The organism is Pseudomonas sp. CP-1 (genome assembly GCF_021213715.1).
Classification (GTDB): domain Bacteria; phylum Pseudomonadota; class Gammaproteobacteria; order Pseudomonadales; family Pseudomonadaceae; genus Pseudomonas; species Pseudomonas aeruginosa.
In genome coordinates this window covers 110,681-223,709 of record NZ_JAJQKY010000008.1, presented here as the reverse complement: position 1 = coordinate 223,709, position 113,029 = coordinate 110,681, and the positions used below count along the sequence as shown (strand labels likewise).

General features: G+C 66.4%; 101 protein-coding genes, 1 tRNA gene and 1 riboswitch (2 of these 103 cut by a window edge). Of the genes, 58 read left to right on the top strand and 44 right to left on the bottom strand.

Annotated features, from left to right (window positions below):
• The 4 genes from phrB to LT948_RS18075 all read right to left on the bottom strand — a co-directional run.
• Positions 1–198, bottom strand: the 5' portion of a protein-coding gene (gene phrB / locus LT948_RS18090; protein ID WP_022580116.1) for a deoxyribodipyrimidine photo-lyase. It extends 1,248 nt beyond the left edge of the window; only the first 198 of its 1,446 coding nucleotides appear in the window; its start codon is at positions 196–198; its stop codon lies off the left edge, out of view.
• A complete protein-coding gene (locus tag LT948_RS18085; RefSeq protein WP_003141623.1) occupies positions 195–1,094 on the bottom strand; it encodes a MerR family transcriptional regulator in 900 nt (299 codons plus the stop codon). The genes phrB and LT948_RS18085 overlap by 4 nt, the downstream gene beginning before the upstream one ends.
• Positions 1,095–1,103: 9 nt before the next feature.
• Complete coding sequence (locus tag LT948_RS18080) at positions 1,104–2,060, bottom strand: YbgA family protein (RefSeq protein WP_022580117.1); 957 nt, start codon at positions 2,058–2,060, stop codon at positions 1,104–1,106.
• Between the two features lie 152 nt (positions 2,061–2,212).
• Positions 2,213–3,196 (bottom strand): NAD(P)/FAD-dependent oxidoreductase, encoded by a 984-nt coding sequence (locus LT948_RS18075; protein WP_003094987.1) that lies wholly within the window; start codon positions 3,194–3,196, stop codon positions 2,213–2,215.
• A gap of 413 nt (positions 3,197–3,609) precedes the next feature.
• On the opposite strand from LT948_RS18075, the gene LT948_RS18070 reads away from it, so the two are divergent.
• The 3 genes from LT948_RS18070 (at position 3,610) to LT948_RS18060 (ending at position 7,199) form a co-directional block, all read left to right on the top strand.
• A complete protein-coding gene (locus LT948_RS18070; protein ID WP_022580118.1) occupies positions 3,610–4,527 on the top strand; it encodes a TIGR01777 family oxidoreductase in 918 nt (305 codons plus the stop codon).
• Positions 4,524–5,546 (top strand): ferrochelatase, encoded by a 1,023-nt coding sequence (hemH, locus tag LT948_RS18065; protein ID WP_022580119.1) that lies wholly within the window; start codon positions 4,524–4,526, stop codon positions 5,544–5,546. Before LT948_RS18070 ends, hemH begins: the two co-directional genes overlap by 4 nt.
• A 279-nt stretch (positions 5,547–5,825) precedes the next feature.
• Complete coding sequence (locus LT948_RS18060; RefSeq protein WP_003099328.1) at positions 5,826–7,199, top strand: spinster family MFS transporter; 1,374 nt, start codon at positions 5,826–5,828, stop codon at positions 7,197–7,199.
• A 1-nt stretch (position 7,200) separates the two neighbouring features.
• Here the strand turns inward: LT948_RS18060 and LT948_RS18055 are convergent, their stop codons facing one another.
• From LT948_RS18055 to upp, 8 genes are all read right to left on the bottom strand, one after another.
• Complete coding sequence (locus tag LT948_RS18055) at positions 7,201–8,148, bottom strand: Csu type fimbrial protein (protein WP_022580120.1); 948 nt, start codon at positions 8,146–8,148, stop codon at positions 7,201–7,203.
• The gene (locus LT948_RS18050) at positions 8,145–10,517 is read right to left on the bottom strand and encodes a fimbria/pilus outer membrane usher protein (protein ID WP_033996049.1); all 2,373 of its coding nucleotides are present in this window, start codon (positions 10,515–10,517) and stop codon (positions 8,145–8,147) included. The genes LT948_RS18055 and LT948_RS18050 overlap by 4 nt, the downstream gene beginning before the upstream one ends.
• A gap of 16 nt (positions 10,518–10,533) precedes the next feature.
• Positions 10,534–11,322 (bottom strand): fimbrial biogenesis chaperone, encoded by a 789-nt coding sequence (locus LT948_RS18045; RefSeq protein ID WP_003099335.1) that lies wholly within the window; start codon positions 11,320–11,322, stop codon positions 10,534–10,536.
• Positions 11,323–11,340: 18 nt separating this feature from the next.
• The gene (locus LT948_RS18040) at positions 11,341–11,883 is read right to left on the bottom strand and encodes a Csu type fimbrial protein (protein WP_003125348.1); all 543 of its coding nucleotides are present in this window, start codon (positions 11,881–11,883) and stop codon (positions 11,341–11,343) included.
• Complete coding sequence (locus LT948_RS18035) at positions 11,883–12,416, bottom strand: Csu type fimbrial protein (RefSeq protein WP_003135089.1); 534 nt, start codon at positions 12,414–12,416, stop codon at positions 11,883–11,885. Before LT948_RS18035 ends, LT948_RS18040 begins: the two co-directional genes overlap by 1 nt.
• A 30-nt stretch (positions 12,417–12,446) precedes the next feature.
• Complete coding sequence (locus tag LT948_RS18030) at positions 12,447–12,995, bottom strand: Csu type fimbrial protein (RefSeq protein WP_003135087.1); 549 nt, start codon at positions 12,993–12,995, stop codon at positions 12,447–12,449.
• A 320-nt stretch (positions 12,996–13,315) separates the two neighbouring features.
• On the bottom strand, positions 13,316–14,599 hold the full coding sequence (locus LT948_RS18025) for a uracil-xanthine permease family protein (protein WP_003094970.1): 1,284 nt from the start codon (positions 14,597–14,599) through the stop codon (positions 13,316–13,318).
• Positions 14,600–14,601: 2 nt separating this feature from the next.
• The gene (upp, locus tag LT948_RS18020) at positions 14,602–15,240 is read right to left on the bottom strand and encodes a uracil phosphoribosyltransferase (protein ID WP_003094968.1); all 639 of its coding nucleotides are present in this window, start codon (positions 15,238–15,240) and stop codon (positions 14,602–14,604) included.
• 167 nt (positions 15,241–15,407) lie between these two features.
• Between upp and LT948_RS18015 the strand changes: the two genes are divergently transcribed.
• From LT948_RS18015 to LT948_RS17995, 5 genes are all read left to right on the top strand, one after another.
• Positions 15,408–15,965 (top strand): hypoxanthine-guanine phosphoribosyltransferase, encoded by a 558-nt coding sequence (locus tag LT948_RS18015; RefSeq protein ID WP_003094967.1) that lies wholly within the window; start codon positions 15,408–15,410, stop codon positions 15,963–15,965.
• Between the two features lies 1 nt (position 15,966).
• Complete coding sequence (locus LT948_RS18010) at positions 15,967–16,440, top strand: WbuC family cupin fold metalloprotein (protein WP_003094965.1); 474 nt, start codon at positions 15,967–15,969, stop codon at positions 16,438–16,440.
• A gap of 62 nt (positions 16,441–16,502) precedes the next feature.
• Positions 16,503–16,988 (top strand): hypothetical protein, encoded by a 486-nt coding sequence (locus LT948_RS18005; protein ID WP_003094962.1) that lies wholly within the window; start codon positions 16,503–16,505, stop codon positions 16,986–16,988.
• An 82-nt stretch (positions 16,989–17,070) separates the two neighbouring features.
• Positions 17,071–17,361 (top strand): PA4642 family protein, encoded by a 291-nt coding sequence (locus tag LT948_RS18000; protein ID WP_003094960.1) that lies wholly within the window; start codon positions 17,071–17,073, stop codon positions 17,359–17,361.
• A gap of 256 nt (positions 17,362–17,617) precedes the next feature.
• Positions 17,618–18,031: a VOC family protein gene (locus tag LT948_RS17995; protein WP_003094957.1), complete on the top strand. Its 414-nt coding sequence runs from the start codon at positions 17,618–17,620 to the stop codon at positions 18,029–18,031.
• Between the two features lie 51 nt (positions 18,032–18,082).
• On the opposite strand, the gene mqo is transcribed toward LT948_RS17995, so the two are convergent.
• Positions 18,083–19,606, bottom strand: a complete 1,524-nt coding sequence (mqo, locus tag LT948_RS17990) for a malate dehydrogenase (quinone) (protein WP_003099345.1) — start codon at positions 19,604–19,606, stop codon at positions 18,083–18,085.
• An 841-nt stretch (positions 19,607–20,447) separates the two neighbouring features.
• Between mqo and LT948_RS17985 the strand changes: the two genes are divergently transcribed.
• The gene (locus LT948_RS17985; RefSeq protein WP_003094953.1) at positions 20,448–21,035 is read left to right on the top strand and encodes a YajG family lipoprotein; all 588 of its coding nucleotides are present in this window, start codon (positions 20,448–20,450) and stop codon (positions 21,033–21,035) included.
• Between the two features lie 57 nt (positions 21,036–21,092).
• Here the strand turns inward: LT948_RS17985 and LT948_RS33270 are convergent, their stop codons facing one another.
• Positions 21,093–21,299, bottom strand: coding sequence for a hypothetical protein (locus tag LT948_RS33270; RefSeq protein ID WP_003094951.1), 207 nt, complete (start codon positions 21,297–21,299; stop codon positions 21,093–21,095).
• Between the two features lie 283 nt (positions 21,300–21,582).
• Here LT948_RS33270 and LT948_RS17975 point away from each other — a divergent pair, with 283 nt between their 5' ends.
• The gene (locus tag LT948_RS17975) at positions 21,583–21,861 is read left to right on the top strand and encodes a hypothetical protein (RefSeq protein ID WP_003094948.1); all 279 of its coding nucleotides are present in this window, start codon (positions 21,583–21,585) and stop codon (positions 21,859–21,861) included.
• Between the two features lie 99 nt (positions 21,862–21,960).
• Here LT948_RS17975 and LT948_RS17970 read toward each other — a convergent pair whose 3' ends face one another.
• A complete protein-coding gene (locus tag LT948_RS17970) occupies positions 21,961–23,121 on the bottom strand; it encodes a 1-acyl-sn-glycerol-3-phosphate acyltransferase (protein ID WP_003099351.1) in 1,161 nt (386 codons plus the stop codon).
• A 97-nt stretch (positions 23,122–23,218) separates the two neighbouring features.
• On the opposite strand from LT948_RS17970, the gene LT948_RS17965 reads away from it, so the two are divergent.
• Together LT948_RS17965 and LT948_RS17960 are read left to right on the top strand one after the other, a co-directional pair.
• Positions 23,219–23,401, top strand: coding sequence for a CPXCG motif-containing cysteine-rich protein (locus tag LT948_RS17965; RefSeq protein WP_003094945.1), 183 nt, complete (start codon positions 23,219–23,221; stop codon positions 23,399–23,401).
• Complete coding sequence (locus LT948_RS17960) at positions 23,401–23,664, top strand: putative signal transducing protein (RefSeq protein WP_003094943.1); 264 nt, start codon at positions 23,401–23,403, stop codon at positions 23,662–23,664. Before LT948_RS17965 ends, LT948_RS17960 begins: the two co-directional genes overlap by 1 nt.
• A gap of 12 nt (positions 23,665–23,676) precedes the next feature.
• Here LT948_RS17960 and LT948_RS17955 read toward each other — a convergent pair whose 3' ends face one another.
• Entirely contained in the window at positions 23,677–24,381 is a 705-nt protein-coding gene (locus tag LT948_RS17955; RefSeq protein WP_003094941.1) for an MgtC/SapB family protein, read from the bottom strand.
• 425 nt (positions 24,382–24,806) lie between these two features.
• Between LT948_RS17955 and LT948_RS17950 the strand changes: the two genes are divergently transcribed.
• Entirely contained in the window at positions 24,807–25,421 is a 615-nt protein-coding gene (locus LT948_RS17950; RefSeq protein ID WP_003141612.1) for an SOS response-associated peptidase, read from the top strand.
• Between the two features lie 2 nt (positions 25,422–25,423).
• On the opposite strand, the gene LT948_RS17945 is transcribed toward LT948_RS17950, so the two are convergent.
• Complete coding sequence (locus tag LT948_RS17945) at positions 25,424–27,562, bottom strand: methyl-accepting chemotaxis protein (protein WP_003135079.1); 2,139 nt, start codon at positions 27,560–27,562, stop codon at positions 25,424–25,426.
• Positions 27,563–27,724: 162 nt separating this feature from the next.
• Between LT948_RS17945 and LT948_RS17940 the strand changes: the two genes are divergently transcribed.
• Complete coding sequence (locus LT948_RS17940) at positions 27,725–28,546, top strand: M48 family metallopeptidase (protein ID WP_003094932.1); 822 nt, start codon at positions 27,725–27,727, stop codon at positions 28,544–28,546.
• A gap of 143 nt (positions 28,547–28,689) precedes the next feature.
• Entirely contained in the window at positions 28,690–29,715 is a 1,026-nt protein-coding gene (locus LT948_RS17935; RefSeq protein WP_003121034.1) for an NAD-dependent epimerase/dehydratase family protein, read from the top strand.
• Positions 29,716–29,724: 9 nt separating this feature from the next.
• On the opposite strand, the gene LT948_RS17930 is transcribed toward LT948_RS17935, so the two are convergent.
• The 5 genes from LT948_RS17930 to LT948_RS17910 all read right to left on the bottom strand — a co-directional run bounded on the left by LT948_RS17930 (position 29,725) and on the right by LT948_RS17910 (position 34,853).
• Positions 29,725–30,168 carry a nuclear transport factor 2 family protein gene (locus LT948_RS17930; protein WP_003094928.1) on the bottom strand — a complete coding sequence of 148 codons (444 nt, stop codon included), beginning with the start codon at positions 30,166–30,168 and terminating at the stop codon, positions 29,725–29,727.
• A 116-nt stretch (positions 30,169–30,284) separates the two neighbouring features.
• On the bottom strand, positions 30,285–30,863 hold the full coding sequence (locus LT948_RS17925; RefSeq protein WP_003094926.1) for a TMEM165/GDT1 family protein: 579 nt from the start codon (positions 30,861–30,863) through the stop codon (positions 30,285–30,287).
• 89 nt (positions 30,864–30,952) lie between these two features.
• Positions 30,953–31,077, bottom strand: a riboswitch (yybP-ykoY riboswitch).
• 138 nt (positions 31,078–31,215) lie between these two features.
• Positions 31,216–32,679 carry an amino acid permease gene (locus LT948_RS17920; protein WP_003094922.1) on the bottom strand — a complete coding sequence of 488 codons (1,464 nt, stop codon included), beginning with the start codon at positions 32,677–32,679 and terminating at the stop codon, positions 31,216–31,218.
• A gap of 94 nt (positions 32,680–32,773) precedes the next feature.
• Entirely contained in the window at positions 32,774–33,772 is a 999-nt protein-coding gene (locus LT948_RS17915) for a class I SAM-dependent methyltransferase (RefSeq protein ID WP_022580123.1), read from the bottom strand.
• Positions 33,773–33,881: 109 nt separating this feature from the next.
• Positions 33,882–34,853, bottom strand: a complete 972-nt coding sequence (locus LT948_RS17910) for a 2-hydroxyacid dehydrogenase (RefSeq protein ID WP_003094919.1) — start codon at positions 34,851–34,853, stop codon at positions 33,882–33,884.
• A 320-nt stretch (positions 34,854–35,173) separates the two neighbouring features.
• On the opposite strand from LT948_RS17910, the gene LT948_RS17905 reads away from it, so the two are divergent.
• The 3 genes from LT948_RS17905 (at position 35,174) to LT948_RS17895 (ending at position 42,647) form a co-directional block, all read left to right on the top strand.
• Positions 35,174–40,186, top strand: coding sequence for an MBG domain-containing protein (locus tag LT948_RS17905; RefSeq protein ID WP_232197108.1), 5,013 nt, complete (start codon positions 35,174–35,176; stop codon positions 40,184–40,186).
• A 62-nt stretch (positions 40,187–40,248) separates the two neighbouring features.
• The gene (cdrB, locus tag LT948_RS17900; protein WP_003094915.1) at positions 40,249–41,955 is read left to right on the top strand and encodes a two-partner secretion system transporter CdrB; all 1,707 of its coding nucleotides are present in this window, start codon (positions 40,249–40,251) and stop codon (positions 41,953–41,955) included.
• A 302-nt stretch (positions 41,956–42,257) separates the two neighbouring features.
• Positions 42,258–42,647 (top strand): hypothetical protein, encoded by a 390-nt coding sequence (locus LT948_RS17895; protein WP_003106768.1) that lies wholly within the window; start codon positions 42,258–42,260, stop codon positions 42,645–42,647.
• A 159-nt stretch (positions 42,648–42,806) separates the two neighbouring features.
• On the opposite strand, the gene LT948_RS17890 is transcribed toward LT948_RS17895, so the two are convergent.
• Positions 42,807–44,018 carry an MFS transporter gene (locus tag LT948_RS17890; RefSeq protein WP_003094912.1) on the bottom strand — a complete coding sequence of 404 codons (1,212 nt, stop codon included), beginning with the start codon at positions 44,016–44,018 and terminating at the stop codon, positions 42,807–42,809.
• A gap of 310 nt (positions 44,019–44,328) precedes the next feature.
• Here LT948_RS17890 and LT948_RS17885 point away from each other — a divergent pair, with 310 nt between their 5' ends.
• The 5 genes from LT948_RS17885 to LT948_RS17865 are packed head-to-tail and all read left to right on the top strand — an operon-like array spanning position 44,329 to position 50,492.
• A complete protein-coding gene (locus tag LT948_RS17885; RefSeq protein ID WP_003135031.1) occupies positions 44,329–47,160 on the top strand; it encodes a xanthine dehydrogenase family protein molybdopterin-binding subunit in 2,832 nt (943 codons plus the stop codon).
• Complete coding sequence (locus LT948_RS17880) at positions 47,153–47,692, top strand: (2Fe-2S)-binding protein (protein ID WP_003094903.1); 540 nt, start codon at positions 47,153–47,155, stop codon at positions 47,690–47,692. The genes LT948_RS17885 and LT948_RS17880 overlap by 8 nt, the downstream gene beginning before the upstream one ends.
• Before the next feature lie 2 nt (positions 47,693–47,694).
• On the top strand, positions 47,695–48,942 hold the full coding sequence (locus LT948_RS17875) for a cytochrome c (RefSeq protein WP_003141588.1): 1,248 nt from the start codon (positions 47,695–47,697) through the stop codon (positions 48,940–48,942).
• A 3-nt stretch (positions 48,943–48,945) separates the two neighbouring features.
• Positions 48,946–49,917 (top strand): XdhC family protein, encoded by a 972-nt coding sequence (locus LT948_RS17870; protein WP_023092947.1) that lies wholly within the window; start codon positions 48,946–48,948, stop codon positions 49,915–49,917.
• Positions 49,917–50,492, top strand: a complete 576-nt coding sequence (locus tag LT948_RS17865) for a nucleotidyltransferase family protein (protein WP_003094898.1) — start codon at positions 49,917–49,919, stop codon at positions 50,490–50,492. Before LT948_RS17870 ends, LT948_RS17865 begins: the two co-directional genes overlap by 1 nt.
• Here the strand turns inward: LT948_RS17865 and LT948_RS17860 are convergent, their stop codons facing one another.
• Positions 50,493–51,617, bottom strand: a complete 1,125-nt coding sequence (locus LT948_RS17860) for a methyltransferase (protein ID WP_003135023.1) — start codon at positions 51,615–51,617, stop codon at positions 50,493–50,495.
• Positions 51,618–51,944: 327 nt separating this feature from the next.
• On the opposite strand from LT948_RS17860, the gene LT948_RS17855 reads away from it, so the two are divergent.
• Together LT948_RS17855 and LT948_RS17850 are read left to right on the top strand one after the other, a co-directional pair.
• On the top strand, positions 51,945–52,943 hold the full coding sequence (locus tag LT948_RS17855; protein WP_003094894.1) for a DctP family TRAP transporter solute-binding subunit: 999 nt from the start codon (positions 51,945–51,947) through the stop codon (positions 52,941–52,943).
• Between the two features lie 106 nt (positions 52,944–53,049).
• Entirely contained in the window at positions 53,050–53,826 is a 777-nt protein-coding gene (locus tag LT948_RS17850; protein WP_003110878.1) for a ferredoxin--NADP reductase, read from the top strand.
• A 104-nt stretch (positions 53,827–53,930) separates the two neighbouring features.
• Here the strand turns inward: LT948_RS17850 and mscL are convergent, their stop codons facing one another.
• The gene (gene mscL, locus LT948_RS17845; protein ID WP_003094890.1) at positions 53,931–54,344 is read right to left on the bottom strand and encodes a large-conductance mechanosensitive channel protein MscL; all 414 of its coding nucleotides are present in this window, start codon (positions 54,342–54,344) and stop codon (positions 53,931–53,933) included.
• A 42-nt stretch (positions 54,345–54,386) separates the two neighbouring features.
• Here mscL and LT948_RS17840 point away from each other — a divergent pair, with 42 nt between their 5' ends.
• The 4 genes from LT948_RS17840 (at position 54,387) to LT948_RS17825 (ending at position 57,347) form a co-directional block, all read left to right on the top strand.
• Positions 54,387–54,875: a hypothetical protein gene (locus LT948_RS17840; protein ID WP_170869349.1), complete on the top strand. Its 489-nt coding sequence runs from the start codon at positions 54,387–54,389 to the stop codon at positions 54,873–54,875.
• The gene (gene katB / locus LT948_RS17835; protein ID WP_033995361.1) at positions 54,872–56,413 is read left to right on the top strand and encodes a catalase KatB; all 1,542 of its coding nucleotides are present in this window, start codon (positions 54,872–54,874) and stop codon (positions 56,411–56,413) included. Before LT948_RS17840 ends, katB begins: the two co-directional genes overlap by 4 nt.
• Positions 56,414–56,466: 53 nt before the next feature.
• Positions 56,467–57,018 carry an ankyrin repeat domain-containing protein gene (locus LT948_RS17830; RefSeq protein ID WP_023875993.1) on the top strand — a complete coding sequence of 184 codons (552 nt, stop codon included), beginning with the start codon at positions 56,467–56,469 and terminating at the stop codon, positions 57,016–57,018.
• Positions 57,019–57,092: 74 nt separating this feature from the next.
• On the top strand, positions 57,093–57,347 hold the full coding sequence (locus tag LT948_RS17825; RefSeq protein WP_003094873.1) for a YdcH family protein: 255 nt from the start codon (positions 57,093–57,095) through the stop codon (positions 57,345–57,347).
• Between the two features lie 61 nt (positions 57,348–57,408).
• On the opposite strand, the gene LT948_RS17820 is transcribed toward LT948_RS17825, so the two are convergent.
• Complete coding sequence (locus LT948_RS17820) at positions 57,409–57,843, bottom strand: CopD family protein (RefSeq protein WP_003110876.1); 435 nt, start codon at positions 57,841–57,843, stop codon at positions 57,409–57,411.
• 109 nt (positions 57,844–57,952) lie between these two features.
• Between LT948_RS17820 and radA the strand changes: the two genes are divergently transcribed.
• Complete coding sequence (radA, locus tag LT948_RS17815) at positions 57,953–59,314, top strand: DNA repair protein RadA (protein WP_003094867.1); 1,362 nt, start codon at positions 57,953–57,955, stop codon at positions 59,312–59,314.
• 6 nt (positions 59,315–59,320) lie between these two features.
• Here the strand turns inward: radA and mapZ are convergent, their stop codons facing one another.
• Positions 59,321–59,698 carry a cyclic di-GMP-binding protein MapZ gene (gene mapZ / locus LT948_RS17810; protein WP_003094864.1) on the bottom strand — a complete coding sequence of 126 codons (378 nt, stop codon included), beginning with the start codon at positions 59,696–59,698 and terminating at the stop codon, positions 59,321–59,323.
• Positions 59,699–59,900: 202 nt separating this feature from the next.
• Between mapZ and LT948_RS17805 the strand changes: the two genes are divergently transcribed.
• The 5 genes from LT948_RS17805 (at position 59,901) to LT948_RS17785 (ending at position 64,530) form a co-directional block, all read left to right on the top strand.
• Positions 59,901–60,407 carry a DUF3015 domain-containing protein gene (locus LT948_RS17805; protein ID WP_003094862.1) on the top strand — a complete coding sequence of 169 codons (507 nt, stop codon included), beginning with the start codon at positions 59,901–59,903 and terminating at the stop codon, positions 60,405–60,407.
• Positions 60,408–60,744: 337 nt separating this feature from the next.
• Positions 60,745–62,811, top strand: coding sequence for a carbon starvation CstA family protein (locus tag LT948_RS17800; protein WP_003094859.1), 2,067 nt, complete (start codon positions 60,745–60,747; stop codon positions 62,809–62,811).
• Positions 62,812–62,859: 48 nt separating this feature from the next.
• The gene (locus tag LT948_RS17795; protein ID WP_003094856.1) at positions 62,860–63,063 is read left to right on the top strand and encodes a YbdD/YjiX family protein; all 204 of its coding nucleotides are present in this window, start codon (positions 62,860–62,862) and stop codon (positions 63,061–63,063) included.
• Positions 63,064–63,122: 59 nt separating this feature from the next.
• Complete coding sequence (gene yjiA / locus LT948_RS17790; RefSeq protein WP_003110727.1) at positions 63,123–64,127, top strand: GTPase; 1,005 nt, start codon at positions 63,123–63,125, stop codon at positions 64,125–64,127.
• A gap of 22 nt (positions 64,128–64,149) precedes the next feature.
• The gene (locus LT948_RS17785) at positions 64,150–64,530 is read left to right on the top strand and encodes a hypothetical protein (RefSeq protein WP_003146010.1); all 381 of its coding nucleotides are present in this window, start codon (positions 64,150–64,152) and stop codon (positions 64,528–64,530) included.
• A gap of 77 nt (positions 64,531–64,607) precedes the next feature.
• Here the strand turns inward: LT948_RS17785 and glyA are convergent, their stop codons facing one another.
• The 3 genes from glyA to nfxB all read right to left on the bottom strand — a co-directional run bounded on the left by glyA (position 64,608) and on the right by nfxB (position 71,038).
• Positions 64,608–65,861 (bottom strand): serine hydroxymethyltransferase, encoded by a 1,254-nt coding sequence (gene glyA, locus LT948_RS17780; RefSeq protein WP_003146008.1) that lies wholly within the window; start codon positions 65,859–65,861, stop codon positions 64,608–64,610.
• A gap of 122 nt (positions 65,862–65,983) precedes the next feature.
• A complete protein-coding gene (gene morA, locus LT948_RS17775) occupies positions 65,984–70,231 on the bottom strand; it encodes a cyclic di-GMP receptor MorA (protein WP_003134992.1) in 4,248 nt (1,415 codons plus the stop codon).
• A gap of 243 nt (positions 70,232–70,474) precedes the next feature.
• Positions 70,475–71,038, bottom strand: coding sequence for an efflux pump transcriptional repressor NfxB (gene nfxB / locus LT948_RS17770; RefSeq protein ID WP_003094842.1), 564 nt, complete (start codon positions 71,036–71,038; stop codon positions 70,475–70,477).
• A 160-nt stretch (positions 71,039–71,198) separates the two neighbouring features.
• Here nfxB and mexC point away from each other — a divergent pair, with 160 nt between their 5' ends.
• Genes mexC through oprJ form a run of 3 tightly spaced genes read left to right on the top strand, consistent with a single transcriptional unit; the run spans position 71,199 to position 76,966 of the window.
• A complete protein-coding gene (gene mexC, locus LT948_RS17765) occupies positions 71,199–72,362 on the top strand; it encodes a multidrug efflux RND transporter periplasmic adaptor subunit MexC (protein WP_031634386.1) in 1,164 nt (387 codons plus the stop codon).
• A gap of 27 nt (positions 72,363–72,389) precedes the next feature.
• Positions 72,390–75,521, top strand: a complete 3,132-nt coding sequence (gene mexD, locus LT948_RS17760; protein WP_023092945.1) for a multidrug efflux RND transporter permease subunit MexD — start codon at positions 72,390–72,392, stop codon at positions 75,519–75,521.
• A 5-nt stretch (positions 75,522–75,526) separates the two neighbouring features.
• A complete protein-coding gene (oprJ, locus tag LT948_RS17755) occupies positions 75,527–76,966 on the top strand; it encodes a multidrug efflux transporter outer membrane subunit OprJ (protein ID WP_003112802.1) in 1,440 nt (479 codons plus the stop codon).
• A 50-nt stretch (positions 76,967–77,016) separates the two neighbouring features.
• On the opposite strand, the gene escR is transcribed toward oprJ, so the two are convergent.
• Positions 77,017–77,535: a TetR/AcrR family transcriptional regulator EscR gene (escR, locus tag LT948_RS17750; RefSeq protein ID WP_003094834.1), complete on the bottom strand. Its 519-nt coding sequence runs from the start codon at positions 77,533–77,535 to the stop codon at positions 77,017–77,019.
• Positions 77,536–77,731: 196 nt separating this feature from the next.
• Positions 77,732–77,917 carry a hypothetical protein gene (locus LT948_RS17745; protein ID WP_023980537.1) on the bottom strand — a complete coding sequence of 62 codons (186 nt, stop codon included), beginning with the start codon at positions 77,915–77,917 and terminating at the stop codon, positions 77,732–77,734.
• A 110-nt stretch (positions 77,918–78,027) separates the two neighbouring features.
• On the opposite strand from LT948_RS17745, the gene ettA reads away from it, so the two are divergent.
• From ettA to gdhA, 8 genes are all read left to right on the top strand, one after another.
• The gene (gene ettA, locus LT948_RS17740) at positions 78,028–79,692 is read left to right on the top strand and encodes an energy-dependent translational throttle protein EttA (protein ID WP_003094829.1); all 1,665 of its coding nucleotides are present in this window, start codon (positions 78,028–78,030) and stop codon (positions 79,690–79,692) included.
• A gap of 503 nt (positions 79,693–80,195) precedes the next feature.
• Positions 80,196–80,882: an ABC transporter ATP-binding protein gene (locus LT948_RS17735; RefSeq protein WP_003112804.1), complete on the top strand. Its 687-nt coding sequence runs from the start codon at positions 80,196–80,198 to the stop codon at positions 80,880–80,882.
• Positions 80,879–82,072, top strand: coding sequence for an ABC transporter permease (locus LT948_RS17730; protein ID WP_023092942.1), 1,194 nt, complete (start codon positions 80,879–80,881; stop codon positions 82,070–82,072). Before LT948_RS17735 ends, LT948_RS17730 begins: the two co-directional genes overlap by 4 nt.
• Entirely contained in the window at positions 82,065–83,546 is a 1,482-nt protein-coding gene (locus LT948_RS17725; RefSeq protein ID WP_003110719.1) for a TolC family protein, read from the top strand. The genes LT948_RS17730 and LT948_RS17725 overlap by 8 nt, the downstream gene beginning before the upstream one ends.
• Positions 83,536–84,813 carry an efflux RND transporter periplasmic adaptor subunit gene (locus tag LT948_RS17720; RefSeq protein WP_003141568.1) on the top strand — a complete coding sequence of 426 codons (1,278 nt, stop codon included), beginning with the start codon at positions 83,536–83,538 and terminating at the stop codon, positions 84,811–84,813. Before LT948_RS17725 ends, LT948_RS17720 begins: the two co-directional genes overlap by 11 nt.
• Positions 84,814–85,410: 597 nt before the next feature.
• Positions 85,411–85,899 carry an alkane oxidation protein activator PraA gene (gene praA, locus LT948_RS17715; protein ID WP_003119407.1) on the top strand — a complete coding sequence of 163 codons (489 nt, stop codon included), beginning with the start codon at positions 85,411–85,413 and terminating at the stop codon, positions 85,897–85,899.
• Positions 85,900–86,158: 259 nt separating this feature from the next.
• Positions 86,159–87,550, top strand: coding sequence for an outer membrane protein transport protein (locus LT948_RS17710; RefSeq protein WP_023443563.1), 1,392 nt, complete (start codon positions 86,159–86,161; stop codon positions 87,548–87,550).
• Positions 87,551–87,845: 295 nt separating this feature from the next.
• Positions 87,846–89,183, top strand: a complete 1,338-nt coding sequence (gene gdhA / locus LT948_RS17705; RefSeq protein ID WP_003094817.1) for an NADP-specific glutamate dehydrogenase — start codon at positions 87,846–87,848, stop codon at positions 89,181–89,183.
• Positions 89,184–89,243: 60 nt separating this feature from the next.
• Here the strand turns inward: gdhA and ccpA are convergent, their stop codons facing one another.
• From ccpA to LT948_RS17670, 7 genes are all read right to left on the bottom strand, one after another.
• On the bottom strand, positions 89,244–90,284 hold the full coding sequence (ccpA, locus tag LT948_RS17700; protein ID WP_021264106.1) for a cytochrome-c peroxidase CcpA: 1,041 nt from the start codon (positions 90,282–90,284) through the stop codon (positions 89,244–89,246).
• A gap of 123 nt (positions 90,285–90,407) precedes the next feature.
• Positions 90,408–90,785 carry a hypothetical protein gene (locus LT948_RS17695; protein ID WP_021264107.1) on the bottom strand — a complete coding sequence of 126 codons (378 nt, stop codon included), beginning with the start codon at positions 90,783–90,785 and terminating at the stop codon, positions 90,408–90,410.
• A 100-nt stretch (positions 90,786–90,885) separates the two neighbouring features.
• The gene (rtcA, locus tag LT948_RS17690) at positions 90,886–91,911 is read right to left on the bottom strand and encodes an RNA 3'-terminal phosphate cyclase (RefSeq protein ID WP_033995363.1); all 1,026 of its coding nucleotides are present in this window, start codon (positions 91,909–91,911) and stop codon (positions 90,886–90,888) included.
• Positions 91,908–92,720 (bottom strand): nucleotidyltransferase domain-containing protein, encoded by an 813-nt coding sequence (locus LT948_RS17685; protein WP_021264108.1) that lies wholly within the window; start codon positions 92,718–92,720, stop codon positions 91,908–91,910. The genes rtcA and LT948_RS17685 overlap by 4 nt, the downstream gene beginning before the upstream one ends.
• A 36-nt stretch (positions 92,721–92,756) precedes the next feature.
• Complete coding sequence (locus LT948_RS17680) at positions 92,757–93,971, bottom strand: RtcB family protein (protein ID WP_003119410.1); 1,215 nt, start codon at positions 93,969–93,971, stop codon at positions 92,757–92,759.
• Positions 93,972–94,026: 55 nt separating this feature from the next.
• Positions 94,027–95,172 (bottom strand): slipin family protein, encoded by a 1,146-nt coding sequence (locus LT948_RS17675; protein WP_003116273.1) that lies wholly within the window; start codon positions 95,170–95,172, stop codon positions 94,027–94,029.
• A 271-nt stretch (positions 95,173–95,443) separates the two neighbouring features.
• Positions 95,444–95,517: transfer RNA gene (locus LT948_RS17670), tRNA-Arg, on the bottom strand.
• A gap of 314 nt (positions 95,518–95,831) precedes the next feature.
• On the opposite strand from LT948_RS17670, the gene rtcR reads away from it, so the two are divergent.
• Positions 95,832–97,427: an RNA repair transcriptional activator RtcR gene (gene rtcR / locus LT948_RS17665; RefSeq protein WP_033941717.1), complete on the top strand. Its 1,596-nt coding sequence runs from the start codon at positions 95,832–95,834 to the stop codon at positions 97,425–97,427.
• A 55-nt stretch (positions 97,428–97,482) separates the two neighbouring features.
• Positions 97,483–98,037: an NADAR family protein gene (locus tag LT948_RS17660; RefSeq protein WP_004352744.1), complete on the top strand. Its 555-nt coding sequence runs from the start codon at positions 97,483–97,485 to the stop codon at positions 98,035–98,037.
• Here LT948_RS17660 and LT948_RS17655 read toward each other — a convergent pair.
• On the bottom strand, positions 98,031–99,887 hold the full coding sequence (locus LT948_RS17655; protein WP_003094784.1) for an Lnb N-terminal periplasmic domain-containing protein: 1,857 nt from the start codon (positions 99,885–99,887) through the stop codon (positions 98,031–98,033). The two genes, LT948_RS17660 and LT948_RS17655, sit on opposite strands and share 7 nt — an antisense overlap.
• 58 nt (positions 99,888–99,945) lie before the next feature.
• Positions 99,946–100,434: a DUF3015 domain-containing protein gene (locus tag LT948_RS17650; RefSeq protein WP_003094783.1), complete on the bottom strand. Its 489-nt coding sequence runs from the start codon at positions 100,432–100,434 to the stop codon at positions 99,946–99,948.
• A 234-nt stretch (positions 100,435–100,668) separates the two neighbouring features.
• On the opposite strand from LT948_RS17650, the gene LT948_RS17645 reads away from it, so the two are divergent.
• The 6 genes from LT948_RS17645 (at position 100,669) to LT948_RS17620 (ending at position 105,965) form a co-directional block, all read left to right on the top strand.
• Positions 100,669–100,995 (top strand): TraR/DksA family transcriptional regulator, encoded by a 327-nt coding sequence (locus LT948_RS17645; protein ID WP_003116271.1) that lies wholly within the window; start codon positions 100,669–100,671, stop codon positions 100,993–100,995.
• A gap of 98 nt (positions 100,996–101,093) precedes the next feature.
• Positions 101,094–103,547 (top strand): Lon protease family protein, encoded by a 2,454-nt coding sequence (locus LT948_RS17640; protein ID WP_003094777.1) that lies wholly within the window; start codon positions 101,094–101,096, stop codon positions 103,545–103,547.
• Between the two features lie 150 nt (positions 103,548–103,697).
• The gene (locus LT948_RS17635; protein WP_003094775.1) at positions 103,698–104,039 is read left to right on the top strand and encodes a PA4575 family protein; all 342 of its coding nucleotides are present in this window, start codon (positions 103,698–103,700) and stop codon (positions 104,037–104,039) included.
• A gap of 173 nt (positions 104,040–104,212) precedes the next feature.
• Positions 104,213–104,701, top strand: a complete 489-nt coding sequence (locus tag LT948_RS17630) for a TIGR00645 family protein (protein WP_003111135.1) — start codon at positions 104,213–104,215, stop codon at positions 104,699–104,701.
• 256 nt (positions 104,702–104,957) lie between these two features.
• Complete coding sequence (locus LT948_RS17625) at positions 104,958–105,263, top strand: DUF6482 family protein (protein WP_003105116.1); 306 nt, start codon at positions 104,958–104,960, stop codon at positions 105,261–105,263.
• An 84-nt stretch (positions 105,264–105,347) separates the two neighbouring features.
• Positions 105,348–105,965 carry an FKBP-type peptidyl-prolyl cis-trans isomerase gene (locus LT948_RS17620; protein WP_003094769.1) on the top strand — a complete coding sequence of 206 codons (618 nt, stop codon included), beginning with the start codon at positions 105,348–105,350 and terminating at the stop codon, positions 105,963–105,965.
• A 69-nt stretch (positions 105,966–106,034) separates the two neighbouring features.
• Here the strand turns inward: LT948_RS17620 and LT948_RS17615 are convergent, their stop codons facing one another.
• The 3 genes from LT948_RS17615 to LT948_RS17605 all read right to left on the bottom strand — a co-directional run bounded on the left by LT948_RS17615 (position 106,035) and on the right by LT948_RS17605 (position 109,735).
• A complete protein-coding gene (locus LT948_RS17615) occupies positions 106,035–108,062 on the bottom strand; it encodes a c-type cytochrome (protein ID WP_033995366.1) in 2,028 nt (675 codons plus the stop codon).
• A 342-nt stretch (positions 108,063–108,404) separates the two neighbouring features.
• The gene (locus LT948_RS17610) at positions 108,405–108,629 is read right to left on the bottom strand and encodes a PA4570 family protein (RefSeq protein WP_003094765.1); all 225 of its coding nucleotides are present in this window, start codon (positions 108,627–108,629) and stop codon (positions 108,405–108,407) included.
• Positions 108,630–108,766: 137 nt separating this feature from the next.
• Positions 108,767–109,735 carry a polyprenyl synthetase family protein gene (locus LT948_RS17605; RefSeq protein ID WP_003094763.1) on the bottom strand — a complete coding sequence of 323 codons (969 nt, stop codon included), beginning with the start codon at positions 109,733–109,735 and terminating at the stop codon, positions 108,767–108,769.
• A gap of 240 nt (positions 109,736–109,975) precedes the next feature.
• Between LT948_RS17605 and rplU the strand changes: the two genes are divergently transcribed.
• The 4 genes from rplU to proB all read left to right on the top strand — a co-directional run.
• Positions 109,976–110,287: a 50S ribosomal protein L21 gene (gene rplU / locus LT948_RS17600; RefSeq protein ID WP_003094761.1), complete on the top strand. Its 312-nt coding sequence runs from the start codon at positions 109,976–109,978 to the stop codon at positions 110,285–110,287.
• 23 nt (positions 110,288–110,310) lie between these two features.
• A complete protein-coding gene (gene rpmA / locus LT948_RS17595) occupies positions 110,311–110,568 on the top strand; it encodes a 50S ribosomal protein L27 (RefSeq protein ID WP_003094760.1) in 258 nt (85 codons plus the stop codon).
• A gap of 141 nt (positions 110,569–110,709) precedes the next feature.
• Complete coding sequence (gene cgtA / locus LT948_RS17590; protein ID WP_003094758.1) at positions 110,710–111,930, top strand: Obg family GTPase CgtA; 1,221 nt, start codon at positions 110,710–110,712, stop codon at positions 111,928–111,930.
• Positions 111,931–112,000: 70 nt separating this feature from the next.
• Positions 112,001–113,029: the 5' portion of a glutamate 5-kinase gene (proB, locus tag LT948_RS17585; protein ID WP_003094756.1), read on the top strand. Its footprint extends 90 nt past the window's final position; only the first 1,029 of its 1,119 coding nucleotides appear in the window; it begins with the start codon at positions 112,001–112,003; its stop codon lies beyond the right edge, outside the window.

Genomic DNA, 113,029 nt, shown 5'->3' with positions numbered 1-113,029 from the left:
CTGGCGTTGCAGCTCGCCCAGGTTGCGCAGCCAGAAGTCGACCTTGCAGGGCGCATCGTCGTGTTCCCGCCACTGCGCCGGGCTGAGCAGGTAGAGGGCCACGCAAGGGCGCCCATCGGCGGCGGCGAGGAGCGCGCTGTTATCGGTGGTTCGCAGGTCGCAGCGAAACCAGATCAGGTTCATCGGAAGTCCGTTCATGGGTTCAACAGGCCTCGTTCGCCGAGCAGGCGGCGGGCTTCCAGGGGCGTGCTCGCCAGCAGCAGGCCGGCTAGCGCCAGGGTTTCGAAGGCTTCGCGCTGGATCTCCACGGCCGGTCCGACCAGCACCACCGGGCAGCTCACCCCTGCCAGCAGGCGCGGCAGGTGCTCCGGGTTGAGGCGATGACTGGCGTACAGCAACACGCCGCGAGCTTCCAGGCGTTCGCAGGCCAGGGCCAGTTCGGCCGGTGGCAGCGGCCAGTCGAAGACCTGCAGCGGCACCTCGCCGCTGCCGAGCAACCAACTGCACAGCCAGAGGTTCGGTTCCAGCGACAGCTCGGACTGGTTGACCAGCAGCAGCGGCGCGCCCTGTTGCAGCCGTTGCTGGTGATAAAGGCGGGCGCCCAGCTTGCTGCGCAACCAGGAGAAGAAGAAGGCCCGCTCCATGCGCGCGCCGAATTGTCCCTGCCAGCGTCGTTCGAGGTGCTGCAGCAAGGGTTGCAGAAGCTTTTCGCAGAGGGTCGCTACCGGATAGAGCGACGCGGCCTGGTTGAACAGATCGTCGAGGCGTCGCTCGGCCAGCGCGGCGATGGCGTCCAGCAGTTGTTCGTGCAGGCGTTCCCAGGGGGATTCGACATCCGCCGCCGGGGTTTCCTCCGGACGCTCCAGCAGCGCGCGCACCTGGCTGATGGCGACGCCACGCTCGAGCCAGACGAGTATCCGGCGGATGCGCTCGACCTGCTCTTCGCTGTAGAGCCGGTGACCCTTGCCGGTGCGTTGCGGCACCACCAGGCCGTAGCGGCGCTCCCAGGCGCGCAGGGTGACCGGATGGACGCCGGTCAGACGAGTGACTTCGCGGATCGGCAGGCCGCCGCGTTCGAGGTGGGGCGAGTTCATCGGGAAATCCTAGAGCGCGTTGCGCAGGCCGAGTTCGGTCGGGTGCGGTTGCAGGTAGGCCTGCTGGGCGATGTATGCATGCGGGTGGCGACGGAAGTGGTGCTTTAGCAGGGTCAGCGGTACCACCAGCGGCACGCTGCCATGCCGGTATTGCTCGATCAGCTCGCGCAATTCACGCCTGTCTTCGGCTGCGAGGTCGCGTTTCAGGTAGCCGCTCAGGTGCAGCAACACGTTGCCATGGCTGCCGCGGGTCGCGCAGCGGCGTAGGCCCTGCATCAGCTCGCCGAAGTAACGCGTGCCGAGGGCTTCCGGCTGGTAGTGGCCGGCTTCGCCGAGCAGGCGGCCGAGACTGCGGTAGTGCTCCGGCGAATGCGCCAGCAACTGGTACTTGTAGCGGCTATGGAAGGCGACGATGGCCGAATGGCTGAGGCCGCGCTGGCACAGGGCCTGCCAGTGGGCATGGGCGAACACGCGGGTGAGGAAGTTCTCCCGCAGGACCGGATCGTGCAGCCGGCCTTCTTCTTCCACCGGTAGCTCCGGCAAGGCTGCGCAAAGGGCTGCGGCGAAGCGTCCACGGCCTTCGGCGCGCGGCGCGCCGCCGCCTTCTGGATAGACCTTGACCCGTTGCAGCCCGCAGGACGGCGAACGTTGCATGAAGATGAAACCGTCCAGCGTATCCGCCCGTTGCGCCACCCGCCGCGCATATTCGGCGAGCGCTTCGCCGACCGCCAGGCCGTCGCGGCTCCGCGCATCGGCGGCTTCCGGAGTGCCTTCCAGGCGAATCGCCGGGCGCGGCGTGCCCAGGCCGATGGCCTGTTCCGGGCAGAAGGAGACGAACTCGACGTGCCGCGCCAGTTCCTCGCAAAGCGCGGATCGCTTGTGGCCGCCGTTGAAGCGCACCGGTTCGCCGAGCAGGCAGGCGCTGATGCCGAGTCGGGGCGTCAGGGAAGGGTGAGATTCGTGCATCGGTGTCGTCTCCCGAGGGGAAAGGAGGTTCGCGCGCAGCTCGACAGCCAGGCGGTCATACGACACATCCTAGAACTTATCTTGTACAGGTCAATGTATTTGTATAGGTATTTTCTTGTCACATCGGGCCGCCAGGCGACGGCCCGATCCCCTCAGAGATGTTCCAGCAGGCGCCGCGCGGCTTCCTGGCCGCTGAGCCAGGCGCCTTCGACGCGGCCGCTGGAGCACCAGTCGCCGCAGGCGTAGATGCCCAGGTCGGGATCGCCGAGGGCGCCCCACTGGTGAGCCTCCGCCGGGCGTGCATAGAGCCAGCGGTGGGCGATGCTGAAGGCGGCTTCCGGTACGGCGCAGCCGATCACTTCGGCGAAGGCGCAGCGCAGATGCTCGACCACGTCCTCCTTGGCCATGTCGATGTGTTGCCGGCTCCACTGGCTGGTGGCGTGCAGCACCCAGGTATCGAGGGCGGTGTCGCGCCCCGGCTTGCTGCGATTGCAGGCCAGCCAGGCGATCGGACTGCCGTGCACGAAGCAGCCCTGCACCGGGGTGTCGAGTACCTCGCGGAAGCCCAGCGCCACCGCCCAGGTCGGCTCCATGACCACGCTCGCGGCGGTGGCCGCCAGTTTCGGCACGCTGGCCAGCAGCGGCGTGGCCTGGGGAGCGGGGATGGCGATCAGGACCTGGTTGAACGGACCGTGGTTCTGCCCCTCGGCGTCCTGCAGGTGCCAGTGCTGCTTGCCGCGGAAGACCTCGGTGATGCGGCAGGAGAAGACCACTTGCAGATCGGTGAGCAGGGCGCGGGTGATCGCACTCATCCGTGGGATGCCGACCCAGCGTGGCTGTTCGTCCGGGGAGGGGCTCAGCTGGCCGTCGCGGTATTGGTAGAGAGCGGGTTTCCACTCGTCCACCCAGCCTTCCTCGCGCCAGTGTTGCAAGGCGTCGAGGAAGCGCCGGTCGCGGGCGGTGAAGTATTGCGCGCCGAGGTCCAGCGTGCCGGCCTCGCTGCGCTTGCTGGCCATGCGGCCGCCGCTGCCGTGGCCCTTGTCGAACAGCTGTACGGTCTGGCCGGCGGATCTCAATGCGTGGGCGGCGGAAAGCCCGGCGATGCCAGTACCGATGATGGCGATGGGGACGCTCATGACATGCCTCTCTGGTTGTGTAGCGTCTGGACAGGCGAATCAGGTTTCTTGTACAAGCTTGATTTAATGTACAGTATTGCGCGTGCTTCGAGGCGCACCTTGCATCGCGCCGATGGCGCGCTTGCGGCGCACGGCTCGCTTCCTGGCCTGTCGAACCTTCAGACGTTCCGTTCGGAAGTATCAACCGAGTTATCTGAAGAATAGACGGCTGGCGCCGTTCACTAAGGCACCAGTGCGATGCAAGCCCTGTTCCTTGGCTGAGTCGAAAACGACGCCAGGGTTCCCCGGCCGGAGCCGACGGATCTTCCATCCACAGGATAACGCTGGAATGGGGGGAGGATGCACGGTCATCGGGCAGATCGATGTCCAGGGTCCAGACTGAAAGGGCACGCAGGCAAAACGAGGAGACAGCCATGCACATTCTCTTGACCGGCGGTACCGGCCTGATGGGTCGCCGCCTGTGCGCCCGCTGGCGACAGGCCGGACACCGGCTGACCGTGTTCAGCCGGCGGCCGCAGCAGGTGGAATCGCTGTGCGGCGTCGGCGTGCGCGGCATCGATCGTTTCGACGAGTACGGCGACCAGCCGCTCGACGCGGTGGTCAACCTGGCCGGCGAGCCGATCGCGGACAAACCCTGGAGCCACAAGCGCAAGGCGCTGCTGTGGGAAAGCCGGGTACGCCTTACCGAGCGCCTGGTGGAATGGCTGGACGCTCGTGAGCAGCGCCCGGACCTTCTGTTATCGGGTTCTGCGGTGGGTTGGTATGGCGACAGCGGCGAGCGCCCGGTGACCGAGGAGGGGGCGGCGGCCGGCGAGGATTTCGCCAGCGAGCTATGCCTAGCCTGGGAGCAGATCGCCCGCGAGGCGGAGAAGCTCGGCACCCGTGTCGTGCTGTTGCGCACCGGCCTGGTGCTGGCCTCCGAGGGCGGCTTCCTCGGGCGCCTGTTGCCGCTCTACCGGCTCGGCCTGGGCGGACCGCTGGGTGACGGCCGGCAATGGATGCCGTGGATTCATATCGAGGATCAAATCGAGCTGATCGATTTTCTTTTGCGGCGGCCCGATGCCAGCGGTCCCTATAATGCGTGCGCTCCCAACCCGGTGCGCAACCGTGATTTCGCCAAGGCCCTGGGCCGGGCGCTGCACAAGCCGGCGCGGATACCGACCCCCGGGTTCGTCCTGCGCCTCGGGCTGGGAGAAATGTCCGGATTGCTGCTCGGCGGCCAGCGAGCCTTGCCGCAACGCTTGCAGGACGCCGGCTACCGTTTTCAATTCACCGACCTGGACGTGGCGCTGGCCGATGTCCTGGACGCCCGACGAAAGGATCAGGCATGACCGAGAATGCCCTGCTGTTGCTCAACCTGGGCTCCCCGGATTCGACCCGGGTGGAGGATGTCCGCCGCTATCTCGACCAGTTCCTCATGGATCCCTACGTGGTCGACCTGCCCTGGCCGCTGCGGCGCCTGCTGGTGTCGCTGATCCTGATCAAGCGTCCGGCCGAATCGGCGCACGCCTACAGCTCGATCTGGTGGGACGAAGGGTCGCCACTGATCGTCCTCAGTCGTCGCCTGCAGGAAGCGATGAAGCCGCACTGGCCGCATGGACCGGTGGAACTGGCGATGCGCTACGGCCAGCCGGCCATCGAGAAGGTCCTGCTCGACCTGGCGCGCCGTGGTATCCGGCGGGTCACCCTGGCGCCGCTGTATCCGCAGTTCGCCGACAGCACTACGACCACCGCCGAACAGGAGGTGCGCCGGGTGATCGCCGCCCATCGCCTGGGCCTGGAGGTCAGCACGCTGCCGCCGTTCTACGACCAGCCGGTCTACCTCGATGCCCTGGTGGAAAGCGTGCGTCCGTACCTGCAGCAGCCCCACGACCATCTGTTGCTGAGCTTCCATGGCTTGCCCGAGCGGCACATCCGCAAGCTGGTGAAGGATCCTGCCCACGACCTGCTGGCCGAGAACAGCCGCAACGTCAGCCCCGAAGCCCTCGCCCTCTGCTACCGCAGCCAGTGCCTGCGCACCGCCGAGACCTTCGCCGAGCGCGCCGGCCTGGAGCAGGGGCGCTGGTCGGTGTCGTTCCAGTCGCGCCTGGGGCGCGCCAAGTGGATCGAGCCCTATACCGACGCCAAGCTCGACGAACTGGTGCAGCGCGGGGTGAAGCGCCTGCTGGTGATGTGTCCGGCGTTCGTTGCCGACTGCATCGAGACCCTGGAGGAAATCGGCATGCGCGGCCGCGAGCAGTTCATCAGTGCCGGCGGCGAGGACCTGGTGCTGATTCCCTGCCTCAACGACCACCCCGCCTGGGTCGGCGCCCTGGCCGAGATGAGCGGGCGCTTGGCCAGGCCGCTCTGAGAGCCTGTTCATGATCCGCTGCGCGGCGCGGTATGACGGCTTTGAAGTGCTCATTTGCCGCTCGTCAGCTCCGCTTCCCCGCCCAGCTCGCGAGATGCTGGACAGGCTCTGAGCGCACGCGGCGGCGAATGACCTGGCGGTCATTCGCCGGAACCCGCTTCCCGCATTCAGCAGTTCTATAGTCCCTTGCCCTGGGTATAAGCCCGGATGTTGCCGGCTTATCCTGCCTGTCGACCCTCCCTTCGCATCCGCCGCTTCGGCGGCGTCCAGGAGTTCGGCATGCATAACAACAATAACGGCTATCCCTCCAACCTTGCGGCCTGGACCACGGTGGCGATCCTCATGGTCGCCTATGTGCTGTCCTTCATCGACCGGCAGATCCTCAACCTGCTGGTCGGCCCGATCCGCCGCGACCTGGCCATCAGCGACACGGAAATGAGCCTGCTGATGGGCTTGTCCTTCGCCCTGTTCTACACCCTTTGCGGTATCCCGCTCGGACGCATGGCCGACAACCGCAGCCGGCGCGGTCTGATCCTGTTCGGCGTGCTGGTGTGGAGCGCGATGACCGCGGCCTGCGGTCTGGCGCGCAGCTATTGGCAATTCCTCACCTTCCGGGTCGGCGTCGGGGTCGGCGAGGCGGCGCTGTCGCCAGCGGCCTATTCGCTGATCGCCGACAGCTTCCCGCGCGAGCGTCGGGCGACGGCGATCAGCGTCTACTCGATGGGCATCTACCTGGGTTCGGGGCTGGCCTTCCTGCTCGGCGGGCTGGTGATCAAGTTCGCCTCGGCCCAGGGCGACGTGCACCTGCCGCTGTTCGGCGAGGTGCGCCCGTGGCAACTGATCTTCCTCATCCTCGGCGCCGCCGGCGTGCTCTTCTGCCTGTTGCTGCTGGCGATCCGCGAGCCGGCTCGGCGCGGAGTCGGCGCAGGCGTGGCGGTGCCGCTGGGCGAGGTCGGCGCCTACCTGCGGGCCAACCGCAAGACCGTGCTCTGCCACAACTTCGGTTTCGCCTGCCTGTCCTTCGCCGGCTACGGCAGCGGCGCCTGGGTGCCGACCTTCTTCGTCCGCACCCACGGCTGGGACGCCGGTCATGTCGGGGTGGTCTACGGCAGCATCGTCGCGGTGTTCGGCTGTCTCGGCATCGTCTTCGGCGGGCGCCTGGCCGACTACTGGGCGAAGCGCGGGCGCAGCGACGCGAACATGCGCGTCGGGCTGCTCGCCGCCTGGGCGGTGATTCCCTTCACTCTGGTCTATCCGCTGCTGGACAACGCCAATTGGGCGGCGGCGCTGATGGCGCCGACGGTGTTCTTCCTGAGCATGCCGTTCGGCGTGGCCCCGGCGGCGATCCAGGAGATCATGCCCAACTCGATGCGCGGCCAGGCCTCGGCGATCTACCTGTTCGTGGTCACCCTGTTCGGTCTCGGCGTGGGCCCGACGGCGGTGGCGCTGGTCACCGATTTCGTCTTCGCCGACGACATGGCGCTGCGCTACTCGCTGCTGCTGGTGACCCTGGCCGCGGTGCTCGGCGCGGTGGTCCTGCTGGGGATCGGCCTCAAGCCCTATCGCGCCAGCCTGGAGCACCTGAAGGACTGGAGCCTGCGACGGGAAGGCGAGGGCGGCGAGGATTGGAAGGCGTCCCGGCAGCCGGCCTGACTCAGTAGGTGAGGATGACCCGCACGGTATCGCTGTAGGTACCGGCGGGGACGTTGCCCTGTGCCGGGTTGATGATGGCCCGGTACGGCACGTTCTGCGCGGCGCCGCTACCGGTGCCTGCCTGGGTGTTGCTGGTGGTCCAGACCGTCGAGTCGCCCGGTTTGTAGAGGTTGTACTGGATCGCGTTGGCGCCGCTGAGCATTCGCCGCCAGCCGCCGCTGAAGTTGTTGCCGTTGTCGAAGCCGATGGTATAGGTGGCGTTCAGGGTGCAGCGCACGCCAATGTTCTGGTTCACCGCGGTGAAGGCCGAGACCAGCGCGGCGCTGCCGAAGCTGAGGTCCGGAGCGCTGTCGATGAAGCAGTCCTTGAGCACCGTCAGGGTAACGTTGACGCTGCTGCTGGCGGTGCCGTCGTCGTATACGCAGACTGGGCCGATGCCCGCCGCGCACAGGTGCCAGGCCCAGTTCAGGCCGATGGTATCGGTATAGGTGCCGGCCGGCAGGGTCACCCCGGTGGCGGTGCGCAGGTACAGCGGCAGGCTGCCGTCGGTGGCGTTGAACAGGCCGAGGATGCCGAGGAAGGTGGTGCTGCTCCAGCGTACCGTCGAGCCGACGTTGTAGACGGTGCCGCAACCGTTGTCCTTGCAGATGCTGTAGGGCAGGTAGGTGCCGCTGGCGGCATTGTACAGACGCGGCGTGGTGCCCAGCGGATTGGCGGTGCTGGCGATGGTCGCGTCGATGGTGTTGGTGCTGAGGATCGACAACAGGCTGCCGGTGCACTTGAAGCCGGTGGTGCCGGTGATGGTCTGTGCGGTGCTGACCACGGTGAACGAGCTCAGGCTGCCGAAATTGCCGGTGCCGGAGCTGGTGGTGCAGGCGGCGAGCAGCAACGGGCTGGCGCAGAGCGTAGCGAAGCCGAGCAGGCAGGCGGACGTGGAGTGGCGGCTCATGGCGTATCTCCGATCGGGGCCGAGCAGGTCAGCGGGCCGACCTGGCTGACGGTGGGTTTGCGCGTGTCCAGGCGGAAGCGTGCCTGGCAGGCCCGGCCGTCGGGGCGGACCACGCGTAGCTGGTTGTCGCTTTGCAATCCTTCGAAATAGACCTGGCCGTCCCAGCCGACGCTGGCGCGCTGGCCGCTGCCGGTTTCTTCGGCCCGGCTGCCCAGCGGCAGCGGTTCGCCGCGCTCGTCCACCAGGCTGATGCTGGCGGCGACCACGGCACGGATCGGGAAATCCAGCAGCAGGCCGCTGCCCTGGCGTACCGCCACGCGCTGCTCGACTTCGGGCGCGCTGACGTTGGCCGGAAGGTCCAGCGGCTCGATCTGGAACTTCGCCGGGTAGTAGGCCGCGACCCAGGGCACCAGCAGGTGGCCGTTGTCGTCGGTGCTGCCCATCAGTTGGTTCTCGTAGCGGATCGGCACCTGTGGATAACCCTTGGTGCTGACCAGGACGAAGGCGTCGTTGATCCGGTTGCTGGCGAACACGGCGTTGTCCATCCATACCAGCGAGCCGCTGAGATCGGCCCAGCGCGTGTAGTTGCCGGTCTCGCCATAGAGGCCGCCCTGCAGTTGCACGTTCTGCATGCGCCAGGTCAGGTCGGCCTGCTGGTAGCGGCTGGCGCCGCCGCCATAGCCGAGGTTCCAGCCGAGGCCGCCCTGGCTCGGCGTGGAGCGGCTCCAGATCACCCGCTCGCTGTAGCGCCGGTCGCTGTCGCGGGTGACGCCGATGTTCAGCAGGCCGTTGATGTCGAAGGGAATCACCAGTTGCATCAGCGCGCTGTAGCCGTCGCCGTCGAGATCTTTGTTCAGCGCCAGGTAGAAGCTGCTACGGCTGCCGATCGGGCGGCTGTAGGAGAGGTTGGCCAGGCGCGTGCGGCTGCCGTCGCGGGCGCGGATGTCGAAGTAGCCGGCACCGATGGTGCCCTGCTCGTCGAAGGTCAGGCTGGCGGTAGCCTGGTCGGTGCGCCGGCTCAACTGGTACTCGCCGTCCAGGGTGCCGAGGTCGCCATAGCCGGCGCTGCGCTCGATGTGTTGCAGGCTGAGGCCGAGCCGTCGCGAATAGTAGGAGTAGCCGAGCAGGTATTGCTGGCCGCTGTCGCCCTGGCCGTCGCTGCCGCTGGCCGCCAGGCTGAGGGTGCCGAAGGTGGCCACGGCGATGTCGCCGCCGATGCCGAGCAGGCGCAGGTCGCTGGCGGCCTCGGCGTGGGTGGAGAGGGTCAGGCGGTCGCTGACGCCGTAGCGGTAGATGCCGCTGGCGGCGTTGTCGGCATAGGAAAAGTTGCGCAGGCCGTAGTCGTCGCGCAGGCGCCCGACGGACAGGTCGAAATCGCTCAGGCCGCGCGCCAGCAGGGTGTTGGATACGTAGAACGGCAGGCTGGTCACCACTTGTCGGCCCTGGGCGTCGGTGGTCACCACCGTGGCTTCGCCGGCTCCGTTGATATACGGCACGTTGCTGATGGCGAAGGGACCGGGCTGCAGGTCGGCGCTGCTGGCCTTGTAGCCGTTGATGAACAGGTCGACGGTGCTGGGTACGGCGGCCTGGCCGTCGAAGCGCAGCAGCGGATAGGTGACCAGGTCCGGACGTACGCCGAAGTTGCGGGCGAAGCGAAAGCCGCCCATGCGTACCGGGGTGGTCCAGTTCAGCGCGCCGTTGACGTAGTCGCCCAGTTGGTAGCTGTGCATGTTGCGTTCGTCGTTGTACAGCCAGTAGGTGTCGTAGCGCAGGTAGCGGCTGTCGAGGTTGTCGGCGTCGCCGAAATAGCGGGTGTAGACGCCGGTGTTGGAGATCACCCCGAAGCCGTCGAACAGACGTTGCTCGAGCAGCGCGGAAAGCCAGGGCGTGGCGCCGTCGGCGGGGTCCGAGTAGTACAGGTCGTAGTTGAACAGCGCGCCGAGGCTGCTGCGCGCCGGGGCGCGGGCGACCAGTCCGGGATCGTCGAAGCGCTGCTCCGGCAGCCAGTCCGGCGGCACTTGCAGGTGCAGTTGCTGGCTGGCGCTGTCATAGTCCGCCCGGACCTCGGGCAGGGCGTCCACCGCGACCTGTCCGGCGGGGTTGCCAGGCAGGCGCACGCCGGCTTCGCGCAGGGCCGCGGCGTCGAGCAGGTAATGGCCATCGGCGGCGTTGACCGGCACCACCTGGCCGCTGTCGCGGCCGTTGATCACCAGTTCCAGGTAGTAGAGGACGTTGCCGCCGCCGGACGGAGCGGGTTGCGGCGGCGGCAGTCCGGCCAGGTAGTCCGCCGCATGGACAGGGGAGAGCAGCGCCAGGCCGATCAGTAGCGAGCGGTGGTGGCGAGAGCGCCGCTGACACGGGCGAGGCACGGGACCGACGTCCGCCTCAGTACCCGGGAACGCTGATCGGCGCGTCGTTGTCCGCCAGTTGCAGTTTCAGGGTCATGCCGGCGTCCGGCAGCAGCCCCGGCGGCAGCGGCCAGCGCATCTGCCGGCCGGGCAGCACGTAGCCGAGCAGGCCGTCCAGCAGCGCCAGGCTGCGGCCGTTGCCCTCCCAGCGGACATGGCTGAGGCGGGCGTGCACGCTACCCTCGTTGCGCACCTGCAGGTAACGCTTGCCCTGTTCCTCGACCAGCCGCCAGGCCAGCTTCGGCCGGGTCGCGTCGGCCGGGTCGCGCTCGACATCGCTGCGGGGCTGGGTCCAGACGCCGTCGGCGCTGACGAACAGCGGTACCGAATAGCGCATCTGGAACTGCAGGGCGAGACCGGGGCTTCGTTGCGTCTGCCCCGCGCTGCCGTCGGGCACTTCGTCGATCAGCACCCGGTAGGCGTCCTCCGGCGTGCTGGGCTGGCCGCCCTGGCGGATCAGCCGGACCAGTTGCCGGCGGCCCGGCTCGACCTTGACGAAGGGCGGGCTGGGAATCACTGCCTGCTGGTTGCGATAGACGTCCTGGAAATCCGCCTGGGACCAGCCGAGCACGCGCACCTGCAGGGTCACCGGTTGCTTGCCGCGATTCTCCAGCCACAGCGCCGTGGCCGGTTGGTCGGCTTCGATGGCCGGGTTGATCGGCCAGATCAGCACCGCACTGGCGGCTTGTGCCGGGCCGCCCAGGAACAGCGCCAGCAGCGCCGCAAGCCAGCGGCCGGGGCGGAGAGGTAGGTGTGGACTGGGCATGTGATCCTCCATGACGGCTCAGAACGAAAGGGTGACGGTGACGGTATCGCGGTAGTTGCCGGCGGACGGCAGGCTGCCGACCGCGAACAGGCGCGCGTATACCGTGTAGGTCTGGGTGCTGGCGGGAAAGTTGGCGATGGTCCGCGCGAGTGCCCCGTTGCCCCAGACCTGGGAGTAGGCGGCATCCTGGTAGAGCTGGTAGGCGAGGGTCTCGTTACCGCTCACCCGCTTCAGGTAGCGCTGGCTGCTGCTGCCGCCATTGACCCCGTAGTCGAGGGCGACGGAGACGGTCATTCCCGGAGTGCAGGTCAGGACGATGGAGCCGGCCCCGGAGCTGCTGGCGACGTTAACCGGACTGGCCAGGTTGCCGAGGGTGCCGAAGCTCAGGGTGCCGAGGTCATAGGCGTTGTTGCTGATGGCGGTGCCGAAGGCGCAGCCGTTGGCGACCACCGCCTGGACCTGGAAGGCGCGGCTGATCGGCGATGGATCGGCATGCGCGACCAGGCTCGGCAGCGGGAGCAGGAGAAGCGACAGGAGTAGATGCCGGCTGGACATCGGCATCACCAGCTGATGGTCACGTTGACGGTGTCGCGGTAGGTCCCGGCGACCGGCGTGGTCTGTGCCGGCACCAGGCCGTAGATGGGGTACCACTGGTCGTTGCCGTTGCCGGTGGCGGCAACGCCGGTGGTGTTGTCCCAGACGATGCCGCCGGGGCGGTCGCTGTACAGGTTGTAGGTCAGGGTGAGGGCGGTGTTGGCGATGTTCGCCATGCGCCGCGTGGCGACGCTGCCGTAGAGCCCGCCGTCGAGCGTGATCGCATAGGTCTGGCCGCTGACGCACTTGACCCGGATGGAGCCTGCGCCTTGCTGGCTGGTGGCGCTGATGGCGTTGTTCAGGGAGGCGTACTGGCCGAAGTCGAGGGTGCCGAAGGTGATCGCGCCACCGCTGCCGACGCTGCCTGCCTCGCAGGCCGGGAGCAGCGTGGCGCTCAGGACGATGGTGGCGGTCTGCGCGTTTGCCGGGTTGCAGCCGAGCAGGCAGAGCAGTCCTCCGGTGAAGTAGCGGTTCAGGCTCATCGGTCCCCCCAGGACCATGCTGCCCGGCGCCGCGCCTGGCGGCGCGTCTTACCAGGCGATGGTGACCAGCAGGGTGTCGGTGTAGGTCCCCGCCGTCGGCGTGGGTGTGCTTTGTCCGGTGGGCACCACGCGGCCATAGAGGGGGATGTTGACCGCGGTGCCGGTGGAGACCGAGGAGATGTCCACCGGTGTGTTGGCCTGGATCAGCGCGCTGCGCGCGGCGTCCGAATAGATGTTGTAGGCGATGGTGCTGGTGGTGGTGGTGGTGTTCTGCATGTAGCGCTGGCCGCCGCTGGCGTGCAGGCCTGCGTTCACCGTCAGGCTCGGGGTCAGGCCGGTGCTGCACTGGATCTGGATATTGCCGCTGGTGCCGACGGTCTGCGCGTCGACCACGTTGGTGAGGTCGGAATGGCTGCCGAAGTCCAGGGTTCCCCACTGGTTGATACCGCCGCTGACGCTGCCGTTGATGATGGTGCAGCCGGCACCGATGACCATCTGCACGCCGACCTGGCCGATCAGCGTACCGGCGGCCTGGGCGGTGCCCAGCAGGCTGGCGCAGGCACAGAACAACAAGACTGCCGGAGTGCGTTTATTCATCTCTAACTTCCTGTCGATAATGAATGTCGGTGGCGCAGAAGGACGTTGGCGGATAAATAAAGTTCCCACGACTTTAAATGATCGGCCTTATATGTCCGCAAAACTATAAGTTCATGGATGGCGCGGCGCAGAGCGGTCCGCAAGTCATGTTTGACTGGCTATATAGCAGCGCGAGTAGATCTTTGCCAGTCAGATGGCGTGGTTATTTGGGAAATGCAAGGAAGTTTAATTACAAAGTAGTAAGCGATTGACTACATGATTTGAAAATAACGAGGCGGGTGGAATACGGACGGAACAGCGAAGTGTTCCGCCCGTTGGTTTCAGTGCGAATCCTTGTGCTGTTCGTCGAGCGCCTTGTTCTGCCAGCCGTCGTTGCCCGGCAGCAGCAGGTTGAGGACGATGGCGACGATGGCGCACAGGGCGATGCCCTTCAGGCCGATGTCGTCGGGACCGGTACCGCTGCCGATCAGCACGCCGCCGATGCCGAACACCAGGGTCACCGAGACGATCACCAGGTTGCGCGCTTCCGAGAGGTCGACCTTGTGCCGGATCAGGGTGTTCATGCCGACCGAGGCGATGGTGCCGAACAGCAGGCAGAGGATGCCGCCCATCACCGGTACCGGGATGCTTTGCAGGATCGCGCCGAACTTGCCGACGAAGGCCAGGGTGATGGCGATCACCGCCGCCCAGGTCATGATCTTCGGGTTGTAGTTCTTGGTCAGCATCACTGCGCCGGTGACTTCCGCGTAGGTGGTGTTGGGCGGTCCGCCGAACAGGCCGGCGGCCGAGGTGGCCAGGCCGTCGCCGAGGAGGGTGCGGTGCAGGCCGGGCTTCTTCAGGTAGTCCTGGCCGGTGACGCCGCCCACCGCGATGACCCCGCCGATATGCTCGATGGCCGGGGCCAGGGCCACCGGGACGATGAACAGGATCGCCTGCCAGTTGAATTCCGGCGCGGTGAATTTCGGCAGCTCCAGCCAGGGTGCGGCGACGATTGCGGCGGTGTCGACCACGCCGAAGACGAACGACAGGGCGAAGCCGACCAGCACGCCGGCGATGATCGGCACCAGGCGGAATATACCCTTGCCGAATACCGCCACCACCAGGGTGGTGAGCAGCGCCGGCATCGAGATCATCATCGCGGTGCGGTACGGCAGCAACTCGCTGCCGTCGCCGGCCTTGCCCATCGCCATGTTCGCCGCGATCGGCGCCATCGCCAGGCCGATCGAGATGATCACCGGGCCGATCACCACCGGCGGCAGCAGTTTATCGATGAAGCCGGTGCCCTTGATCTTCACCGCCAGGCCCATGAAGGTGTAGACGAAGCCGGCGGCGACCACCCCGCCCATGGTCGCGGCCAGTCCGAACTGGCCCTTGGCGAGGATGATCGGGGTGATGAAGGCGAAGCTGGAGGCGAGGAACACCGGTACCTGGCGCCCGGTCACCAATTGGAACAGCAGGGTCCCGAGGCCGGCGGTGAACAGCGCGACGTTGGGATCCAGACCGGTGATCAGCGGCATCAGCACCAGCGCGCCGAAGGCGACGAACAGCATCTGCGCGCCTGACAGCACCTGGCGCCAGAGCGGCTCCTGGAAGGCATCGCCCATGTTCAGGCTTCCTTCTGCTTGGTACCGAAGATCTTGTCGCCGGCGTCGCCCAGGCCCGGAATGATGTAGCCGTTCTCGTCGAGCTTCTCGTCGATCGAGGCGGTATAGATGATCACGTCCGGGTGGGCCTTGCGTACCGCCTCGATGCCCTCGGGGGCGGCGACCAGCACCATGGCGCGGATTTCCTTGCTGCCGGCCTTCTTCAGCAGGTCGATGGTGGCGACCATCGAGCCACCGGTGGCGAGCATCGGGTCGATGATCAGCGAGCGGCGCTCGGCGATGTCCGGCGCCAGTTTTTCCAGGTAGGTGCGTGCTTCCAGGGTCTCTTCGTTGCGGGCGACGCCGACCGCGCTGACCTTGGCGCCGGGAATCAGGCTGAGCACGCCGTCGAGCATGCCGATGCCGGCGCGCAGGATCGGCACCACGGTGATCTTCTTCCCGGAGATCTTCTCCACCGTCACCGGGCCGGCCCATCCGGGGATTTCGTACTGTTCCAGGGGCAGGTCCTTGGTCGCCTCGTAGGTCAGCAGGGCGCCGACTTCCTGGGCCAGTTCGCGGAAGTTCTTGGTGCTGATATCGGCACGGCGCATCAGGCCCAGTTTGTGGCGGATGAGGGGGTGGCGGATCTCATGTACGGGCATGGGCGACTGTCTCCAACGGGGGCGGGCAAAAAAATTGCGCTAGCGTAATGCATTCCGCACAGTCTGGACCATTATTCTGATTCGCACTCGACCGCCGGGGGTTGCCCGATGGCGACCGGATGAGTACCTTTGCCGACTTTTTCTCAGCCCAGCCAGGGAGAAGCACCATGTCCGTCGATCTCGCGCACATCCGCCAAGTCATGGCGGAAGCCGACTGCCTGTTCAACAACGACGAGGTCGAGGCAGCCATCGGTCGCGTCGCCGAGGCGATCAACCGCGATCTCGGCGAGACCAACCCGGTGGTCTTCTGCGTGATGAACGGCGGCCTGATCTTCTCCGGCAAGCTGCTCCCGCTGCTCGACTTCCCCCTCGAACTGTCCTACCTGCATGCGACCCGTTACCGCAACGAGACCTCCGGCGGCGAACTGTTCTGGAAGGCCAAGCCGGAAATCTCCTTCATCGACCGTGACGTGCTGATCATCGACGACATCCTCGACGAAGGGCACACCCTCTCGGCGATCATCGACTTCTGCAAGCATGCCGGCGCACGCGCGGTGCACACCGCCGTACTGGTGGACAAGGAACATGAGCGCAAGGCCCGGCCCGACCTCAAGGCCAGCTTCACCGGCCTCTACTGCGCCGACCGCTACGTGTTCGGCTACGGCATGGACTACAAGGGCTACTGGCGCAACGCCGCGGGCATCTTCGCGGTCAAGGGGCTCTGAGATGGCCGGACCGCGCTACCTCGACCAGCAATTGTTCGCCGAACTGGCGAGCGGGGCGGGTAACGCGCCGCGTGGTCGCCAGCATCACAACTTCCACCGCATGGAGGAGCCCTGCCACCGCATGGCAGTGGGCCTCCAGCCGAATACCTACATCCCGCCGCACCGGCACCTGGATGCGGGCAAGGCCGAGGCGCTGATCGTGCTCAAGGGCCGTCTCGGCCTGCTGGTCTTCGCCGAGGACGGGGAACTCCTCGACAAGCGCGAGTTGAGCGCCGCTGGGGACTGCCCCGGTGTCGACCTGCCGCCCGGGGTGTTCCATGCCCTGGTGGTGCTGGAGCCGGACAGCATCCTGTTCGAATGCAAGGCCGGGCCTTACCGCCCGCTCGGCGAAGGCGAGTTCGCCAGTTGGGCGCCTGCCGAAGGCAGCGCCGATGCGCCGGCCTACCGGGACTGGATGCGCGCCCAGTTCGCCTGAGCGCTTCGGCGGCGGGTCGGCAGCCATGCTAGAGTGCCGGCTCGCCCTGTCCGGAGGTCCCGATGTTCGCCCGTAGCCTGTGCGGCTCCCTGCTCCTGTTCGTCAGTCTGGCCGGCCTGGCCGCCGAGAATCCCCCGATGCACGCGCGCTTCCTGCCGCCCGACGACGGCCAGTTGCGCCAGGAGGCGCCGGAGCAGCAGCAACTGATCCAGATCACCGAGTACAGCGTGGTGCTGGGCAACCAGCGGCAGTCCAACCAGCAGCCGATCCCGATCACCACGCCGACCCTGCTGCGCCTGAAGGGCAAGCCGCTGAGCAAGGGCGCGACCCTGGCCCAGGTGCTGATCCAGTTCGACAGCGAAGGCAAGAGCCTGAAGAAGCCGGTCTACGATGCCGGGACCCGCACCCTCACGCTCAACTACCCGCTGGCGCAGTACCCGGCGTTGCTCGACCTGCTGCGCAACCAGACGGTCTATTGCCAGTTCCTCGCCTATCCCAACGGCCATGTCTGGGCCGACCTGCACACCGGCGCGGTACGCGCGCGTTGAGCCTCGCCGCGCGCCGGGAGTAAACTGCCTGGCCTTATCCCGCGCCGGGCGAGCCCGGCCCCAGAGCCGTTGAGAGAAAGCGATGCGCAAAGACAAGAAACAGATCATTGGCGAAGAGATCAGTGACGAGTCGATCAAGCTGTTCCTCGGCGTCGAGCCGGCCGACGACACGCCCCCCTCGCTGCACAAGCTGATCAAGGCCTATCGCGGCCTGCGCATCGACGACTTTGAGCGCTTCCTCACCTTCTTCCGCGAGGCCGGCTACGATCTCGATGCGCGCGACGCCAAGGGCAACGACTTCGTCGCCCTGGTCGCCGACCAGCGCCAGGCCGCGCCCTACATCGAAGCGCTGCAGGCGGCCAAGGGCGCCTGAGCCGGCCATGCGGTGAAAAGCCCGCCCTTCGGCGGGCTTTTTCGTTGCGCGGCCCGCCGAAGAATCCCACCCGTCGGCGAACGCCAGCACCCGAATGACGGCTGGCGGTGGCAAGGGACGATAGGCATACGGGCCTTCTCGCATTGCGGAGCGCCAGGGAGACAAGGGGGGGCGAATGGCCAGGACTGCTTTATTCGCTCTGCGAGAGGCTGCTGCTTTTCTACACTCACAGGAAAAACAGCCTGCCGAGGTTCCCATGTACGTCCAGCCCTACGTCTGCTTCAACGGCCGTTGCGAAGAGGCCCTGCGTTTCTATGAACACGCCATCGGTGCCAGGGTGAGTTTCCTGTTCCGTTTCGACGAGGCGCCCGGTCCGGTGGTGGTGCCGGAAGGCTGGTGCGACAAGGTGATGCACGCCAACCTGCAGATCGGCGACAGCCAGATCATGGCCTCGGACGGGCACGGGCCGGCGTTGCAGCCGATCTCCGGGATTTCCCTTTCGCTGAATACCCGCGACCCGCAGCAGGCGCGGCGCTGCTATGACGCCTTGCTGGAGGACGGCGGGCGGGTCGAGCTGGAGTTGGGCAAGACCTTCTGGTCGCCCTGTTTCGGTACCCTGGTGGACCGTTTCGGGGTGTCCTGGATGATCAACTGCGAGGCCGGCGCCTGACTCCGCAAATGAAAAAGCCGCCCGAAGGCGGCTTGTTCCGTAGCGCGCGGCTCACTCGGCGTTGACCGGGGCCTGCACGTCGTTCTTCGCGGTCAGTTCCAGCACCTCGCTGCAACGGCTGCTGACGCTGCGGTACAGCTCGGCGTCGCTTTCCAGCTCTTTCTCGCGAGCCGGGAAGATTTCCTTCAGCTTGGCGCTCCACTCCGGCGAGCGGGCCTGCTCCGGGAAGCAGCGCTCGATCAGGCCGAGCATGATCGAGACGGTCACCGAGGCGCCCGGCGAGGCGCCCAGCAGGGCGGCGATGGAGCCGTCGTGGGCGGCCACCAGCTCGGTGCCGAACTGCAGGATGCCGCCTTTCTTTGGATCCTTCTTGATGATCTGCACGCGCTGGCCGGCGACTTCCAGGCGCCAGTCCTCGGCCCTGGCTTCGGGGTAGAACTTGCGCAGGGCTTCCAGGCGCTGTTCCGGCGATTGCATGACCTGGCCGATCAGGTAGCGGGTCAGGTCCATGTTGTCGCGGGCCACCGAGAGCATCGGCAGGATGTTGCCCGGGCGTACCGACAGCGGCAGGTCGAGGAACGAGCCATGGCGCAGGAACTTGGTGGAGAAACCGGCATAGGGGCCGAACAGCAGGGATTTCTTGCCGTCCACCACGCGGGTGTCCAGGTGCGGCACGGACATCGGCGGCGAGCCGACCTCGGCCTGGCTGTAGACCTTGGCCTGGTGCTGCTTGACGATTTCCGGGTTGTCGCAGCGCAGCCACTGGCCGCTCACCGGGAAACCACCGAAGCCCTTGCCTTCCGGGATGCCGGAAAGTTGCAGGAGCGGCAGGGCGCCGCCGCCGGCGCCGAGGAAGACGAAGCGTGCCTGGATCTCGCGGTCGCCGCCGTTGCGGGTGTCCTTGACGGTGACCCGCCAGCCGTTATCGGCGCGGCGCAGGTGGGTGACCTTCTGGTTGTAGCGGATCTGCGCGCCCGGCTGTTGCGCCAGGTGTTGCAGGAGCTGGTTGGTCAGGGCGCCGAAGTTGACGTCGGTACCGCCCTCGACGCGGGTCGCGGCGATCGCTTCGTCGGCCGGACGACCCGGCATCATCAGCGGCATCCACTCGGCGAGGGTGGCCTTGTCCTCGGAGTAGACCATGGTCTCGAAAGCGTGGTGCTTGGTCAGCGATTCGAAGCGCTTCTTCAGGTAGGCGATGCCTTCGCTGCCGCGCACGAAGCTCAGGTGCGGTACCGGGTTGATGAAGGTCTTCGGCGAGCCGAAGGTGCCCTTGGCGACCAGGTGCGACCAGAACTGCTTCGACACCTCGAACATGGTGTTGATGCCCACGGCTTTCTTGATGTCGATGCTGCCGTCGGCCGACTGCGGGGTGTAGTTCAGCTCGCACAGGCCGGCGTGGCCGGTGCCCGCGTTGTTCCACGGGTTGGAGCTTTCGATCGCGCCGGACTCCTGGAGTTCGACGACTTCCATCTTCAGGTTGGGGTCGAGTTCCTTGAGCAGGACCGCCAGGGTCGCGCTCATGATGCCGGCGCCTACCAGCAGCATGTCGACTGTTTCGTGATCGTTTTGCGCCATTAACGCTTCTCCAAAATCTTCAGCACCAAATTGACGACAGACGGGGCGGGGCCGAGGCCGGTACGGGCCGGCAGGCAGCGGCGGAGGGAGCCGTCATGTCCGATTCTTCGCAACAACGGCGGGACGCCGGGCGTCATCGCCTATGGATGCCGGGCGCGGGGCTGGCGATCTGGCAGCCTGGCTGGCCCATGCGGGCATCCGGTCGTGCAAGCACATTCGCGACGGAACGGGCCGTCAGGCTCTGGTCATGAGGTATCCGCTGCGGTCGCGTCTGCGGGGGGCTGTTTCAAGCGCTAATGGCGCACTTACCGACGCAAAACTCTTCATTGCTCGCCACACTCTCGTGAAGTAGTGAAATACCTTCGATCCACGCTCTTTTGGAGACATGGGCCGGAAGGGCTCGTCTGTCGCGGGCATGCCTTCGCAGAATCGTGCGGGGTCATGCGGCATTCCTTGCCGAAAAACTCGCTACAGGCGTTTCAGGGCGTCTGCCTCATGGGGCAGCGCTCTACTGGCGGCTCTCTGTGGGGGGATGGCGCGGGGGCCGGAACCCGATCAGGAGGCGTCCTTATAATCGGGGGGCGATTATAACGGTGAAAATCAAAAAATACCCCGCTCCTTAGACTTTTTTCCCATTCCCGGTCACGAAGTGCCCGCCGGCGAAAGCCCCCTGGGACAATCCGCCGCGCCGTATCTGCCAAACGCCGGGCATGCGTGCCCTGCGCCACCTGCCACAGGCGAGGAACCGCGCCCCGTGGCGAACGTCCAAGGCAATGCTGCGGTGCCTTCGCGGCGCCGTTATACTGCCGGCCATTCGTGCCCAACCCATGGAGAGATGAGCATGCTGCATCGCCTGTTGCTCAGCCTGATGACCGCAAGCGCCCTGGTTCTCGGCGGCTGCGCCCTGAGCCCGCAACAACTGGACCCGCAACCGGTCCTTAAAGGACCGTTGACCGCCGTCGGCCATGGCCAGCCGGTGGTGGTCAAGGTGGTCGATGGCCGTCCCGGCCCGTCCCTGGGCACCCGCGGCGGCCTCTACGCCGATACCAGCACCCTGACCGTCCGTAGCGAGGACGTGGTGCCCAAGCTCCAGGCCCAGGCCGAGACGGCCGTGCGCCTGCTCGGCTACACGCCTTCGGCCAACGCCTACAACGCGCCGCAACTGACCCTGACCCTGGCCGAGCTGAAGTACCAGTCGCCGAAGGACGGCGTCTACGTCACCCAGGCTGATATCACCGCGACCTTCCGCGCCGACGTGCAGAACAGCAGCCGGCGTTACACCGGTCGCTACGGCGCCTCGCTGAACCAGCGCTTCGGTATGGCGCCGAACCAGGCGACCAACAGCAAGCTGGTCAGCGAGGTGCTCAGCGACGCCCTGACCCGCGTGTTCAAGGACCCGACCATCGCTCAGACTCTCGGCCAGCAATGAGCCGGCGGTAACGAGAAAGCCCGGCGGATGCCGGGCTTTTTCATGCGCTCGGGAAACTCAGGCGGCCTGGTGGAACGGGTCCGGCTCGCCGATGCTGATGCGTTCGTCGGTCTCAGGCAGGTCGAGGTGTTCATGGCCGCAGGCGGTGCAGTACACCAGCCAGCGGTCGTCCTGGACATTGAAGGAAAGATCGACGATCACGGCCTCGATCTCGTCCAGGTGGTCGATCAGATAGTTATGTTCGTGGGGTGCGGTTTCCAGCATGACGACTCTCCTGTGTTGTCGTTTGCCTGGGTGGGGTTCTGTGACCGGCAAAGCACTTTCAGACTAGCCGGTCACGCTGGCGAGGCCGCGCCTTTTTTAGACGGATTGCTGCTAACCGCTGCGCTTCGTCGCGACAACCCGGTCGTCGCTGGCCGTCGCTCATGCATTCTGGATAGAATTCGACCAGTCCTTCCCCGCCGTCCCCGACGGTCCGTCCTGTCATCAGCTCACCCAAGGCGTTACTCGGTAGCCCCGGCGTGTTGTCCTGTTGCGGAGGTTATCGATGTCCTTGCAAGCCTTGTGGGCGCTGTTCCTCGCCCATCCCGCGCAGGCCGTGAACGGCCTTGCGCTGTTCTTCGGTGTCGCCGGCGCCTGGCTGCTGCTGGCCACCCGCGCACGCGAGCGTCGCGCCCTGGCGCGCTGGGCCGCGGAGGGCGAGGCGGGGGAGGAGGCATTGCCGATGGACGAGGCGACCCTGCGGATCAACCTGTTCTTCTACCGATTCGGCGCCGCCTGCCTGGGCCTGGCGCTGCTGGTCAGCTGGGCCAGCACGCGGTTCTGAGAGGGCCTGCCTCGGCGAGCCGAACCGCACGCGGATAACCGTCTGCGGGTTCGAAGCCGTTGCCCGATGGAGAAGCCCGGCGGCGCCGGGCTTTCGTCTTCAGGATTGCTGCTTGATCCGGTATTGGTTGAGTACCGGGTTGGCGTATTGCAGCACCAGCCAGGGGCGCTGCTCGGCCGGGCATTGCTCCAGGCGGCGGTTCCATTCCTTGCGCGCCTTCTCCAGTTCTTCGCTGCCGAACAGGCTCTCGGCCGTGGGGACGGCGAGGCCCGGGTCGCGGTTCTCGCTCATCTCGTAGGCCAGGTAGTGCACCGGGAACAGACGGTAGTTGCCGAGGATCTGCCGGTCCAGTTCGGCGGCCAACTGCTTGGCGTCGCTGAACTCGCCCTCCAGTTCGGCGCCGAAGTTGATGTGCACGCGGCCCTTGTAGCCGGTGATGCCCAGGGCGATGCTGGCATCGTCCTCGCCCGGCGCCTTGCGGTATTCGCCGGTGCTGGCGCGGGTGTGCAACTCGCGGGCCTTGGCCAGGTCGCAGGGGTCGTATTCGTAGCTGATCGACACCGGGATGAAATGCAGGGCGCGCACCATTTCGGCGAAGGGTTCGTCCTTGCGGCTCATGTGGAACATCTTGAGGATCGCCGAGTCGGTACGGTCGTCGCCGTCCTTGGCCCGCCCTTCGGCCTGGGCGATCCACACCGACTGGCGGTCCTCGCGGATCGAGTGGTTGATGTAGGCGGAGAGCGTCTGGTAGGCGGCGAGCTTCTCGCGCCGGCCGCTCAGCGAACGGTGCACGATGAAGCTTTTGTTCAGGCGCATCAGGTCGCTGACGAAGGATTTCTGCAGCAGGTTGTCGCCGATGGCGATGCGCGGGGTCGGCAGGCCGGCGTGGTACACGGCGTAGTTGACGAAGGCCGGGTCCATCACGATATCGCGGTGGTTGGCGATGAACAGGTAGGCGCAGCCTGGCTTGAGGCGATTGACCCCGGAGTAGGTGACGCCATCGGTGGCCTTCTCGATGGTGTGGTCGACGTAGGGCTCGAACTTGTCCTGTAGCGTGGCGACGCTGCGGATGCCGGTGACCTCGCGGGCCAGGCGATGGGCTATAAGAGGTTTGAGCAGCCAACCGAGGGGACCGGCCAGGCGCGGGAAGCGGTAGCGGACCAGGGCGCCGAGGAAGGCGTCGTCGCTCAGGAGGCGTTGCAATACCGCGGGGACTTCGGCGTCACTGTAGGGTCGGATGGCTTCGAACTCGCCCATCATGCTTTCTGGTTCCATATGGATGCTGCGAAGGCCGCCCAAGGGGGTGGCCGAAAATTGAACCGCGCGATTATAAACGGAACTCATAGGGGGTGCAGCGATGCTCGAAAGCCAGGCCTATAGCTGCCCTTACTGCGGGGAACCGGCCGAGGCGCTGCTCGACCTGAGCGCCGGCGACCAGCAGTACTACGAGGACTGCCCGGTGTGCTGCCGGCCGATCCTGTTCGACCTGCGCACCGATGGGCAGGACTGGTCACTGAACGTCCGCCGGGAGGATGACTGATGCAGCGCGTATATGAGCCGGCCGACCTGCTGGAGGCCGAGATGCTGGTGGGAATGCTCGCCAGCGAAGGGATCGCCGCCCATGTCAGCGGCCGCCACCTGGTCGGCGCCATCGGCGAACTGCCGCCTGGCGGACTGCTGGCGTTGTTGGTGGCGGACGAGCAGACGGAGCGGGCGCGGGAACTGATCCTCGCCTACAACGCCGCCGCCCCGCTGGCCGAGGAGCCGCCGGAGCCCTGCGGCCCCGGCAGCCTGTTGTGTTGAGGCGGCCGCCGCTCAGTCGGCCGCCAGTTCGAAGACCTGCCAGCGCACCGAGCTGACGCCCTTCTCCAGGCTGACCCGGCTGACCAGGCGTTCCAGCTGCGCCGGAGCCTCGGGAGTGCCGAGCAGTTCGGCGCGGACTTCCAGCTTGGCCGGGTTGTCCAGATCCTCGCTGTGCAGCGATTGCAGGCGCAGGTCGCTGCTGCCGAGGCTGTGCAGCATCAGGCTGCGAACCTGGATCTCGTCCTCGGCGCGGCAGACGATCTGCACTTCGTAGCGTTGCTCGGCCTCGCTGGCCGGCAACACGTCCTGGCGGTTCAGGCGTTGGGCGATGTCGCGCAACAGGATGTTGGCGCAGAGCACCACCAGGCTGCCGAGCGTGGCCTCCAGCAGCAGGCCCATGCTGCACAGGACGCCGATGGCGGCGGTGCACCAGAGGGTGGCTGCGGTGTTCAGGCCGCGCACGTTGAGGCCGTCGCGCATGATCACGCCGCCGCCGAGGAAGCCGATCCCGGAGACCACATAGGCGGCGATCCGCGAAGCGTCGCCGGCCAGGCCGGGCACGCCCTGGGTCATCAGCACGAACAGGCAGGCGCCAGTGCTGACCAGCGCATTGGTGCGCAGGCCGGTGAGGCGTTGGCGCAGCTGGCGTTCGGCGCCGATCAGGGCGCCCAGGACCAGCGCGACCGCGACGCGCAGGAGAAATACTTTCCAATCCATGTTTCACCTCGTTGCCGGCCGACGGCCGGAGCTGGCGCGGGCCGTCGGTCCGCGCGGATAAAGGACGATGGATTGCGCAGGACCGCGGCTTCCCGCTGCGCGGTTGGCGCGAGGGAAGGGACACGAAGGGAAAATGGGGATGCGTCATCCCGGACGGGATGCGGATCGCCACTGTCCGCCATGTTCGGCGAGGCAGTGGCAGAGGGTTCTGCTGGACTAGCTCGCCGGATGGACCTGTCGCAATCGACTAGGGCTGTTGTCCAATGCAGGACTCCTGTGTGGGTTACAGAATGCGGGCGGCACCATAAGCCTGGAGGATAGGCGCGTCAAGTTAAGATTGGGTTTCATTCAGCTTGCGTTCGGCAAGGCCAGTGTGGCGCTTCGGGTTACACTGTGCGGCTTTCCCTCACCAGGCAGTGCCAAGCATGAGTGGTCGTTACGCCCTGTTCCGCTGGAATCCGTCGCTGGCGGCCCTGCCGGGCTTTCCGGCGGATTGGCGGGCGCACTGGAACATTTCTCCGGCGAACCAGGTGCTGATGGTTCGCGAGGACGCCGGTGCGCGCCGCGCCGACCTGGCGCGCTGGGGGCTGACCCCGGCCTGGCTCACCGACCTGTCGCGTACGCCCAGCCACGCGCGGGCGGAAACCCTCGCCGAGCAACCGATGTTCCGCGAGGCGTTCCAGCAGCGCCGCTGCCTGCTGCCGGCCAACGGCTTCTATGAATGGCGCGGGGTGCGCAAGCGTCCGTACTGGGTTTCCACCGGCGAGCGCCTGTTGTTCTTCGCCGGCATCTGGGAGGCCTATCCGGTGCAGGGACAGACCTGGCTCAGCGTGGCCCAGGTATCCCAGGCGGCCGCCGAGTTCCGCCGGCCGCTGCTGCTTGACGAGGCCGAGCAGGATGCCTGGCTGGCTCCGGACACGCCGCTGCCGGCGCTGATCAGCCTGCTCGCCAAGCCCCAGCCGAACCTGCGCAGCGTGGCCCTGGCCGGCTTCGTCAACAAGCCTGAAACCGACGGGCCGGAGTGCCTGACCCCGGCCTGACGCTAGACCCTGAACTGATTCACCAGGCGCCGCTGCTGCTCGGCCAGGCGGGTCAGCTCGGCGCTGGCCTGCGAGGCCTCGTCGGCGCCGCCGGCCACCTGGTTGGCGACCTGGCCGATGTTGGCGACGTTGCGGTTGATGTCCTCGGCCACCGCGCTCTGCTCCTCGGCGGCGCTGGCGATCTGGGTGTTCATGTCGTTGATCACCGATACCGCCTGGGTGATCGACTCCAGCGCTTCGGCCGCCTGGCGCGCATGGCGCACGCTGTCGTCGGTGCGGTCCTGGCTGTCCTGCATGACCTTCACCACGTCGCGGGTGCCCTGCTGCAACTGCTGGATCATGCTCTGGATTTCTTCGGTGGCCTGCTGGGTCTTCTGCGCCAGGTTGCGTACCTCGTCGGCCACCACCGCGAAACCGCGACCCTGCTCGCCGGCGCGGGCGGCCTCGATGGCGGCGTTGAGGGCGAGCAGGTTGGTCTGCTCGGCGATACCGCGGATCGCCACCAGGATCGCGTTGATGTTTTCGCTGTCCTTGGCCAGGTTCTGCACCACGCCGACCGCGCGGCCGATCTCGCTGGCCAGGGCCTGGATCGCCGCCGAGCTGCTTTCGACGATCTGCTTGCCCTGGTGCGCGGCCTGGTCCGCGTGGTTGGCTGCCTCGGCGGCGTGGGTGGCGTTGCGCGCCACGTCCTGGGCGGTGGCGGTCATCTCGTGGACCGCGGTGGCCACCAGTTCGATCTCCGCCAGTTGCTGCTGCACGCCCTGGTTGGTGCGGATGGCGATGTCGGCGGTGTGCTCCGAGGAGTCGCTGACCTTCTGCACCGATTGCACCACCTGGCCGATCATGTTCTGCAGCTTGCCGAGGAAGGTGTTGAAGCCCTTGGCGATGGAGCCCAGCTCGTCGGCGCGCTCGCTGCTCAGGCGGCGGGTGAGGTCGCCTTCGCCCTGGGCGATGTCGTCGAGCATGCCGACCAGTTGGCGCAGCGGCCGGGCGATGCCGTAGCCGACCAGCCAGACCACCAGCAGGCCGAGGGCCGCTACCACCAGACCGGCCAGGCTCATGCCGAGGATATCCTGCTGGCGCTGGTCGCTCAGCTCGCCCTGGAGTTGCTGCAGTTCGCCGAATACCGCCGCCTGGGGAATCTGCAGCATGAGGGTCCAGCGCACGCCGCTGTCGGCGATGGTGAAAGGCAGGAACAGCTCGATGTGACCGTGCTCGGCGTCGATGTCGTAGAGCGGCTGGTCGATCGTGAGGTTCTTCAGGTTGTCCACTTCGTTGCCGTCGAGGACGCTGCCGGCGGGCTCGCCGAGCTTGCTGTCGTCGCGGGTGTAGGCCACCAGGCGGCCGTTGCTGGCGATCAGCGCCATTTCCCCGGCGCCATCGTAGAGCTGCTGGTCGGCGCGCTTGAGCAGGTCCTGGATGAAGGCCAGCGAGAGGTCGGCGCCGACTGCGCCGCGGAACTGGTCGCCGACCATGATCGGCACGTTGAAGGACGACATCATCACGGTCTTGCCGCCCATTTCGTAGGGGGCCGGGTCGATGATGCAGGGACGCTTGTTCTCTTTCGGACAGGCGTAGAACTCGTTCTCGCGCACCCCGGTGGGCAGCAGCTTTTCGCTATCGATACTGTCGGTCATGGCCTCGACGATCGGCTTGCCGTCGGCGCCGCGATACCACCAGGGCAGGTAGCGACCATCCGGGCCGTAGCCCTTGCCGGGTTGCCCGGCGAAGGCGGCGTCGGTATCGAAGGCATTGGCTTCCCAGGCCATGAAGGTGTCGAGCAGCTTGGGGTTGTTCTGCACGGTGCTACGCAGCAGCGCGGAGATTTCGTCGCGGCTGGCGTTCAGCTGCGGCATGCCGTCGGCGCCCGGCTCGCCGAGCAGGCGGGTGCTGTTGGCCAGGCCGTGGACCACCGTCAGCGGATACTCCAGCTCGCGCTGGATCTGGCTGACCTGGGCGCGGGCCAGGGCCACCAGGCGCTCGTTGATGACCTTCTCCAGCAGGCCCTGGGTGCGTTGCTGCACCAGTTCCTGGGTTCGCGCGCCGGCGAACAGGGCATACAGCACCAACACCACGACGACGCTTAGAACGCTGGCGCCGGCGAGGGCGGCGACAGAAAACTGGATCGACTTGAGCTTCATGATGGGACTTCCGACCCTTGTTGGAATTGTCTCTGGCGAGGTTATCGGCAAGAGGGCGGCAAATCCTTAATCGGCCGATGGAGATTTCCTCGCCAACGGCTGTTGCCGGCGCTCGAGGCGCGGCCTACCATGCGCTCGGCCTTCAGAGGAGAACAAAGGACCATGGCTCATCCCTTCCGATTCGCCACCCTCGCCGGCGCGCTGCTGCTCGCCGGTTGCCAGGCAGTGAACACCACCAGCGGCGGCGCCGTCGGCGTCGACCGCAAGCAATACATGTTCAGCATGTTGTCCAGCCAGGAAGTCGACCAGATGTACGCCCAGTCGTACCAGAAGACTCTCGGCGAGGCGAAAAGCGCCGGCGTGCTCGATACCAGCAGTGCCGACGCGCGGCGAGTCAAGGCGATCGCCCAGCGGCTGATCCCGCAGACCGCCGCCTTCCGCCCGGACGCCACCAGCTGGAACTGGGAAGTCAACGTGGTGAAGAGCGACGAACTCAACGCCAACTGCGGTCCCGGCGGCAAGATCATTTTCTACACCGGGCTGATCGACAAGCTGAAGCTCACCGACGACGAGATCGCCGCGGTGATGGGCCACGAGATCGCTCACGCCCTGCGCGAGCATGGGCGCGAGGCCATGTCCAAGGCCTACGGCGTGCAGGTCGCCAGCCAGATCGGCGCCCTGGCCGGCCTCGGCCAGGAAAGCCTGCAACTGGCCAATACCGGCGTCGACTACCTGATGACCCTGCCCAACAGTCGTGCCAACGAGAACGAAGCCGACCTGATCGGTCTCGAGCTGGCCGCCCGCGCCGGCTACAACCCGGAAGCGGCGATCACCCTCTGGCAGAAGATGGGCAAGGCCAGCGGCGGTGCCAGCCAGCCCGAGTTCACCAGCACCCACCCCTCCGACAGTTCGCGGATGGCCAATCTCCAGGCCGCGATTCCCAAGGTGATGCCGCTGTACCAGCAGGCCAGGCGCGGCAAGTGAGGCCAGGGCGCGCGGTCGCGGGGGGCGGCCGGCGCGCCGACAGGCTTACCATCGGAAACGCCTGTTGTGTATTTCCGTAACCTGCTGTTTGGTATCTCGCCGGCGTTCGGCCTAGACTGCTGGCCGACCCGCTTGCGGGACCCGTGGACGAACAGCCACTCTCACGCCCTGGAGCTCATGTGAAATACGCCGTACTCGGAGCCACCGGCCTGCTGGGACATCACGCCGCGCGCGCCATCAGGGCCGCCGGTCACGATCTGGTGCTGATCCACCGTCCTTCTTCGCAGATCCAGCGTCTCGCCTATCTGGAGCCCGAGTGCCGGGTCGCCGAGATGCTCGACCACGCCGGCCTGGAACGCGCCCTGCGCGGCCTCGACGGGGTGATCTTCAGCGCCGGCTACTATCCTTCGCGGCCGCGCCGCTGGCAGGAGGAAGTGGCCAGCGCGCTGGGCCAGACCAACCCGTTCTATGCCGCCTGCCTGCAGGCCAGGGTGCCGCGCATCCTCTACGTCGGTTCGGCATATGCCATGCCCCGGCATCCCCAGGGACTACCGGGGCACGAGGGGTTGTTCTACGACAGCCTGCCGAGCGGCAAGAGTTCCTACGTGCTGTGCAAATGGGCGCTCGACGAGCAGGCCCGGGAGCAGGCGCGCAACGGCCTGCCGGTGGTGATCGGGATCCCCGGCATGGTACTCGGCGAACTGGACATCGGCCCGACCACCGGACGCGTGATCACCGCCATCGGCAATGGCGAGATGACCCACTACGTCGCCGGCCAGCGTAACGTCATCGATGCCGCCGAAGCCGGGCGCGGCCTGCTGATGGCCCTTGAGCGCGGGCGTATCGGCGAGCGCTACCTGCTGACCGGGCACAACCTGGAAATGGCCGACCTGACCCGGCGCATCGCCGAGCTGCTCGGCCAGCCTGCGCCGCAGCCGATGTCGATGGCCATGGCTCGCGCGCTGGCCACCCTGGGCCGCTTGCGCTACCGGGTCAGCGGCCAGTTGCCGCTGCTCGACGAAACCGCCATCGAGGTGATGGCTGGCGGGCAGTTCCTCGATGGACGCAAGGCCCGCGAGGAACTCGGCTTCTTCTCCACCACCGCCCTCGACGACACCCTGCTGCGCGCCATCGACTGGTTCCGCGACAACGGCTATTTCAATGCCTAGGACGGTTGGCTAGGGCAGCGCTTTTTCCGCGAAGGGTCGGGTCTGCAGTCCCAGCTGGGCGCGAAAGCTCTCCATGTCGAACATGGTGCACAGCTCCTGCAACTGGCCCTGCGGGTTGAACACCCAGAAGCCCATCGCGGAAATGCTCAGCACCTTGTCGCTGGCCGGATAGCCCAGGGTCGGCCGGACGATGGTGCCGATCAGCGTGCTCCAGGTGAACACCTTGCGTTCCTCGCCGATGCAGTCTTCGACCACGACCTCCAGGTCCGGCATCGCCGTGCGGATGTCCTGCAGCAGGCGGATATAGCCGGCGGTATCCAGGGGATGGCCGATGAACGAGCTTTTGTAGAGGAAATCCTTGCTGTGCAACTGCTCCACCAACGCCATGCGGCCCTTGTTCCAGGACAGCTCGATGTGATGGCGGGCGAGTCGTTTCAGGTCGTGTGAGGGCATCTCCGGCTCTCGTGGGCGAGTGGTGGGGCAGGCATCCGGTGCCTGCCTGAACTGTAGCCGTTCCTATGCATTTTGCATTGGCCGCCCAGCCATCCCGGGCCCGGCGGCGCAGTCCTTCAGAGCCAGCCGGTCAATTGCGCGGCGTGCCAGGCGGCGTACAGACCAAGTGCGGCGAAGGCGGCCGCGGCCAGGCGGCGGATCAGGGTCAGCGGCAGCTTATCGGCGGCCAGGTTGCCGATCAGTACCACCGGTACGTTGGCGATCAGCATGCCCAGGGTGGTGCCGATCACCACCAGCCAGAAATGCGGATACTGGGCGGCCAGCATGACCGTGGCGACCTGGGTCTTGTCGCCCATCTCGGCGAGGAAGAACGCGATCAGGGTGGTGAGGAAGGGGCCGTATTTCTTCAGTCCGGACTCTTCGTCGTCGAGCTTGTCCGGTACCAGCGTCCACAGGGCGACGGCGATGAAGGAGGCGGCGAGGATCCAGCTGAGGGTAGCTTCCGAGAAGAAGCTGGCGACCCAGGCGCCCACCGCGCCGGCAGCGAAATGGTTGGCCAGGGTGGCGGCAACGATGCCGGCGATGATCGGCCACGGCTTGCGGAAACGCGCCGCGAGCAGGAGTGCCAGCAACTGGGTCTTGTCGCCGATTTCCGCGAGGGCAACGATCAGGGTGGGGACGAACAGCGATTCCATCAGGCTTCCTAAGGGGCGGGTCGACCAATCACCATGACACGCGCCATCTGCCCGCCCCGGGTCAGATCGTGCGTGTCATAGGTCTTGTCAAACCCTTGGCCTGTCTGGGCAGGCTTGGGTCGCGCGCGCCATGGTCTGCGGACCAAGTGTGTTGACGCGTGCCGGGCGAGGCCGGTGCGGCGCTCGCGGGAGACTACTCCCCTAGGACGGGGCGCATTCTGCCCAAGCCGGGCGGCTTGGGCAAGCCCGGGACGGAAACTTTCGTCCGGGAGGGCGGCGAGGGAGCCTGATCGCAAGGAAACGTGCCGGCATCCGCAGCGATCCGCGAGGAATCGCTGGGCGGCAGGGTGAATCAGGTATTGGTCGGGCTGACGTCCATTTCGTGGTAGCGAACGAAGCGCGCGCGCTTCTTCCAGCGGTATCCCAGCCAGATCGCCAGGAACAGCGGCAGGCTGATGTAGGTGGCGAGGAGGCCGATCCAGTCGATGCGTTCGCCCACCAGCGCCTGGTAGTTCTGCCCGAGGGTGATGACCATGCACAGGGCGAAGGCGAACAGCGGGCCGAAGGGGAACAGCTTGGCCCGGTAGGGCAGGTCTTCCAGGCGGCCGCCCTGGGCCAGGTAGCCCTTGCGGAAGCGATAGTGGGAGATGGCGATGCCCAGCCAGGCGATGAAGCCGCACATGCCCGAGGTGTTCAGCAGCCATGTGTAGACGGTGCTGTCGCCGAAGGCTGAAGTGAGGAAGCACAGGGCGCCGACCAGGGTAGTGGCGTACAGCGCATTGCGTGGCACGCCGCTGCGCGAGACACGGGAGAACAGGCGCGGTGCCTTGCCCTCGAGGGCGAGGTTGTAGAGCATCCGGGTCGAGGCGTACATGCCGGAGTTGCCGGCGGAGAGGATCGCCGAGAGGATCACCGCGTTCATCACCCCGGCCGCCGCGGCGAAGCCGGCGCGCTCGAAGAGCAGGGTGAAGGGCGATACGCTGATGTCGCTGGCATCGTTCTTCAGCAGGTTCGGGTCGGTGTAGGGAATCAGCATGCCGATCACGAAGATCGCCAGGATGTAGAACATCAGGATGCGCCAGAACACCTGGCGAATGGCGATCGGGATGTTCTTCCGCGGATTTTCCGACTCACCGGCGGCGATGCCGATCAGTTCGGTGCCCTGGAACGAGAAGCCGGCGATCATCGCCACCCCGACCATCGCCTGGAAGCCGCCGACGAAGGGCGCGTCGCCCATGGTGAAGTTGCTGAAGCCGGGCGACTCCACGCCATGCATGATGCCGAAGATGGTCGCCAGGCCGACGCCGATGAAGATCACCACCGTGACTACCTTGATCAGGGCGAACCAGAATTCGCTCTCGCCGAAGCCGCGCGCGGAAATCACGTTGAGGCCGAACATGATGCCCAGGAAGATCGCGCTCCAGTAGATGCCCGGCACCTCGGGGAACCAGAAACTCATCACCAGTTGCGCTGCCACCAGCTCCGCGGCGATGGTCACCGCCCAGTTGTACCAGTAGTTCCAGCCGAGGGCGAAACCGAAGCCATCTTCGACGAACCGGCTGCCATAGGTGCAGAACGAGCCGGAAACGGGCATGTAGGCGGCCATCTCGCCGAGACTGGTCATGAGGAAGTACACCATCAGCCCGATCAGGGCGTAGGAAAGCAGCGCACCGCCGGGCCCGGCGGTGGCCACGGTGGCCCCGGAGGCGACGAACAGCCCGGTGCCGATGGAGCCGCCGATGGCGATCATGTTCAGGTGGCGCGGCTTGAGCACCCGCCGCAATTGCTGGCCCTGGCTGGCGTTCAGGTCAGTCATCGGCGGCCTCCCGGCGGGTGGCCACGGAAGGGTCTGGCTGCGGGCGTGCGGGCAGGGAGAGGAAAAGCTTCATTCACAGGGTTCCAGGCAGAAATCAGGAGCGACGGGCGGAGTAGATGCGGAAACCGTCGCCTTCGGCGAGTGTCCGGCAGGGGCCGAGGTGGCGTTCGATCAACGGCGGGTACTTCAGGAAGCTGTTGGCGACCAGGCGCAGTTCGCCGCCCGGCGCCAGGTGCTCGGCGGCGCGTTGCAGCAGGCGCTCGGAGGCCTGGTAGTCGGTGTGCACGCCCTGGTGGAAGGGCGGGTTGCTGACGATCGCGGCGAGTTCGCGCGGCGCGCCGTCGATGCCGTCGGCGGCGATCACTTCGCCGTCCAGGCCGTTGGCGGCGAGGGTCAGTCGGCTGCTCTCGACAGCGAAGGCGTCGACGTCGAGCAGAGTCAGGCGACTGGCGGGGTAGCGACGCTTGAGAGCCGCCCCGAGTACGCCGGCACCGCAGCCGAAGTCCAGCAGATGGCCGCCGGGCAGGGCTTGCAGTTGCCCCAGCAGCAGCGCGCTGCCGCGATCCAGGCGGCCATGGCTGAACACCCCCGGCAGGCTCACCACCTGCAGCTCGCCATCGGCCAGCGGCAGGCTGTAGCGCTGGGCCAGGGCGTGCAGGTCGGGCTCGGCCGGCGCCTGTTCGATACGCACCTGCCAGAGCTGGCAATGCCGCGCGCTATCCAGTTTGCGGGGCTTGCCGTAGGCGGCCAACTGCTTGCTCGCGCGCTCGATCCCGCCGCGCTTTTCGCCGACCAGGAAGAGTTCGCCGCCGGGCAGGCGGGCGGCCAGGCTGGCCAGCAGGTAGTCGGTCAGTTCGCGGGACTTGGGCAGGAACAGAACGGCCGAAGTCCAGGCGCCGATCGGCGCGCGCGTGTCGAAACGGCTACGGCCGGGGAAGCGGGCGTCCAGCTGCGCCTGCTCGCCGGCGTGCCAGCTCCAGCCCTGGGCCTGCGGTAGCTCGGCGAGCAGGTCGTCGGCGGGCAGGCCGGCCAGCAGCAGCGGGGTCGCGAAGAGGTGGCGCTGGCGCAGCAGCACTTCACTGCGAGGGTCCATGCGGGCTCCGGAAAAAATGGGAAATCTTAACAGGCTTGGGCCTGGCATACCCGCATGGATTGTCGGCGAGGATCGCCGTTCATCCGTGCGCGGTGCCCGCAGCGCCGTCTCAGCCGGCGTTGACAACCCGCAGGGCGCGCCCGGCCTTCCATGCCTCTGCGTTTTCCGCCAGTTGGCCGACGATGCGCTGCCGCGCTTCGCGACTGCCCCAGGCGTTATGGGGGGTGACGATCAGGCGCGGGATGTCGGGGGCCAGCAGCGGATTGCCGTTTCTCGGCGGCTCGACGCTGAGCACGTCGGTGGCGGCGCCGCCCAGGTGGCCGCCGCGCAGGGCGTCGGCCAGCGCCTGTTCGTCGACCAGGCCGCCACGGGCGGTATTGACCAGGAAGGCGCCAGGCTTCATCAGCGCCAGTTCGGCGGCGCCGAGCATCCCGCGGGTGTCCTCGGTCAGCGGGCAGTGCAGGGTCAGGGCGTCGACCCGTGGCAGGAGTTCGCCAAGCGGCAGGCGGTCCGCCCGGGCGGGCCGTCCTGGCAACTGACCGAGCAGCACGCGCATGCCGAACGCCTCCGCCAGCCGCGCCACCGCCCCGCCCAGTTCGCCATGGCCGAGCAGGCCGAGGGTCTTGCCTTCCAGTTCGACGATGGGGAAGTCCAGCAGGCAGAACTGGCTGGATTGCTGCCAGCGGCCGCTGCGTACCGCCTGCTGGTAGTCCGGCAGGCGCGTAGCCAGGGCCAGTAGCAGCGCGAGGGTGTGCTGGGCTACCGAGGGCGTGCCGTAGCCATGGCAGTTGGCGACGACGATACCGCGCTCGCGAGCGGCAGCGAGATCGATGTTGTTGGTGCCGGTAGCGCTGACCAGGATCAGTTCCAGCTCTGGGCAGGCGGCGATGCATTGCGCGTCGATCGGCGCCTTGTTGCTGATCGCGACCCGCGCACCGTGCAGCCGCGCGGCGACTTCCTGCGGTTGGCTGGCGGCATGCAGTTGCAGCTCGTCGAAGGCGGCGCGCAGGGGGCGCATGTCCAGGTCGCCGAGGTCGAGGGAGGCATGGTCGAGGAAAACGGCGCGCAGGGCATGGCTCATGGAAGGTTCCTTGGCGGCAGCGGACGGGGGCTGCCTAGCCTAGCAAACCCGCGTGCCAGGGAGGTCTTCCAGTTTTCTTGACAGTGATTATCCCGAAAGTATTGTCGGTTTTTTGACGGTATTACATATTTAACCTCGGTAGTGTCATTTTTGAGTCACTCCGACGAACGGTCGCCCTTTCAAGTGGACAATTTTTGATCTGAAAGGCATTTTTTTGGCACACAAGGCGCAATGTGAATTGCTTCTCAGATTTTCGTCATTTAACTGACGAAATGCAGTGCTGGAAAACTGACATGCGCCACGCAGATAGGGAGATTTTCATGGTCCGTCCGGATAGCCAGCGCGGCAAGCGCACCTCTTCGAAAGCTGGTAGGGAAGGGCGTTTCGTCCTTGCCGCCAGCAGCACCCTCATGTTCGCCATCGCCAGCATCAACGCGGCCATGGCGGCACCTACCGGTGCCCAGTTCAACCCCAACGAGATCAAGATCAGCCAGCAGGGCAAGACCACGCTGATCGACCAGAGCACCCAGCGCGCGATCATCAACTGGAAGGGCTTCGACGTCTCCGCCGACGAGGCGGTGCGCTTCAACCAGCCCGGTGTGACCTCGTCGACCCTGAACCGGGTCACCGCAGGCCAGGAAAGCGTGATCGCCGGGCGCATCTCCGCGCCCGGCCAGGTGATCATCTACAACTCCAACGGCGTGGTCTTCAGCGGCTCGGCCAAGGTCGACGTGGGCTCCCTGATCACCACCACGGCGAACATCAGCGACGAACACTTCCGCCAGGGCAAGCTGATCTTCGACCAGCCCGGAAACCCCGACGCGCGGATCGTCAACGACGGCAGCATCAGCGTCGCGGAGAAAGGCCTGGCGGCCTTCGTCGCGCCGTCCGTGGCCAATAACGGCGTGATCAACGCCCGCCTCGGCACCGTGGCGATGGCCGCCGGCAATGCCGCGACCATCGACCTCTACGGCGATGGCCTGGTGTCGATCGCCGTGACCGACCCGGTTACCCGCAAGCCGCAGGATGCCCAGGCGCTGGTCAGCAACGGCGGCGCGATCCAGGCCGACGGCGGTAGCGTGCTGATCACCGCCGAGCAGGCTTCCCGGGTGGTCGACAACGCGGTCAACCTGTCCGGCGTGATCCTTGCCCGCGGCACCGAGGTGCGCGAGGGCAGCGTGGCGCTGGTAAGCAAGTCCGGGGACATCCAGATCGCCGGCAAGATCGACGTCAGCGGTCCGAAGAACGGTGGCGACGTGCTGGTCAGCGGGCAGCAGGTGGCCCTGGCGAGCACCGCCAGCATCGACGCCCGCGGCGCCGCACAGGGCGGCAGCGTGCGCATCGGCGGCGACTTCCAGGGCCGCGGCGAGCTGCCACGGGCGAAGAACGCTACGCTGGCCAAGGGCGCCAGCATCGACGTCTCGGCTACCGGCAAGGGCAATGGCGGCCTGGCGGTGGTCTGGTCCGACGGCAATACCCGCATGGACGGGCGGATCCTCGCGCGCGGCGGCGCCCAGGGCGGCAACGGCGGCCTGGTGGAGACCTCCGGCAAGGTCAACCTGAGCATCGCCGACAGCGCCTACGTCAGCGTCGCCGCACCCTACGGCAACGGTGGCACCTGGCTGCTCGACCCGACCACCCTGCGCATCGTCGCCTCCGGCGGCACCTCAGGTTCGGTGGGGGGCGCCAACGGCGCCAGCGGCGATGCGACGGTGAATGCCTCGGTGGTCACCGGGGCGCTGGCAGGCGGCAAGGTGACCCTCAGCGCCAGCGACCGGCTGTCGGTGGAAGCGCCGCTGATCACCAGCAACCTGGGCGGCGCCAGTCGCGGCCTGGAACTGATCGCCACCGGACCTGCCGGTGCGGTGGATATCTCTGCGCCGATCCTGTTCCGCAACGGCAGCCTGGCAATCCGCGCCGGCGGCAACATCAACTTCCTCAGCGGCGGCACGCCGCAGACCAGCGGCATCGTCGACCTGGGTAGCGGCACCCTGTGGATGCAGACCAGCACCGCCGGCAAGATCAGCCAGCAGGCCGGTACCGCGCTGATCGCCGCCAACCTCGCCGGCCGCGCCGGTAGCATCGACCTGGCTTCCTGGGACAACTACGCCGGCAACCTGGCGCTGCAGACCTTCAACGGTACGCTCAAGTACCGGCAGAGCAACGCCACCGGCGTGACCACGAGCGGCACGGTGTTCGATCCGTTCATCAACCAGAGCATGACCGGCACGGCGCAGAACATCGTCTCCAGCGTCGGCACGCGGATTCTCGAGGCCAACAGCGTCGGCACCACCGGCAACTACACGCTGACCGCCGACGGCAACAGCGAGTTCGACCGCCTGGTGTTCACCGCGCTGCCCTATCGGCGGGTCAGCGGTTCCGCCAGTTTCCCGACCAACGACTCGTCGGACTACCTGGTGACCAACCTGCGCTACCAGGTCAACGGCAGCAACGTCACCGCCACCCCGAACGGCGGTGCGCCCAGCGGGTTCACCGTCGCCGCCGGCAACGGCAGCGTCACCACCTGGACCGGAAACTGGGGCACCAGTTGGGGCGTCAAGGGCTTCGGCGGCGTGATCGGCGTGACCGACGAACTGCAGTACGACGTCGGCACCGGCCTGACCGAGGAACTGATCTTCGGCCTCGGCGGCAAGACCAGCCGCGTCGATACCCGCCTGGACCTGTTCATGCGCGAGGGAGCGTTCAACAGCTTCGCCGAGCGCGCCCAGGTGGAGATGTTCAAGACCACCACCACTGCCGGCGACATCCTTTCCCGCCAGCAGACCGCCACCCTGACCGCCAATGACGCTACCCGCGTCTACGGTGATGTGAATCCGACTCTGACGGCCACGATGTCCGGCATCAACGCCATCGACGCCTACGTCAACAGCCAGTTCAACGACCTCTACCAGGCGACCGCCAGCACCACGGCGACCCAGGCGTCGAACGTCGGGCAGTACGCGATCACCGGTAACGCCAATGGCAGCGAGTATTTCAGCCAGCGTTACCAACTGGTGCGCCAGGACGGCAAGCTGACCGTCACGCCGGCGCAATTGATCGTCAGCGCCGACGCCAAGACCAAGGTCTATGGCGACGCCGATCCGACCCTCACCTACCAGGTCAGTGGCCTGAAGAACAGCGATACCGCCGCCGGCGTGCTGAGCGGCAACCTCGGCCGGGTGGCCGGGGAGAACGTCGGCAACTACGGGATACTTCAGGGCGGGCTGGGCCTCAACACGGCCAATTACACCCTCAGCTACGTCGGCAACGACCTGCGCATCACTCCGGCGCAACTGAACGTGATCGCCGATGCCAAGACCAAGGTCTATGGCGACCTCGATCCGGCGCTGACCTATCAGGTCTCCGGTCTCAAGCGCGGCGATACCGCCGGTGCGGTCCTCAACGGCGGCAGCCTGAGCCGCGTGGCTGGCGAGAACGTCGGCGTGTACGGCATCAACCAGGGTGGACTGGGCCTGGTCAGCAGCAATTACACCCTGAACTACCAGGGCAATAACCTGACCATCACCAAGGCACTGCTGAATGTGATCGCCGATGCCAAGACCAAGGTCTATGGCGATGCCGATCCGAGCCTGACCTACCAAGTCAGTGGCCTGAAGAACGGCGATACCGCTGGCGCGGTGCTTAACGGTGGCAGCCTGAGTCGCGTGGCTGGCGAGAACGTGGGTGTGTATGGCATCAACCAGGGCGGCCTGGGTCTGGTCAGCGCGAACTACGACCTGAGCTACCAGGGCAATAACCTGACCATCACCAAGGCGCTGCTCAATGTGATCGCCGATGCCAAGACCAAGGTCTATGGCGATGCCGATCCGGCACTGACCTACCAGGTGTCCGGGCTGAAGAACGGCGATACCGCCGGTGCCGTGCTCAACGGCGGCAGCCTGAGCCGCGTGGCTGGCGAGAATGTCGGCGTGTACGGCATCAACCAGGGCGGCCTGGCATTGAACAGCGGCAACTACGATCTGAGCTACCAGGGCAATAACCTGACCATTACCAAGGCGCTGCTGAATGTGATCGCCGACGGCAAGACCAAGGTCTATGGCGACGCCGACCCGAGCCTGACCTACCAGGTCAGCGGCCTGAAGAACGGTGACAGCGCTGGTTCGATCCTGACCGGTGGGCTGAACCGCGTCGCAGGCGAGAACGTGGGTGTGTATGGCATCAACCAGGGCGGCCTGGGTCTGGACAGCGGGAACTACGACCTGAGCTACCAGGGCAATAACCTGACCATCACCAAGGCGCTGCTCAATGTGATCGCCGATGCCAAGACCAAGGTCTATGGCGATGCCGATCCGGCACTGACCTACCAGGTGTCCGGGCTGAAGAACGGCGATACCGCCGGTGCCGTGCTCAACGGCGGCAGCCTGAGCCGCGTGACTGGCGAGAATGTCGGCGTGTTCGGCATCAACCAGGGCGGCCTGGCATTGAACAGCGGCAACTACGATCTGAGCTACCAGGGCAATAACCTGACCATTACCAAGGCGCTGCTGAATGTGATCGCCGACGGCAAGACCAAGGTCTATGGCGACGCCGACCCGAGCCTGACCTACCAGGTCAGCGGCCTGAAGAACGGTGACAGCGCCGGCTCGATCCTGACCGGCGGGCTGAACCGCGACGCAGGCGAGAACGTGGGTGTGTATGGCATCAACCAGGGCGGCCTGGTGCTGACCAGTGGCAACTATGACCTGGCCTACCAGGGTAATGACCTGACCATCACCAAGGCGCTGCTCAACGTATTCGCCGATGCCAAGAGCAAGCAGGTCGGCACCGCCGACCCGGCGCTGACCTATCAGGTTTCCGGCCTGAAGAATGGCGATAGCGCCGGTCAGGTGCTCGCCGGCGGGCTCGGTCGGGTGGGCGGCGAAGCCGTAGGCCAGTACGACATCAACCAGGGTGGGCTTGCCCTCACCAGCGGCAACTACCAGCTCAACTACCAGGGCAACCTGCTGAGCATCCTGCCGCTGCCGGTCACGCCGGGCGACCTGGGGCAACTGGCAGCGCTCTCCGACTTGCGCGAACTGCAGAAGGGGCGCGATCCGGATACCCCCGGGGATGCGGTCTACCGCACCACCACGCTGGAAAACCCGTTCCTCGAAAACCCGTTCCTGCGCGCCTACGCTCTGGGCATGGACGTCAGCGATCCTAACCTGCTGCCGGCTACCGCCGCGGGTCCGGCGGAGGACGCCAGCGCCAAGCGGGTGGGGCAGTTCACCGATCGTCCGCTCAGGGCAGAGGCCGAGAGTGGGGCGGGTTGCTCGAACCAGAGCTACCTGGCCGACTACTGGAGCTGCTTCAACAAGCCTCTGAATTTCTAACCCTTTTCGCAATGCGCACTATCGTCTCCGGGCGGTAGTGCGTCATCTGCCCGAGGTGAATGATGAAACCTTCGCAATGGACGCTTCGCTGGGTGACGCTCTGTGGCTGCGGGATGCTGGCAGCTTCCGCCGCCGCCGTGGAGTTGCCAGGGACTGTACAGCCATCCCAGCTCGATGAACGCTTCAAGCCCCGCAGCGAGCCGCAGGCCAAGCCCGAGGCGCCGCTGGTGGTGCCCAAGCAGGTCGCGCCGCAAGGCAGCGAACAGATCCGCTTCGAACTGCGCGAGATACGCATCGAAGGCAACACCCGCTATGACAAGGCGGTGCTCGAGTCCTATTACCAGCATATGCTCGGCAAGCAGGTGTCCCTGGCCGAACTGGTCGACCTGGCCAACCGCCTCACCGCCAAGTACCGCCAGGACGGCTACCTGTTGACCCAGGTAGTGGTGCCGGAGCAGAGCATCGAGGGCGGCAAGGTACGCCTGCAGGTGATCGAGGGTTACCTCGAACACGTGCAGATCAAGGGAACCGTCGATGGGCCGCGGGTGCGGGTGGAGGAACTGCTCGCACCGCTGACCGAAAAACGTCCGCTGGATGCCGATACCCTGGAGCGCGGCCTGCTGCTGGTCGGCGACCTGCCGGGGGTCAACGTGCAGAGCGTGCTCAGCCCGGGTCAGGCGCTGGGCTCGTCGAACCTCGACGTGGCCTTGCAGCAGCAGCGATACGAAGGCTTCGTCAGCCTCGACAACCGCGGTTCGCACTACACCGACCCGACCACCCTGGCCTTCGGCGCCACCGAGTTCTCCCGCCTGGGCTTCTACGAGCAGATCGACGTGCTCGGTGCGATCTCGCCGTTCAGCGATGCCACCCGCTACATCCAGTTGCGCGGCACGTTGCCGCTGGGCGGCATGTTCGCCGGCGATACCCTGCAGATCATGGGTTCCTATTCGAAGGTCAACCCGGACATCCCGGACTCGGTATTCCCCTTCGACAGCGTCAGCAAGAGCACCGAAGGCAGCATTTCCTACAACCATCCCTTCATCCGCTCGCGCTCGCAGAACCTGAGCGGCGGCCTGGCGTTGCAGTGGAAGGATACCGAGACCCGCCTGCGCGACTTCGCCAGCGACGCCTCGAACCCCGGTCGTGACCATGTGCGGGTGTTCCAGCAACGCCTGACCTATGACTGGGTCGACCGCTGGATGGGCATCAACCTGGCGGAGGTGCGCAACAACATCGGCCTGGACATGTGGGGCGCGACCAAGAAGGACGATGAACGTCGTTCCCGCGAAGTGGCCGACGGACGTTTCGTCTATCTCAACGGCAACATCGGGCGTCTGCAAGGGCTCGGCGGACCCTGGTCGGTGTATGGCGAGTTGCAATGGCAGTACAGCTTCGACCCGTTGCTGCCGAGCGAGCGCTTCGGCGTTGGCGGCAGCGGGATCGGTCGCGGCTTCGCCCCGGGCAACATCACCGGTGACCGTGGCTTCGCCCTGAAGCTCGAACCGCGCTATGGCCAGGCGGTGGGCTATAGCTGGCTGCGCAGCTACCAGGCCTACGCTTTCTACGACTGGGGCAAGACCTACAACCTCGACGTGGACGATGACGAGCAGCAGAAGCTCGGCTCGATCGGTGCCGGGGTGCGCTTCAACCTCACCGACCAGTTGTCGTTCAACCCGGAGATTGCCCGCCAGGTCATCGGCGAGCCAGCCGACCAGCGCGATGGGAAGCGCGAGACGCGGGTCCTGTTCAACGTGGTGGCGCGCTTCTGAACCCTGCCGGCCTCCGTTCCGGAGGCTGCTGACGGAGCCCCTCTCCGGTTCTGCGGAGAGGGAGGTCCGTGCTCAATTCCGAGTGTTTTTCTCAAACTTTCGATTTCTTCGATTCTTCATATCGATGCCGTCAATCCGTGTCGAGGTCGGTCGGAGAGGCGTATTCTTGCTGTAACTGCTGTGTTAGAGCGGTTATTCGCACTATTTCAAACGTCGATGAATACTATTGGCGCGCTTCGTTTTCCAATCGAGTTTCCCGAACAGAGAATGGCCCCACGTAACGAATACCTGGAGCCACTGCCATGAAACGCCCGCTGATTCTCGCCATCGCCCTTGCTACCCTGACCGCCAATGCCGCCTTCGCCGCACCGCGGGTCGAATCCATCGCCCTGCGCGGTGCCCAACAACTGATCGCCTCCGACGGTTCCGACCGTACCCTCGAGCGCCTGCGCAAGACCCAGGCGCCGCGCGTCCAGGAAGAACGCCGGGTCGCCGAAAGCGGCAGCGAGCAGACCATCGATCGCTTGCACCGCGACATGACCAGCCGCGAGGCGCGCCTGGCCGAGAACGGCAGCGAACAGACCGTCGACCGTCTGCACAAGGACATGGGGCGCGTCGATCTGCGCCTGGCCGACAACGGTAGCGAGCGCACCGTCGACCGCCTGCATCGGGAGATGCGGCGCCCCGCCTGACACCGCGGATCACGCCGCAAGGTGCGAGAAAAGCCCGGCTCGATGCCGGGCTTTCTTATTGCCGAGAAGGTGCGGTGTTCCATGGGGAGGACGGATAACGCCCCAGGCGTTATCGCCGATACGCCGCTGTCGGGGCAGCGACGCGCGACGGCATTGGCCTCAGTGCAGGCGGTCGCGTTGCGCCAGGCTAGGGAACAGCTTCATCCATGCTCCGGTGACCACCAGGGTGCCGATCCCGCCGAGGACCACTGCCGGTACCGTGCCGAACCAGTGTGCGGTGAGCCCGGACTCGAACTCGCCGAGCTGGTTCGAGGCGCCGATGAACAGGCCGTTCACCGCGCTGACCCGGCCGCGCATCTCGTCGGGGGTCTCGAGTTGCACGAAGGCGCCGCGGATGACCATGCTGACCATGTCCGCGGCGCCGAGTACCACCAGCACGCCGAGGGACAGCCAGAACGATTTCGACAGGCCGAAGGCGATGGTTGCCAGGCCGAAGATGCCCACGGAGAGGAACATGATCCGCCCGACGTTGCGTTCGATGCTGAAGTGCGCCAGCCAGAACGACATCGCCAGGGCGCCCACCGCTGGAGCCGAGCGCAGCAGGCCGAGGCCCCAGGGCCCGGTGAGCAGGATGTCCTTGGCGAACACCGGGAGCAGGGCGGTGGCGCCGCCGAGGAGCACGGCGAACAGGTCGAGGGAGATTGCGCCGAAGATGTCCGGTCGGCTGCGGATGAAACGGATGCCGGCGAGCAGCGAGTCGAGGGTGGCCTTGCCCTGGGTGAGCGGCTGGTTGCGTACCGGCAGGCTGAGCGTCAGGACGCAGGCGAGGACGTAGAGAGTCGCGGTCGGCACGTAGACCCAGGAGGCACCGAACGCATAGAGCAGGCCGCCGAGGGCCGGGGCGGCAATGGTCGCCGCCTGCATCGCCGAAGCCGAAGCGGCCACCGCGCGCGGGAACAGCCCGGCCGGTACCAGGTTCGGCAGCAGCGCCTGGGTGGTCGGCATTTCGAAGGCGCGGGCGGTACCGAGGGCGAAGGCGAGGACGAAGATCATGTTGCGGGTGATCTCTCCCGAAGCCGCGCCGAGCACCAGTGCCACCGCCACCAGGGCCTGGCCGGCCTGGCAGAGGGCGGCGATCCTGCGTCGGTCGTAGCGGTCGGCAACATGCCCGGTGTGGAGCATGAACAGTACCCGCGGGAGGAATTCGACCAGGCCTACCAGGCCCAGGTCGAGGACATTGCCGGTCAGTTCGTAGATGTGCCAGCCGATGGCCACGGTGAGCATCTGGAAGCCGCTGGCGGTGCAGACGCGGGCCAGCCAGAAGGCGAGGAAGGGACGATGGCGGAGCAGGGAGCTGGGTTGGCTGGACATGCTGGGGTCGGGCGTTTCGAGAGGAGGGCGGAGAGTAACATGTGGTTACCTCTTGGCTGTTGCCATTGCCGAAATCGAAGATTCAGAGAAGCGCACGAAAAGGTTGGAGCCGGCCTGGCAGGCGACCAAAGTCGAGTGTCCATGGGGCCTTCCAGCGGTAGACGGGACTTTTCCTCGGGTGCGACTTGTCGCTAAAATTAACTCCTGAGTCAGGTTTTTCCGCCTGCGTGCTCCACTTCGTCCGTCCGGACGAGCTGTTCAAGCCTGAATAACGACATGGGTGGGAACCGTACCACCCAGAGGAACTTGCATGTCCAACCGTGATATATCCCGGCGCGCCTTTCTCCAGGGCGGGTTGATCGCCGGCGTGGGTGTCACCCTGGCGCCGCTCGGCAGCCAGGCGTTCGCTGCCTTGTTCGAGAACCAGGTGACCGTTTCCGCCCAGCGCTGGATGGCGGGCAACGGCCAGGTCCGTTTCCGTAACGACGCCTTGTCCAAGGTCTGCGGCAACAAGGTGTTCGCCCGCGATATCCGCGCCAGGGACATGCCCGGCTGGCCGCAGCAGCAAGGCCACGCCATGTTGCTGAAGACCGTTCGCGCCGACCGCATCTACGAAGGCCACGACCTTTCCTGGCTGGGCGCCGAATTGCAGCCGGACCGTATCGTCACCGCCGCCGACCTGGAGAAGGACGGCATCGTCTTCCCCGAGGCGCATTCGCCCGATCCGCTCCTGCCGCCGGGCAAGGTGCCGATGTTCATCGGCCATCCGGTGGCGATCCTGATCTGGAACGACTTCGAGCGCTTCCGCCGGGCCAAGCTCAAGCTCAAGTTCAACGACAAGGCGATCCGCTATGGCGCCCAGGCCCCGCTGTACCAGGGCGATCCCTACGGCAGCTATCGCTTCGTCCGGGTCGGCGGCAAGACGCCCTACGAGGACGACGAGTTCTCCAGCCTGAAGGACTCGATGCTGTTCCCCACCATCCTCAACCGCAAACCGGTATGGACCCGCGAGCCGAAGCTGCACGGCGACCTCACCGAGCAGGGGCTGTTCCATGCCAAGCGCATGGCCGAGCAACTGGAAAACCCGCCGCAGGACTGGCTGGTCTTCGACGAGCGCTACAAGACCCCATCGATCGAGCCGGCGGCATTGGAGCCGGACAACGGCAACGGCTGGTACGACGCGGCGAGCAAGACCTTGCACTTCGTGGTCGCCACCCAGTGCCCGTTCGAAGTCGCCTACGAAAGCGTGCACATGATCAAGCCGTCGCGCTTCGCCCTGGAGAAGCTCAACATCCATCCGGGCTATACCGTCGGCTACGGCTCCAAGGACAACAACATCTTCGTCTTCTATGCCGCGCTCGCCGCGCTGTATGGCGAGGGTGTGCCGGTGCGCCTGGCCAACGACCGCTACGAGCAGTTCCAGAGCGGCATCAAGCGCCACCCGTTCGACATCCGCTACCAACTGGCGGTAGACAGGAACGACCTCGGCTTCCGCATCTTCCGCGCCGACATGAGCGCCGACGGCGGCGGGCGCGCCAACTACAGCGCCTCGGTGGCGGCGGTGGGCGCCACCGCCGCGCAGTCGATCTACTACATGCCGCAGAACGACCTGGCGGTCACCGCCTATCATTCGCGCGGCGTGGAGGCCGGCTCGATGCGCGGCTACGGTACCCTGCAGACCATGGCCGCGACCGAGATGATGGTCGACGAGATCGCTGGCCGGCTGGGCGTCGACGCCATCGACCTGCGTCGTCGCAACGCTCTGCGCTCGGGCATGAAGAACACCCAGGGCGCGGTCCCGGCCGGTGCCCTGCGCCTGCACGAGATCCTCGACAAGGCCGCTGCCCACGAGGTGTGGAAGGACCGCGACGCACGCAAGAAGCGCTTCGACGCGGAGGACCCGGACAACTGGTATGGGGTCGGCTTCGCCATTTGCCAGAAGGACTTCGGCACCGGTGCCGAGGCGCCGATGGCGAGCATCGAGTTCAGCGCCGACGGGCGCATCAGCCTGCGCCACATCGGCACCGAGATCGGTACCGGGATGTCCACCTCGCAGGCCTTCGTGGTCGGCGACTTCCTCGGCCGTCCGGCGGACGAGGTGAAGACCGCCGAGACCGAATGGCCCGAGCTGCGGCTCACCACCAAGGGCAATCCCTACCTGATGAGCCAGGCCGAGCAGGACGCCGCGCTACGCGATCCGCGCTGGGTCGGCAAGCTGGCCTCGCCGTCGTCGGCGACCAACTCGGCGTTCTATTTCAGCCACGCCACCCGCGAAGCCGCGCGCGTACTGTTCAACCACGGCCTGTGGCCGGCGGCCCTGGCGCTGTGGCGCAGCGGTCCGTTCGGCGGCCAGGCCAATCCCTATGTGGTGCGCCGCGAAAACGCGGTATGGGTCGACGGCCAGTTGACCGGCAACGGCCTGGCGCCGATTCCCTTCGCCGAGCTGGCGAAGAAGGCCCACGAGATGGGCCTGGTCACCGGTGTCAGCGTCCACGGCTTCAACCGCTGGAGCTGGGCCGAGGCGGACTTCGTCATCGATGGCGTGCGCGAACGCCTGCCGCTCGACGCCATGGCGGTGAAGTACGGCGACGGCGCGCCGGGAGTGAAGAAGGCGATGATGAACAGCGCCGGCTTCCACCTGCTCGACCGGCAGAATCCGGCTTATCCGGCGACCCAGCTGAACAACGCGATGGTCACCTACTACAGTCCGGTGGCGACCCTGGTCGAGCTGAAGGTGAACAAGGGCAGCGGCGAGGTGCAGGTGCTCGACCACCATTCCTGGATCGAGTGCGGCCGGGTGCTGGTGCCAGAGCTGGTCAAGGGCCAGCTGGAGGGCGGCATCGCCATGGGTATCGGCCATGCGCTGCTGGAGGAAATGCCGCTCTACGAGGGCGGCCCCGCGGAAGGGGACTGGAACTTCAACCGCTACCGGTTGCCGCGGGCGAAGGACGTGGCGGTGTGGAACCAGACGGCGGAGATCCTCCCGCCGCTGTCACCGACCGATCCGGCCAAGGGCATCGCCGAGGTGGTGATGATCCCGGTGGTCGGCGCCATCGCCAACGCCGTGGCGCACGCCACCGGCAAGCGCGTCCGCGACCTGCCCATCACTCCCGCCCGCATCAAGGAGGCCCTCCATGGCTAACCGCAAGCTCCAGATGACCCTCAACGGTCAAGCCGTCGGTCCGGTGGAGGTCGCCGAAGACCTGCCGATGATCGACTACCTGCACGAATACCAGAACCTCACCGGCTCGCGCCTGGGCTGTGGCCAGGGCATCTGCCATGCCTGCGTGGTGATCGTCGACAATCCGGACGGCACCAGCGAGGAAGTGCGCACCTGCATCACCGGCGCGCACTACTTCGACGGCAAGAAGGTTCGCACCATCGAGGGCCATGCCCAGCGCGACGAGAACGGCGACATCCGCGAGCTGAACCCGATCCAGCAGAAGTTCGTCGACCAGTTCGCCTTCCAGTGCAGCTATTGCGCGCCGGGCTTCGTCAACGCCGCCACCGTGCTGGTGGAAAAAGCCCAGCGCCAGCCGATCAAGCGCAGCGAGCTGGAGCAGGCGATCGAGGACAGCCTCGGCCATCACATCTGCCGTTGCACCGGCTACGTGCGCTACTACAGCGCCACCCGCGACGTGCTCGACGAACTCGGCCTGGTCAAGGAGGCTTGAGGATGAAACGCACCCTTTCCGGCCTCGCCCTGGCGCTGGCCGCGCTGTCGCCGTTCTTGGCCTCCGCCGCCGGCGCCGACGCGGCGCTGGTCAAGCGCGGCGAATACCTCGCCCGCGCCGCCGACTGCATGGCCTGCCATACCGCCGAGGGCGGCGCGCCGTTCGCCGGCGGGCTGCCGATCCAGTCGCCGTTCGGCACCATCTACGGCACCAACATCACCCCGGACAAGGAACACGGCATCGGCGCCTACAGCGCCGACGAGTTCTTCGCCGCTCTTACCGAGGGCAAGCGCAAGGACGGCGCCTACCTCTATCCGGCGATGCCCTACACCTCCTATCACCTGATCGAGCGCGAGGATGCCGACGCCATCTACGCCTACCTGATGGCCCAGGAGCCGATCGCCCGGCCGGCGCCGCAGACCAGCCTGAGCTTCCCGTTCAACGTGCGCATGGGCCTGGCCGGCTGGAACCTGCTCTACGGCAAGAGCGTGCGCTTGCAGCCGGAGGAAGGGCGCAGCGAGGCCTGGAAACGCGGGCAGTACATGGTCGAGGTGCTCGGCCACTGCGGCGAGTGCCATACCCCGCGCAACCTGGCCGGCGCCCTGGAGCAGGACAAGCGCCTGAGCGGCGGCCTGCTCAACGGCTACCTGGCGCCCAGCCTGCTGCCCGGCGACCTTGCCGCGCGCGGTTGGACCCAGCCGGACCTGGCGAGCTTCCTCAAGCACGGCATGAGCGCCCAGGGCAGCATGTTCAACGAGATGTTCCCGGTGGTGCACCACAGCACCCAGCACCTCGACGACGGCGACCTGGCGGCCATGGCCACCTACCTGCTCGGCGACCAGCCGCCGCCGGCCAAGGTGGTCCAGGCGCTACCCGAGGCGCAGCTGAACGACAGCGGCAAGCGCGGTCGCCAGCAGTACCTCAACGTCTGCGCCGGCTGCCACGGCGGCGAAGGCGAGGGCAAGCCGCATATCGCGGTGGCGATGAACGGCAACACTACCCTGCGCCTGCAAGACCCGCGTAATCTGTTGCGAGTGATCGAAGACGGCATCGTCGAACAGCAGTTCACCGGCTTCGAACGCATGCAACCGATGCCCGGTTTCGCCGGGAAACTCGACGACGAGCAACTCACGGACCTGCTCAACTACCTGCGCCAGACCTGGGGCGGATTGCCCGGTGACCTCGGTCCCCAACAGGTCGCGCAATTGAAGACGGAGAGCGCTTCGGTGCATACCGTCAAGGTGAAGTGAATCGTGCAACACCTCGATCTACAGGTGGTCCGCCAGGCGCTGAAGTGGTCCGTGGGCGGCGAACGGGTGTGGTTCTGTACCGTGCTCACGACCTACGGCTCGGCGCCCCGCGCGCCGGGATCGCTGCTGGCGGTGAACGCCAGCGGTGAATGGATCGGCTCGCTGTCCGGCGGCTGCGTCGAGGATGATTTCCTCGAGCGGGTCGCCGCCGGCGGTTTCCCCGAGCCCTCGGTGATCGTGCGCTACGGCGAGGGTGACGACCCGAACTCGAACGTGCGCCTGCCCTGCGGCGGCATCCTCGACGTACTGGTGGAAAACCTGGCGCCGGACTGCGACGTCCAGGCCCATCTGCGCGAGCTGGAGTCGGCGTTGCTTGGCCAGCGCCGCCTGCTCCGCGAGGTCGAACTGGGCAGCGGCGCGCGCAGCCTGCGCGACGATTCCAGCCACGGCCCACGGGCGGAACGCGACGGCGAGCGCGTGCGCCTGCGCGTCGGTGCCGCCCAGCGCCTGTTGCTGGCCGGCTATTCCAGCGTCGCCCATGCCTGCGCCGAGTTCGGCAAGGGCCTGGGCTTCGAGGTGATCCTCTGCGACCCGCGCGAAGAAGCCTTGCGCGGCGTGCTGCTGGAGGGGATCGAGATCCGTCGCGAGCTGCCCTCGCTGTTCATCGCCGACGGCGGTTGCCACGCCGATACGGCGGTGGTGGCGTTGACCCACGATCCGAAGATCGACGACCTGGCGATGCTCGAGGCGGTGCGTACCGAAGCTTTCTATATCGGCGTGATGGGGTCGCGGGCGACCTCGGAGAAACGCTTCGAGCGCCTGCGGCGCATCGGCGGCCTGGGCGACGCCGAACTGGCGCGGATCCACGCGCCGATCGGCCTCAACCTGGGGAGCAAGACGCCGGCGGAAATCGCCCTGGCGGTGCTGGCGGACATTCTTCGCATCCGCAACGGCATTCCCCGCGAGCGGCTCTGATGGTCGCCGCCGACGAGGTGCTGTGCCTGGTCCTGGCGGCCGGGCAGGGGCGCCGTTTCGGCAGCGACAAGCGCCTGGCGCGCCTGGCTGATGGCACGACCCTGCTGGCGGCCAGCGTGGCGCGGGCGCGCGAGGCGTTCGCCGAGGTGCGGGTGGTGGTGCGTGCCGGAGACACCCCGGCGAGCCTGGGCCTGCCGGCGCAACAGCGGCTTGTCCACAGCCTCGACGCCTCGTCGGGCATGGGCCACAGCCTGGCCGCCGGCGTCGCGGCGGCGAGGAACAGCCCGGCCCGGGCCATCGCCGTCCTGCTCGGCGACATGCCCTGGATCGCCGCCGATACCCTCGAGCGTCTGGCCGCGATGGCCACTCCCGAAGCCATCGTGTTTCCCCTGTACGACGGCCAGCGCGGTCATCCGGTGCTGTTCGGCCGCGCTTTCTGGGACGCGCTTGCGCAACTGGACGGCGACCAGGGCGCGCGCCGCGTGCTGCTGGCCCATCGTCCGGCCTGGCGCGAGGTACCGTGCGACGATCCGGGCGTACTCCGCGACGTGGACACCCCGGCGGCGCTCGGCTGACTATTTTCCCGCTTTCAGGATCACGAACTTCGGATTCGCCGCGACCTGCTCGACCCCGCGGAACAGCCGCTTGAGCTTGGCGTGGTAGCCCAGGTGGCGGTTGCCGACGATCCACAGTTCGCCGCCCGCCGCCAGGGCATCGCGAGCCTGGAGAAACATGCGCCAGGCGAGGAAGTCGCCGACCACCTGCTGCTGGTGGAACGGCGGGTTGCACAGGACCAGGTCCAGCGAGCCCGCCGCCTGGCCGGCCAGGCCATCGTCGGCGCGGAACGTCGCCGGCCGCTCGCCCAGCGCTGCTTGCCAGTTTTCCCGTGCCGACTGCACGGCCATGTACGACTCATCCACCAGGGTCAGCTCGGCCTGCGGGTTGAGCAGCGCGTAGGCGATGCCGAGCACCCCGTTGCCGCAGCCCAGGTCGGCGGCGCGTAGCGCGCCGAGGCTGCGCGGCAGGTGCGGGAGGAAGGCGCGGGTGCCGATGTCGAGACCTTCTCGGCAGAATACGTTGGCGTGGTTGAGCAGCGTCAGCGGCGGCTGCTCCAGGTGATAGCGGGTCGGATAGGGCGAGCGCGGTTGCGGGCGCTCCGCTGCCTCGGCGATCAGCAGGCGGGCCTTCTTCACCGCCAGCGAAGCGTGCATCGGGCCGATGTAGCGTTCCAGCAGGTCGCCGGCGGCGCGTGGCAAGTGCTTGACCATCCCCGCGGCGACGACCTGCGCGCCCGGTGCCAGTTGGCCGTGCAGGCGGATCAGTTGCTCCTCCAGCAACGCGAGGGTCTTCGGCACCTTGACCAACACGTGATCGAAGGGCCCCACGGCGGTTTCGCTGGCCGGGACGAAGCGCACCGAGCCCAGGTCGAGGCCGTTGCGCGCGAGGTTCTTGCGCAGGGCAAGGAAGCCCAGGTGCGAATCGCCGCTGCTGGTGACCTGGACGTGCGGCGCCAGGCTCGCGGCGAGGGCGCCGAAGGCGTCGTTGAGGACCAGCACCCGGCATTGCGCCGTCACGCCCCGTTCGTGCAACTGGTTGAGCAGGTATTCGTCGGCGGCGTCGAACGCCTGGAGGGGCTCGCCGTCCTGCTCGGGCTGGCGGACCAGATCGAGCTGGGCGAAGGGGGTGGCGAATAGAGGCATCGGGTTCCCGGCGGGGCGAATCCCGCTCGTCAATTAACAATCTGTCGAAACTGAGAGCTGGTTGGAGTTCTCCAGCTTGTGCGGCACACGGATATGCCGAAAAATTCTTTACCCGGCTCTGGTTAGTCGTTTCCTTACCGACGAGTCATCCAGCCGGGCACGCCAATAATAACCGGGCTAGGGCTTCGATAGCGCCTGTCATGACCCGGTAGCGCCTGGACGGGCGCCTTCGCCACTTCGAGCGGCGACCGTCACCCAACCCGTTTTCCGAACGAGACCCGTGCGAGCCGTCGCGGGGCTCGTCGTTGCCATCGCACAGGTACATCGATGTTCAAGCCGTTTGTCGGTGTGGCGCTCGCCGCACTGTTCGCCGTTTCCGCCGTCGCCCATGCCGAGGACGCCGGCCCGATCGTGATCAAGTTCTCCCATGTGGTCTCCGACGACACGCCCAAGGGCAAGGGGGCGCTGTTGTTCAAGAAGCTTGCCGAGGAGCGTCTGCCGGGCAAGGTCAAGGTCGAGGTCTACCCCAACTCGACGCTGTTCGGCGACGCCGACGAGATCGAGGCCCTGCGCGCCAACAAGGTGCAGATGCTGGCCACCTCACTGTCCAAGTTCGAGCCCTATACCAAGCAACTCCAGGTGTTCGACCTGCCGTTCCTGTTCGATGACCTGGAGGCCCTGAAGCGTTTCCAGAAGCGCGACAAGAGCCGCGAACTGCTGCGCTCCATGGCCAAGCACGGTATCTATGGCCTGGCCTACTGGAACAACGGCATGAAGCAGCTTTCCGCCACTCGCGAGCTGCACCGGCCGGACGATGCCAAGGGCCTGGTCTTCCGTATCCAGCCGTCGTCGGTGCTGGAAGCGCAGTTCGCCATGCTCGGCGCCACCGCCAAGCAGTTGTCCTACGCCGAGACCCTCAAGGCTATGCAGGCCGGCAGCGTGCAGGGCACCGAGAACACCTGGTCGAACCTCGCCGGACAGAAGATCGACAGCGTGCAGCCGTACATCACCGAGACCAATCACGGCGCGCTCAGCTACATGCTGATCACCAGCTCGGCATTCTGGACCAGCATCCCCTACCAGACCCGCACTGAACTGGAGAGCATCGTCGACGAGGTCACCCTGGTGGTGAACAAGGAAGCCGAAGCGCTGAACCAGAAGGAGCGCGAGCACCTGCTGGCCGCCGGCAAGAGCCGCCTGGTCAGCCTCAGCGCGGAAGAGCACGAGGCCTGGCGCAACGCCATGAAGCCGCTGTGGAAGAACTACGAGGCGCAGATCGGCAGCGACGTGCTGCGTGCGGCCCAGGTGGTCAACCGCAAGCGCTGATCGGCCGCTGGCTATTCCCGTCAGCGGGGATAGCCACAAGCCTTGCGGGTGTTTCTGCCGGGTGCTTTGCGGGACACTAGGGGAGTATCGGTATCCGGAGCGGACCATGACCGCCAGCGAAGAGAAATTCACCCGCCAGACGCTGCTCGACGTGCAGCCTCTGACTCCCAACCTGTTCACCCTGCGTACCAGCCGCGACGCGGGATTCCGGTTCCGCGCCGGGCAATTCGCCCGGCTCGGCGTGTACAAGCCCAGCGGCAGTATCGTCTGGCGCGCCTACTCGATGGTTTCGGCGCCTCATGACGAATTCCTCGACTTCTTTTCCATCGTCGTCCCGGACGGCGAGTTCACCAGCGAACTCAGCCGCCTGCGCGAGGGCGACCAGTTGCTGGTCGATCGCCAGGCCTTCGGCTTCCTCACCCTCGACCGCTTCGTGGATGGTCGTGACCTTTGGCTGCTGGCCACCGGTACCGGTGTGGCGCCGTTCGTCTCGATCCTGCAGGACTTCGAGGTCTGGGAGCGCTTCGAAAGCATCAAGCTGGTCTACAGCGTGCGCGAGAGCAAGGAGCTGGCCTACCGCGAGCTGATCGCCGGCCTCGCCGAGCGCGAATACCTGGCCGAGCATGCCCACAAGCTGCAGTTCATCCCGGTGGTGACCCGCGAGCAGGTACCCGGTTGCCTGAACGGACGTATCACCACGCTGATCGAGAACGGCGATCTGGAGCGTGCCGCCGACCTGGAACTGACCCCGGAGCATTCGCGAGTGATGCTCTGCGGCAACCCGCAGATGATCGAGGACACCCGCGCCGTGCTGAAGGCTCGCGGCATGAACCTCAGTCTGACCCGGCGCCCGGGGCAGGTGGCGGTGGAGAACTACTGGTAGGTGCGTGCCCGCGCAGTAGCGGCGGATAGCGCCGCCGCCCGGCCTGTTGTCCGGCAATGAAAAAGGGCCCGTTCGGGCCCTTTTTCATTGTTCCGCCGACGTGATCACGACTTGTTCTGCTGGGCTTTCAGCAGGTCGCGGATCTCGGTCAGCAGGGTTTCTTCGGCACTCGGCACTGGCGGTTCGGACGGCGCGACGGCTTCTTCGCGCTTGAGGCGGTTGATCGCCTTGACCCCCATGAAGATGGCGAAGGCCACGATGACGAAGTCGAGTATGGTCTGAATGAACTTGCCATAGGCCAGCACCACCGCCGGCACGTCGCCTTCGGCGGCCTTCAACGTTATCGCCAGGTCGGAGAAGTCGACTCCGCCGATCAGCAGTCCGATCGGCGGCATGATCACATCGCCCACGAAGGACGAGACGATCTTGCCGAAGGCCGCGCCGATGATGATACCGACAGCCATATCCACGACATTGCCCTTGACGGCAAAGGCTTTGAATTCACTCAGAAGACCCATGGGTTCACTCCCTGTATTTCGCTAATAGGTAAAGGCAGTCTAATGCAGCCTTCGGCAAGTTGCTCAGGCTGGAAGATTGGTGTTTTGGTTCCCCCCGGCAACGCGAAAATTCGCAAGGCATACGTTTGCGTCGGGTCTTGTGGGGAGAAACGAAGTTTAGAGGAAAAACATTACACTCATGTCGATTTTCAGGAATTCGCCAAGAAAGAAGACAAAGCAACTTCGGCAACTTGGAACTGCGCCATGCAGATGCCGGAAGTTAAAGTTGGAGCGGCGAGGTTCTCCGACCTAACTTCGCAGGCAAATAACGAAGGTGAACTCGTTTACCGGCGAGCGGACTGGGAGTACCTGGTGCACCAGCGCGGGCGTTCTTCGGCTGGCGGTCTTTTTTATTTCTTTTTGCGATTCATGGGCGCATTGATATTCCTAATCGGCGCGGTGAGGTTTTTCAATTTAGCGTCGCCGGCGGCGCTCCTTACCTTGGTCGGGCGCAACAAGACGCCTGACAAGCCATTAGGAGCTCTTCCATGATCCCTTCCCTGAACGCCTTCCGTCCCGGCCGCCTGCTGGTGGCGGCAAGCCTGACCGCCAGCCTCCTGTCGCTGTCCGTGCAGGCCGCGACCCTGACCCGTGACAACGGTGCGCCAGTGGGCGACAACCAGAACTCTCAGACCGCCGGGCCCAACGGTTCGGTGCTGCTGCAGGACGTGCAACTGCTGCAGAAGCTGCAACGTTTCGACCGCGAGCGTATTCCCGAACGCGTGGTGCATGCCCGCGGCACCGGCGCCCATGGCGAGTTCGTCGCCAGCGCCGATATCAGCGACCTGAGCATGGCCAAGGTCTTCCGCAAGGGCGAGAAGACCCCGGTATTCGTGCGCTTCTCCGCTGTGGTGCACGGCAACCACTCCCCGGAAACCCTGCGCGATCCACGCGGTTTCGCCACCAAGTTCTATACCGCAGACGGCAATTGGGACCTGGTGGGCAACAACTTCCCGACCTTCTTCATCCGCGATGCGATCAAGTTCCCGGACATGGTCCATGCCTTCAAGCCGGACCCGCGCAGCAACCTCGACGACGACTCGCGACGCTTCGATTTCTTCTCCCACGTGCCGGAGGCGACCCGCACCCTGACCCTGCTGTATTCCAACGAGGGCACCCCGGCCAGCTACCGGGAAATGGACGGCAACAGCGTGCATGCCTACAAGCTGGTCAACGCCAGGGGCGAAGTGCACTACGTGAAGTTCCACTGGAAGAGCCTGCAGGGCCAGAAGAACCTCAATCCGAAACAGGTGGCGGAAGTCCAGGGTCGCGACTACAGCCACATGACCAATGACCTGGTGAGCGCGATCCGGAAGGGCGACTTCCCGAAATGGGACCTGTACATCCAGGTGCTCAAGCCCGAGGACCTGGCGAAATTCGACTTCGATCCGCTGGACGCGACCAAGATCTGGCCGGGCATTCCCGAGCGCAAGATCGGCCAGATGGTGCTGAACCGCAACGTCGACAACTTCTTCCAGGAAACCGAACAGGTCGCCATGGCACCGTCGAACCTGGTGCCGGGCATCGAGCCTTCCGAGGATCGCCTGCTCCAGGGACGGCTGTTCGCCTACGCCGACACCCAGATGTACCGGGTCGGCGCCAACGGCCTGGGCCTGCCGGTCAACCGCCCGCGCAGCGAGGTCAATACCGTCAACCAGGACGGCGCGCTGAACGCCGGACACAGTACCAGCGGGGTGAACTACCAGCCGAGCCGGCTCGATCCGCGCGAGGAGCAGGCCAGCGCCCGCTACGTGCGGACCCCGCTGAGCGGCACCACCCAGCAGGCGAAGATCCAGCGCGAGCAGAACTTCAAGCAGACCGGCGAGCTGTTCCGCTCCTACGGCAAGAAGGACCAGGCCGACCTGATCGCCAGTCTCGGCGGGGCGTTGGCGATCACCGACGACGAGAGCAAGTACATCATGCTTTCCTACTTCTACAAGGCTGACAGCGACTACGGTACGGGCCTGGCCAAGGTGGCCGGGGCCGATCTGCAGCGCGTCCGGCAACTGGCGGCGAAGCTCCAGGATTGATCGCAACCGGGGCGGCCATCCAGGCCGCCCTTCCTCTATCGGTTTGGCGGGAGATGACGACGATGCGAGGTTGGATTCTGGCAGGCTTGCTGCTCGCGGCGCTGGCCGCGCAGGCTGGCGAGGTGCATGGGGTCGAGGTCGAAGCGCGGTTGCGCGACTACTTCTTCGATGCCGCCCGACGCGGTGACCAGGCCATGCTGAAGGAATTCGTCGAGGCCGGCTTCGACCTCGATGTGCAGGATGCCAAGGGCTATACCGCGCTGATCCTGGCCGCCTACCACGGCCATGGCGGAGCGGTGGAACAATTGCTGGAGGCCGGTGCCGACCCCTGCGTCCAGGATGCGCGCGGCAACACCGCCCTGATGGGCGCCATCTTCAAGGGCGAGGTCCGCATCGCCCGGCGCCTGATCGGCGCGCAATGCAGCCCCGACCAGCGCAACGGCGCAGGGCAGACCGCGGCCATGTACGCGGCGCTGTTCGAGCGCGAGGAGCTGCTCCAGGCGCTGTCGGCGCGCGGTGCCGACCTTGGCGCCCGCGATGCGCTGGGCAACAGCGTGGAAAGCCTGCGACGCGGCGAACTGAACGGCACTGCGGCGGCGAAGTGATCGGGGGCAATGTTCGGAGGAGGCCTGCTGGGCTAGTCTGGATGTGTCGTATACAACGTCAGAGGAGGTCCGTCATGCCGCTCGAGCAACATCCGCTTTCCCGGGAGTTTCCGGATTTTCATGCCGAACTGAAGCAACTTCATGGCAACGACGCCCACTTCACTCGCCTGGCGACGGACTATGAGAGCCTCGACAAGCGCATCTACGAGGTCGAGGGCGGTCGCGAACCCCTCGACGACCTGGCGCTGCAGGGGTTGAAGCAGCAACGGGTGCAACTCAAGGACGAAATCGCCGAGAGGCTGAGGAAGGCCAACGGAAAAGGCCATTGATTCATTCACGACAACGGTATGAAAAAGGGCGCCTCCGGCGCCCTTTTTCATGTGGGCATGCTCAGAAGGCGCCGCCGAAACGGAAACTCTGTCCGACCGCGACGAAACACAGGCCCACCAGGGTGATCGCGGCGATGTGCCAGCCCAGCTTCGGCAGGCTCTCGGCGTCCAGGTTCGGGATCAGGCGCAGGCGCGCATGCACGCCCAGGGCGGCGGTCGCCGCCAGGAGCAGCAGCTTGAGCTGCAGGGCACGGGCCACCGGCGTGGCGCCGAACCAGTGGTCGAACGGCAGCCACAGGCTGGCCAGCCACAGGCCGCTGACCACCTGCAACAGCAGGGCGGGGATGCCGATCCGCTCGTAGACCTGCTCGAAGGCGCGGATCGCCTGGGGATCGCGGCGGCGCAGGGCGCCGGGGAGGATGCCGAGGGCCAGGACCAAGTGGCCGCCGACCCAGATCGCGGCACCCAGCAGGTGCAGGAACAGCAGTGTGCGCATGGAAGTCTCCTTGTCCGGCCATCAGTGTCGCGCGAAGCGCGGTCGATCGAGGCTGATCGGAATCAAGCCAGCGGCTATCATCTGCGCTTTGCCCGCGAGAGGAGTTCCCATGGCCAAGGCCAAGCGCATGTACGGCTGCACCGAGTGCGGCGCGACCTTCCCGAAATGGGCCGGCCAGTGCGCGGACTGCGGGGCCTGGAACACCCTGGTGGAGACCGTCGTCGAGGCCGCGCCGAGCGGCTCCGGGCGCGGCGGCTGGGCCGGCCAGCAGGCCAACCTGAAGACCCTGGCGGAGGTCAGCGTCGAGGAGATGCCGCGCTTCACGACCGGTTCCACCGAACTGGATCGGGTTCTCGGCGGCGGCCTGGTGGACGGGTCGGTGGTGCTGATCGGCGGCGATCCCGGCATCGGCAAGTCGACCATTCTCCTGCAGACCCTTTGCAACCTGGCCAGCCGCGTCCCGGCGCTGTACGTCACCGGCGAGGAATCCCAGCAGCAGGTGGCGATGCGCGCGCGGCGCCTGTCGTTGCCGGAAGACAAGCTCAAGGTGATGACCGAGACCAGCATCGAGACCATCATCGCCACCGCGCGCCAGGAGCAGCCGCGGGTGATGGTGATCGACTCGATCCAGACCATCTTCACCGAGCAGTTGCAATCGGCGCCGGGCGGCGTCGCCCAGGTCCGCGAGAGCGCCGCGATGCTGGTGCGCTATGCCAAGCAGAGCGGCACGGCGATCTTCCTGGTCGGCCACGTGACCAAGGAAGGCGCCCTGGCCGGCCCGCGGGTGCTCGAACACATGGTCGACACCGTACTGTATTTCGAAGGCGAGTCAGACGGCCGCCTGCGCCTGCTGCGGGCAGTGAAGAACCGCTTCGGCGCGGTCAACGAACTGGGAGTGTTCGGCATGACCGACAAAGGCCTGAAGGAAGTGAGCAACCCTTCGGCGATCTTCCTCACGCGGGCCCAGGAAGCGGTGCCCGGCAGCGTGGTGATGGCCACCTGGGAAGGCTCGCGGCCGATGCTGGTGGAGGTCCAGGCGCTGGTCGACACCAGTCACCTGGCGAATCCGCGGCGGGTGACCCTGGGCCTCGACCAGAACCGCCTGGCGATGCTGCTGGCGGTGCTGCACCGGCACGGCGGTATCCCGACCTACGACCAGGACGTGTTCCTCAACGTGGTGGGTGGGGTCAAGGTGCTGGAAACCGCCTCCGACCTGGCGTTGATGGCGGCGGTGATGTCCAGCCTGCGCAACCGCCCGCTGCCGCACGACCTGCTGGTGTTCGGCGAGGTCGGGCTGTCCGGCGAGGTGCGTCCGGTGCCGAGCGGCCAGGAGCGCCTGAAGGAAGCCGGCAAGCATGGTTTCAAGCGTGCCATCGTACCCCTCGGCAACGCGCCGAAGGAGGCGCCGGCGGGATTGCAGGTGATCGCCGTGACGCGCCTCGAGCAGGCCCTGGACGCCCTCTTCGAGTGATCCGCCTCAGTCGTCGTGGGCGCTGACCAGCAGGGCCAACTCGCGCTCGAGGAGTTCCTCGTCGCCCAGGTTCAGTTCCACCAGGCGGCGCAGGTGGCTGATGGAGTCGAGGTCGATGTGCTGGCATTCGAAGCCGAGCAGGCCGTCGCGAGCCCAGGCCAGGCTGATCTCCATGCGGATCAGTACATCCAGGCCCAGGTACAGGCGGGCCTCGAAGGGCCGTTGCGGGTCGCCGTTCCAGTCCTGCGGCTGGCCGACCAGGATGCCGTGCAGGGAGACGTCGTGGAGCAAGACCTCCCAGCGCCGTTCTCCCTGGAGGATCTCGCTGTCGGCGTCGAAGGCGATCCGGTGGAAACGTCGACGTTCGTCGTGCTGGTCACTCATGTCGCGATCCCTCGGTGCGCGCTGCTGGATACCACTATAGCCAAGCCATGCCGGCGGGGAAGTGGCGGAATTCGATCGGCGGTGCCGTCCGTCCCCGCCTGTGCGGCTGGATCGGCGGCATGTGTCCGAGTTTGACAGTTCGTCAAGTCTCGCCAAAGCTGCTAAAGCGTTTTTCTCCAAAATACAACTGCGGAGCGCAGACATGGACAAGCGACTTTTGAGCAAGGGGTTGGTTCTGGGGCTGCTGAGCCTGGGCAGCATGACGGCACACGCCGACGCGGCAGGCGGTAATGGCTGTGGTTGGGGCAACATGGTGTTCGAGGGCCAGCGCGGCCTGTTCCCGCACCTGCTGGCCACCACCACCAACGGTACCTCGGGCAACGCCACCTTCGGCATGACCTCCGGGACCAACGGTTGCAACACCAATGCACGCCTGGGCTACGGCGGCCGCTCGATCTTCGCCATGAACGGGATGCTCGACAACATCGCCGAGGACATGGCCAAGGGCCAGGGCGAAGCGCTCGACGCCTATGCCGTGCTGCTCGGCGTGGAAGCCAAGGACCGGGCGCACTTCGCCCAGGTCACCCAGCAGCATTTCGGCGAGATCTTCGCGAGCAAGGATGCGACGGGCGAGCAGGTCCTGAGCAACACCCTGGCGGTGATGAGTCGCGACGGCACCCTGGCGCGCTACGCCAAGCAACCGGCCTGAGATTTCAGGCCCAGGAAAGAGCCCGCTACGGCGGGCTTTTTCGTGTGCGCGGCCTGCCCGCCGGAGGTTGCCGCCTCCGTTGCCACGGCAGACGAACGGCTTGGGCATACGGCGTTTTCCCAGGGCGCTTCCTACGGAGAGGGCAAGGCCGCGCCGAAGTGTTTTCGCCTGGCCGGCCCTTGTCGGCCATGGACTTTTCCGGCGGATTCCTGCGACATTGCGCCTACCGCCATCGTGCGGTAACCGCTCTAGACTAAGGTCGTATGACCCCTGGTCGGTTCGCGGCTAGAATTTTCGCTGCAGAACTGCGCCCTCCATCTGTCGGAAGCCAAACACTATGAACAATAACAATAGCCTGCTACGTCACCTCGCCTGGCTGGTGGTGGCGATCGTGGGCGCCGCGGCCCTGGGCGTCGTCGCCCTGCGTCGTGGCGAAGCGATCAACGCCTTGTGGATCGTGGTGGCGGCGGTGGCCATCTACCTGGTCGCCTACCGTTACTACAGCCTGTTCATCGCCAGCAAGGTGATGCAACTGGACCCCAACCGCGCCACTCCCGCGGTACTCAACAACGATGGCCTGGACTACGTCCCGACCAACAAGCACATCCTCTTCGGCCACCACTTCGCCGCCATCGCCGGCGCCGGTCCGCTGGTCGGTCCGGTCCTTGCCGCGCAGATGGGCTACCTGCCCGGCACCCTCTGGCTGATCGCCGGCGTAGTCCTCGCCGGCGCGGTGCAGGACTTCATGGTCCTGTTCATCTCCAGCCGCCGCAACGGCCGCTCGCTGGGCGAGCTGGTGCGCGAGGAAATGGGCCAGGTGGCCGGGACCATCGCGCTGTTCGGCGCCTTCCTGATCATGATCATCATCCTCGCGGTGCTCGCGCTGATCGTGGTGAAGGCTCTGGCCGACAGCCCCTGGGGCATGTTCACCGTCCTCGCGACCATTCCCATCGCGCTGTTCATGGGCGTCTACATGCGCTTCATCCGCCCCGGCCGGATCGGCGAGATCTCGATCATCGGGGTGTTCCTCCTGCTCGGTTCGATCTGGCTCGGCGGGCAGGTCGCGGCCAGTCCGGAATGGGCGCCGCATTTCACCTTCAGTGGAATCCAGATCACCTGGATGCTGATCGGCTACGGCGCCGTCGCCTCGGTACTGCCGGTGTGGCTGCTGCTGGCGCCGCGCGACTACCTGTCGACCTTCCTCAAGATCGGCACCATCATCGGCCTGGCGATCGGCATCCTGATCGTCATGCCGGAACTGAAGATGCCGGCCCTGACCCAGTTCACCGACGGCACCGGCCCGGTCTGGAAAGGCAGCCTGTTCCCGTTCCTGTTCATCACCATCGCCTGCGGCGCGGTGTCCGGCTTCCACGCGCTGATCTCCTCGGGGACCACGCCGAAGCTGCTCAACCGCGAGCCCGACGCCCGCTACATCGGCTACGGCGGCATGCTGATGGAGTCCTTCGTGGCGATCATGGCGATGGTCGCCGCCTCGGTGATCGAGCCGGGCATCTACTTCGCCATGAACAGCCCGCCGGCGGTGGTCGGCGCCGACGTCAACGCGGTGGCCGCGACCGTCAGCAGCTGGGGCTTCGCCATCACGCCGGAGCAACTCACCCAGACCGCCCAGGACATCGGCGAGACCACCATCCTGGCCCGTGCCGGCGGCGCGCCGACCCTGGCGGTGGGGATCGCGCACATCCTCCACCAGGTGCTGCCGGGCGAGAACACCATGGCCTTCTGGTACCACTTCGCGATCCTCTTCGAGGCCTTGTTCATCCTCACCGCGGTGGACGCCGGCACCCGTGCCGGGCGCTTCATGCTGCAGGACCTGCTGGGCAACTTCGTGCCGGCGCTGAAGAAGACCGAGTCGTGGACCGCCAACATCATCGGCACCGGCGGCTGCGTGGCGCTGTGGGGCTGGCTGCTGTACCAGGGCGTGGTCGACCCGCTGGGCGGGATCAATACCCTGTGGCCGCTGTTTGGCATTTCCAACCAGATGCTCGCCGGCATCGCGCTGATGCTCGCCACCGTGGTCCTGATCAAGATGAAGCGCCAGCAGTATGTCTGGGTCACCATCCTGCCGGCGGCCTGGCTGCTGATCTGCACCACCACCGCGGGCCTGATCAAGATCTTCGACAGCAACCCGGCGGTCGGCTTCGTCGCCCTTGGCGAGAAGTACGCCACCGCGCTGGATGCTGGCCAGGTGCTGGCGCCGGCCAAGGATATCGGCCAGATGCAGCACGTGGTGCTGAACGCCTACATCAACGCCGGTCTGACCGTGCTGTTCCTGCTGGTGGTGTTCAGCGTACTGTTCTACGCCATCAAGGTCGGCATCGCGGCCTGGGGCAAGAGCGAGCGGACCGACAAGGAAACCCCGTTCGAGCCCATTCCCGACGCCTGACCGGCCGCGCTCCCCGGTTCGCCGGGGAGCCTTAACGAGGAACTCGCCATGTTCAACGACCTCAGCCGCATGGGCAAGTATCTGGGCCAGGCCGCCCGGATGCTGGTCGGCATGCCCGACTACGACACTTACGTCGAGCACATGCGCAACAAGCACCCGGACAAGCCGGTGATGACCTACGAGGAGTTCTTCCGCGAGCGCCAGGAGGCGCGCTACGGTGGCGGCAAGGGTCGGCCGATCCGCTGCTGCTGAATCCCCATCCTTCCGCGGGCCACGTCTGACGTGGCCCGCGTCTTTTCTGGAAGTTGCGCATGTCCGAAGTAGCCAACGACAACCCCGCCCCGATCCCCGTCACCGTGCTCACCGGCTTCCTCGGCGCCGGCAAGACCACCCTGCTCAAGTACCTGCTGCAGGCCGAGCACGGCATGAAGATCGCGGTGATCGAGAACGAGTACAGCGAGACGCCGATCGACGGCCAGTTGCTCGGCGTCGAGCCGGTGCAGGTGATGACGCTGTCCAACGGCTGCGTCTGCTGCTCGATCAACACCGACCTGGAAAAGGCCCTGTTCCTCCTGCTGGAGCGCCGCGACAACGGCGAGATCGACTTCGACCGCCTGGTGATCGAGTGCACCGGCCTGGCCGATCCGGCGCCGGTGGCGCAGACCTTCTTCGCCGACGAGGAACTCTGCCAGCGCTACGTGCTGGACGGCATCATCACCCTGGTGGACGCCGCCAACGCCGAGCGTCACCTGCAGGAAACCATCGCCCAGGCCCAGGTCGGCTTCGCCGACCGCATCCTGGTGAGCAAGACCGACCTGGTCGACGCCGCCACCTTCGAGGCCCTGGGCCAGCGCCTGCAACGGATCAACCGGAGGGCGCTGGTGCATGTGGTCGAGCACGGCCGCATCGACCTGGCGCACCTGCTCGACGTACGTGGCTTCAACCTCAACGCCGACCTCGGTCCGGGCATCGGCCTGCGCCCGCTGCGAGCGGTGGCAGCCAAGGACAGCCGCGATCGCATCGGCACCCTGGTACTGCGCAGCGACACGCCGCTCGATCTCGAAAGACTGAGCGAGTTCATGGACGACCTGTTGCAGTGGCATGGCAATTCCCTGCTGCGCTACAAGGGCGTGCTGAACATCGCCGACGAGCCGCGTCGCCTGGTGTTCCAGGGCGTGCTGCGACTCTACGGCTTCGACTGGGATAGCGAGTGGCGGGACGACGAGGCGCGCGAGAGCGTGATCGTGTTCATCGGCGACAACCTGCCGGAGGACAGTATCCGCGAGGGCTTCGAACGCATCGTCGAAGGCCGCTGAGGCGCATCGACGTCAAAGGAGCGTGGAAATGGACAGGGAGGCATTGATCGGCGCCTGGCGGGACTGCATCCGTGGCGCGGACAAATCCTGGGTGCTGTTCGCCCGGGGCACTTGCGTGATCCTCACGCAGCCGGAGCCGGACCTCGCGGCCCAGGCGCGGGCATTGCTGGCCGAGTGGGGAGCGGTACAGGTCGGCACGCCGGCGGGCGACTTCGGCGTGATCACCCTGGACAACGGCCGCGGCTGGGTGGTGACCGGGCATCACCCGGACATCCTTACCTTCGTCCCTCGCGAGGAACTGGAGGAGGACGCCGGCGAGCTGCTCGTCGGCATGCACGGCCGCTCCCGGCGGGGCGAGGATGCCGAGGCCTTGGCGGTGATCCATGTCGAGGACCGGCGATAACGCTACCCGGCGCCTCCTTCCTCGGAGGAAATGAAAAAGCCCGGCATTTGCCGGGCTCTTTCGTCTTGCCTTGTCGCTTAGTTGCCGTAGACCGGGAACTTGGCGCAGATCGCCTTGACCTTCTCGCGTACGCCGTCGATAACGGACTCGTCGCCCATGTTCTCGAGGATGTCGCAGATCCAGCCGGCCAGCTCGCGGCACTCGGCTTCCTTGAAGCCGCGGGTGGTCACGGCCGGGGTACCGATGCGCAGGCCGGAGGTGACGAACGGCGAGCGCGGGTCGTTCGGGACCGAGTTCTTGTTCACGGTGATGAACGCGCGGCCGAGGGCGGCGTCGGCGTCTTTGCCGGTGATGTCCTGCTTGATCAGGGAGAGCAGGAACAGGTGGTTCTGGGTGCCGCCGGAAACCACGTCGAAACCGCGGTCGAGGAAGACCTGGGCCATGGTCTGGGCGTTCTTCAGGACCTGCTGCTGGTAGGTCTTGAACTCCGGCTGCAGGGCTTCCTTGAAGCACACCGCCTTGGCCGCGATTACGTGCTCCAGCGGACCGCCCTGGGCGCCGGGGAATACCGCGGAGTTGAGCTTCTTCTCGATCTCCTCGTTGGCGCGCGCCAGGATCAGGCCACCGCGCGGACCGCGCAGGGTCTTGTGGGTGGTGGTGGTGACCACGTCGGCGAACGGCACCGGGTTCGGGTAGACGCCAGCGGCGACCAGGCCGGCGACGTGGGCCATGTCGACGAACAGGTAGGCGCCGACCTTGTCGGCGATGGCGCGGAAGCGGGCGAAATCGAGGACCTGGGAATAGGCGGAGAAGCCGGCGACGATCATCTTCGGCTTGTGCTCCACGGCCAGGCGCTCGACTTCGTCGTAGTCGATCAGGCCATTGGCGTCGATGCCGTACTGCACAGCGTTGTACAGCTTGCCGGAGGAGGAGACGCTGGCGCCGTGGGTCAGGTGGCCGCCATGGGCCAGGCTCATGCCGAGGATGGTGTCGCCGGCCGACAGCAGGGCCAGGTAGACCGCGGCGTTGGCCTGGGAGCCGGCGTGCGGCTGGACGTTGGCGTAATCGGCGCCGAACAGTTGCTTGGCGCGGTCGATGGCCAGTTGCTCGACGATATCGACGTACTCGCAGCCGCCGTAGTAGCGCTTGTGCGGATAACCTTCGGCGTACTTGTTGGTCAGCACCGAACCCTGGGCTTCCATCACCGCCGGGCTGGTGTAGTTCTCGGAGGCGATCAGCTCGATGTGCTCTTCCTGGCGCTGGGCTTCCTGCTCCATCGCGGCAAAGAGTTCGGCATCGTAGCGGGCGAGGGTCAAATCACGGCTGAACATGGCGGTCCTCATAAGGATCGGTGCTGGGAAAAGGCGCGCATTCTAACCCATGCGGCGGGTGCTGGCACATGAAAGGCCATCATGTCGCGGACAAGCGGCGCTCAAGCGCGCCGCACGGCGGCTCAGCCCTCGTTGAACATGAACAGCACGTCGCTGGCGTAGAGCATGCCGAACTGCTCGGCGGGCATCGGCCGGCCGAACAGGTAGCCTTGTACCTCGTCGCAGCCGTGCTCGCGAAGGAAGTCCAGCTGGGCCTGGCTCTCCACGCCCTCGGCGATCACCATCAGATTCAGGCTGTGGGCCATGGCAATGATCGCCCGGGCGATCTGCGCGTCCTGTTCGCCGTGGGGCAGGCCGTCGACGAAGCTGCGGTCGATCTTCAGCACGTCGATGGGGAACTGCTTGAGGTAGTTCAGCGAGGAGTAGCCGGTGCCGAAGTCGTCCACCGCGATGGCCAGGCCGAGGCGCTTGAGCCCGGAGAGGATCTGCATGGCCTCGGCGACGTCGCTCATCAGGATGCTTTCGGTCAGTTCCAGCTCCAGGCAGGCCGGCGGGATGCCTGTCTCGTAGAGGATCGCGGCGATCCGCTCGCCCAACTGGCCATCGGCGAACTGCCGTGCCGAGAGGTTCACCGAGACCTTCGGCACCCGCACCTTGGCCTTGTGCCAGCTGCGCAACTGCTTGCAGGCTTCCGCCAGCAGCCAGTCGCCGACCTGGGCCACCAGGCCGATCTCCTCCAGCACCGGAATGAACTCGCTCGGCGGAACCAGTCCGCGGCGCGGATGCTGCCAGCGCAGCAGGGCCTCGGCGCCGGTCAGGCGGCGGCCGTCGCCGGTGAACTGCGGCTGGTAGTGGAGGACGAACTCGCCCAGTTCCAGGGCGCGGCGCAGGTCGCTTTCCAGTTCCAGGCGCTCCAGGGCGCGGGCGTTCATCTCGGCCTGGTAGAACTGGAAGTTGTTCTTGCCCATCTCCTTGGCGTGGTACATCGCCGTGTCGGCGTTCTTCATCAGCAGGCTCAGTTCGGCGCCGTCCTGGGGCGACAAGGCCACACCGATGCTGGCGGTGACGAAGAATTCACGGCCTTCCAGGGTGAACGGCCGGGCCAGACGGCCGAGGATCAGCTCGGCGACCTGGATCGCCCGTTTCAGGGCGATCTCGCGGTCGCCCTGGGAAGGCAGCAGCAGGGTGAATTCGTCGCCGCCCATGCGCGCCACGGTATCGTCCTGGCTGACGCAGGCGCTCAGGCGGGTCGCCACTTCCTGCAGCATGCGGTCGCCGGCGGCGTGGCCGAGGGAGTCGTTGATCGGCTTGAAGCGGTCGAGGTCGAGGAACATCAGCACCACCCATTGGCCGTTGCGCTCGGCCTGTTGCAGGGCGGTATGCAGACGGTCCTGGAACAGCGTGCGGTTGGGCAGGTGGGTGAGGGCGTCGTAGTAGGCCAGGCGGTGGATGCGCCGCTCGCTGGCCTTGCGCTCGCTGATGTCGCTGAAGAAGCAGACGAAGCTGACCAGGTCGCCTTCCTCGTCGCGCACCGCGGTGATGCCGACCCAGGACGGATAGAGTTCGCCGGTCTTGCGCTTCTGCAGGATCTCGCCTTCCCAGCTGCCGCTGTGCTGCAGGCTGGCGAGCACGTGCTTGAGCTGGTTGGCTTCCTGGCGGTCGGCGGTGAGCAGGCGCGGCTGCTGGTCGAGCACGTCGGCCGGGCTGTAGCCGGTCAGGCGCGAGAAGGAATCGTTGACCTGGACGATGTAGCCGGCCGGGTCGGTGACCATGATCGCCGCCGTGGAGTGTTCGAATACCGTCGCCGCCATCCGCAGCTCGCGTTCGGCGCGGCGCTGCTGGCTGATGTCGCGGGCGATGCCGAGCAGGCCTTCGAAGCGGTCGTGCTCGTCCCACATCAGGACGATCCGCAGTTCGATGGGAATCTTGCGTCCGTCGGCGCGCAGGCAGTCGAGGGCGAACAGATGCTGGCCAGGGTTTTCCCGCAGCTCGGCGAGCTTCTGGCGGTCGCCGATGGCGTGCCGCACGCGGCGCAGCAGGCCGTTCAGGCGGCCGAGCTGGCGCGGGTTGGTGGCGGTCTGATGGAGGCCGTTGAGCAGCGCCCATTCCGGGCTGTAGCCGAACACGTGCTGTACCGAGGGGCTGACGTAGCTGGCGTTGAGTTCGGCGTCGGTGGAGAAGATCACATCGCTGATGTTTTCCGCCAGCATGCGGTAGCGTCGGCCGTTCTCGCGCAGCGCGTTGTTCGCCTCGACGGTGAAGGTGATGTCCTTGGCCACGCCGATCAGGCGCGCCACGCGACCGCTGCGGTCGCGGCTGAAGGCCTGCTCGCGGATGTCGAACCAGTGCCAGCGGCCGTCGCGGTGGCGCCAGCGCAGCTGGCTGTCGAGCAGCAGGCCGTCGCCGACCACGTGCTGCAGGTTGCGGATGCGCCAGTAGTATTCCTGGTCGTCGGGGTGCAGCAGGGTTTCCCAGAAGTTCTCGCCCATCCGCGCCAGTTCTTCCTGGTTGTAGCCCAGTTGCTGGCCCAGGTGATGGTTGCTGAAGATCACCCGGCGCGCGTGCAGGTCGTGGATGTAGAGGGTATCGGGCACCGCCTGGACCGCGTCCGACCAGAACTTCTCGCGCTCGATCAGCGACAGTTCGACTTCCTTGCGACTGGTGACGTCGGACAGGCTGAGGGTCACCGCATGCCATTCGCCGGGGTTTTCCGGCAGGCGCAGTTGCAACCACAGGTGCCGCGGCGTGCTCTTGCCGCAGCGCAGCGTGGCTTCCAGTTCGAGTACCGGCCGGCGTTCGATGAGCGCCTCGATCACCTGCAGGCGCAGGCTGTCCGGTTGTAGCGGGCCGTGGTCGAGCAAGCGCTGCCAGGCCTGTTCGGTGGACTCGATCTGCAGCAGGCGGCGACTGACATCGTTGATCTCGGTGATGCGGATCCGCTCCAGCAGCGCCTGCTGCCGCCCGGGTTCGCCGGCGAGCCAGGCGCGCAGTGCGGCGCAGCTGTCCAGGCCTTGTTCCACCAGAGCCTGGCGCAGGGCGGAGAGGTCGAGCACGCAGAGGGCCACGCCGACCCCTTCGAAGATGTCCTGGTAGCGCCGCCGGGTTTCCTCCAGGACGCCGAGGGCGTGCTGTTCCTCGGTGACGTCGCGCAACACCCAGACCTGCCCGCCCTGGAGGATCTGCTCGCGGAGGGTCCAGGCCTGGTCGGCGAGCGCCGGATAGCTGGCCAGCGGATGGCGGCTGAGGGTGAACGTCCGCGGCTCGCCGCGTACCCGCAGCGGCAGCAACTCGCTACGGGTCTCGCCGTCGCCACCGGCGTCCGTCAGCCAGCCTGGCTCGAGGTCCGGCAGCAGGCCCAGCAGGTGATGCTGGCGGGCCTGGGCCGAACTGATGCCGAAGAGGCGTTCGGCCTGGGGATTGAGGTAGCTGAGGCGGCCGTCGGCGCGGGTCACCAGCACCCGCTCGTCGATCGCCGCCAGTGCCGTGGCCGCCTGGCGCAGGCTGCGCTGCGAGGCCAGGGTCATGGCGCGCAGACCTTGCTGCTCGCGGTGCAGGCGCAGCAGCATGTACACGGTGACGCCGACCAGCAGGAGGAAGATCGCCAGCTCGCCGCCGATTCCCGGCAGCAGGCCGAGCCGCACTCGCGTGCTGTCGTAGAGCCCGCGAAGCTGCCAGTCGCTGTTGCGCAGCGGTTCCACGCCGAGGGTCTGCATGTCGTCGAGCAGCGCCGTGCTCCCTGGGGTATGCCAGAGCACCCGCCCGGCGTATTGGTCTTCCAGGCGCCAGAGCAGGTTGCCGGTGGGCAGGTCGGGACTCCACTGGGCGAGGCTGTCGCTGGCCAGGTGCAACAGCCAGAAGCCACTGTCGCGGCGGCTGCCGGGTTCGCGCAGGGTCAGGTAGAGGGATTCGCCGTCGCGCGGGTCGAGGCAATAGTGGTAGAGGCCGGAGCCGGCGTGCTGGCGCAACTGCTCGGGCAGCGTCGTTTCCGGCGACGGGCTGCCCGTCTGCGGGGCGCTGTCCACCCATTGCAACTGGCGCACCTGCGGCAGCGCATCGCTGATGCGTGGCAACAGCCTGTTCTGGATCTCGCCACGCTCGCTGGGGGGCACGCCCGGGAGCAGGGCGAGGGCGGTGCGCGCCTTGAGTTCGAGGGTCAGGGACAGGCGGTCGTTGAGACGATCGAGCTGGGCCGCGGCTCGCTCGTGTTCGAAGCGTTCCTGCTGGCGCAGCTCCTGGCTCATCTGCCAGAGCAGCAGGCCGAGCATCAACAGGACCAGCAACAGCAGGCCAGCCTTGGCTGCCGGTCGGTCGGGTACGGTCAGTGGGTCGCCGGCGGGAGGCGGCGACGGGGTTAGCGAGGGGGTCGACACTGACCGGAATTCCTGGGGGAGGTGTGATTCGGTAGACAGTTAGGATGCCCGGAAGCAAGGCCAAGTGCCAGTATCGCCGACGAGCGTCACGGTCCTTTCCGGCTGTCGAGGCACTTTGTCGCAGGACCGGTGACGACTGATCTTCCCGAGTGTCGAGCAGGCCTCCGGGCGGCCGAAGTCGACGGCACGCGGATCGGTCCGTGCCATGCGGCGACGAGAGGGGCGCCGCCGCGGGCGCAAGGGTCAGGAGCGCGCCGGATTGGAAGCGCCGTGGAGGAACATCTGCTCCAGGGTATGCGCGGAATTGGAGCTGGCCGCCCGTCCGCGGCGTTCCGCATCGACCATGCCGTAGACCAGGGTGATGAACAGTTCGGTGAACACGGCTGCCGTGATGTCGATGCGAAACACGCCTTTCTGCTGTCCGCGCAGGAAGAAGGCGTCCAGCGCTTCCAGGTAGGACTGCCAGCGTGCGCCTTCGCCGTGCGGGTCGAGGAAGTCCGGGCGGTACTGGAATACCAGGAATACCAGCAGCTCGCGGTGGGTGAGATGTTCCTTGATCAGGCGCTGCAACGCCTCCAGAGGCTCGGCATGCTCCAGGTCGCAGGCCTGGATGATCTGGTTCAGTACGGTCTCTCCGTGGTCCTCGAGCATCTGCACCAGGTTGTCCCGCGTGCCGCAGAAGCGGTGCAGGGTGGCCTTGCTTACGCCGGCCGCCTCGGCCAGTTCCTTCAGCGTCGCTCGCGGGCGGTCGACGATAGCGACTGCCAGCGCCTTGATGAGTCGCTCGTCATGGGAAATCAGGGTCATCGATGGGTCCCGGTTGGTTTTTCTGATTGTGCGCATTGTGCAGAAAACTGGCCTCGCGTCCAAAGGAATTAGCTGTCAAAAGATCATTTGAGACAATATTGACTCAATTAGCTCGAAAAAGTACCATTCGATCCGTTTTCAATCAACGGTCGGGTGGGTCATGGCTGATTTGCGTGCAATAGGAAGGATCGGGGCGTTGGCTATGGCCATCGCGTTGGCGGGTTGTGGGCCGGCGGAAGAGCGACAGGAGGCCGCCGAAATGGTGTTGCCGGTGGAGGTCCTGACGGTGCAGGCCGAGCCCCTGGCGCTGAGTTCGGAACTGCCTGGGCGGATCGAACCGGTGCGGGTCGCCGAGGTGCGCGCGCGGGTGGCCGGCATCGTCGTGCGGAAGCGCTTCGAGGAGGGCGCCGACGTCAAGGCTGGCGACCTGCTGTTCCAGATCGATCCGGCACCGCTGAAGGCTGCGGTGTCGCGCGCCGAGGGTGAGCTGGCGCGGAACCGCGCGGTGCTGTTCGAGGCGCAGGCGCGGGTGCGTCGCTACGAGCCGCTGGTGAAGATCCAGGCGGTCAGCCAGCAGGACTTCGATACCGCCACCGCCGACCTGCGCAGCGCCGAGGCGGCGACCCGCTCGGCCCAGGCCGACCTGGAGACCGCGCGCCTGAACCTCGGCTACGCCTCGGTCACTGCGCCGATCTCCGGGCGCATCGGCCGCGCGCTGGTGACCGAGGGCGCGCTGGTCGGGCAGGGCGAGGCGACGCTGATGGCGCGTATCCAGCAGCTCGATCCGATCTATGCGGATTTCACCCAGACCGCGGCCGAGGCCCTGCGCCTGCGCGACGCCCTGAAGAAAGGCACCTTGGCCGCCGGCGACAGCCAGGCGCTGACCCTGCGCGTCGAAGGGACGCCCTACGAGCGCCAGGGCGCGTTGCAGTTCGCCGACGTGGCGGTGGATCGCGGCACCGGCCAGATCGCCCTGCGCGGCAAGTTCGCCAACCCCGACGGGGTCCTGCTGCCGGGCATGTACGTGCGCGTACGTACGCCCCAGGGCATCGACAACCAGGCGATCCTGGTGCCGCAACGGGCCGTGCGCCGCTCCGGCGACGGCAGCGCCCAGGTGATGGTGGTGGGCGCCGACGAGCGCGCCGAGGCGCGCAGCGTCGGTACCGGCGTCATGCAGGGTTCGCGCTGGCAGATCACCGAGGGCCTGGAGCCGGGTGACCGGGTCATAGTCGGCGGCCTGGCTGCGGTGCAGCCGGGGGTGAAGATCGTGCCGAAGCCGGATGGTGCCCAGGCGCAAGCCCAGTCATCTGCGCCGCAACAGTAAGGGCGGGTTCGCCCCGAGGATTTTCCGATGTCCGAATTCTTCATCAAGCGGCCGAACTTCGCCTGGGTGGTGGCCCTGTTCATCTCCCTGGCCGGCCTGCTGGTCATTTCCAAATTGCCGGTAGCGCAGTACCCCAATGTCGCGCCGCCACAGATCACCATCACCGCCACCTATCCCGGCGCCTCGGCGAAGGTGCTGGTGGACTCCGTCACCAGTGTGCTCGAGGAGTCGCTGAACGGCGCCAAGGGCCTGCTCTACTTCGAGTCGACCAACAACTCCAACGGCACCGCCGAGATCGTCGTCACCTTCGAGCCGGGCACCGATCCGGACCTGGCCCAGGTGGACGTGCAGAACCGCCTGAAGAAAGCCGAGGCGCGCATGCCGCAGGCGGTGCTGACCCAGGGCCTGCAGGTCGAGCAGACCAGCGCCGGTTTCCTGCTGATCTATGCGCTCAGCTACAAGGAAGGCGCTCAGCGCAGCGACACCACCGCCCTCGGCGACTACGCCGCGCGCAATATCAACAACGAGCTGCGGCGCCTGCCGGGCGTCGGCAAGCTGCAATTCTTCTCTTCCGAGGCGGCCATGCGGGTCTGGATCGATCCGCAGAAGCTGGTGGGCTTCGGCCTCTCCATCGACGACGTGAGCAATGCCATCCGCGGGCAGAACGTGCAGGTGCCGGCCGGCGCCTTCGGCAGCGCACCGGGCAGTTCCGCGCAGGAGCTGACGGCGACCCTGGCGGTGAAGGGCACCCTGGACGATCCGCAGGAGTTCGGCCAGGTAGTGCTGCGCGCCAACGAGGACGGCTCGCTGGTCCGGCTCGCCGATGTCGCGCGCCTGGAACTCGGCAAGGAGAGCTACAACATTTCCTCGCGACTGAATGGCACGCCCACCGTGGGCGGGGCTATCCAGCTGTCGCCCGGGGCCAACGCGATCCAGACCGCTACCTTGGTGAAACAGCGTCTCGCCGAACTGTCGGCGTTCTTCCCCGAGGACATGCAGTACAGCGTGCCCTACGACACCTCGCGCTTCGTCGACGTGGCCATCGAGAAGGTGATCCACACCCTGATCGAAGCGATGGTCCTGGTGTTCCTGGTGATGTTCCTGTTCCTGCAGAACGTCCGCTACACCCTGATCCCGTCCATCGTGGTGCCGGTGTGCCTGCTGGGTACGCTGATGGTGATGTACCTGCTGGGGTTCTCGGTGAACATGATGACCATGTTCGGCATGGTCCTGGCGATCGGCATCCTGGTGGACGACGCCATCGTGGTGGTGGAGAACGTCGAGCGGATCATGGCGGAGGAGGGGATTTCCCCGGCCGAGGCCACGGTCAAGGCGATGAAGCAGGTATCCGGCGCCATCGTCGGCATCACCCTGGTGCTCTCGGCGGTGTTCCTGCCGCTGGCTTTCATGGCCGGTTCGGTGGGGGTGATCTACCAGCAGTTCTCGGTGTCGCTGGCGGTCTCGATCCTGTTCTCCGGCTTCCTCGCCCTGACCTTCACCCCGGCGCTGTGCGCCACGCTGCTCAAGCCCATTCCCGAAGGGCACCACGAGAAGCGCGGCTTCTTCGGCGCCTTCAACCGTGGCTTCGCCCGCGTCACCGAGCGCTATTCGCTGCTCAACTCGAAGCTGGTGGCGCGCGCCGGACGCTTCATGCTGGTGTACGCCGGCCTGGTGGCCATGCTCGGCTACTTCTACCTGCGCCTGCCGGAAGCCTTCGTGCCGGCGGAAGACCTCGGCTACATGGTGGTCGACGTGCAACTGCCGCCTGGCGCTTCGCGCGTGCGCACCGATGCCACCGGCGAGGAGCTCGAGCGCTTCCTCAAGTCCCGCGAGGCGGTGGCTTCGGTGTTCCTGATCTCGGGCTTCAGCTTCTCCGGCCAGGGCGACAATGCCGCGCTGGCCTTCCCGACCTTCAAGGACTGGTCCGAGCGAGGCGCCGAGCAGTCGGCCGCCGCCGAGATCGCCGCGCTGAACGAGCATTTCGCGCTGCCCGACGATGGCACGGTCATGGCCGTGTCGCCGCCACCGATCAACGGTCTGGGTAACTCCGGCGGCTTCGCATTGCGCCTGATGGACCGTAGCGGGGTCGGCCGCGAAGCGCTGCTGCAGGCTCGCGATACTCTTCTTGGTGAGATCCAGACCAACCCGAAATTCCTTTACGCGATGATGGAAGGACTGGCCGAAGCGCCGCAACTGCGCCTGTTGATCGACCGGGAGAAGGCCCGCGCCCTGGGGGTGAGCTTCGAGACCATCAGCGGCACGCTGTCCGCTGCCTTCGGCTCGGAGGTGATCAACGACTTCACCAATGCGGGGCGCCAACAGCGGGTGGTGATCCAGGCCGAACAGGGCAACCGGATGACCCCGGAAAGCGTGCTCGAGCTATACGTGCCTAACGCTGCTGGCAACCTGGTACCGCTCAGCGCCTTCGTCAGCGTGAAATGGGAAGAGGGACCGGTGCAATTGGTGCGCTATAACGGCTACCCGTCGATCCGCATCGTCGGTGACGCCGCGCCCGGCTTCAGCACCGGCGAAGCCATGGCGGAAATGGAGCGCCTGGCCGCGCAGCTGCCGGCCGGCATCGGCTACGAGTGGACCGGCCTGTCCTATCAGGAGAAGGTCTCCGCCGGGCAGGCCACCAGCCTGTTCGCCCTCGCTATCCTGGTGGTGTTCCTGTTGCTGGTGGCGCTCTACGAGAGCTGGTCGATCCCGCTGTCGGTGATGCTGATCGTGCCGATCGGCGCCATCGGCGCGGTGCTCGCGGTGATGGTCAGCGGTATGTCCAACGACGTGTATTTCAAGGTCGGCCTGATCACCATCATCGGTCTTTCGGCGAAGAACGCGATTCTCATCGTCGAGTTCGCCAAGGAACTCTGGGAGCAGGGGCATAGCCTGCGCGACGCCGCCATAGAGGCCGCGCGCCTGCGCTTCCGGCCGATCATCATGACTTCCATGGCGTTCATCCTCGGCGTGATACCCCTGGCCCTGGCCAGCGGTGCCGGCGCGGCGAGCCAGCGTGCCATCGGCACCGGAGTGATCGGCGGGATGCTCAGCGCCACCTTCCTCGGCGTGCTGTTCGTACCTATCTGTTTCGTCTGGCTGCTGTCGCTGCTGCGCAGCAGGCCGGCACCCATCGAACAGGCCGCTTCGGCCGGGGAGTGAACGAGATGCGCAAACCTGCTTTCGGCGTATCGGCGCTGCTGATAGCCCTGACCCTCGGCGCCTGCTCCATGGCGCCGACCTACGAACGTCCCGCCGCGCCGGTGGCCGACAGCTGGAGCGGCGCCGCCGCCCAGCGCCAGGGCGCGGCGATCGACACGCTGGATTGGAAGAGTTTCATCGTCGATGCCGAACTACGCCGCCTGGTGGACATGGCCCTGGATAACAACCGCTCGCTGCGCCAGACCCTCCTGGATATCGAGGCGGCCCGCGCGCAGTACCGAATCCAGCGCGCCGACCGGGTTCCGGGCCTGAATGCCGCTGCCACCGGCAACCGCCAGCGGCAGCCGGCCGACCTGTCCGCCGGCAATCGCTCGGAAGTGGCCAGCAGCTACCAGGTCGGGCTGGCCCTGCCGGAGTACGAACTGGACCTCTTCGGTCGGGTCAAGAGCCTGACCGACGCCGCCCTGCAACAGTACCTGGCCAGCGAGGAGGCGGCGCGTGCGGCACGGATCGCCCTGGTCGCCGAGGTCAGCCAGGCCTACCTGAGCTACGACGGCGCCCTGCGGCGCCTGGCGCTGACCCGTCAGACCCTGGTCAGCCGCGAGTATTCCTTCGCCCTGATCGACCAGCGCCGCGCGGCCGGCGCCGCCACCGCGCTGGACTACCAGGAAGCCCTTGGCCTGGTGGAGCAGGCGCGCGCCGAGCAGGAGCGCAACCTGCGGCAGAAACAGCAGGCATTCAACGCGCTGGTGTTGCTGCTGGGCAGCGACGATGCCGCGCAGGCGATTCCGCGGAGTCCGGGGCAGCGGCCGAAGCTGCTGCAGGACATCGCTCCCGGCACGCCGTCCGAGCTGATCGAGCGACGCCCCGACATCCTTGCCGCCGAACATCGTTTGCGGGCGCGCAACGCGGATATCGGCGCGGCGCGCGCGGCGTTCTTCCCACGCATCAGCCTGACCGGCAGCTTCGGCACCTCCAGCGCGGAAATGTCCGGCCTGTTCGATGGCGGCTCGCGCTCCTGGAGCTTCCTGCCGACGCTGACGCTGCCGATCTTCGATGGCGGGCGCAACCGTGCCAACCTGAGCCTGGCCGAGGCGCGCAAGGATTCGGCGGTGGCTGCCTACGAGGGGACCATCCAGACCGCTTTCCGCGAGGTCGCCGACGCCCTGGCGGCCAGCGATACCCTGCGTCGCGAAGAGAAGGCCCTGCGCGCCCTGGCGAACAGCAGCAACGAAGCCCTGAAGCTGGCCAAGGCACGCTACGAGAGTGGCGTCGACAACCACCTGCGCTACCTCGATGCGCAGCGCAGCAGCTTCCTCAACGAGATCGCCTTCATCGACGGCAGCACCCAGCGGCAGATCGCCCTGGTCGACCTGTTCCGCGCGCTCGGCGGAGGCTGGGACGAGGGACGGAGCCTGGTGGTACATCGAGGCGGCAGGAGTTGAGCGGGTAAACGTGTGGGAAACGGTGCTAGCGGGTGGCAACTGCCGCCCGCTCAAGGGCTGGCAGGTTGTGCGGGGTTCGACGCGCCACGCAGGAACAGCTCCTCGAGTGTGGCGGACAACCCGGCGCTGGCCGCGCGACCGCGGCGCTCGGCATCGACCATGCCGTAGATCAGGACGATGAAGAGTTCGCTGAAGGTCGCCGCGCTGATATCGATACGGAACACACGCTTCTGCTGGCCGCGCAGGAAGAAGGCGTCCAGGGCTTCGACATAGGACTGCCAACTGGCGTCCCCATGCCCGGCCTGGCGTCCCGGGTTCTGCTCGAACATCAGCAGCGCCAGCAGGTCGCGCTGGGCGAGGTGTTCCCGGATCAGCTCGCGTAGCGCTTCCCGCGGCTCCAGCCGCTGCAGGGCGGCGCTGTGGGTGAGGCGTTCGAGGGTACTCCTGGCATGGCTTTCCAGGCGCCGCTTGAGACCTTCGCGGGTACCGCAATGACGGTTCAGGGTTGCCCTGCTCACGCCTGCCAGTTCCGCCAGTTCTCCCATGGTGGCGCGCGGATGATTGACCATCGCGGTGGCCAGGGCCTTGAGCAGGCGCTGGTCTTGATACGACGGGGTTGGCGTTGGGTCGAGACTGTCCCTGTGCGGCGAGTCGGGTAGCTGGGCGGGTCTGGGAGCGAGTGTCATTTTTGAGGTTTTTTTTGTTCTTTTGAGACTGGTTTGGATCAATTGTAGCAGGATGGATCTACCCACGCCTTGCTTCGCGTCAGGTCTTGAGAGGCAGCACCATGGCCGCGAGCAATGCCAGGCCCACCCAGATCCCGCACGGGGCGATGGTCGCCGCCTCGCTCAGGCAGAACGCCTTCGACAGGACGAGGGTAGCGGAGACGGTAAGGGCGGCCAGTACGCTGCTCAGCGTCACCGTAGCGGCCTGGAATCGGACGGCGAACATTCGCCGGCAAAGCGCCTCGCCCCACGAAAACCGGGGTGGCTGGCCAGCTTTCTCTCGGTCTGTCATATACTTGGCCGAGTTTTTTTCCTTTTCTTCATGAGGTGCTCGTTTTGGCTCAGTACGTCTACACCATGCATCGGGTCGGCAAGATCGTTCCGCCCAAGCGTGAAATCCTCAAGGACATCTCCCTGTCGTTCTTCCCCGGCGCCAAGATCGGCGTGCTCGGCCTGAACGGCGCGGGCAAGTCCACCCTGCTGCGGATCATGGCCGGCGTCGACACCGAGATCGAAGGCGAGGCCCGGCCGATGCCGGGGATCAACGTCGGCTACCTGCCGCAGGAGCCCAAGCTGGACCCGCAGGCCACCGTGCGCGACATCGTCGAAGAGGCCGTCGGCCAGATCAAGCAGGCCCAGGCGCGGCTGGACGAGGTCTATGCCGCCTATGCCGAGCCGGATGCCGACTTCGACGCCCTGGCCGCCGAGCAGGCCAAGCTGGAGGCGATCCTCCAGGCATCCGACGGACACAACCTGGAACGCCAGCTGGAAGTCGCCGCCGACGCCCTGCGCCTGCCGCCGTGGGATGCCAAGGTCGAGCACCTGTCCGGCGGCGAAAAGCGCCGCGTAGCGCTGTGCCGCCTGCTGCTGTCGGCTCCCGACATGCTGCTGCTGGACGAACCGACCAACCACCTGGACGCCGACTCGGTGGCCTGGCTGGAGCATTTCCTGCACGACTTCCCCGGCACCGTGGTGGCGATCACCCACGACCGCTACTTCCTCGACAACGTCGCCGGCTGGATCCTCGAACTCGACCGTGGCCATGGCATCCCGTTCGAAGGCAACTACTCCGGCTGGCTGGAATCCAAGGCCGCCCGCCTGGCCCAGGAAGCCAAGCAGGAAGCCTCCCACGCCAAGGCCATGAAGGCCGAGCTGGAGTGGGTACGCCAGGGCGCCAAGGGCCGCCAGGCCAAGTCCAAGGCGCGCCTGCAGCGCTTCGAGGAACTGCAGTCGCAGGAATTCCAGAAGCGCAGCGAGACCAACGAGATCTACATCCCGGCCGGTCCGCGCCTGGGCGACAAGGTCATCGAACTGCACAATGTGACCAAGGGCTACGGCGACCGCGTGCTGATCGACAACCTGTCCCTGAGCATTCCCAAGGGCGCCATCGTCGGTGTGATCGGCGGCAACGGCGCGGGCAAGTCGACCCTGTTCCGCATGCTTACCGGCAAGGAGCAGCCGGACTCCGGCACCATCGAGATCGGCGAGACCGTGCAGATCGCCAGCGTCGACCAGAGCCGTGACAGCCTGGAAGGCAACAAGACCGTGTGGGAGCAGGTTTCCGACGGTTTCGAGCAGATCAAGATCGGCAACTACGAAGTCCCGTCGCGCAGCTATGTCGGTCGCTTCAACTTCAAGGGCGCCGACCAGCAGAAGTTCGTCAAGGACCTCTCCGGCGGTGAGCGTGGCCGTCTGCACCTGGCCCTGACCCTGAAGCAGGGTGGCAACGTGTTGCTGCTCGACGAACCGTCCAACGACCTCGACGTGGAAACCCTGCGTGCGCTGGAAGAGGCGCTGCTGGACTTCCCCGGCTCCGCCATCGTGATCTCCCACGACCGCTGGTTCCTCGACCGGATCGCCACCCACATCCTCTCCTACGAGGACGATGGCAAGGTGACCTTCTTCGAAGGCAACTACACCGAGTTCGAGGCCGACCGCAAGAAGCGCCTGGGCGACGCCGCGGCCCAGCCGCACCGCGTGCGCTACAAGAAACTGGCGTAAGCGCGCCCTCGAGAAACCGCCCGCCGGCGTTGCCGGCCGGCGGTTTTTTCATGCCTGGAATTCAACGAGCCATGCGCAGGGGAACATGGGAACTGCGCAGGACACCTCCATCGGCGGTACCCGGGGGGCTCCCAAGCAGCATGCCTGAGCCTTCACCTAACTAAAGATGGGGGTGCATCGACGGCCGCGATGGTGTCAGCTCTGCTAGTGGTCTGCGCAGCCGATCCGTGCGCTCAATACCGCCTGCCCGGAGAGGCCGCGCCATATGGCGAAGCCCGGCGGAATCGAGTACCGGCATTGGCCGGGCGGACCAGCCGCTACCTTCGCTCGGCGCTGGCGCCTCGGGGTAGCGTTGCCGGTGGTGGCGGCTTGTGCGCTGTCTCCATCATCAGCAGTATGGCCGTTCGGCCTGTATCGCCGGCCTTGCGGCGGTACGACCGGGCGGGCCTTGAAGGGATGCGAGCGGTCGGGTGCGAATGCCAACAACAAACAAGCACGAATCATTGATCTCCCTGCAGGGGATCGGCAAGGGCTACCTCCTGGGGGGGCAGCCGCTGCAGATACTGAAAGACGTCTGCCTGGACATCTTTCCCGGAGAAAGCTGCGCGATCGTCGGCGCGTCGGGCTCGGGCAAGAGCACCCTGCTGAATATCCTCGGCCTGCTCGACCGCCCGGACAGCGGCGCCTACCGCTTCGCCGAGCACGACATCTTCAGCGTCGACGGGGACCGACTGGCGGCGATCCGCAATCGCCTGATCGGCTTCGTCTTCCAGAGCTTCAACCTGTTGCCGCGGCTGAACGCGCTGGACAACGTCGCGCTGCCCCTGAGCTATCGAGGGATGCCGCGCCGCGAGGCACTGGAGCGGGCCGAGGCGATGCTCGCCCGGGTCGGCCTGGCCGAGCGCGCCGGCCATCGTCCAGCGGACCTCTCCGGCGGCCAGCGGCAGCGCGTCGCCATCGCTCGCGCGCTGGTCGGCGAGCCGGCGCTGATCCTCGCCGACGAACCAACCGGCAACCTCGACGCGAGCACCGCGAAAGAAGTGCTGGAGCTGCTTCTCACGCTCAACCGCGAGCGCCAGGTGACCCTGGTGGTGGTCACCCACGATCCCGGCCTGGCCGCCCGTCTCGGGCGCCAACTGACAGTACGGCATGGCGAGGTGCACGAGGACCTGGCGGAGGCCTGCCGGTGAGCGCCAGCCCGTCGCCCCGGCAATTGCTTCACGAGGCCCTCGCCAGTCTTCGCGGGCTGGGGCGCCGCTCGCTGCTGGCGTTGCTGGGTATCGTCATGGGCTGTTCATCGGTGATCGCGATGCTGAACATCGGCAGCAACGCGACCGACGAAGCGATGAGCATCTTCAAGGACATGGGCACCGACACCCTGGTGGTGCAGTTCCCGTTCGCCCCGCAGGCGCCGATGCCGATGCCGGCGTCGCTCGACACCGAACCGCTGCTCCGCGACGTGGCCGGTCTGGAGCACCTGGCGGCGCTGGGCCTGTACTCGGCCCCGGTGACCTTTCACGGACGCACCAGCAACGCCAGTATCGTCGGCGCCAGCGCCGGGCTCGCAGCCGCCGCCAGGCTACGGCTGCGCGAAGGACGTTTCCTCTCGCACTTCGACGATCACGACACCTACGTGGTGGTGGGCGCGACAATCGCCGAGGCCCTGGGGGCGCCCGGCGATCCGCTGCGCCTCGGCGAGCAACTGACGGTCAACGACTATCTGTTCCGCGTGATCGGCATTCTCCAGCCGCAGGCCAGCGCCGCTCTCTTGCCGTTCGCCGCCAACGACTCGCTGTTCGTGCCGGCGCCGGGCATGCCGCGCCTGCAGCCGGCCGCCGAGGTCAGCCACGTGGTGGCGCGGGTCACGCCGGGAGCGGACGTCTATAGCGTCGGCGCGGCCCTGGGCGCGGCCCTGACGGCGCGGTTGCCCGGTCACGAGGCGCAGGTCCAGGTCTCGCAGCAGGTGCTCGATGGACTCAAGCGGCAGACCCGGACCTTCACCTACCTGCTGGCCGGACTGGGGATCATCTCCCTGCTCGGCGGCGGCGTCGGAGTGATGAACGTGATGCTGATGAGTGTCGCCGAACGCCGCCGGGAAATCGGCGTGCGCATGGCGCTGGGCGCGCGCCAGCGGGACATCCGCAACCTGTTCCTGATCGAGGCGGTGACCCTGACCGCCGCGGGCGCGCTGTCGGGCGCGGTGCTCGGCGTGGCGACTGCGTATCTCTACGCCAGGTTCTCCGGCTGGACCTTCTCTCTGGCCTACGCGGCCCTGCCGCTGGGGATGGGCAGTACCCTGCTGGTGGGGCTGTTCTTCGGGCTCTATCCGGCGGTCTCGGCGGCTCGCCTGCAACCGGTCGAGGCGCTGCGCGATGAATAGGTGGGGCCTGGGCGTGCTGTGGCTGGTCGCCGCTCTTCCGGTGGCGGCCAGCGTCAACCCGGCGCTGAGTCCGGACGTACCGAGCATGGCCCGCGAGCAGGGCAGGTCGGTACTGCTCAGCGAGCAGGTGATCGACCTCAGCCTGAGCGACGCGGTCTATCTTGGCCTGCGCAACAACCGTGGAATCCGTAGCGCCTACCTGCAACGAATCGCGCAGAAGTTCGACCTGCGGGTCGCCGCCGACGCCTTCAACCCGAAGCTGGTGGTGCGCGGCGACTATCGCGCCAACCGCGCCACCGAAGACCGCACGAGGACCAGCAATGTCTCGCCCACCGCGACCCTGCTTGGCGAATATGGCACTCGCTTCAGCCTGGCCTGGGTGAAGCAGTTCCGCACCGCCGACGAGGCCGGGCGCTACCGCAGCGATGGCCTCGACCTGACCGTCGTCCAGCCGTTGCTGCGCGATGCGGGCTGGGACGTCACCACCGCGCCGCTGCGCCTGGCACGTCTCTCCGAAGACGCCAATCGCCTGCAACTCAAGGCCAGCGTGTCGCAGACCATCAGCCAGGTCATCGGTGCCTACCGGGAGCTGCTGCGCGCCCAGGAGCAGGCGCGCATCGCTCGCGAAGCCCTGGCGCGGACCCAGGAGCTGCTCGAGGTCAACCGGGCGATGATCCGCGCCGGGCGAATGGCCGAATTCGAGATCGTGCAGACCGAGGCCGACGTCGCCAGCCAGGAGCTCAACGTCGAGGAGTCCGCCAACCAGGTCGACAGCGCACGCCTGGCCCTGCTGCAACTGCTGGCGCTGGACCTGTCGACGCAGATCCGCGCCAGCGATGCGCTGGCCGCCACGCCGATCGAGGTCGACCGCCAGCAGGCGATCAGGACCGCCCTGCAGCAGCAACCGGAATACCTGCAACGCCTGATCGGCAGTCGCCAGGCCGACCTCAACCTGGTGCTGGCGAAGAACCAGCGCCTGTGGGATGTCTCGCTGGTGGGCGGCGCCAGCCAGATCCGCGACCGCTACAGCGAGGGCGGTGGCGACAATTCACGCAGCTGGGACAGCTACGCCGGGGTACAGGTGGAAATTCCCATCGGCGACCTCAGCCGCCGGCAGGCCGAGGTGCGCGCCCAGGTCGACGTGGAGAACCAGAAGATCCTGATCGAGGATGCCCGGCAGACCCTGGAGCAGAACGTCATCGATGCGGTGCGCGACCTCGGCACGCGCTGGCGCCAGTACCAGATCGCCCAGCGCGCCACCGCCTTGTCGCGGCGCAAGCTGGAGATCGAGCGGGAAAAGCTGCGCGTCGGGCGTTCGAGCAACTTCCAGGTGCTGAGCTTCGAGACCGACCTGCGCAACGTCGAGAACACCCAATTGAATGCCCTGATCTCGTTTCTCAATGCGCAGACGCAGCTCGACCTGATCGTCGGCATGACCCTGGATAGCTGGGAGATTTCGCTCAATGACCACTGACCGGTTTTCCTTCCTGCGCCGGCCCGCATTGCCGCTCGCCGCCGGCCTGGCGGTTGTCGCGGCGCTGGCCTGGCTGGTCCTCGCCGGCGGCACCGCGAAACGCACGGAAGGGGAGCGCTGGGTCGCCGTACGGGCGGCCCCGCTGGTGCATCAGATCGGCCTGGTCGGACGCCTGGAACCGGGGCGCGTGGTGACCCTGGCGGCGCCCTTCGCCGGCAATGTCGAGGCGCTGCTGGTGGAGCCGGGACAGCGGGTCGCGGAAGGACAGGAGCTGCTGCGCATGGACACCCGCGAGATCGCCGTGCAGGTGCGCGAGGCACAGTCGGCGTTGCTCAAGGCCCGTCGCACCCTGCAGGACCTGCGCGACTGGGAGCGTGGCGAGGACATGGCGCGGGTCCGTCGTGCCCTGCGCAGCGCGCAGTTGGCGCAGAGCAGCACCGAGCGCAAGTTGCGCGAGACCCGCGAGCTGTTCCAGCGCGGGATCGTCCCGCGCAACGAACTCGACGATCTCGAACAACAGGCCAGCCAGCAGCGCATGGACCTGGAGGCGGCCCGGCGGGAAGTGGAGTCGACCCGCGCCAAGGGGCAGGGCGAGAATCGCCAGATCGCCGAAATGGACCTGGCCAACGCCAGCGTGAAATACGAGACGCTGCAGGCCCAGCTGGATGGCCGTACGGTGCGCGCGCCCTTTGCCGGTATCGTCGTCGCGGCGCCCGGCCTGGCTGGCGAGCAGGGCAGCCGCGAACCGGTGCAGGCCGGTAGCAAGCTGGGGCAGGGCCAGGCGTTGTTCGGCCTGGCCAGCGTCGAGCGGCTGAAGGTATCTGCGAAGGTTTCCGAACTGGATATCAACCAGTTGCGCGAAGGGCAGGCGGTGGAAATCAGTGGCGACGGCTTCGAGGGCACCACGCTGGCGGGCGTCATCGCCGCCCTCGGTGGTCAGGCTCTGCCCGGCATGGCCCAGGGAGGTAGCCCGCAGTTCGAGGTGACGGTATCGGTAGCGCCGCTCGATCCCCGCCAGTTGCAGAAGATTCGTCTGGGAATGAGCGCCAAGCTGACGGTCACCACCTATCGCAACGAACAGGCCATCGTCGTGCCGCCGGAGGCGATACGCCACGAGGGTGACCGGCTGTTCGTGGACTTTCGCCAGGCTCCCGGCGCCAGCGTGATGGCGCAACAGGTCAAGATCGGACGCTCCACGCCGGAGGGCGTGGAGGTGTTCGAGTTGCAGCCGGGTCTCGTTCGCGTGCCGTCATCGTCCGACCGATAGTTGGCAACCTAACTTTGGGTTGGCTGGGTCGCTTCGCGAGCTGCCAATTCTGGTAGGTACGCCCCGTCATGGTGCGTTTCTTCCCGACGCGGATGTTGACAGAGGTATCAGGATTCCTTCGCGACGACGCTTCGTCCGCCCTCCACGGCATTCACCGACCTTCCTTCGGAGGGTCAACCCCCTTCTTTCGCTAGGCTTTTCCAGAGCCGTGCTGACCGTACTCTGGCCCCCGTCGTTGACTGGTCCACTGCCCCTTCGTGGTGATTGCCAGCCCTGTCAGGCCTGCGTTCGCGGAGGTCGGCCAGGTGGGCATCTCGAGGCGCGGCGGGTTGGCAAACCCTATCGGATCTTTCCGATATCCGGTCTGTCCCGGCTCGTCGTGGGGACCGTCAGCGTCGGCACCGGATAGGACTCATGAGGTAAAGCCTCTCCCGAATCCCGGTACGCACGGCCAAGGCGGGTGGTGTGGTTCGCCTGGCAGGTGGATCGGACGGGAAGGCACAAGGTGGTCGTGGGGGCGGGTCGGCGACGATCCTGCCGCATGATCAAGGCTCGGCAACCGCGAGCGTTGCCAACTCACTGGAAGGATACAAAACAATGAAATCCATCAAGTCCCTGCCGTCCTTTGCTGCTCTTGCTCTCTGCCTGAGCGTTTCGTCCATGGCCAGCGCGGCCACCATCACCCCGGTCAACTCGGCCTTCACCGCACCTGGCACCATCAGCGTGAGCTCGCCGGCGTCGCTCAATCTGCCAGTGACCTGCAACATCACCTTCAAGGGCAAGACCGCCGCCGATGGCTCCTATGCCTCGATCGACAGCGTCACCGTCAGCGGCAGCAACACCCTGTGCAGCGTGCCGCAGATGACCGGCCTGCCGTGGAAGCTGACCGTTTCCAGCACCACTGCCGGCAAGGTCGATGGCGTCGGCTTCAAGATTCTCTCCTCTACCTGTGGCCCGAGCACCGTCAACGGTTCCTGGAGCAACGCCACCAACACCCTCAGCGCCAGCAATCAGTCGCTGGCAGGCAACTGCAAGATCAACAGCCTGAGCGTGAAGCCGACCCCGGCCTTCGTAGTCAACCCGTAATCCGGGCTGCCGCTGGCGCCCTCGGCGCCAGCGGTTTCGCGCTCCCGCTGCCAGGCGTCCTTCGCGGGCCGGCAGGTCCGAGGGAGTTTCCGCCGGAAGCGGCGCAGAACCTCGTTCGCACATGGAAAACGGTCTGGGGGAGGGTGTCCGCCAGGACGCTCAAGCAGGCCGACCATCGTGCCCCGTGCATTAGCAGTCCACCAGGGGTGAAACCTTGAACAACAAAAACGATATTTCCTGCCTGTTTGCCAGAAAACCATTGCCATTGCTCTGCGCCCTGATCGTCGGCGGACTGTTCGGCACGTCCCAGGCGCAAGCCGGCGGCTTCATGGTGCCGACCACCAACACGGCGGGCTGGGGCCGTGCGATGGCAGGCGGCTCGCTGTTTCCCAACGATCCGAGCGCCGCGTTCAACAACCCGGCGGCCATGGCGTTCATCGACAAGCGGATCGCCCAGTTGACGGTCAACTACGCCGATATCGACATCAAGTACAACGGCGATGCCTACGACTACCAGGGCAATCCCATGACCGGCGGCTACCAGGACGGGCCGGGCACCCCCGAGCTGGGTACCAACGATGGCGGCCAGGCCGGATTCGGCGCGTGGCTGCCGACCGGCTTCCTGGTCGTACCGATCAACGACCGCTTCGCCTTCGGTCTGAGCCAGGTCGTTCCGATGGGAATGCGCAGCACCTGGGACCCGAACTGGAAAGGCCGCGATTTCGCGGTGGACACCAAGATCGAGACGATCGGCCTGACCGGCTCCCTGTCGTTCAAGGTCAACGACAACTTCTCCCTGGGCGCCGGGGTGATCATCCAGCGCACCTCCGGCTTCGTCAGCCAGAACCTCGATCTCTATGCCTCGGCCGCCAACTCCCCGGGCATGGGCGGGATTCCGTTCCCGGCCTCGAACTCGTCCGCGCTGATGCGGGTCAAGGTGGACAACACCTCGCCCGGCTTCTTCGCCGGCGCGGTGTGGAAGCCGACCGACCGCGACACCCTGGGCTTCGCCTACCACGCGAAGATCCGCAACAAGCTGAAGGGTCACTACAACCTCTACGACCACGACGGTGGGCTGACCGAGGGCGCCATCGAGGGCGGCACCCCGGGCCTGGCCTATCCGGGCCTGGACCTGCGCATGGGCGCTTCCGCCTCGGCGCGCCTGGATATCCCCGCCTACGCCTCGCTGGACTGGGTACACCAGTTCAACGACCGTCTGAGCCTGGGCGCCAGCGCCACCTGGACCGAGTGGTCGTCGTTCCAGGACCTGACCCTCAAGTCCCACGGCAACACGATCGTCTCCATCCCCTACACCTACCGGAACACCTGGACCCTGGCGGTGGGCGGCGACTACAAGGTGACCGACCAGTGGACCATGCGCGCCGGGGTCGCCTACGACCAGACGCCGACCCACAATGCCACCCGCGACCCGCGGATTCCCGACGGCGATCGCTACTTCGCCTCCCTGGGCGCCGGCTATCGCTTCCAGTCGATGCCGGAGTTGTCGATCGACGCGGCCTACTCGCGGCAGTTCGTCAAGGAGGTGCCGTTGAAGACGGTCAACCAGGATCGCCTCGGCGGCGGACGCCTGGATGGCAAGGCAACCAGCAAGGGACAGGTGTTCAGCCTGTCCGCGACCTACGACTTCTAGACCCGGCCGTAGGCAGAGAAAGGGCCTCCCCCGTCAGGGGGAGGCCCTTTCGCATCTGGCGCCGGGATGCACGCGAACGGTGCCCTCGTCGCCCTTCAACAGTGCGTGGCCACCCCGGGAGGCAGCCTGGTTCCGGGCGCGTGCTCTGGCCCGAGCCATTCTGGCGGACGCGGAAAGTTTCAGTTTTGCACCATAAAGATTCATCAATGCGTCATTTCGCACTTTCTAGGTGCCGCCTGGCTTGTTAGAGTCACGCGCAAAAAATTGTTCACAAAACTAGAAACCGGTGAGAAAAATGACGCAATCCGTCGACGCTTTCCTCGAGCGCCTGAAGCGGCGCGATCCCGATCAGCCCGAATTCCACCAGGCGGTGGAAGAGGTGCTGCGTTCCCTCTGGCCGTTCCTCGAGGCCAACCCGCACTACCTGGAAGCCGGCATCATCGAACGCATCGTCGAACCCGAGCGGGCGATCCTGTTCCGCGTGCCCTGGGTCGACGATCAGGGCCGGGTACGGGTCAACCGTGGCTACCGGGTGCAGATGAGCAGCGCCATCGGCCCGTACAAGGGCGGCCTGCGCTTCCACCCCTCGGTCAACCTCGGGGTGCTGAAGTTCCTCGCCTTCGAGCAGGTCTTCAAGAACTCCCTGACCACTCTGCCCATGGGCGGCGGCAAGGGCGGCTCCGACTTCGATCCGAAGGGCAAGAGCGACGCCGAGGTGATGCGTTTCTGCCAGTCGTTCATGAGCGAGCTGTACCGTCACGTCGGCGCCGACCTGGACGTGCCGGCCGGCGACATCGGCGTCGGCGCGCGTGAGATCGGCTACCTGTTCGGCCAGTACAAGCGCCTGTCCAACCAGTTCACCTCGGTGCTGACCGGCAAGGGCCTGAGCTACGGCGGCAGCCTGATCCGCCCGGAGGCGACCGGCTTCGGCTGCGTCTACTTCGCCCAGGAAATGCTCAAGGATCGTGGCCGCGGCTTCGACGGCCAGCGGGTGGCGATCTCCGGCTCGGGCAACGTCGCCCAGTACGCGGCGCGCAAGGTCATGGAAATGGGCGGCAAGGTGATCTCGCTGTCCGATTCCGAAGGCACCCTGTATGCCGAGGCGGGGCTCTCCGACGAGCAGTGGGAATACCTGATGGAGCTGAAGAACGTGCGCCGCGGGCGCATCCGCGAGATGGCGGAGCAGTTTTCCCTGCAGTTCCTCGAAGGGCGCCGGCCCTGGGGCCTGGCCTGCGATATCGCGCTGCCCTGCGCGACCCAGAACGAACTGGATGCCGAGGATGCGCGGCGCCTGCTGGCCAACGGCTGCGTCTGTGTCGCCGAAGGCGCCAACATGCCCTCGACCCTGGAAGCCGTCGACCTGTTCCTCGAGGCCGGCATCCTCTACGCGCCGGGCAAGGCGTCGAACGCCGGCGGGGTGGCGGTGAGCGGCCTGGAAATGTCGCAGAACGCCATGCGCCTGCGCTGGAGCGAGGGCGAGGTGGATACCAAGCTGCACGGCATCATGCAGTCGATCCACCATGCCTGCCTGCTGTACGGCGAGGAACAGGGGCGGGTCAACTACGTGAAGGGGGCGAACATCGCCGGCTTCGTCAAGGTCGCCGATGCGATGCTGGCGCAGGGCGTGGTCTGAGGTCGTCCCATCGAGGAAAAAAACGGGGCTCCAGGGGAGCCCCGTTTTTCCTTGTGCCGGTTATTCCGCGGGACGCGGCGTGGTCTCCGTGCTGGCCGGCAGCAGCGGATATTCGACGCGCGGCTGCTTGCCGCTCAGGCTGTGCAGGAAGGCGACTATGTTCTCCACGTCGTCCGGCGCCAACTGCTTGCCGAGCTGGGCGTTGCCCATGATCGCCACCGCGTCCTTGAGTTCCCAGACCTGGCCGCTGTGGAAGTACGGCGCGGTGAGGGCGACATTGCGCAGGGGCGCGGCGCGGAATACGTACTCGTCGCTCTGGGTCTTGGTCACGGTGAAGCGGCCCTTGTCGCCGCTGGGCAGGACGCTAGCGTCGGGCTTCTTCACCAGGCCGAACGGGAAGTAGGCCTGGCCGCCCAGGTTGATGCCGTTGTGGCAGGCGCTGCAGCCACTGTCCATGAACGCCTTGAGGCCTTTCTTCTGCTGCGCGTCGAGGGCCTTTTCGTCGCCCTTGAGATACAGGTCGAAGGGCGAGTCCGGAGTCACCAGGGTCGCTTCGTAGGCCTCGATGGCCAGCGCCATGTTGTCGAAGCTGACCGGCTTGCCGGCCTTGGGGAAGGCCTTGCGGAAGGCGTCCACGTATTCCGGGATGCTGCCCAGGGTCTGTTCGACCAACTGCGGGGTACTGTGCATCTCGACGCTGTTCTGGATCGGGCCCTTGGCCTGCTCCCCCAGGTCCTTGGCGCGGCCATCCCAGAACTGCGCGGCATTGAACACGGCGTTGAAGACCGTCGGCGAATTGCGTGGCCCCTTCTGCCAGCCGTGACCGACCGACGTCGGTACGTTGTCGGCGCCGCCGGTGCCGACGTTGTGGCAGGTGTTGCAGCTGAGCACATGGCTGCGTGACAGGCGCGGGTCGAAGAACAGTTTCTTGCCGAGTTCGCGCTGTTGCTCGCTGATGGGCTGGCCGCGCAGCTCGGTGACCTGCTCGGGGATGGGTTTGAACAGCGCGCTGGCCTGGTCGTGCAGGGCATCGGCCAGGGCGAGGGGCGTGGCGAACGACAGCAACAGGCTGCCAAGCGGGAGCAGTTGCGAGGACTGCATCTTTTTTTCTCCTTATCAGGCGTTACAACCGGTCCTGTGAGGAGAGGCCAGCGGCGCGCTGCCCGGCTTGACGTGGATCAAGCGCACCGGGATCGATGCTGCGGATGGTTGTCGCAGCGTGCTTCAGCGCTCGCGCAAGGCCCGGGCCAGCGCTTGGTCGCGGTCGCGCTGCCAATCGGCGTCGCGGTCGTTCCACTGGCGTTCCTCGAAACGCCGCCGCTCTTCGCTCCGCGCCATCGACCGGCATTGCTCGAAGCCGTCGCCCCAGCCGCTGGCGTAGATCGCCTCGCGCAGGTAGCGGGGGACGTCCTTGCGGAATTCGCCGCTGATCGAGCCGGCCGCCTGGCGGCCGCTGCCGCAGCCGTCGTCGAAACCGTCGGCATAGGCGGGTGGGTAGCCCTGGGCGAGCAGGTGCTGGTGGGTGTTTTCGCAGCCGCCGAGCAGGGTGGCGGTGAGCAGGAGCAGGGCGAGGACAAGCACGCCGAGACGCGAAGAAGACATGGCTGGGACTCCTCGACCGCCGGGACGGGCTCCCGGAGGTTCGCGCCGGGCCCGCTGGCAGGTCCGGCGCGAGTCTAGGTCGGCATTGGTGAGGAATTCGTCAAGCCGATGTGATGACGATGCGATGACCGCCGCCGTCCAGCGCCTGGTCGCCGATCCTCACCGGCAGGAAGCGTTCGATAACCCGGCGGTTGCTTTGCAGATGGGCGCTCAGCCGCGGCGTGGTGAAGCTGCCGGCGCCGGCCAGGGCCATGGGCAGCAGCAATTGGTCGGCGAGGTGCTCGTCCGCCGCGCAGCCGCTTTCCATCCAGCCGATGGCTTGCGTCGCGACCTGTTCCGCCACCCGTTCGGCGCTGACGCCGGCCTGGCCGAAGGCGCAGAAGGTCGCGCAGATGTGCTCGCAGTCGATCCGCAGCAGCAGGGCGTTGCCCGGCCCCTGGTCCTCCGCGAGGAACTCCAGCTGGCGTTCTTCGTCGCTCCAACCGAGGCGCTGGCGGACCCTCTCCAGCTCGCGCTCGCCGACGTGCCCGGGAATCCCTGCGAGCAGCGCCCGCGCCTGGCGCCGCAGCGCCGCGCCGGGATGCTCCAGTTGCAGCGGCCGCCAGCGCGCCGGGCGTACCCGCGCCAGCAGCTCGCCACCGCCGGTGGGTACGAAGCCGTGGCGCAGCAGTTCCAGGTCGACTTCCGCGCCCATCCGCTGCAACAGCGGCAGCCAGCTGTCGCGGAGAAAGTCCGCCGGCGGCGCCAGTGGATTGTGGGTGCCGCCGCTGATCCTCACCCGGCTTTCGCCGTTGGCCGCGAGCAGCGCCGGCAGCAAGGTTTGCAGTACCAGCGAGCAACTGCCGGCGGAGCCGATGGCGAAGGCGTAGTCGCCGGCGCGGATCGCACCGGGCCGGAACGCCAGCTCGCGTGAGCCGAGCTCGGCACCCTCGACCTCGGCCGCGCAGATTTCCGCCGCCGCGCGCACCGCGGTGAGGTGCTGGCGCAGCAGCCCCGGACGGCTGCGCCGGCCACGGATGTTGCGGATGCGCAGCGGCTGGCCGCTGGTCATCGACAGGCTCAGGGCGCTACGCAGGATCTGCCCGCCGCCTTCGCTGCCGTCGAGTTCGATGAGGTCCTTTCTCATGAGGTTTCCCTTGTGTATTGCCATATCTTGTCGTGGAGGTAGCGATCCAGCAGTCGGCTGTCCTGGCGCGCGCCGGTTGGTTGGGCGGCCCCTCGTTCGGCCTGGAGCAACTCCGCTTCGATGAAGCGTTGCAGCGCCAGGCGCGGAGGGCCGTAGGCCGATTCGTCGCGCTGACGCTTGAGGCTCAGCAGGGCATCCAGCTCTTCGCGCAGCGACGGGTCGTCCAGCGTGGCTTCCACTAGCCTCTCGAACGCCACCGGCGGCAAGCCCAGGCCTGCATCCAGCCAACGCACCGCGAACAACGGGCGCAGGACGTAGAGGTATTTCTTCAGCCGGACGCTGTCGCCCTTCAGGTAGCCGCGGTAGTTCTTGCGTGCCATCGACAGGTAGTGATGGCGGCTGCCAGGTACGGAGTGAAAGGCGTTGCCCAGCCAGAGCAGTTCCTCGCGCACGCCAGGCTCTTCCCGATACACCAGCGGCGAGCCGAGCCACTCCAGCAGGGCCGGGTTGGATTTGCGCATCAGGCGCAACGCCTTGCGCAGCTCCCAGCCGCTGATGTCCAGCTCGTCGCTCAGCGGGCGTTCTATCACGTCGCGAGGTTCCTCGACGCGCTGATACCACTCGGGCTGATGCACATAGACGAAGCGTACGTCGTAGTCGCTGTCCGGCGAAGCGAAGCCCCAGGCCCGGCTGCCCGACTCGCAGGCGTAGAGCACGACTACGTCGTGCTCGCGTTCGATCCGTTCCAGCTCATCCAGTACCCGCTCGCGCATGGCGGCGGGGAGCGGATGGCGTTCTTCCCTGTTCATTTCGATTCTTCCCCAGCGGGCGCCACAGGGCGCCCGTCATCCTTTCACGCACACCACCTGACGCAGGGTGTGCAGCACTTCCACCAGCTCGCGCTGGGCTTCCATGACCCGGTCGATGTCCTTGTAGGCCATCGGGATCTCGTCGATCACGTCGGCGTCCTTGCGGCATTCGACGTGGGCGGTGGCGCGCGCCTGGTCGGCGACGCTGAAGACCTTCTTCGCCTTGGTCCGGCTCATGGTCCGCCCGGCGCCGTGGCTGCACGAGCAGAACGCTTCCTGGTTGCCGAGGCCGCGGACGATGAAGCTCTTCGCCCCCATCGAGCCGGGAATGATGCCGAGCTGGCCCTTCTGCGCGGACACCGCGCCTTTGCGGGTGACCAGTACCTCCTGGCCGAAGTGGCGCTCCTTCTGCACGTAGTTGTGGTGGCAATCGACCGCCTCCAGGTTGGCTTCGAACGGCTTGCGGATCACCTGGCGCGCCGCCTCGATTACCGCGTGCATCATCAGCGCGCGGTTCTGCCGGGCGAAATCCTGGGCCCAGCCGACCGCTTCCACGTAGTCGTCGAAGTGCCGGCTGCCTTCCTCGAAGTAGGCCAGGTCCTTGTCCGGCAGGTTGGCGATGTGCTGGCGCATGTCCGCCTTGGCCAGTTCGATGAACAGGTTGCCGATGGCGTTGCCGACCCCGCGCGAACCGCTGTGCAGCATGAACCAGACGCGGTCGGCCTCGTCCAGGCAGACCTCGATGAAGTGGTTGCCGGTGCCGAGGGTTCCCAGGTGCTGGCGGTTGTTGGTCTTCTCCAGCCTCGGGTGCTTGTCGGTGATCGCCTTGAAGCGACCGGCGAGCGCCTTCCAGGCCTGGTCGGCGGCCTCCGGTACCTCGTGCCAGGCGCCGCGGTCGCGGCGGCCGAAGGTCTTGCCGTGGGGTACCGCCTGCTCGATAGCGCTGCGCAGGCCGTGCAGGTTGTCCGGCAGGTCGGCGGCGACCAGCGAGGTGCGCGCGGCGATCATTCCGCAGCCGATATCCACGCCCACCGCGGCCGGGATGATCGCGCCGAGGGTAGGGATCACGCTACCGATGGTCGAGCCCTTGCCCAGGTGTACGTCAGGCATCACCGCCAGGTGCTTGAAGATGAAGGGCATCTTCGCCGTGTTCAGCAACTGCTGGCGCGCTTCCTCCTCCACCGGGACGCCCTGGGTCCAGAGCTTGATCGGCTTGCCGCCGGCCACTTCGAGGATATTCATGTCTTTCATCGTGCTTTCCTTGTGCTCCGCGCCGTCTTGTCGACGGCGCGGCTATCGTTCGTGATCAGGCCTGCTTCAGCGTGACCAGTCCGTTCAATACCTGGTCCAAGCCACCGAATACCGAAATCCGGTCGATGCGCTCGGCCACCCGCTCCAGGGTTTCCAATTCCTTCAGACGCAGCGCGGTCGGGTTTTCCTCCATGACCTTCGCGGTATTCAGCAGCGAGCGGGTCGCCGAGGTTTCCTCGCGGCGGCGGATCACATTGGCCTGGGCCGCCTTCTCCGCCTCCACCACCTGCGCCAGCAGGGTCTTCATTTCGCCCGGGAGGATGATGTCGCGCACGCCCAGGCCGCTCACTTCCAGGCCGCTGTCTTCCAGCTTGGCGGCCAGGTGGGCGCTGACCGCTTCGTCGATCGACTGCTTGTTCTCCAGCAGTTCGTCGAGGGTACGGGTGCCCACTGCCGCCCGCAGGCCGAACTGCAGTTCGCGGTACAGGTACTCCAGCGGCTTGCTCAGCCGCGAGAAGGCGGTGAGTACGTCGTTGTAGCGCCAGTTGGCGGCGAGGTTCAGGCGCAGGCTGACCTTGTCGCGGGTAAGGATCTCCTGGCCGCTGACCTCCAGCGCCTGGATACGGGTGTCGACCAGTTCCACGCTGACTTGCCGGTTGTAGCGCCAGAAACCGTATTGTCCGGCTTGCAGCAGGCCGGCAAGGGCGCCGTCGACCTTGAGCACGCCGACCTGGAACGCCGGCACCTGGACCAGCAACACTGCGTCCAGGCCCGCCAGGGCCCGGCCGCGCAGGTTCGGCTGGTGCAACTGGGCGACCAGCGCGGCAGACAATCGATAGTCCTGGGTCAGGTCGATGCGCTCCAGGCGCTGCTCGGTCTGGCCTTTCCAGTACAGTCGGCGGCTGCCCGGTGCGAGCAGCTCCACCAGCACGCCGTCCTCGTAGCGCAGGCCGGCCTCGTTGTCGCCCAGGTCCATCCGGGTGAAATAGCGCTCCACCAGTTGCGGTTCGCTCTGCCGCAGGTAGCCGGCCAGGCGGTGTTCGAACTGCGGGGTGTTCAGGCTGAAGCTTTCCAGGCTCAGGCGGTCGTACGGATCGAAGCGGCGGTAGGTGCCCGGTTCGAGCACGGCGAGGAAGTCGCCTTCGGAGTACAGCAGGCCGCGTTCGTTCTTCTTCACGATAAAGCGCTTCAGCATTTTCATCTCTTCATTCCTTTCATTCTTCCGTGGTGCCGGTGTTGCCGGCCCGTCGAGCGTCGCGGGTGGAGCGCGGAGGAGGTTGGCCTGGCGGACGTCCTGTCCATGCGATCGATTCCCTCGATCCCCGGCCTGCCTTGCCCCGTGCCCGAACCGCGGGCCGGACGGGCCGGCGGCGGCTTCGGCTCCCTTGCGTTGTCCGGCCTTCCTGGCCGCTTGCGCAGTTCGCCTCGGCCACACCGGCGGGTGTTGCCATTGAGTGATTGCCGTTAAGGCAACGTTCGAGCGGGAGTCGAACCCGCGACAGACCATTTCGTGGATGGTTGCTCTACCAGGCTGAGCTATCGAACCGCGAAGCGGCATTGCCGTCATTCGCGAATGACCGTCGTTGTTGCGGGCGGCATGCACGACGCCGACACCAGGGGTGGGCTCGGGCACCGGCGGGACTGGAGTCCCGACCCGTCGGCCTGCATGGGCGATGCGGTCGAGATGGATATAGCGAGCGGCGTGCCAGGTTTTTATCGATGAGACTGTTTATTGATTAACTATTTGATTTTAAAGGTGAATAAATTTTTTATCGCGATTCGTCGGCGAATTCGATGGAGAGATGCCTGGCTATTTCTATATATTTTCATATCGATCTTTATCTTGAAGGATAAGCAGTGATGAAACGCACGGTCGCCATCGGCTTCATCGGCGCCACCCTCGACCGTCTCGGCAAGGGCGCGGCGCGCTGGCAAAAGTGGCGGCCGAGCATCGGCCTGTGCCAGCAGCCGGACCTGCTGATCGACCGCCTCGAACTGATCCACGGCAACGACGCCCGCGACCTCGGCCTGGCCGAGCGGATTCGCGCCGACATCGCCGCGGTGTCGCCGCATACCGAGGTCCGCCTGCAGCAGATGGAACTGCGCAACCCCTGGGACTTCGAGGAGGTCTATGGCGCCCTGCACGATTTCGTCAGCGCCTACCCCTTCGACACCGAGCGCGAGGACTACCTGGTGCATATCACCACCGGGACCCATGTCGCGCAGATCTGCTGGTTCCTCCTTACCGAGGCGCGCTACCTGCCGGCCCGGCTGGTGCAGACCTCGCCGTCGCGGCGCAAGGACGAGGCGCGCCATCCCGAGGGCTCGGCGACGCTGATCGACCTCGACCTGTCCCGCTACGACCGCATCGCCTCGCGGTTCCGCCGCGAACAGGAGGAAAGCCTGGCTTTGCTCAAGTCGGGAATCGCCACGCGCAATGCCGCTTTCAACCGCTCCATCGAGCAGATCGAGCGGGTCGCCGTGCGTTCGCGGGCACCCATGCTGCTGGTGGGGCCGACCGGTGCCGGCAAATCGTTCCTCGCCCGGCGCATCTATGAACTCAAGCGCAGCCGGCACCAGCTCGACGGGCGTTTCGTCGAGGTCAACTGCGCCACCTTGCGCGGCGACGGCGCGATGTCGGCACTGTTCGGTCACGTCAAGGGCGCCTTCACCGGCGCGCAGAATGCGCGCGAAGGCCTGCTGCGCGCAGCCGACGGTGGCATGCTGTTCCTCGACGAGATCGGCGAGCTGGGCGCCGACGAACAGGCGATGCTGCTCAAGGCTATCGAAGAGAAGCGCTTCTTCCCGCTGGGTTCGGACCGTGAGGTGGAGAGCGACTTCCAGCTTATCGCCGGGACCCACCGCGACTTGCGCGGACGAGTGGCCGAAGGCCTGTTCCGCGAGGACCTGTTCGCCCGCATCAACCTTTGGACCTTCGAGCTGCCGGGCCTGGCTGGACGCCGCGAGGACATCGAGCCGAACATCGACTTCGAACTGGAGCGGCACGCCCGCGAGCAAGGGCGGCAGGTGCGTTTCAACCTGGAGGCCAAGCGTCGCTACCTGGCCTTCGCCGGTTCCAGCGAAGCGCGCTGGGCCGGCAACTTCCGCGAGCTGTCGGCTTCCATCACACGGATGGCGACCCTGGCCGACAGCGGGCGGATCGACGAGGCGCTGGTCGAGGAGGAGATCCTCCGCCTGCGCCAGGCCTGGGGGCTCGATGCGGGCCGGGAGCCACTGGCCGATCTGCTGGGGCAGCGGGTGGAGGTCCTGGATCTGTTCGACCGCCTGCAACTGCAGGCGGTGCTGGAGGTGTGCCGCGGGGCTAAGACCCTTTCCGAGGCGGGACGCCGGCTGTTTGCCGTTTCGCGCCAGGACAAGCGCAACCCCAACGACGCCGACCGGCTGCGCAAGTACCTGGCGCGTTTCGGCCTGGACTGGGCGCAGATACGCGCCTGAACACCACTTCGGGATATCCTTGGCGTCTTTTCACGGGCTCCAGGGACGAATGCCGATGAGCGAGATAATGGACGTCGAGCGGCTGCGCCAGCGCTGCGCGGCCGGCGAAAGCTTCAAATACCTGTATTTCTGGGGACATCGCCCGGCGACGGATGACAAGGTCGGCAAGAGCTGTTTCAGCCAGTGGTACGAGGCTTCGTTCAAGCTCGACGGGGTGCGCTACGCCAGCGCCGAGCATTACATGATGGCGGCCAAGGCACGCTTGTTCGACGACCCTAGGTTGCTCGAGCGCATCCTGGCGGCGCGCAGCCCAGGCGAGGCGAAGGCCCTCGGCCGCGAAGTCGCCGGCTTCGACGAGGCACGCTGGAACGCCGAGCGGGTGGGAATCGTGATCGAAGGCAACCTCGGCAAGTTCGGCCAGAACGCTTCGCTGAAGAAATACCTTCTGGGCACCGCCGACCGGGTGCTGGTCGAGGCCAGCCCGGTGGACGCGATCTGGGGCATCGGCCTGGCCGCGAGCGATCCCCTGGCAGCCGAGCCGGCGACCTGGCAAGGCCTCAACCTGCTCGGCTTCGCCCTGATGGAGGTGCGCCGGAGGCTGGCTCAGTAGTAGTACCAGCGCAGCTCCAGCTTCACCTCGTTGATCGGCTTGCCGACATGGCTGAACTCGCGTTCGGCGCTCAGGCGCAGGCCGAGGTCGCGGCCCAGCTCGACCTGCTGGACGAAGCCCAGGCTGCGGCGCACTTCACCGTTGTGGAAGTAGTCGCCCTTGGCCTCCAGGGTCAGGTTGCCCAGCGGGTTGCGCCACAGCAAGCCGCTGTCGAAGCCCACGGCCGGGGCGATGGCGGCGGCGAAGTCCCTGTTGTTCTCGATCCGCGCGGTGCCCATGGCGTAGAGCAGCAGGTCGTCGCCGAACATCCAGCTGCCGCCGGCGCCGCCGTTGAGGTGGCTGACCAGGTTTTCGTCGCCGTCCTCGCCCGGCACCCGCTCCAGGCCGCCGGCGACCTGCCAGGACAGCGGCTTGAGCAACTGGTTGCGCGGGGTCAGCGAGCGGATGGTGACCAGGTCGAGATTCTGCAACTGCCAGCGGTTGCCTTCGTACTGGCGCAGCTTGAGCTGGCCGATCTCGATCTGCGCGCCGAGGGGGAAGCCATAGGCGTTATCGGCGAGGTCATGGTAGGCCATGCGCAGGCCGTACTCGGCGAAGGCGCGGTCATCGCGGCTGCCGACGCCGAACTGCCAGGTCCGTGACTCGTGGCCGTCTTCCGGCTGGCCGGGGCGCTCGACCTGGAGGTCCGGCGGCGGGTTGCGGTTGATCGCACGCAACAGGTTGTAGCTGCGCGAGGCGATGCCGCTGTCACGCGCCTGACCGGTGGCGCGGTAGCGCACCAGGCGGAAGGCGGCGTCCTGGATCAGCGCCTGGCGCGGCATCGGCAGGGCCTTGAAGTCGGGAGCGTCGAGCAGGCTGTCGTCGTCCGCCAGGCGCTTGGCCCAGTCGCGCTCGGCATGGTCGAGCGGTTCGGCGCGGGCGAGCAGTTCCTTCTCGCGCGACGGCCGGTAGTCGATGCGCTCGATCAGCCCGGCGTTCTTCACCGCGCGCACGGTGTCGGTGGGGATCGCGGTAAGCGGGAACTGCTCGGTCAGCTCGATGCCCGGGCGGGCGATCTCCATCAGTTCGAGCAGGCGGAACGAACAGTTCTCGTCGAAGAAGTAGTAGTCGAAGCGGACCTGCTTGAGTTCCCAGACGTGTTCGACCATGCGCCCGGTCTCCTCGGGCGTGAGGTTCAGCTTGTATTCCCAGAGATCGCGGTTCTCCAGGCGGCTGTATTCGGCCAGCTTCTCCCGGTACGGGACCAGCGCGAACAGGCCGGGATAGCCGCCCATCAGGCCTTTCCAGGCATAGAGGATGCTGTTGTCCATGCCTTCGATGTAGGCGCCGAAGTTCAGCGCGTAGCTGAGCAGGGCAGTGTTGTTGCTGGTGACGTCGGCCTGGTCGATGCGCAGCAGGGTGTGGCCGAACATCGACGACGGGCTGTTCAGGTAGGCCGCGGGGAACACCAGCACCGCGCTGTGCGGGTTGATGTCGCGGTACCAGTTGTCGTATTCGCCGCACTGCGGCTGCGGCAGGTCGTCGAGTTGCAGTTGCTGGCGCAGCCAGCGGGTGCGCGCCGGGTAGACGCACTGGGCATGCTTGTCGCCAAGGCTGGGCGAGGCATAGAGCGCCTTTAGCGTGGCCGCCAGTTCGGCGTCCGGGTGGCTCTCGCCGTTGTCGGCGAGGAAGAACCGCTCGTCGTCGACGTAGCTGCGCCAACCGCCGAGCTTGCCGCGTTCGTAGTGGCCGAGGGCGATCCAGTAGGGATCGGCGGCCAGTTGCTGGAGGCGGGCCTCGGGAACCGTGGGCGCAGCCAGAAGGGGGGAGCAGGCGCACAGCGCCATCCAGGGCAACAGGCGTTTCGGCATCGGCAAGGCTTAATGCTTGGGGAAAGGGGCCTGCCCGCGAACGGGCAGGCGGCGAGGCTCAGGCCTGCTCGGCGTACTTGGCCAGGCGGGCGTCCTGTTTCAGGATCGCCTGGGTGTTGGCATAGACGTCGGCGGCGGTGGCGTCGGACTTGTTGAAGATCTCGGAGAAATGCTCGTGGGTGACGGCGGCGAAGTGCTCGCGGTCCTGCGGTTGCACGCCCAGCACCACGGCATAGGTGGTCAGCGCTTCGCCATTGCCCTTGGCCATGTCTTCGGACAGCTCGTCCATCATGCTGCCGAGCACCAGCAGGGGCTTGCCGCCATAGGACAGCGCGCCGTTGGTATGGCAGCCGTTGGTGCCGGTGGTCATGCCGAAGGTGTTGTTGCCGGAAGTGCCGTTGGTGGTCGCCGCGACCACGTGGGTGGCCACGCCGCGCTGGCCTTTGAAGAGCATGTTGCCCCAGCCGCAGCCGGCGCCGCCGGGAGCGTCGGCGAAAGCGTTGAAGGAGGCGGCGGCGAACAGGGTACCGAGCAGAATCCGTTTCATCGTTTGTTCTCTCTTGAGGTGGATCGGAGCCATCTGGAGCGGGCCAGCGACGCCGTGAGCTTTTCGGAATGCCACTGGGGTGTCAAGGCACCGAATGGGTGGCAGCGCGCAATGCCGGGCGAAAATTGACCGGCGTCAGCGGCAATCCGCTTGGAACCGTCCAGACTTGGGAAAGTTCTGGTCGGTCTGAGCGAAACCGGCCTTGGTCAGCCGTTCCTCATGCAGGAGGTGGATATGAGCGCTTTCGACCCCGCTACCGCCCTGGAAACCCTGGCGACCGAGTACGCGGCACGCGCCGCGGCGATCCGTCGGGACCTGGCGCGCAGCCATTCGCCGGACTTCGCCGAGCAGGCGGTGCAGCGCCAGAACGACGAAGTGCTCGAAGGCCTGCTCGCCGAGGCGGAGGCGGGGATGCGTCAGGTCGGCCTGGCCCGCCTGCGCCTGGCGGAAGGTCGCTACGGCTACTGCGAGCGCTGCGGCGAGGCCATCGAACCGGCGCGCCTGGCCGCCCTGCCTGCGGCGGAATACTGCCTGCGCTGCGCCGACCTGGTACATCGGTGAGATAGCGCCATCCGCGCCTTGTCAGTGGCGCGAGGCTGGGGGGAGAATGCGGGCGACGACACCCCGCGGCGATCTGCCGCCCGATGCAAGGATTCCCGATGCCCGATTCCGTCGCTGCCGGCCTGCGCCTGGCGCCAGAAGAACTGACCCGCCCGTTCGCTCCCGAGCAATTCGCCTTCGACACCACCGATGACCTGGAGCCCTTCCGCGGCGTGCTGGGCCAGGAGCGTGCGGTCGAGGCGCTGCAGTTCGGTGTGGCGATGCCGCGTCCGGGTTACAACGTATTCGTCATGGGCGAGCCGGGGACCGGACGCTTCTCCTTCGTCAAACGCTATCTGCAAGCCGAGGGCAAGCGCGTCGCCACGCCCTCCGACTGGGTCTACCTGAACAATTTCGACGAGCCGCGCGAACCTCGGGTGATCGAGCTGCCGCCGGGCAGCGCGACCGAATTCAGCGCCGACATCGACCGTCTGATCGACAACCTGATGTCGACCTTCCCGGCGGTCTTCGAGCATCCGGCCTACCAGCAGAAGAAGAACGCCGTCGACCGCGCTTTCAACCAGCGCTACGACCGCGCCCTGGACTCGGTGGAGCGGCGCGCCCTGGAGAAGGACGTGGCGCTGTACCGCGACAGCGCCAACGTCGCCTTCACCCCGATGAAGGACGGCAAGGCCCTCGACGAGGCCGAATTCGCCCAGTTGCCCGAAGCCGAGCGCGAGCGTTTCCACAAGGATATCGCCGCCCTCGAGGAGTACCTCAACGAGGAACTGGCGAGCCTGCCGCAGTGGAAGCGCGAGTCGAGCAACCAGTTGCGCGAGCTCAACGAGGAAACCATCACCCTGGCCCTGCAGCCCCTGCTGGCGCCTCTGGTGGAGAAGTACAACAACAACCCGGGCGTCTGCGCCTACCTGCAGGCGATGCAACTGAACCTGCTGAAGACCGTGGTCGACCAACTGGTCGACGACAGCCGCACCGACGCCCAGCGCAAGCAAGGGCTGATCGAGCAGTACGCGCCGAACCAGGCCATCGTCCACCACGCGACCAGCGGCGCGCCGGTGGTGTTCGAGTCGCACCCGACCTACGACAACCTGTTCGGCCGCATCGAGTACAGCTCGGACCAGGGGGCGCTCTACACCAGCTACCGGCAGTTGCGTCCGGGGGCGCTGCACCGGGCCAACGGCGGCTTCCTGATCCTGGAAGCGGAAAAGATGCTTGGCGAGCCGTTCGTCTGGGACGCGCTCAAGCGTGCCCTGCAGTCGCGCCAGTTGAAGATGGAGTCGCCGCTGGCCGAACTCGGCCGCCTGGCTGCGGTTTCCCTGACCCCCCAGGTGATCCCGCTGCAACTGAAGGTGATCATCATCGGCTCGCGGCAGATCTACTACACCCTGCAGGACCTCGATCCGGACTTCCAGGAGATGTTCCGGGTGCTGGTGGACTTCGACGAGGACATCCCGCTGGGCGAGGACAGCCTCGAACAGTTCGCACAGTTGCTCAAGACGCGCACCTCGGAAGAGGGCATGGCGCCCCTCAGCGGCGCGGCGGTGGCGCGACTGGCGACCTACAGCGCGCGCCTGGCCGAGCACCAGGGGCGGCTTTCGGCACGGATCGGCGATCTGTTCCAGTTGGTCAGCGAAGCCGATTTCATCCGTCAGCTGGCGAACGAGGAGGTGATCCAGCTCGGCCACATCGAGCGTGCCCTCAAGGCCAAGCAGACCCGCACCGGACGGGTGTCGGCGCGGATCCTCGACGACATGCTGGCGGGGATCATCCTGATCGACACCGCTGGCGCCGCGGTCGGCAAGTGCAACGGACTGACCGTGCTGGAGGTGGGCGACTCGGTGTTCGGCGTGCCGGCGCGGATTTCCGCGACCGTCTATCCGGGCAGCAGCGGCATCGTCGATATCGAGCGCGAAGTCAACCTCGGCCAGCCGATCCACTCCAAGGGCGTGATGATCCTTACCGGCTACCTGGGTAGCCGCTACGCCCAGGAGTTCCCCCTGGAAATCTCCGCCAGCATCGCCCTGGAACAATCCTACGGCTACGTGGACGGCGACAGCGCCTCGCTGGGCGAGGTCTGCACGCTGATCTCGGCACTGTCGCGGACGCCCTTGAAGCAGTGCTTCGCCATTACCGGCTCGATCAACCAGTTCGGCGAGGTTCAGGCGGTCGGCGGCGTCAACGAGAAGATCGAGGGCTTCTTCCGCCTCTGCGAAGCGCGCGGCTTGACCGGCGAGCAGGGCGTGATCATCCCGCGCGCCAACGTCACCACCCTGATGCTCGACGAGCGCGTATTGCAGGCGGTGCGCGCCGGGCAGTTCCACGTCTACGCGGTGCGCGAGGTGGACGAGGCGCTGGCGCTGCTGGTGGGCAAGCCGGTCGGTGCCCAGGACGAGAAGGGACGCTTCCCGAAAGGCAGCGTGAACGATCTGGTCGTGGCGCGCTTGCAGGAGATATCCGAACTCGGCATGGAAGAGGACGACAAGGAAAAGGACAAGCCGGCGGAGAAAGAGACCGTCGCGGCGAAGGACAAGGCCGCGGCGAAGAAGGACTGAGTCCGGCGCGTTGCCGGAACCTGCCGAGGGCGGGGCTGGAAAGCCCCGCCCTCGTGCGTTTCAGCCCTGTGGACAAGTTCCCGCCGGCGCTATGCGGAACCTGGCGGCAGGTGTAGGCTCAAAACTGGGAACCCCCGTGAGGATGCCGCCATGCCGCGTAACCTCTGCCTCATCCGCCCTTGTCTGGGGCTGACCACGCGAATCGAATGCGTGGTCAGGCCGCTGGCCGGAGAGAACGGACTCTGGACCCTGCTTTGCGCCGCCGGCATGTCCGGCTCCCAGCCTTCGGCGATCAAGGCCCAGGGCCCCTTCCACGGACCGCTGGTGGCCGAAGGGGTGTTGCAGGCGATTGCCGACTGCCTGGCCCAGCAAGGCTATATCGAAGCCGTCGACCCGCCGATCTGGCGCCTGCACCTGCAGGGCGAACTGCGCCGACTCAATGGCGAACGACGGCCGCATGTCGGCGACTACCTGTTTCGCCCGGAATCCTGAGCGGCGCCTGGGCAAAGCCTGAGCAATCCGGCCAAGGCCCCGTGCCATCATCGCTGGCGGGATCCATCCCGGCTCGGTGCACATATTTATCCACAGATTTTCTGGATAAAAACCGCCGGCCGCTGCGTTATACTCGCCGCCCCATTTCCCCCTGCACATACACACAAGAGACCATGGAACGCTTTTTCGAAAACGCCATGTACGCCTCGCGCTGGCTGCTGGCTCCCATCTACATGGGCCTGTCGCTGGCGCTGCTGGCGCTGACCATCAAGTTCTTCCAGGAAATATTCCACGTCATCCCGAACATCTTCGCGATGGCCGAGGCCGACCTGATCCTGGTCCTGCTCTCGCTGATCGACATGGCTCTGGTCGGCGGCCTGCTGGTCATGGTGATGATCTCCGGCTACGAGAACTTCGTTTCGCAGCTGGACATCGACGAAGGCAAGGAAAAGCTCAACTGGCTGGGCAAGATGGATTCCGGCTCGCTGAAGAACAAGGTGGCCGCCTCCATCGTGGCGATCTCTTCGATCCACCTGTTGCGCATCTTCATGGACGCGAAGAATGTGCCGGACAACAAGCTGATGTGGTACGTGATCATCCACATGACCTTCGTGCTCTCGGCGTTCGCCATGGGCTACCTGGATAAGCAGACCCGTCACTGACGACCCTCTCCAGTGTTTCGCTCGCGCCGCCCGGCCGTTGTAAAACGGACGGGCGGCGGCGTTTCCGGCTTGCGTTGCCTGTCGCCTGGGCAAGACTTTCCTGTGATATCGGGCGGACGCCGGGAGCGGGCGTCCTTCGCATCGTCGGGGCCTGGCGGCCGGACGATGCCGGGAATCGGGCCGGCGCTGTCGGGACCGAGGCGGTTGGCGGAAACCTGGAGGCTTCCGCTGCCTGCGCAACCTCGAGAGGTTCGCGATGAACATGCAGGATCTCGCCGGCCGGGTCCAGGCCGGACATATCGACGCCTTGCACCTGGTGTCGCTGGAGGGCGGCATCTATGTCCTGGAGGCGCAGATGGGCGACCGCGCCTATCCGGTGGAGGACGATCTCGGCCAGCCGGTCAGCCTGCGCTCCGTGGAGCATGCGCGCCAGGTACTGCGCGGGCTGGACAGGGTTCCGGTGGAGTTGGTGTGCGCCGATGTCGATGACGAGATGTGTGGCCTCCTGGCCGAGTCGGGTTCGTTTATCGGCGGGCTGCCGCTGTCGATCCGCCAGGGTTGAGCACAAGCGGCTGCGCCGGTAGGGGGGAAGGGCCTTCTGTGCTAGGCTGGCCGCCCTTTTTCGACCCCACAGCGGAGCAGCGCCATGAGCGAACTCAACCTGACCACTGACGAAGCCCGTGTCAGCTACGGCATCGGCCGTCAACTGGGCGACCAACTGCGCGAGAATCCGGTTCCAGGCATGACCCTGGACGCAGTCCTGGCCGGCCTGTCCGATGCGTTCGCAGGTATCGACAGCCGGGTTTCCGGCGAGGCGCTGTCGGCCAGCTTCCAGGTGATCCGCGAACGCATGCAGGCCGAAGCCCAGGCCAAGGCCGAAGCCGCCGCTGGCGAAGGCCGCGCCTACCTGGCCGAGAACGCCAAGCGCGAAGGCGTGACCGTGCTGCCGTCGGGCCTGCAATTCGAAGTGCTGAGTACTGGCGAGGGCGCCAAGCCTTCCCGCGAGGATACCGTGCGCACCCACTACCACGGCACCCTGATCGACGGCACCGTATTCGACAGCTCCTACCAGCGCGGCCAGCCGGCCGAGTTCCCGGTGGGCGGCGTGATCGCCGGCTGGGTCGAAGCGCTGCAACTGATGAACGCCGGCTCCAAGTGGCGCCTGCACGTACCGAGCGAACTGGCCTATGGCGGCCAGGCGGTCGGCAGCATTCCTCCGCACAGCGTGCTGGTGTTCGACGTCGAACTGCTGGAAATCCTCTGAGGCGCATCGGCCCCAGGAAGGAGTGAAACGCCCCGTCGACGCATCGACGGGGCGTTTTTCATTGCGGCATCAGTAGCGGGCATCCAGCGGACGCTTGTCCTTCGGCCAGTCCTTGATCTTGTCCGGGAAGTCCGGGCGCGGCTGGTGCGAAAAGTACTCCGCGACGTCCACTGCGTCCTGGTCGCTGAGGCCGCCCTGGCCGAGCGGGAAGCGTTCCTGGAAGCCGATCGGCATGTTGTGCTTGACGAAGGCGGCAGCGGTGAAGGTCCGCGCCATGCCGGCGCCGATATTGAACGACTCGTCGCCCCACAGCGGTGGGAAGAGCATCTCGCCGGCGCTGTTCCTCAGCCCCTCGCCATTCTCGCCATGACACACCGCGCATTGTCGGGCGTAGACCTTGCGGCCGTTCTCCGGGTCGGGCTTCAGCGCCGGGTCGACCTTGCCGACGCCGCGGCCGGCGACCTTGTCCTGCGGCCGGGTGTTGTTCTTCATCCAGTCGAAGTAGGCCACCATCGCCTGCATGTCGGCAGAGTCCGGCGGCAGAGGCTTACCGTTCATCGAGCGCCGGAAGCAGCCGTTGATGCGCTCCTCCAGGCCGATGACCTTTCCCGCCCGGGGCGCGTAGCTGGGGAAGAACGCCGAGACGCCGACGAAGGGCGAGCCGTCGGCTACGGTTCCGGCGTTCAGATGGCAACTGGTGCAGTTCAACTGGTTGCCGACGTTCGCCGGCAGCAGCTCGCGGGTCTCCAGGTGCAGGCGCATGCCGCGTACCACCTGTTCGGCGTTCGGCGCCGCGAGCATGTCCGCCAGGCGTGGAGAGACGAAGGTCGAGGCCGGGCCGTTGCCGGCCTCGATCTGCTGGCGCAGTTTCTTCACCTGGCCGGCATCGATCGACGAACCCTGGTTGCCCCAACTGCTGCGGACGAAGCTGAGGATTTCGGCGATTTCGCGGTCTTCCAGCTGGGCGAAGCCGGGCATGGTGTAGACCCGCGAGTGGGTTGCGGTCTCCGCGGTTTTCCAGCCGGTAAGGGTGATATGCAGTAGCGTGCTCGGGTTGGCCGAAGCGACCGTGGGGTTGCCGGCCAGCGGCGGGAACATACCCGGGACGCCGCTGCCGTCCTTGCGGTGGCAGTCGGAGCAGAACTGCGCGTAGCCGAGACCGCCCCGCGAGCTGTACAGGTCGACCGGTGCTGCCAGTGGGCGTTCGCTGTCGGGCATGGGCAGGTCGTCCTTGCCGGCCGGCAGGGACTTCAGGTAGCTGGCGATGGCCAGCAGATCGTCGTCGCTGAAGTGCTGGGTGCTGTGGTGGATGACATCGGTCATGCTGCCGGACACCGTGGCGAAGCGGTTCTGCCCGGTCTTCAGCAACTGCACGGTGTCCTCCACCGTCCACAGGTTGCGCAGGCTCAGCGCTTGCCATTGTTCGACGGTTTCGCCGGCGAGGTAGAACTGCCCGGAACGACCGGCTTCGCTCATGGCTTTTTCCTGGAAGGCGATGCCGCGCGGAGTATGGCAGGCGCCGCAGTGGCCGAGCCCCTGTACCAGGTAGGCGCCGCGGTTGATCGCCGGGTCCGCGTCGCTGGAGGGCGTGAACGGCGCGTCGTCGAGGAACGCCCAGTTCCACAGCGACAGGCCCCAGCGCTGGTTGAACGGCCAGCTCATCGCGCTCGGCGTATTCGCCTGGGTGACGGGTTGCACGCCGTGCATCAGGTAGGCGTACAGCGCACGCATGTCTTCTTCGCTGATCTTGGCGTAGGACGGGTAGGGCATCGCCGGATAGAGATTCACTCCCTCGGCGGTCACCCCCTTGCGCATGGCGCGGTCGAACTCTTCGAAGCTGTAGCGGCCGATGCCGGTCTCCCGGTCGGGAGTGATGTTGGTCGAGTAGATGGTACCCATTGGAGTCTTCAGCTCCAGGCCGCCGGCCATCGGCGCGCCCTGCGGGCCGGTATGGCAGGCGATGCAGTCGCCGAGCTGGGCCACGTAGCGGCCTTTTTCGATGAGCGCAGCGTCCGTGGTCGGTTCGCTGGCATGGAGCAGGGGAACGATGGAGCACAGCGCGCCGAGCAAGCCGAGGCGCGGGAAAGAAGCAGGCATTTCCTCATCCTTAGGCGTAGGCCTGGGGCGGTCCCCTCGGCCACGGTCCATTCTTTTTTTCGTTATGCGGCCGTCGACAGGACGACGGTCACGCCGCTGTTGTAACGGCTTTCAGGCGAGGTCGGCTTGATGTGGATCAGGCAGGAATCCCTATCGCAGCGAGGGGCTGCCGGCGTGCTCGGGCGAGGCGTTGCGGAAAGACCGGGACATGAGGAAAGTGACTCCGGGAAGGTCGTCCGTGACCTTCCCGGAACCGGCCGGAGGCGCCTTTGCCTCCGTTCGTGCGATCCGCCTCCCGGGCAGCGGCGCACGGATGACGCGTCCTGGCGTCATCGCAAAGGCTCAGCGCAGGGCGCGGGCGTAGCAGAAGAGGAACAGGTTGCGTACCAGCTCCTTGAGGATCAGCGGTTCGCTCGAGTTCAACTCGTGCAGGTCCAGGCCGCCCTGGTCACGCAGTTCGTCCAGCGCGTCTTCTTCCAGGACTGCGCAGATTTCCCCGGTTTCCCGGTGCAGGATCCGCAGGTAGGGGTGTGGCCGATCAAGCCAGGCATCGATCAAATAAGTCATGGCGCTCATCTCCGTGACAAGACTGTGAGATGAGAATAATTCTTATTATCGTAATAGCAAGTCTTGATCGTGCCTTTCGTCGCAAAACGAAAACGCCGCCGTGAAAACGGCGGCGTTCGTCACAAGTCGAGCCCGGTTCAGTGGGTACGGGCGACAGCGAATTCGCTGAGTTCGACCAGGGCGGAGCGGTATTCGTTGTCCGGCAGCGTATCCAGGCAGGCGATGGCGCGGGCGGCGTAGTCGCGGGCGAGGTTGGCGGTATAGTCCAAGGCGCCGGCAGCCTCGACGGCGGCACAGACGCTCTCCAGGTCCTGGCTGCCACCTTGCTGGATGGCCTTGCGTACCAGCGCGGCCTGCTCCTCGGTGCCGTCGCGCATGGTGACGATCAGCGGTAGGGTGGGCTTGCCTTCGGCGAGGTCGTCGCCGACGTTCTTGCCGAGGGTCGCGGCGTCGCCGCGGTAGTCGAGCAGGTCGTCCACCAGCTGGAAGGCGATTCCCAGGTAGTCGCCGAAGCGGCGCAGTGCCTCGGACTGTTCCTCGCCGGCCTGGCACAGCGCGGCGGCGCTGTGGGTCGAGGCCTCGAAAAGCATCGCGGTCTTGCCGCGGATCACTTCCATGTAGGTCTCTTCGGTAGTGCTGGCGTCGCGTACCTTGGACAATTGCAGCACTTCGCCCTCGGCGATCACCCGGGTGGCCTGGGATATGATGCGCATGACCGGCATGGAACCCAGCTCGACCATCATTTCGAAGGAGCGGGCATAAAGGAAGTCGCCTACCAGCACGCTCGGCGCGTTGCCCCACAGGGCATTGGCGGTGGAGCGGCCGCGGCGCAGGCCGGAGGCGTCGACGACGTCGTCGTGCAGCAGAGTGGAGGTGTGCAGGAATTCGATGGTGGCGGCCAGCAGGCAGAGGTCGTCGCCCTTGTAGCCCAGGGTTTTGCCGGCGAGCAGGACCAGCAGCGGGCGCAGGCGCTTGCCGCCGGCGGAGATGATGTAGTCGCCGATCTTTTCCACCAGGGGAACGCGGGAGGTGAGTTGGCGACGGATGATCCCGTCGACGGCGGTGAAATCTTCCGCCACCACGCGGTAGAAGGCCTGGGGTTGCATCAGTGACAATAGCTCCACAAAGATTGCGCGGCATGCTAGGTGGCAGGGGGGGGACTGTCAAGGAAAGGCCCGTGGCACTTGCCTCGGCCTGGACCTTTCCGTACAATCGCGGGCCCTGAACTTCCTTGGCATACCCTGCCTTACGCAATTGCACGGGCGTCCGATCCGACCCCATGCAGCCATGCCGGCCGATTCCTACTTCTATAAAGCGTCGGGTGAGCAGGTTTAACGGAGATACACATGTACGCAGTGATTGTTACCGGTGGCAAGCAGCACAAAGTCACCGAAGGCGAATTCCTCAAGGTCGAGAAACTCGACGTCGCTACCGGCGAAGCGATCGATTTCGACCGCGTCCTGCTGGTTGCCAATGGCGAAGACGTGAAAATCGGCCTGCCGGTCGTCGAAGGTGCGAAGGTTACCGCTGAAGTGGTTTCCCACGGCCGTCACGACAAGGTCCGCATCATCAAGTTCCGCCGTCGTAAGCACCACATGAAGCGTCAGGGCCACCGCCAGTGGTTCACTGAAATCAAGATCACCGGCATTCAGGCCTAATTCCTTTCTGGAGGATATGACTCATGGCACACAAAAAAGCTGGCGGTTCTACCCGCAACGGCCGCGACTCAGAAAGTAAACGCCTTGGCGTGAAACTGTTCGGCGGCCAGGCTGTAAAGGCTGGCAACATCCTGGTTCGTCAGCGCGGCACCAAATTCCACGCCGGTTACGGCGTTGGCCTGGGCAAGGACCACACCCTGTTCGCGAAAGTGGACGGCGTGGTCAAGTTTGAGACCAAAGGCGCCTTTGGTCGCAAATACGTGAGCATCGTTGCTGCCTAAGCAATAGCTCGCTGAAAAAGCCCTGTCTCGCGACGGGGCTTTTTTGTTTCTGCGCCGGCTTCCGGCCATGCCCTGCTTTCGGGGCATCCTGTATCCTATGTTTTTTTCTGTTAACCCGCCCTCGTGGTGGGAGGCATATCCATGAAATTCGTCGATGAAGTATCAATCCACGTGAAAGCCGGTGACGGCGGCAATGGCCTCATGAGCTTTCGTCGCGAGAAGTTCATCGAAAAGGGCGGTCCCAACGGCGGCGACGGTGGCGACGGCGGTTCCATCTACCTGGAAGCCGACGTCAACCTGAACACCCTGGTCGACTATCGCTACACCCGCCGTTTCGATGCCCAGCGCGGCGAGAACGGCGGCAGCAAGGACTGCACCGGGGCCAAGGGCGACGACCTGATCCTGCCGGTGCCGGTCGGTACCACCGTGATCGACGCCAATACCCAGGAAATCATCGGCGACCTGACCGAGCCCGGTCAGCGGCTGATGGTCGCGCAGGGCGGCTGGCACGGCCTCGGTAACACCCGTTTCAAATCCAGTACCAATCGGGCGCCGCGCCAGACCACCCCGGGCAAGCCGGGTGAGGCGCGCGACCTCAAGCTGGAACTGAAGGTGCTGGCCGACGTCGGCCTGCTGGGACTGCCGAATGCCGGCAAGAGCACTTTCATCCGTGCAGTGTCCGCGGCCAAGCCGAAGGTGGCCGACTATCCGTTCACCACCCTGGTGCCGAACCTCGGCGTGGTCAGCGTCGGTCGCTACAAGAGCTTCGTGGTCGCCGACATTCCCGGCCTGATCGAAGGTGCCGCCGAAGGCGCCGGGCTGGGCATCCGCTTCCTCAAGCATCTGGCGCGGACCCGTATCCTCCTGCATCTGGTGGATATGGCGCCGCTGGACGAAAGCGATCCGGCCGATGCCGCCGAGGTCATCGTTCGCGAGCTGGGTCGCTTCAGTCCGGCGCTGACCGAGCGTGAGCGCTGGCTGGTGCTGAACAAGATGGACCAGATCCTCGATCCGGCCGAGCGCGAGGCGCGCAAGCAGGCGGTGATCGAGCGGTTGGGCTGGGAAGGCCCGGTCTATGTGATCTCCGCCCTGGAGCGCGATGGCACCGAGGCGCTCAGCCAGGACATCATGCGCTATCTCGACGAGCGTACCCTGCGCCTGGAAGAAGATCCGCAGTATGCCGAGGAGCTGGCCGAACTCGACCGGCGTATCGAGGACGAGGCGCGGGCCCGTCTGCAGGCGCTGGACGATGCGCGCGCGCTGCGGCGTTCGGGGCTGAAGAACGCCGGTGCGGTGGATGACGATGATTTCGATGATGAGGAAGACGACGGCGACGGTCCGGAGATCTTCTACGTTCCCTGATGGCGTGATACCCCGCCGGGCGGGCCGGCGGGGCTGAAGAGTCGAAGCCTGGGCTTCTAAGGTTGAGGGTATGCGGGACAAGGTGACTGGCGCGCGGCGCTGGGTGGTGAAGATCGGTAGCGCCCTGCTGACGGCCGATGGCCGTGGGCTGGATCGCAATGCCATGGCCGTTTGGGTCGAGCAGATGGTGGCGCTGCATTGCGCCGGCATCGAGCTGGTGCTGGTGTCGTCCGGCGCCGTCGCCGCCGGTATGAGCCGCCTGGGCTGGGTGTCCCGACCTAGCGCGATGCACGAACTCCAGGCCGCCGCCTCGGTGGGACAGATGGGGTTGGTGCAGGCCTGGGAGTCCAGCTTCGCCCTGCATGGCCTGCAGACTGCCCAGGTGTTGCTGACCCATGACGACCTCTCCGACCGCAAGCGCTACCTGAACGCCCGCAGCACCCTGCGGACCCTGGTCGAGCTGGGCGTGGTCCCGGTGATCAACGAGAACGACACGGTGGTCACCGACGAGATCCGCTTCGGCGACAACGACACCCTGGCGGCACTGGTGGCCAACCTGGTCGAGGCCGACCTGCTGGTGATCCTTACCGATCGCGACGGTATGTTCGACGCTGATCCGCGCAACAATCCCGATGCCCAACTGATCTACGAGGCGCGTGCCGACGATCCGCAGCTCGATGCGGTGGCCGGCGGCAGTGCCGGCGCCCTGGGGCGCGGCGGAATGCAGACCAAGCTGCGGGCGGCGCGCCTGGCGGCGCGTTCCGGCGGGCATACGGTGATCGTCGGTGGGCGTATCGAGCGTGTCCTCGACCGCCTGCGCGCCGGCGAACGCCTCGGCACCCTGTTGACTCCTGATCGCAGTCGCAAGGCGGCGCGCAAGCAATGGCTGGCCGGCCACTTGCAGATGCGCGGCACCCTGGTGCTGGATGATGGGGCGGTGAAGGCGGTGAGCCAGGATCACAAGAGCCTGTTGCCGGTTGGGGTCAAGGCGGTCCAGGGCAGCTTCCGTCGCGGCGAGATGGTGGTCTGTGTGGACCAGGGCGGGCGCGAAGTGGCGCGCGGCCTGGTCAACTACAGTGCGCTGGAGGCGCAGAAGATC

Bases quoted from the DNA above. Each gene is read 5' to 3' on its own strand.
- LT948_RS17680 (WP_003119410.1), bottom strand. From the start codon at position 93,971: ATGAAAGACATGAATATCCTCGAAGTGGCCGGCGGCAAGCCGATCAAG.
- LT948_RS17920 (WP_003094922.1), bottom strand. From the start codon at position 32,679: ATGACTGACCTGAACGCCAGCCAGGGCCAGCAATTGCGGCGGGTGCTC.
- LT948_RS17930 (WP_003094928.1), bottom strand. From the start codon at position 30,168: ATGCCCTCACACGACCTGAAACGACTCGCCCGCCATCACATCGAGCTG.
- yjiA (WP_003110727.1), top strand. From the start codon at position 63,123: ATGTCCGAAGTAGCCAACGACAACCCCGCCCCGATCCCCGTCACCGTG.
- mapZ (WP_003094864.1), bottom strand. From the start codon at position 59,698: ATGAGTGACCAGCACGACGAACGTCGACGTTTCCACCGGATCGCCTTC.
- LT948_RS17610 (WP_003094765.1), bottom strand. From the start codon at position 108,629: ATGACTTATTTGATCGATGCCTGGCTTGATCGGCCACACCCCTACCTG.
- LT948_RS17720 (WP_003141568.1), top strand. From the start codon at position 83,536: ATGACCACTGACCGGTTTTCCTTCCTGCGCCGGCCCGCATTGCCGCTC.
- LT948_RS17895 (WP_003106768.1), top strand. From the start codon at position 42,258: ATGAAACGCCCGCTGATTCTCGCCATCGCCCTTGCTACCCTGACCGCC.
- praA (WP_003119407.1), top strand. From the start codon at position 85,411: ATGAAATCCATCAAGTCCCTGCCGTCCTTTGCTGCTCTTGCTCTCTGC.
- LT948_RS18070 (WP_022580118.1), top strand. From the start codon at position 3,610: ATGCACATTCTCTTGACCGGCGGTACCGGCCTGATGGGTCGCCGCCTG.
- LT948_RS17745 (WP_023980537.1), bottom strand. From the start codon at position 77,917: ATGTTCGCCGTCCGATTCCAGGCCGCTACGGTGACGCTGAGCAGCGTA.
- mqo (WP_003099345.1), bottom strand. From the start codon at position 19,606: ATGGCGCAAAACGATCACGAAACAGTCGACATGCTGCTGGTAGGCGCC.
- LT948_RS17640 (WP_003094777.1), top strand. From the start codon at position 101,094: ATGCCCGATTCCGTCGCTGCCGGCCTGCGCCTGGCGCCAGAAGAACTG.
- LT948_RS17960 (WP_003094943.1), top strand. From the start codon at position 23,401: ATGCAGCGCGTATATGAGCCGGCCGACCTGCTGGAGGCCGAGATGCTG.
- LT948_RS17660 (WP_004352744.1), top strand. From the start codon at position 97,483: ATGAGCGAGATAATGGACGTCGAGCGGCTGCGCCAGCGCTGCGCGGCC.
- LT948_RS17850 (WP_003110878.1), top strand. From the start codon at position 53,050: ATGACCGCCAGCGAAGAGAAATTCACCCGCCAGACGCTGCTCGACGTG.
- katB (WP_033995361.1), top strand. From the start codon at position 54,872: ATGATCCCTTCCCTGAACGCCTTCCGTCCCGGCCGCCTGCTGGTGGCG.
- LT948_RS18035 (WP_003135089.1), bottom strand. From the start codon at position 12,416: ATGGTCCTGGGGGGACCGATGAGCCTGAACCGCTACTTCACCGGAGGA.
- LT948_RS17860 (WP_003135023.1), bottom strand. From the start codon at position 51,617: ATGCCTCTATTCGCCACCCCCTTCGCCCAGCTCGATCTGGTCCGCCAG.
- oprJ (WP_003112802.1), top strand. From the start codon at position 75,527: ATGCGCAAACCTGCTTTCGGCGTATCGGCGCTGCTGATAGCCCTGACC.
- rpmA (WP_003094760.1), top strand. From the start codon at position 110,311: ATGGCACACAAAAAAGCTGGCGGTTCTACCCGCAACGGCCGCGACTCA.
- LT948_RS17620 (WP_003094769.1), top strand. From the start codon at position 105,348: ATGAGCGAACTCAACCTGACCACTGACGAAGCCCGTGTCAGCTACGGC.
- LT948_RS18055 (WP_022580120.1), bottom strand. From the start codon at position 8,148: ATGAGCCGCCACTCCACGTCCGCCTGCCTGCTCGGCTTCGCTACGCTC.
- LT948_RS17975 (WP_003094948.1), top strand. From the start codon at position 21,583: ATGTCCTTGCAAGCCTTGTGGGCGCTGTTCCTCGCCCATCCCGCGCAG.
- LT948_RS17955 (WP_003094941.1), bottom strand. From the start codon at position 24,381: ATGGATTGGAAAGTATTTCTCCTGCGCGTCGCGGTCGCGCTGGTCCTG.
- LT948_RS17630 (WP_003111135.1), top strand. From the start codon at position 104,213: ATGGAACGCTTTTTCGAAAACGCCATGTACGCCTCGCGCTGGCTGCTG.
- LT948_RS17940 (WP_003094932.1), top strand. From the start codon at position 27,725: ATGGCTCATCCCTTCCGATTCGCCACCCTCGCCGGCGCGCTGCTGCTC.
- LT948_RS17805 (WP_003094862.1), top strand. From the start codon at position 59,901: ATGGACAAGCGACTTTTGAGCAAGGGGTTGGTTCTGGGGCTGCTGAGC.
- LT948_RS18045 (WP_003099335.1), bottom strand. From the start codon at position 11,322: ATGCCCAGTCCACACCTACCTCTCCGCCCCGGCCGCTGGCTTGCGGCG.
- LT948_RS17885 (WP_003135031.1), top strand. From the start codon at position 44,329: ATGTCCAACCGTGATATATCCCGGCGCGCCTTTCTCCAGGGCGGGTTG.
- LT948_RS17650 (WP_003094783.1), bottom strand. From the start codon at position 100,434: ATGAAACGGATTCTGCTCGGTACCCTGTTCGCCGCCGCCTCCTTCAAC.
- LT948_RS18030 (WP_003135087.1), bottom strand. From the start codon at position 12,995: ATGAATAAACGCACTCCGGCAGTCTTGTTGTTCTGTGCCTGCGCCAGC.
- LT948_RS18085 (WP_003141623.1), bottom strand. From the start codon at position 1,094: ATGAACTCGCCCCACCTCGAACGCGGCGGCCTGCCGATCCGCGAAGTC.
- ccpA (WP_021264106.1), bottom strand. From the start codon at position 90,284: ATGCAGTCCTCGCAACTGCTCCCGCTTGGCAGCCTGTTGCTGTCGTTC.
- LT948_RS18075 (WP_003094987.1), bottom strand. From the start codon at position 3,196: ATGAGCGTCCCCATCGCCATCATCGGTACTGGCATCGCCGGGCTTTCC.
- LT948_RS17615 (WP_033995366.1), bottom strand. From the start codon at position 108,062: ATGCCTGCTTCTTTCCCGCGCCTCGGCTTGCTCGGCGCGCTGTGCTCC.
- LT948_RS17985 (WP_003094953.1), top strand. From the start codon at position 20,448: ATGCTGCATCGCCTGTTGCTCAGCCTGATGACCGCAAGCGCCCTGGTT.
- LT948_RS18010 (WP_003094965.1), top strand. From the start codon at position 15,967: ATGGCCGGACCGCGCTACCTCGACCAGCAATTGTTCGCCGAACTGGCG.
- LT948_RS17910 (WP_003094919.1), bottom strand. From the start codon at position 34,853: ATGAGCCATGCCCTGCGCGCCGTTTTCCTCGACCATGCCTCCCTCGAC.
- LT948_RS17830 (WP_023875993.1), top strand. From the start codon at position 56,467: ATGACGACGATGCGAGGTTGGATTCTGGCAGGCTTGCTGCTCGCGGCG.
- LT948_RS17840 (WP_170869349.1), top strand. From the start codon at position 54,387: ATGCAGCCTTCGGCAAGTTGCTCAGGCTGGAAGATTGGTGTTTTGGTT.
- LT948_RS17915 (WP_022580123.1), bottom strand. From the start codon at position 33,772: ATGGACCCTCGCAGTGAAGTGCTGCTGCGCCAGCGCCACCTCTTCGCG.
- rplU (WP_003094761.1), top strand. From the start codon at position 109,976: ATGTACGCAGTGATTGTTACCGGTGGCAAGCAGCACAAAGTCACCGAA.
- LT948_RS17820 (WP_003110876.1), bottom strand. From the start codon at position 57,843: ATGCGCACACTGCTGTTCCTGCACCTGCTGGGTGCCGCGATCTGGGTC.
- LT948_RS17635 (WP_003094775.1), top strand. From the start codon at position 103,698: ATGCCGCGTAACCTCTGCCTCATCCGCCCTTGTCTGGGGCTGACCACG.
- upp (WP_003094968.1), bottom strand. From the start codon at position 15,240: ATGCCCGTACATGAGATCCGCCACCCCCTCATCCGCCACAAACTGGGC.
- LT948_RS17825 (WP_003094873.1), top strand. From the start codon at position 57,093: ATGCCGCTCGAGCAACATCCGCTTTCCCGGGAGTTTCCGGATTTTCAT.
- LT948_RS17625 (WP_003105116.1), top strand. From the start codon at position 104,958: ATGAACATGCAGGATCTCGCCGGCCGGGTCCAGGCCGGACATATCGAC.
- radA (WP_003094867.1), top strand. From the start codon at position 57,953: ATGGCCAAGGCCAAGCGCATGTACGGCTGCACCGAGTGCGGCGCGACC.
- glyA (WP_003146008.1), bottom strand. From the start codon at position 65,861: ATGTTCAGCCGTGATTTGACCCTCGCCCGCTACGATGCCGAACTCTTT.
- LT948_RS17675 (WP_003116273.1), bottom strand. From the start codon at position 95,172: ATGAAAATGCTGAAGCGCTTTATCGTGAAGAAGAACGAACGCGGCCTG.
- LT948_RS17925 (WP_003094926.1), bottom strand. From the start codon at position 30,863: ATGGAATCGCTGTTCGTCCCCACCCTGATCGTTGCCCTCGCGGAAATC.
- LT948_RS17945 (WP_003135079.1), bottom strand. From the start codon at position 27,562: ATGAAGCTCAAGTCGATCCAGTTTTCTGTCGCCGCCCTCGCCGGCGCC.
- LT948_RS17645 (WP_003116271.1), top strand. From the start codon at position 100,669: ATGAGCGCTTTCGACCCCGCTACCGCCCTGGAAACCCTGGCGACCGAG.
- escR (WP_003094834.1), bottom strand. From the start codon at position 77,535: ATGGTCAATCATCCGCGCGCCACCATGGGAGAACTGGCGGAACTGGCA.
- cgtA (WP_003094758.1), top strand. From the start codon at position 110,710: ATGAAATTCGTCGATGAAGTATCAATCCACGTGAAAGCCGGTGACGGC.
- LT948_RS17655 (WP_003094784.1), bottom strand. From the start codon at position 99,887: ATGCCGAAACGCCTGTTGCCCTGGATGGCGCTGTGCGCCTGCTCCCCC.
- LT948_RS17880 (WP_003094903.1), top strand. From the start codon at position 47,153: ATGGCTAACCGCAAGCTCCAGATGACCCTCAACGGTCAAGCCGTCGGT.
- LT948_RS18060 (WP_003099328.1), top strand. From the start codon at position 5,826: ATGCATAACAACAATAACGGCTATCCCTCCAACCTTGCGGCCTGGACC.
- gdhA (WP_003094817.1), top strand. From the start codon at position 87,846: ATGACGCAATCCGTCGACGCTTTCCTCGAGCGCCTGAAGCGGCGCGAT.
- LT948_RS18080 (WP_022580117.1), bottom strand. From the start codon at position 2,060: ATGCACGAATCTCACCCTTCCCTGACGCCCCGACTCGGCATCAGCGCC.
- mexD (WP_023092945.1), top strand. From the start codon at position 72,390: ATGTCCGAATTCTTCATCAAGCGGCCGAACTTCGCCTGGGTGGTGGCC.
- LT948_RS18015 (WP_003094967.1), top strand. From the start codon at position 15,408: ATGTCCGTCGATCTCGCGCACATCCGCCAAGTCATGGCGGAAGCCGAC.
- LT948_RS18040 (WP_003125348.1), bottom strand. From the start codon at position 11,883: ATGCCGATGTCCAGCCGGCATCTACTCCTGTCGCTTCTCCTGCTCCCG.
- LT948_RS17855 (WP_003094894.1), top strand. From the start codon at position 51,945: ATGTTCAAGCCGTTTGTCGGTGTGGCGCTCGCCGCACTGTTCGCCGTT.
- nfxB (WP_003094842.1), bottom strand. From the start codon at position 71,038: ATGACCCTGATTTCCCATGACGAGCGACTCATCAAGGCGCTGGCAGTC.
- LT948_RS17890 (WP_003094912.1), bottom strand. From the start codon at position 44,018: ATGTCCAGCCAACCCAGCTCCCTGCTCCGCCATCGTCCCTTCCTCGCC.
- LT948_RS17970 (WP_003099351.1), bottom strand. From the start codon at position 23,121: ATGATGGGCGAGTTCGAAGCCATCCGACCCTACAGTGACGCCGAAGTC.
- LT948_RS18005 (WP_003094962.1), top strand. From the start codon at position 16,503: ATGTTCGCCCGTAGCCTGTGCGGCTCCCTGCTCCTGTTCGTCAGTCTG.
- mexC (WP_031634386.1), top strand. From the start codon at position 71,199: ATGGCTGATTTGCGTGCAATAGGAAGGATCGGGGCGTTGGCTATGGCC.
- LT948_RS33270 (WP_003094951.1), bottom strand. From the start codon at position 21,299: ATGCTGGAAACCGCACCCCACGAACATAACTATCTGATCGACCACCTG.
- LT948_RS18000 (WP_003094960.1), top strand. From the start codon at position 17,071: ATGCGCAAAGACAAGAAACAGATCATTGGCGAAGAGATCAGTGACGAG.
- LT948_RS17865 (WP_003094898.1), top strand. From the start codon at position 49,917: ATGGTCGCCGCCGACGAGGTGCTGTGCCTGGTCCTGGCGGCCGGGCAG.
- rtcA (WP_033995363.1), bottom strand. From the start codon at position 91,911: ATGAGAAAGGACCTCATCGAACTCGACGGCAGCGAAGGCGGCGGGCAG.
- LT948_RS17800 (WP_003094859.1), top strand. From the start codon at position 60,745: ATGAACAATAACAATAGCCTGCTACGTCACCTCGCCTGGCTGGTGGTG.
- LT948_RS17725 (WP_003110719.1), top strand. From the start codon at position 82,065: ATGAATAGGTGGGGCCTGGGCGTGCTGTGGCTGGTCGCCGCTCTTCCG.
- LT948_RS17875 (WP_003141588.1), top strand. From the start codon at position 47,695: ATGAAACGCACCCTTTCCGGCCTCGCCCTGGCGCTGGCCGCGCTGTCG.
- cdrB (WP_003094915.1), top strand. From the start codon at position 40,249: ATGAAACCTTCGCAATGGACGCTTCGCTGGGTGACGCTCTGTGGCTGC.
- LT948_RS17965 (WP_003094945.1), top strand. From the start codon at position 23,219: ATGCTCGAAAGCCAGGCCTATAGCTGCCCTTACTGCGGGGAACCGGCC.
- LT948_RS18025 (WP_003094970.1), bottom strand. From the start codon at position 14,599: ATGGGCGATGCCTTCCAGGAGCCGCTCTGGCGCCAGGTGCTGTCAGGC.
- rtcR (WP_033941717.1), top strand. From the start codon at position 95,832: ATGAAACGCACGGTCGCCATCGGCTTCATCGGCGCCACCCTCGACCGT.
- LT948_RS17685 (WP_021264108.1), bottom strand. From the start codon at position 92,720: ATGAACAGGGAAGAACGCCATCCGCTCCCCGCCGCCATGCGCGAGCGG.
- mscL (WP_003094890.1), bottom strand. From the start codon at position 54,344: ATGGGTCTTCTGAGTGAATTCAAAGCCTTTGCCGTCAAGGGCAATGTC.
- LT948_RS17950 (WP_003141612.1), top strand. From the start codon at position 24,807: ATGAGTGGTCGTTACGCCCTGTTCCGCTGGAATCCGTCGCTGGCGGCC.
- LT948_RS17995 (WP_003094957.1), top strand. From the start codon at position 17,618: ATGTACGTCCAGCCCTACGTCTGCTTCAACGGCCGTTGCGAAGAGGCC.
- LT948_RS17905 (WP_232197108.1), top strand. From the start codon at position 35,174: ATGGTCCGTCCGGATAGCCAGCGCGGCAAGCGCACCTCTTCGAAAGCT.
- LT948_RS17695 (WP_021264107.1), bottom strand. From the start codon at position 90,785: ATGTCTTCTTCGCGTCTCGGCGTGCTTGTCCTCGCCCTGCTCCTGCTC.
- hemH (WP_022580119.1), top strand. From the start codon at position 4,524: ATGACCGAGAATGCCCTGCTGTTGCTCAACCTGGGCTCCCCGGATTCG.
- LT948_RS17605 (WP_003094763.1), bottom strand. From the start codon at position 109,735: ATGCAACCCCAGGCCTTCTACCGCGTGGTGGCGGAAGATTTCACCGCC.
- LT948_RS17795 (WP_003094856.1), top strand. From the start codon at position 62,860: ATGTTCAACGACCTCAGCCGCATGGGCAAGTATCTGGGCCAGGCCGCC.